The 112364-nt window shown below is 72.1% G+C and carries 103 protein-coding genes, 1 pseudogene and 1 riboswitch (1 of these 105 running past the window's edge); of the genes and pseudogenes, 53 read left to right on the top strand and 51 right to left on the bottom strand.

Annotated elements, in window-relative coordinates:
• Positions 1–1033, top strand: the 3' portion of a protein-coding gene (locus IF09_RS0108150; RefSeq protein WP_030293423.1) for a serine/threonine-protein kinase. Its footprint begins 341 nt before the window's first position; the window shows 1033 of its 1374 coding nt (coding positions 342–1374); its start codon lies off the left edge, out of view; it ends in the stop codon at positions 1031–1033.
• 82 nt (positions 1034–1115) lie between these two features.
• Positions 1116–1607: a hypothetical protein gene (locus IF09_RS0108145; RefSeq protein ID WP_030293421.1), complete on the top strand. Its 492-nt coding sequence runs from the start codon at positions 1116–1118 to the stop codon at positions 1605–1607.
• A gap of 88 nt (positions 1608–1695) precedes the next feature.
• Here IF09_RS0108145 and IF09_RS0108140 read toward each other — a convergent pair whose 3' ends face one another.
• From IF09_RS0108140 to rpmG, 4 genes are all read right to left on the bottom strand, one after another.
• Entirely contained in the window at positions 1696–2052 is a 357-nt protein-coding gene (locus tag IF09_RS0108140; protein WP_030293419.1) for a hypothetical protein, read from the bottom strand.
• 104 nt (positions 2053–2156) lie between these two features.
• Positions 2157–2765, bottom strand: a complete 609-nt coding sequence (locus IF09_RS0108135) for a GOLPH3/VPS74 family protein (RefSeq protein WP_030293417.1) — start codon at positions 2763–2765, stop codon at positions 2157–2159.
• A gap of 209 nt (positions 2766–2974) precedes the next feature.
• Positions 2975–3217: a type B 50S ribosomal protein L31 gene (locus tag IF09_RS0108130; RefSeq protein WP_030293415.1), complete on the bottom strand. Its 243-nt coding sequence runs from the start codon at positions 3215–3217 to the stop codon at positions 2975–2977.
• Positions 3218–3283: 66 nt separating this feature from the next.
• Entirely contained in the window at positions 3284–3448 is a 165-nt protein-coding gene (rpmG, locus tag IF09_RS41640; protein WP_051832208.1) for a 50S ribosomal protein L33, read from the bottom strand.
• Positions 3449–4102: 654 nt separating this feature from the next.
• On the opposite strand from rpmG, the gene IF09_RS0108120 reads away from it, so the two are divergent.
• Positions 4103–5350, top strand: a complete 1248-nt coding sequence (locus tag IF09_RS0108120) for a serine hydrolase domain-containing protein (protein ID WP_030293413.1) — start codon at positions 4103–4105, stop codon at positions 5348–5350.
• A gap of 55 nt (positions 5351–5405) precedes the next feature.
• Here IF09_RS0108120 and IF09_RS0108115 read toward each other — a convergent pair whose 3' ends face one another.
• The 5 genes from IF09_RS0108115 to IF09_RS0108095 form a co-directional block, all read right to left on the bottom strand.
• Positions 5406–5804 (bottom strand): nuclear transport factor 2 family protein, encoded by a 399-nt coding sequence (locus IF09_RS0108115; protein ID WP_030293411.1) that lies wholly within the window; start codon positions 5802–5804, stop codon positions 5406–5408.
• Positions 5805–5821: 17 nt separating this feature from the next.
• Positions 5822–7324: a SulP family inorganic anion transporter gene (locus tag IF09_RS0108110; RefSeq protein ID WP_030293409.1), complete on the bottom strand. Its 1503-nt coding sequence runs from the start codon at positions 7322–7324 to the stop codon at positions 5822–5824.
• A gap of 135 nt (positions 7325–7459) precedes the next feature.
• Positions 7460–8077, bottom strand: a complete 618-nt coding sequence (locus IF09_RS0108105) for a class I SAM-dependent methyltransferase (RefSeq protein WP_030293407.1) — start codon at positions 8075–8077, stop codon at positions 7460–7462.
• 115 nt (positions 8078–8192) lie between these two features.
• Positions 8193–9557 (bottom strand): hypothetical protein, encoded by a 1365-nt coding sequence (locus IF09_RS46255; RefSeq protein WP_030293405.1) that lies wholly within the window; start codon positions 9555–9557, stop codon positions 8193–8195.
• Between the two features lie 29 nt (positions 9558–9586).
• Positions 9587–10951: a pyridoxal phosphate-dependent decarboxylase family protein gene (locus IF09_RS0108095; RefSeq protein ID WP_030293403.1), complete on the bottom strand. Its 1365-nt coding sequence runs from the start codon at positions 10949–10951 to the stop codon at positions 9587–9589.
• 187 nt (positions 10952–11138) lie between these two features.
• Here IF09_RS0108095 and IF09_RS0108090 point away from each other — a divergent pair, with 187 nt between their 5' ends.
• Positions 11139–12743 carry a phospholipase D-like domain-containing protein gene (locus IF09_RS0108090; RefSeq protein WP_030293401.1) on the top strand — a complete coding sequence of 535 codons (1605 nt, stop codon included), beginning with the start codon at positions 11139–11141 and terminating at the stop codon, positions 12741–12743.
• Between the two features lie 25 nt (positions 12744–12768).
• On the opposite strand, the gene IF09_RS0108085 is transcribed toward IF09_RS0108090, so the two are convergent.
• The 3 genes from IF09_RS0108085 to IF09_RS0108070 form a co-directional block, all read right to left on the bottom strand.
• On the bottom strand, positions 12769–13809 hold the full coding sequence (locus IF09_RS0108085; RefSeq protein ID WP_051832207.1) for an AraC family transcriptional regulator: 1041 nt from the start codon (positions 13807–13809) through the stop codon (positions 12769–12771).
• Positions 13810–14318: 509 nt separating this feature from the next.
• Positions 14319–15215: a DUF5995 family protein gene (locus IF09_RS0108075; protein WP_030293398.1), complete on the bottom strand. Its 897-nt coding sequence runs from the start codon at positions 15213–15215 to the stop codon at positions 14319–14321.
• Entirely contained in the window at positions 15170–15745 is a 576-nt protein-coding gene (locus IF09_RS0108070) for a hypothetical protein (RefSeq protein ID WP_158709930.1), read from the bottom strand. The genes IF09_RS0108075 and IF09_RS0108070 overlap by 46 nt, the downstream gene beginning before the upstream one ends.
• 1 nt (position 15746) lies before the next feature.
• Between IF09_RS0108070 and IF09_RS45505 the strand changes: the two genes are divergently transcribed.
• Complete coding sequence (locus IF09_RS45505; protein WP_158709929.1) at positions 15747–15923, top strand: hypothetical protein; 177 nt, start codon at positions 15747–15749, stop codon at positions 15921–15923.
• A 28-nt stretch (positions 15924–15951) separates the two neighbouring features.
• Positions 15952–16518 (top strand): nitroreductase family protein, encoded by a 567-nt coding sequence (locus tag IF09_RS0108060; protein WP_030293393.1) that lies wholly within the window; start codon positions 15952–15954, stop codon positions 16516–16518.
• Here IF09_RS0108060 and IF09_RS0108055 read toward each other — a convergent pair.
• Positions 16515–17276 carry a maleylpyruvate isomerase family mycothiol-dependent enzyme gene (locus IF09_RS0108055; RefSeq protein ID WP_030293391.1) on the bottom strand — a complete coding sequence of 254 codons (762 nt, stop codon included), beginning with the start codon at positions 17274–17276 and terminating at the stop codon, positions 16515–16517. The two genes, IF09_RS0108060 and IF09_RS0108055, sit on opposite strands and share 4 nt — an antisense overlap.
• A 114-nt stretch (positions 17277–17390) precedes the next feature.
• Between IF09_RS0108055 and IF09_RS0108050 the strand changes: the two genes are divergently transcribed.
• Positions 17391–17783: a hypothetical protein gene (locus tag IF09_RS0108050; protein ID WP_030293390.1), complete on the top strand. Its 393-nt coding sequence runs from the start codon at positions 17391–17393 to the stop codon at positions 17781–17783.
• A gap of 15 nt (positions 17784–17798) precedes the next feature.
• On the opposite strand, the gene IF09_RS0108045 is transcribed toward IF09_RS0108050, so the two are convergent.
• Positions 17799–18743, bottom strand: coding sequence for a nucleoside hydrolase (locus IF09_RS0108045; RefSeq protein WP_030293388.1), 945 nt, complete (start codon positions 18741–18743; stop codon positions 17799–17801).
• A 181-nt stretch (positions 18744–18924) separates the two neighbouring features.
• Here IF09_RS0108045 and IF09_RS0108040 point away from each other — a divergent pair, with 181 nt between their 5' ends.
• From IF09_RS0108040 to IF09_RS0108030, 3 genes are all read left to right on the top strand, one after another.
• Positions 18925–19614 (top strand): ribonuclease H family protein, encoded by a 690-nt coding sequence (locus IF09_RS0108040; RefSeq protein ID WP_030293387.1) that lies wholly within the window; start codon positions 18925–18927, stop codon positions 19612–19614.
• 369 nt (positions 19615–19983) lie between these two features.
• Complete coding sequence (locus IF09_RS0108035; RefSeq protein ID WP_030293385.1) at positions 19984–21288, top strand: ferric reductase-like transmembrane domain-containing protein; 1305 nt, start codon at positions 19984–19986, stop codon at positions 21286–21288.
• Positions 21289–21357: 69 nt separating this feature from the next.
• Positions 21358–21594, top strand: coding sequence for a hypothetical protein (locus IF09_RS0108030; protein WP_030293383.1), 237 nt, complete (start codon positions 21358–21360; stop codon positions 21592–21594).
• A gap of 12 nt (positions 21595–21606) precedes the next feature.
• On the opposite strand, the gene IF09_RS0108025 is transcribed toward IF09_RS0108030, so the two are convergent.
• On the bottom strand, positions 21607–22647 hold the full coding sequence (locus tag IF09_RS0108025; protein WP_051832206.1) for a PI-PLC domain-containing protein: 1041 nt from the start codon (positions 22645–22647) through the stop codon (positions 21607–21609).
• 415 nt (positions 22648–23062) lie between these two features.
• On the opposite strand from IF09_RS0108025, the gene IF09_RS0108020 reads away from it, so the two are divergent.
• The 4 genes from IF09_RS0108020 to narI are packed head-to-tail and all read left to right on the top strand — an operon-like array spanning position 23063 to position 29620.
• On the top strand, positions 23063–26659 hold the full coding sequence (locus tag IF09_RS0108020; RefSeq protein WP_078613119.1) for a nitrate reductase subunit alpha: 3597 nt from the start codon (positions 23063–23065) through the stop codon (positions 26657–26659).
• Complete coding sequence (gene narH, locus IF09_RS0108015) at positions 26659–28278, top strand: nitrate reductase subunit beta (protein ID WP_078613118.1); 1620 nt, start codon at positions 26659–26661, stop codon at positions 28276–28278. The genes IF09_RS0108020 and narH overlap by 1 nt, the downstream gene beginning before the upstream one ends.
• On the top strand, positions 28275–28913 hold the full coding sequence (gene narJ, locus IF09_RS0108010; RefSeq protein ID WP_030293375.1) for a nitrate reductase molybdenum cofactor assembly chaperone: 639 nt from the start codon (positions 28275–28277) through the stop codon (positions 28911–28913). The genes narH and narJ overlap by 4 nt, the downstream gene beginning before the upstream one ends.
• A complete protein-coding gene (gene narI / locus IF09_RS0108005; protein ID WP_030293373.1) occupies positions 28910–29620 on the top strand; it encodes a respiratory nitrate reductase subunit gamma in 711 nt (236 codons plus the stop codon). Before narJ ends, narI begins: the two co-directional genes overlap by 4 nt.
• 91 nt (positions 29621–29711) lie before the next feature.
• Here narI and IF09_RS0108000 read toward each other — a convergent pair whose 3' ends face one another.
• Together IF09_RS0108000 and IF09_RS0107995 are read right to left on the bottom strand one after the other, a co-directional pair.
• Positions 29712–30455, bottom strand: a complete 744-nt coding sequence (locus IF09_RS0108000) for a DUF1206 domain-containing protein (protein ID WP_418953028.1) — start codon at positions 30453–30455, stop codon at positions 29712–29714.
• Between the two features lie 86 nt (positions 30456–30541).
• Positions 30542–30991: an SRPBCC family protein gene (locus IF09_RS0107995; protein WP_030293370.1), complete on the bottom strand. Its 450-nt coding sequence runs from the start codon at positions 30989–30991 to the stop codon at positions 30542–30544.
• Positions 30992–31215: 224 nt separating this feature from the next.
• Here IF09_RS0107995 and IF09_RS0107990 point away from each other — a divergent pair, with 224 nt between their 5' ends.
• Both IF09_RS0107990 and IF09_RS0107985 read left to right on the top strand, forming a co-directional pair.
• Positions 31216–31770, top strand: coding sequence for a hemerythrin domain-containing protein (locus tag IF09_RS0107990; protein WP_030293369.1), 555 nt, complete (start codon positions 31216–31218; stop codon positions 31768–31770).
• Positions 31771–32151: 381 nt separating this feature from the next.
• Entirely contained in the window at positions 32152–32499 is a 348-nt protein-coding gene (locus IF09_RS0107985) for an STAS domain-containing protein (RefSeq protein WP_030293368.1), read from the top strand.
• 52 nt (positions 32500–32551) lie between these two features.
• Here IF09_RS0107985 and IF09_RS0107980 read toward each other — a convergent pair whose 3' ends face one another.
• From IF09_RS0107980 to IF09_RS0107970, 3 genes are read right to left on the bottom strand one after another with little or no spacing between them, the layout of a single operon-like run.
• Complete coding sequence (locus IF09_RS0107980) at positions 32552–34111, bottom strand: mucoidy inhibitor MuiA family protein (RefSeq protein WP_030293367.1); 1560 nt, start codon at positions 34109–34111, stop codon at positions 32552–32554.
• A gap of 6 nt (positions 34112–34117) precedes the next feature.
• A complete protein-coding gene (locus tag IF09_RS0107975; protein ID WP_051832205.1) occupies positions 34118–36250 on the bottom strand; it encodes a DUF4139 domain-containing protein in 2133 nt (710 codons plus the stop codon).
• On the bottom strand, positions 36240–36746 hold the full coding sequence (locus IF09_RS0107970) for a hypothetical protein (RefSeq protein WP_234320914.1): 507 nt from the start codon (positions 36744–36746) through the stop codon (positions 36240–36242). The genes IF09_RS0107975 and IF09_RS0107970 overlap by 11 nt, the downstream gene beginning before the upstream one ends.
• Before the next feature lie 580 nt (positions 36747–37326).
• On the opposite strand from IF09_RS0107970, the gene IF09_RS0107965 reads away from it, so the two are divergent.
• On the top strand, positions 37327–37998 hold the full coding sequence (locus IF09_RS0107965) for a hypothetical protein (protein WP_030293363.1): 672 nt from the start codon (positions 37327–37329) through the stop codon (positions 37996–37998).
• A 148-nt stretch (positions 37999–38146) separates the two neighbouring features.
• Here the strand turns inward: IF09_RS0107965 and IF09_RS0107960 are convergent, their stop codons facing one another.
• Both IF09_RS0107960 and IF09_RS0107955 read right to left on the bottom strand, forming a co-directional pair.
• The gene (locus IF09_RS0107960) at positions 38147–38782 is read right to left on the bottom strand and encodes a DNA alkylation repair protein (protein WP_051832259.1); all 636 of its coding nucleotides are present in this window, start codon (positions 38780–38782) and stop codon (positions 38147–38149) included.
• A 62-nt stretch (positions 38783–38844) separates the two neighbouring features.
• Positions 38845–39063 (bottom strand): hypothetical protein, encoded by a 219-nt coding sequence (locus IF09_RS0107955; protein ID WP_158709928.1) that lies wholly within the window; start codon positions 39061–39063, stop codon positions 38845–38847.
• A gap of 181 nt (positions 39064–39244) precedes the next feature.
• Here IF09_RS0107955 and IF09_RS47875 point away from each other — a divergent pair, with 181 nt between their 5' ends.
• Positions 39245–39376 carry a hypothetical protein gene (locus IF09_RS47875; protein ID WP_267882138.1) on the top strand — a complete coding sequence of 44 codons (132 nt, stop codon included), beginning with the start codon at positions 39245–39247 and terminating at the stop codon, positions 39374–39376.
• 105 nt (positions 39377–39481) lie between these two features.
• Here the strand turns inward: IF09_RS47875 and IF09_RS0107945 are convergent, their stop codons facing one another.
• Positions 39482–40387, bottom strand: a complete 906-nt coding sequence (locus IF09_RS0107945) for a hypothetical protein (protein WP_234320912.1) — start codon at positions 40385–40387, stop codon at positions 39482–39484.
• A gap of 321 nt (positions 40388–40708) precedes the next feature.
• Here IF09_RS0107945 and IF09_RS0107940 point away from each other — a divergent pair, with 321 nt between their 5' ends.
• On the top strand, positions 40709–41635 hold the full coding sequence (locus IF09_RS0107940) for a hypothetical protein (protein WP_030293352.1): 927 nt from the start codon (positions 40709–40711) through the stop codon (positions 41633–41635).
• A 103-nt stretch (positions 41636–41738) separates the two neighbouring features.
• On the opposite strand, the gene IF09_RS0107935 is transcribed toward IF09_RS0107940, so the two are convergent.
• A complete protein-coding gene (locus tag IF09_RS0107935; protein ID WP_030293349.1) occupies positions 41739–43619 on the bottom strand; it encodes an ABC transporter ATP-binding protein in 1881 nt (626 codons plus the stop codon).
• A gap of 351 nt (positions 43620–43970) precedes the next feature.
• A complete protein-coding gene (locus IF09_RS0107930; protein WP_030293347.1) occupies positions 43971–44711 on the bottom strand; it encodes an SDR family oxidoreductase in 741 nt (246 codons plus the stop codon).
• 114 nt (positions 44712–44825) lie between these two features.
• Here IF09_RS0107930 and IF09_RS0107925 point away from each other — a divergent pair, with 114 nt between their 5' ends.
• The 4 genes and pseudogenes from IF09_RS0107925 to IF09_RS0107915 all read left to right on the top strand — a co-directional run bounded on the left by IF09_RS0107925 (position 44826) and on the right by IF09_RS0107915 (position 46747).
• Positions 44826–45320, top strand: coding sequence for an RrF2 family transcriptional regulator (locus IF09_RS0107925; protein WP_030293345.1), 495 nt, complete (start codon positions 44826–44828; stop codon positions 45318–45320).
• Positions 45321–45354: 34 nt separating this feature from the next.
• Positions 45355–45444: pseudogene (locus IF09_RS46805) on the top strand (transcriptional regulator); the annotation flags it as partial.
• Positions 45441–45827: a VOC family protein gene (locus IF09_RS0107920; protein WP_030293343.1), complete on the top strand. Its 387-nt coding sequence runs from the start codon at positions 45441–45443 to the stop codon at positions 45825–45827. The pseudogene IF09_RS46805 and the gene IF09_RS0107920, both read left to right, overlap by 4 nt.
• Before the next feature lie 143 nt (positions 45828–45970).
• A complete protein-coding gene (locus IF09_RS0107915) occupies positions 45971–46747 on the top strand; it encodes a polysaccharide deacetylase family protein (RefSeq protein WP_051832204.1) in 777 nt (258 codons plus the stop codon).
• Between the two features lie 49 nt (positions 46748–46796).
• Here the strand turns inward: IF09_RS0107915 and IF09_RS0107910 are convergent, their stop codons facing one another.
• Positions 46797–47426: a TetR/AcrR family transcriptional regulator gene (locus tag IF09_RS0107910; RefSeq protein WP_030293339.1), complete on the bottom strand. Its 630-nt coding sequence runs from the start codon at positions 47424–47426 to the stop codon at positions 46797–46799.
• Positions 47427–47526: 100 nt separating this feature from the next.
• Between IF09_RS0107910 and IF09_RS0107905 the strand changes: the two genes are divergently transcribed.
• Complete coding sequence (locus tag IF09_RS0107905; protein WP_030293337.1) at positions 47527–48561, top strand: aldo/keto reductase; 1035 nt, start codon at positions 47527–47529, stop codon at positions 48559–48561.
• Between the two features lie 23 nt (positions 48562–48584).
• Here IF09_RS0107905 and IF09_RS0107900 read toward each other — a convergent pair whose 3' ends face one another.
• From IF09_RS0107900 to IF09_RS0107890, 3 genes are all read right to left on the bottom strand, one after another.
• Positions 48585–49004: a hypothetical protein gene (locus tag IF09_RS0107900; protein WP_030293336.1), complete on the bottom strand. Its 420-nt coding sequence runs from the start codon at positions 49002–49004 to the stop codon at positions 48585–48587.
• Between the two features lie 246 nt (positions 49005–49250).
• Positions 49251–50867, bottom strand: a complete 1617-nt coding sequence (locus IF09_RS0107895) for an alpha/beta fold hydrolase (protein ID WP_078613117.1) — start codon at positions 50865–50867, stop codon at positions 49251–49253.
• Positions 50868–50879: 12 nt separating this feature from the next.
• Positions 50880–52427 (bottom strand): alpha/beta hydrolase, encoded by a 1548-nt coding sequence (locus IF09_RS0107890; RefSeq protein ID WP_030293333.1) that lies wholly within the window; start codon positions 52425–52427, stop codon positions 50880–50882.
• A gap of 223 nt (positions 52428–52650) precedes the next feature.
• Here IF09_RS0107890 and IF09_RS0107885 point away from each other — a divergent pair, with 223 nt between their 5' ends.
• Entirely contained in the window at positions 52651–53541 is an 891-nt protein-coding gene (locus IF09_RS0107885) for a DUF4436 family protein (RefSeq protein WP_051832203.1), read from the top strand.
• Between the two features lie 249 nt (positions 53542–53790).
• Here the strand turns inward: IF09_RS0107885 and IF09_RS0107875 are convergent, their stop codons facing one another.
• The gene (locus IF09_RS0107875) at positions 53791–55059 is read right to left on the bottom strand and encodes a DUF3533 domain-containing protein (protein WP_030293331.1); all 1269 of its coding nucleotides are present in this window, start codon (positions 55057–55059) and stop codon (positions 53791–53793) included.
• Positions 55060–55309: 250 nt separating this feature from the next.
• Here IF09_RS0107875 and IF09_RS0107870 point away from each other — a divergent pair, with 250 nt between their 5' ends.
• Together IF09_RS0107870 and IF09_RS0107865 are read left to right on the top strand one after the other, a co-directional pair.
• Positions 55310–55927 (top strand): TOPRIM nucleotidyl transferase/hydrolase domain-containing protein, encoded by a 618-nt coding sequence (locus IF09_RS0107870; RefSeq protein WP_030293330.1) that lies wholly within the window; start codon positions 55310–55312, stop codon positions 55925–55927.
• A gap of 112 nt (positions 55928–56039) precedes the next feature.
• Positions 56040–56825, top strand: coding sequence for a DUF4190 domain-containing protein (locus tag IF09_RS0107865; RefSeq protein WP_051832202.1), 786 nt, complete (start codon positions 56040–56042; stop codon positions 56823–56825).
• Between the two features lie 404 nt (positions 56826–57229).
• Here IF09_RS0107865 and IF09_RS0107860 read toward each other — a convergent pair whose 3' ends face one another.
• Complete coding sequence (locus IF09_RS0107860; RefSeq protein WP_030293326.1) at positions 57230–57802, bottom strand: TetR/AcrR family transcriptional regulator; 573 nt, start codon at positions 57800–57802, stop codon at positions 57230–57232.
• Between the two features lie 122 nt (positions 57803–57924).
• Here IF09_RS0107860 and IF09_RS0107855 point away from each other — a divergent pair, with 122 nt between their 5' ends.
• Positions 57925–58374 carry a nuclear transport factor 2 family protein gene (locus IF09_RS0107855; RefSeq protein WP_030293324.1) on the top strand — a complete coding sequence of 150 codons (450 nt, stop codon included), beginning with the start codon at positions 57925–57927 and terminating at the stop codon, positions 58372–58374.
• 181 nt (positions 58375–58555) lie between these two features.
• Entirely contained in the window at positions 58556–59392 is an 837-nt protein-coding gene (locus IF09_RS0107850) for a hypothetical protein (protein ID WP_030293322.1), read from the top strand.
• A 202-nt stretch (positions 59393–59594) separates the two neighbouring features.
• Here IF09_RS0107850 and IF09_RS0107840 read toward each other — a convergent pair whose 3' ends face one another.
• Positions 59595–61226: a carboxylesterase/lipase family protein gene (locus IF09_RS0107840; protein ID WP_051832201.1), complete on the bottom strand. Its 1632-nt coding sequence runs from the start codon at positions 61224–61226 to the stop codon at positions 59595–59597.
• A gap of 239 nt (positions 61227–61465) precedes the next feature.
• On the opposite strand from IF09_RS0107840, the gene IF09_RS0107835 reads away from it, so the two are divergent.
• The 5 genes from IF09_RS0107835 to IF09_RS42670 are packed head-to-tail and all read left to right on the top strand — an operon-like array spanning position 61466 to position 65975.
• Entirely contained in the window at positions 61466–62641 is a 1176-nt protein-coding gene (locus tag IF09_RS0107835; protein WP_051832200.1) for an ABC transporter substrate-binding protein, read from the top strand.
• A 1-nt stretch (position 62642) separates the two neighbouring features.
• On the top strand, positions 62643–63521 hold the full coding sequence (locus IF09_RS42685) for a branched-chain amino acid ABC transporter permease (protein WP_051832199.1): 879 nt from the start codon (positions 62643–62645) through the stop codon (positions 63519–63521).
• Positions 63518–64495, top strand: a complete 978-nt coding sequence (locus tag IF09_RS42680) for a branched-chain amino acid ABC transporter permease (protein ID WP_078613116.1) — start codon at positions 63518–63520, stop codon at positions 64493–64495. Before IF09_RS42685 ends, IF09_RS42680 begins: the two co-directional genes overlap by 4 nt.
• Positions 64492–65271 carry an ABC transporter ATP-binding protein gene (locus tag IF09_RS42675; RefSeq protein ID WP_030293312.1) on the top strand — a complete coding sequence of 260 codons (780 nt, stop codon included), beginning with the start codon at positions 64492–64494 and terminating at the stop codon, positions 65269–65271. Before IF09_RS42680 ends, IF09_RS42675 begins: the two co-directional genes overlap by 4 nt.
• Positions 65268–65975, top strand: coding sequence for an ABC transporter ATP-binding protein (locus tag IF09_RS42670; RefSeq protein WP_234320911.1), 708 nt, complete (start codon positions 65268–65270; stop codon positions 65973–65975). The genes IF09_RS42675 and IF09_RS42670 overlap by 4 nt, the downstream gene beginning before the upstream one ends.
• A gap of 67 nt (positions 65976–66042) precedes the next feature.
• Here the strand turns inward: IF09_RS42670 and IF09_RS0107810 are convergent, their stop codons facing one another.
• Complete coding sequence (locus IF09_RS0107810; protein ID WP_030293308.1) at positions 66043–66561, bottom strand: GNAT family N-acetyltransferase; 519 nt, start codon at positions 66559–66561, stop codon at positions 66043–66045.
• Here IF09_RS0107810 and IF09_RS0107805 point away from each other — a divergent pair.
• Complete coding sequence (locus tag IF09_RS0107805) at positions 66560–67153, top strand: helix-turn-helix domain-containing protein (protein WP_030293306.1); 594 nt, start codon at positions 66560–66562, stop codon at positions 67151–67153. The two genes, IF09_RS0107810 and IF09_RS0107805, sit on opposite strands and share 2 nt — an antisense overlap.
• 356 nt (positions 67154–67509) lie before the next feature.
• Positions 67510–68385 (top strand): helix-turn-helix transcriptional regulator, encoded by an 876-nt coding sequence (locus IF09_RS0107800; RefSeq protein ID WP_030293305.1) that lies wholly within the window; start codon positions 67510–67512, stop codon positions 68383–68385.
• A gap of 516 nt (positions 68386–68901) precedes the next feature.
• On the opposite strand, the gene IF09_RS0107795 is transcribed toward IF09_RS0107800, so the two are convergent.
• Positions 68902–69162 (bottom strand): hypothetical protein, encoded by a 261-nt coding sequence (locus tag IF09_RS0107795; protein ID WP_158709927.1) that lies wholly within the window; start codon positions 69160–69162, stop codon positions 68902–68904.
• A gap of 763 nt (positions 69163–69925) precedes the next feature.
• Here IF09_RS0107795 and IF09_RS0107785 point away from each other — a divergent pair.
• Positions 69926–71068, top strand: coding sequence for a serine hydrolase domain-containing protein (locus IF09_RS0107785; RefSeq protein WP_037634313.1), 1143 nt, complete (start codon positions 69926–69928; stop codon positions 71066–71068).
• Between the two features lie 81 nt (positions 71069–71149).
• Entirely contained in the window at positions 71150–72559 is a 1410-nt protein-coding gene (locus IF09_RS0107780; protein WP_030293297.1) for an NAD(P)/FAD-dependent oxidoreductase, read from the top strand.
• 233 nt (positions 72560–72792) lie between these two features.
• Here IF09_RS0107780 and IF09_RS0107775 read toward each other — a convergent pair whose 3' ends face one another.
• Positions 72793–73734: an SDR family NAD(P)-dependent oxidoreductase gene (locus IF09_RS0107775; RefSeq protein ID WP_030293295.1), complete on the bottom strand. Its 942-nt coding sequence runs from the start codon at positions 73732–73734 to the stop codon at positions 72793–72795.
• A 234-nt stretch (positions 73735–73968) separates the two neighbouring features.
• Positions 73969–74811: a class I SAM-dependent methyltransferase gene (locus tag IF09_RS0107770; RefSeq protein ID WP_030293294.1), complete on the bottom strand. Its 843-nt coding sequence runs from the start codon at positions 74809–74811 to the stop codon at positions 73969–73971.
• A gap of 378 nt (positions 74812–75189) precedes the next feature.
• On the opposite strand from IF09_RS0107770, the gene IF09_RS0107765 reads away from it, so the two are divergent.
• The 4 genes from IF09_RS0107765 (at position 75190) to IF09_RS0107750 (ending at position 80064) form a co-directional block, all read left to right on the top strand.
• Positions 75190–75858, top strand: a complete 669-nt coding sequence (locus tag IF09_RS0107765; protein ID WP_030293292.1) for a HEAT repeat domain-containing protein — start codon at positions 75190–75192, stop codon at positions 75856–75858.
• Positions 75859–75861: 3 nt separating this feature from the next.
• Positions 75862–76866, top strand: a complete 1005-nt coding sequence (locus tag IF09_RS0107760; RefSeq protein ID WP_030293288.1) for a HEAT repeat domain-containing protein — start codon at positions 75862–75864, stop codon at positions 76864–76866.
• Between the two features lie 334 nt (positions 76867–77200).
• Entirely contained in the window at positions 77201–77845 is a 645-nt protein-coding gene (locus tag IF09_RS0107755) for a dihydrofolate reductase family protein (protein ID WP_030293286.1), read from the top strand.
• 941 nt (positions 77846–78786) lie between these two features.
• Complete coding sequence (locus IF09_RS0107750; RefSeq protein WP_037634350.1) at positions 78787–80064, top strand: NAD(P)/FAD-dependent oxidoreductase; 1278 nt, start codon at positions 78787–78789, stop codon at positions 80062–80064.
• A gap of 11 nt (positions 80065–80075) precedes the next feature.
• Here the strand turns inward: IF09_RS0107750 and IF09_RS0107745 are convergent, their stop codons facing one another.
• From IF09_RS0107745 to IF09_RS0107720, 6 genes are all read right to left on the bottom strand, one after another.
• Positions 80076–81920 carry a thiopeptide-type bacteriocin biosynthesis protein gene (locus IF09_RS0107745; RefSeq protein WP_078613115.1) on the bottom strand — a complete coding sequence of 615 codons (1845 nt, stop codon included), beginning with the start codon at positions 81918–81920 and terminating at the stop codon, positions 80076–80078.
• A 10-nt stretch (positions 81921–81930) separates the two neighbouring features.
• Positions 81931–83886 carry a TOMM precursor leader peptide-binding protein gene (locus IF09_RS0107740; protein ID WP_234320910.1) on the bottom strand — a complete coding sequence of 652 codons (1956 nt, stop codon included), beginning with the start codon at positions 83884–83886 and terminating at the stop codon, positions 81931–81933.
• Positions 83883–85673: a hypothetical protein gene (locus IF09_RS0107735; protein ID WP_051832197.1), complete on the bottom strand. Its 1791-nt coding sequence runs from the start codon at positions 85671–85673 to the stop codon at positions 83883–83885. Before IF09_RS0107735 ends, IF09_RS0107740 begins: the two co-directional genes overlap by 4 nt.
• Positions 85670–86845 carry a lantibiotic dehydratase C-terminal domain-containing protein gene (locus IF09_RS39970; RefSeq protein WP_037634310.1) on the bottom strand — a complete coding sequence of 392 codons (1176 nt, stop codon included), beginning with the start codon at positions 86843–86845 and terminating at the stop codon, positions 85670–85672. Before IF09_RS39970 ends, IF09_RS0107735 begins: the two co-directional genes overlap by 4 nt.
• 107 nt (positions 86846–86952) lie before the next feature.
• Positions 86953–89706: a lantibiotic dehydratase gene (locus tag IF09_RS0107725; RefSeq protein ID WP_158709926.1), complete on the bottom strand. Its 2754-nt coding sequence runs from the start codon at positions 89704–89706 to the stop codon at positions 86953–86955.
• Positions 89707–89818: 112 nt separating this feature from the next.
• Positions 89819–90010 carry a thiazolylpeptide-type bacteriocin gene (locus IF09_RS0107720; protein ID WP_030293275.1) on the bottom strand — a complete coding sequence of 64 codons (192 nt, stop codon included), beginning with the start codon at positions 90008–90010 and terminating at the stop codon, positions 89819–89821.
• Positions 90011–90365: 355 nt separating this feature from the next.
• Here IF09_RS0107720 and IF09_RS0107715 point away from each other — a divergent pair, with 355 nt between their 5' ends.
• The 4 genes from IF09_RS0107715 (at position 90366) to IF09_RS46795 (ending at position 93438) form a co-directional block, all read left to right on the top strand.
• Positions 90366–90920 carry a YbaK/EbsC family protein gene (locus IF09_RS0107715; RefSeq protein WP_030293274.1) on the top strand — a complete coding sequence of 185 codons (555 nt, stop codon included), beginning with the start codon at positions 90366–90368 and terminating at the stop codon, positions 90918–90920.
• Between the two features lie 213 nt (positions 90921–91133).
• Positions 91134–92081 (top strand): ion transporter, encoded by a 948-nt coding sequence (locus tag IF09_RS0107710; RefSeq protein ID WP_030293272.1) that lies wholly within the window; start codon positions 91134–91136, stop codon positions 92079–92081.
• 175 nt (positions 92082–92256) lie between these two features.
• Entirely contained in the window at positions 92257–93063 is an 807-nt protein-coding gene (locus tag IF09_RS0107705) for an MIP/aquaporin family protein (RefSeq protein ID WP_078613114.1), read from the top strand.
• A gap of 207 nt (positions 93064–93270) precedes the next feature.
• Complete coding sequence (locus IF09_RS46795) at positions 93271–93438, top strand: hypothetical protein (protein WP_234320909.1); 168 nt, start codon at positions 93271–93273, stop codon at positions 93436–93438.
• A 55-nt stretch (positions 93439–93493) separates the two neighbouring features.
• Here IF09_RS46795 and IF09_RS0107695 read toward each other — a convergent pair whose 3' ends face one another.
• The 3 genes from IF09_RS0107695 to IF09_RS0107685 all read right to left on the bottom strand — a co-directional run bounded on the left by IF09_RS0107695 (position 93494) and on the right by IF09_RS0107685 (position 94907).
• Positions 93494–93922: a hypothetical protein gene (locus IF09_RS0107695; RefSeq protein ID WP_158709925.1), complete on the bottom strand. Its 429-nt coding sequence runs from the start codon at positions 93920–93922 to the stop codon at positions 93494–93496.
• On the bottom strand, positions 93915–94364 hold the full coding sequence (locus tag IF09_RS0107690) for an Ohr family peroxiredoxin (protein ID WP_030293267.1): 450 nt from the start codon (positions 94362–94364) through the stop codon (positions 93915–93917). Before IF09_RS0107690 ends, IF09_RS0107695 begins: the two co-directional genes overlap by 8 nt.
• 80 nt (positions 94365–94444) lie before the next feature.
• Positions 94445–94508: riboswitch (guanidine-III (ykkC-III) riboswitch) on the bottom strand.
• Positions 94509–94598: 90 nt separating this feature from the next.
• Positions 94599–94907: a putative quinol monooxygenase gene (locus IF09_RS0107685; RefSeq protein WP_030293265.1), complete on the bottom strand. Its 309-nt coding sequence runs from the start codon at positions 94905–94907 to the stop codon at positions 94599–94601.
• Positions 94908–95099: 192 nt separating this feature from the next.
• Here IF09_RS0107685 and IF09_RS0107680 point away from each other — a divergent pair, with 192 nt between their 5' ends.
• Both IF09_RS0107680 and IF09_RS0107675 read left to right on the top strand, forming a co-directional pair.
• Entirely contained in the window at positions 95100–95882 is a 783-nt protein-coding gene (locus IF09_RS0107680; RefSeq protein WP_030293263.1) for a maleate cis-trans isomerase, read from the top strand.
• 328 nt (positions 95883–96210) lie between these two features.
• Positions 96211–97314: a hypothetical protein gene (locus tag IF09_RS0107675; RefSeq protein WP_030293261.1), complete on the top strand. Its 1104-nt coding sequence runs from the start codon at positions 96211–96213 to the stop codon at positions 97312–97314.
• Between the two features lie 181 nt (positions 97315–97495).
• Here the strand turns inward: IF09_RS0107675 and IF09_RS0107670 are convergent, their stop codons facing one another.
• Positions 97496–97951, bottom strand: coding sequence for a YbhB/YbcL family Raf kinase inhibitor-like protein (locus tag IF09_RS0107670; protein WP_030293260.1), 456 nt, complete (start codon positions 97949–97951; stop codon positions 97496–97498).
• Positions 97952–98178: 227 nt separating this feature from the next.
• On the opposite strand from IF09_RS0107670, the gene IF09_RS0107665 reads away from it, so the two are divergent.
• Together IF09_RS0107665 and IF09_RS0107660 are read left to right on the top strand one after the other, a co-directional pair.
• Positions 98179–99327 carry a hypothetical protein gene (locus tag IF09_RS0107665; protein WP_030293258.1) on the top strand — a complete coding sequence of 383 codons (1149 nt, stop codon included), beginning with the start codon at positions 98179–98181 and terminating at the stop codon, positions 99325–99327.
• Positions 99328–99422: 95 nt separating this feature from the next.
• The gene (locus tag IF09_RS0107660; RefSeq protein WP_030293256.1) at positions 99423–99710 is read left to right on the top strand and encodes a hypothetical protein; all 288 of its coding nucleotides are present in this window, start codon (positions 99423–99425) and stop codon (positions 99708–99710) included.
• Between the two features lie 40 nt (positions 99711–99750).
• On the opposite strand, the gene IF09_RS0107655 is transcribed toward IF09_RS0107660, so the two are convergent.
• From IF09_RS0107655 to IF09_RS0107645, 3 genes are all read right to left on the bottom strand, one after another.
• On the bottom strand, positions 99751–101178 hold the full coding sequence (locus IF09_RS0107655) for a PHB depolymerase family esterase (protein ID WP_106975011.1): 1428 nt from the start codon (positions 101176–101178) through the stop codon (positions 99751–99753).
• Between the two features lie 715 nt (positions 101179–101893).
• The gene (locus tag IF09_RS41625; RefSeq protein WP_158709924.1) at positions 101894–104353 is read right to left on the bottom strand and encodes a CehA/McbA family metallohydrolase; all 2460 of its coding nucleotides are present in this window, start codon (positions 104351–104353) and stop codon (positions 101894–101896) included.
• Between the two features lie 159 nt (positions 104354–104512).
• Positions 104513–105304: an SDR family NAD(P)-dependent oxidoreductase gene (locus tag IF09_RS0107645; RefSeq protein ID WP_030293251.1), complete on the bottom strand. Its 792-nt coding sequence runs from the start codon at positions 105302–105304 to the stop codon at positions 104513–104515.
• A gap of 140 nt (positions 105305–105444) precedes the next feature.
• Between IF09_RS0107645 and IF09_RS0107640 the strand changes: the two genes are divergently transcribed.
• Positions 105445–106029: a TetR/AcrR family transcriptional regulator gene (locus tag IF09_RS0107640; protein WP_030293249.1), complete on the top strand. Its 585-nt coding sequence runs from the start codon at positions 105445–105447 to the stop codon at positions 106027–106029.
• Positions 106030–106098: 69 nt separating this feature from the next.
• On the opposite strand, the gene IF09_RS0107635 is transcribed toward IF09_RS0107640, so the two are convergent.
• Together IF09_RS0107635 and IF09_RS0107630 are read right to left on the bottom strand one after the other, a co-directional pair.
• Positions 106099–106764: a response regulator gene (locus tag IF09_RS0107635; protein WP_037634301.1), complete on the bottom strand. Its 666-nt coding sequence runs from the start codon at positions 106762–106764 to the stop codon at positions 106099–106101.
• Positions 106761–108011 (bottom strand): sensor histidine kinase, encoded by a 1251-nt coding sequence (locus IF09_RS0107630; RefSeq protein WP_078613112.1) that lies wholly within the window; start codon positions 108009–108011, stop codon positions 106761–106763. Before IF09_RS0107630 ends, IF09_RS0107635 begins: the two co-directional genes overlap by 4 nt.
• 266 nt (positions 108012–108277) lie before the next feature.
• On the opposite strand from IF09_RS0107630, the gene IF09_RS0107625 reads away from it, so the two are divergent.
• Positions 108278–110506, top strand: coding sequence for an MMPL family transporter (locus IF09_RS0107625; RefSeq protein ID WP_051832192.1), 2229 nt, complete (start codon positions 108278–108280; stop codon positions 110504–110506).
• 119 nt (positions 110507–110625) lie between these two features.
• A complete protein-coding gene (locus IF09_RS0107620) occupies positions 110626–111747 on the top strand; it encodes an FUSC family protein (RefSeq protein ID WP_158709923.1) in 1122 nt (373 codons plus the stop codon).
• Positions 111748–112364: the final 617 nt, after the last annotated feature.

Genomic DNA, 112364 nt, shown 5'->3' with positions numbered 1-112364 from the left:
GGAGGAGGCGGAGGGGTCCCTGGACGCCCTGCTCGCCGAAGGAGTGCCGTCCGAGGGGCCCGCCCTCCTCGCCCAGGTCTGCGAGGGGCTCGACCAACTGCACACGGCGGGCTGGGTGCACGGCGACCTCAAGCCCGCGAACGTCCTGCTGATGCCCGACGGCACGGCGCGGCTCGGCGACTTCAACACGGCGGCACAGCTGGAGGGCACCCACGCGTACGCGCCCGCGTTCGCGACGCCCGACTACACCCCGCCGGACCTGCTCTGGTCGGAGGTCGGCGAACGGGGGACGAAGATCCGCCCCACGGCCGACATCTGGGCCTTCGGCGTACTGGCCCACGTGGTCCTGACCGGCTCGCTGCCGCTGCCCGGCGGTAACTCCGCCGCCCGCCGGGACGCGGCGCTGCGCTATGCCAGGGGCGAGGAGGAACTGCGGCTGTCGCCGGAACTGCCGGAGCCCTGGCGGGACATCGTGCGCGACTGCCTGGCCCGCAGGCACGAGGACCGGGCCCGGCACACCGCGGCGTCACTGCTGAGCCGGGTGGAGGCGGCGGCCGCGGACCGGGCCGCACCGCGGCGCGTACCGGGCATCTTGCGCGCCCTGGATCCGCGAAGGCGGCGGCGCCGCGTGGTGATCACGGCCGGGACGGCGGCGCTGGCCGTCCTGGGGGTCGTATGGGGCTCGGGCCTGCTCCCGCTGGGGGGCGCGCCCGAGGCGGGGTACGAACGGTGCCGCCGCGGGGCCGTCTGTTTCTTCGCGCAGGAGGACGGCCGGGGCGAGATGTGCTCCTGGGTCGACGGGGACACCGACTGGAGCGACGGCCAGGCCCCCTGCCCGTGGGCGGCCCGGAGCGGGCCCCGCTCGGTCTACAACAACGGGTTCGACCTCGCCGAGGGGGCGACCCAGGTCGACGTCCTCTACTACGCCCAGCCCGACCGGCGGGAGCTGCTGGGCTGCGTGAAGGTGCGTACCCGGGCCGACCTCACCGGCGCGGACCGGCCGCGCTCCCACGCCTGGGTCCCGAACTGCTGACCCTCGCAGGTGCGAGGTACTGCCGCAGCGGCTCCTCCACGAGTCTCGAGGTACGTCACACCGCTCTGACAAGGAGTCCACGATGCGCCCCAAGCGTTCCGTTCTCGGCATGGTCGGCGTCACCACGATGCTGCTCACGGCGGCCTTCACCACCGCGTCGGCCGAGGCCGCCGCGCCCTCGGACCAGGGCGCGGGCGCCCGCGCCCTGGTCGCGCCGGCCGCGCCCGCAGACGCCCGGCCGGCGTCCCTCGCAGCTGCCGCGTCCCCCGGGATCTCGCCCGGCGTCCGCACCTCCCACGTGCCGCCGAGCGGCAGCTACGGCTGCGACAGCGGGAACCTCTGCACCCTCGTCTGGGATCCGACGACGTCGGACTGGAAGATCTTCTACCTCTACAACTGCAACCGGTACTCGGTGTACAACTGGGAAGGCAACGGCTGGTACTTCGACAACCAGACGGGCAACCCCACCTCGTACCTGTACTACCAGAACGGCGGAGTCGACAAGTCCTTCCAGCCCGGCGGCGGCCAGCAGGGCCAGAACTGGACGCCGATCTTCTCCGTCCGCAACTGCTGATCGACCGTCACGCCTGTCCGGCCCCGGTCGCTTCCGACCGGGGCCGGGCAGGGTGTCGGCCTGACCGTCCGATCTCGTACGGATCGCCCTACGGACTGTCCTCGGTGAGGGGCCCGTAGTGGTACGTGAGCTCCTGCCACGTCAGCGCGCCGCCGGGCTGTTCCTCCAGTTCCGGGCGGTTGAACCGGGCCATCCGCCACGCGCCGCGGTTCGGGCCGTCGCCGAGGCGCGTCCACGCGTCGAGGTCGGCGTCGAGAACACGCGTGGGTCCGTCGTCCCCGGGATCGGCGTTGTCCACGGGGGACCAGTGGCGCAGGTCGGGGTGCTGTGCCACCCGTTCCTCGTAGGCGGCGGCCCGGGCCATGAAGTCGCGTCCGCCGGCCGGGGCACGCTTGACGCGCTCCAGTTCGTAGGCACTGGCGAGGCTGGTGAGCGTGTGGCGCATGTGACCAGCCTAGAAGCTCTCGCCCCGGTCCGGGAGCCGGTTCGGCGACCTGTTGCATTTCGGCTGTCGTGGACCGGTCGAGCGGAGGCCACATCAGGTCCCGGTCACGGTCCGCGCCAGACGTTGGCGAACGCCGCCTTCTCGATGGACCGCCTCTGGCGTACGGCTTCCAGTTCCATGACCGCGTCGTTGACGACGGCCAGCACGGTCGTCACCGCTTCGTTCCCGTCGAGGTTCGGCTCCTCCTCGGGCGCCCCGCCCTGGATCCCCACGACCGCACCGAGGGCGGCCAGGACGGGCTCTTCCGCCTCCCAGCGGCTCAGAGCCTGGCGGCGAGCGGGGGAATCGACCACTTCCAGGCGTTCCGCCCCGAAGAGCGACCGGCCGCTTCGCCCCCGGGCCAGTTGACCGTCCGCCTCGAGGGCGGCCTGGTACGCCGCGGCGAGATCGCGTCCCCTGCGCCACAGCCAGTCCTCGACCTGCTCGTACGGGGCCTGCCGCGCCAGCACCGCCGCTGCCTCGTCCAGCAGGGGGTCATCCAGCGCCCACTGCTGACCAGGCACGATGCTGTCACCGTCCAAGGCGACGGCCTGCGCATCGATGAGATCGATCAGCTCGGCTCCCGCGAGTGCGAGCGACAGGTCACCCTGCCCCACCGAACGGTCCGGCTGCGGGTCCATGGCGATGATGAACAGGTCCTTCGCCGTGGTCATGAACGGCTCCCCTCGTAGTCATCGGCATTGTTGCGGCATCGGCACCGCTGCGTCCCCACCCGGCCGGCCGAGCCGGCCTTCGTACGTGGATCTTCAGTATCGCCCCCCCACTTCACGAACACGCGGTGTCACGGCGGGAAGCCCACGCCCGAACCGGCCCGGTCCCGCAAGCCGCGGGGCCGGGACAAGCGGTCGGCCCTGGTCCGCGCTCAGCGGCCGTAGCGGCGGTTGAAGCGCTCCACGCGGCCCTCGGAGCCCACGATCGGTGAGGTCCTCGTGTACAGCGGGTGGCTCGCCGACGAGATCTCGACGTCGACCAGCGGGTAGGTCTTGCCGTCCTGCCACTCGATCGTCCCCGTCGCGTGCGCGGTCGACCGGGTCAGGAACGCGACGTCGGCTGCGCGGTCGCGGAAGACGACGGAGCGGGATTCGGGGTGGATACGGGGCTTCATGCGGTTTCCTTCCTCATGCGCGGGTGCCGGGTGCGTGCCTGCGTGCCGGGCGGCGTCCGGTGGGGCTCAGCGTTCCTCTCGGAAGGCGACGTGCCGGCCGGCCAGCGGGTCGTACTTCCGCAGGACGAGCCGGTCCGGACTGTTCCGGGTGCTCTTCCGCGTCGTATAGGTGGTACCGGTCCCGGCCGTCGACTTCAGTCGGACGACGGGGCGCGTGACGGTGCGTGCCACGTGGTGCTCCTCTCAGCGACACTGGCCGCGATATTTGACTCGCGCATGCCAGCTGCCTGCTGTAACAGAAGCCTCGTCCGGCGCATTCCCGCCCCGCCCCGCCCCGCAGCCGACGAAGCCCACCCGACCGCGCGGGTCGCGGCCGATGGTGGTACGGGTACCGGTGGAGCCGGGGGAAGCCGCAGCGGAAGCCGATGCGGTCGACGCCGTGTCGCGTGCGGGCGATGTGCTCGTGCGGGCCCGCTGTTCCGGGTGGCGGCGCAGGGCGCCGGGACGGATCGCGGTCGCGTGTGGTGATCGCGGTGACGGCCGGCCGCCCCGCAGCAGACCGCGATCAGCCGGACCCCGCTCAGCGGCCCGCACGCGAGCGCGCACGATGCCCGCAAGTCGTCGGACTCCGCCCTGACCTGGATGTGGCCGCGCATGCACGGCCACATCCCCGAAGATGCCGACCTCGGCGCCCGCACCGGGACCGCCGACGGCGCATCGGCTGCGCCGGAAGTGGCCGTATGCGCCACCGCAGCCGACACACTCCGGGCCGGGCGGCCGCATCCTTCCCGGAGACTGAGCCGGGACGGCTCACCGCGCGACCGGCGTGGCGCAGACCTACGCTTGCATTGTTGCCCGGGTCCTCGGACGGCAGGAGACCATGCCGTGAAGCCAACCCACCTCCGGCTTCGCCGGGCCTGCGCTGCTGCCGCTGCGGGCGTGCTCATCGCCCCGGTGTTCGCGGCCTCCGCCTCCGCGGCGACCGCTCCGGCGCCGTCCACCCCCGTGCCGTCGACCCCCCTCTCCGCCGCCCCCTCCCCGGACCCCGACACGCCCTTCCCGCAGCTCACGCCGGCCGTTGCAGCGCAGCTGGACGCGGCCATCCGGCAGGTCATGCGCCAGACGAAGGTGCCGGGCGTGACCGTGGGCCTGTGGGCCCCCGGCAAGGGGAGCTACGTGAAGACCTTCGGGGTCGCGGACAAGGCGACCGGCGCGCCCATGACCACCGGGCTCCACGTACGCATCGGCAGTGAGACCAAGACGTTCACGGTCACCGCCCTCCTCCAACTGGTCGACCAGCGCAAGGCCGGACTGGACGACCCCATCGGCAAGTACGTCAAGGGCGTTCCGAACGGCGACCGCATCACCCTGCGCGAACTGGCAGGCATGCGCAGCGGGCTCTTCAACTACAGCTTGGACGAGAACTTCATCAAGAAGCTCCAGGCCGATCCCGAACAGTCCTTCACACCCCAGCAGTTGCTCGACTCCGCCTTCAAACACCCCGCGCAGTTCGCGCCGGGCGCGGAGTTCGACTACTCCAACACCAACCTGATCCTGCTCGGGCTGGTGGTGGAGAAGATCACCGGCCGGCCGCTCCACGAGGTCATCGCCGAGGACGTCCTGGCACCGGCCGGGCTCCGCCGTACGGTCTTCCCCACGAGTGCGGCCCTACCGGATCCGTACGCGCACGGCTACACCAACCAGACGGCCTCGGGCAAGATCGAGGACGCGACCCGCTGGAACCCCTCCTGGGCTTGGGCCGCCGGTGAGATGATCTCCGACCTGGAGGACCTGCGCAGCTGGGCCCGCACCCTCGCCACCGGCAGGCTGCTCACGCCCGCGACCCAGGCCGAACGTCTCAAGACCACCCCGATGAACATCCAGGGCGACGGCTACGGGCTGGGCATCTTCAACGTACAGGGCTGGATCGGTCACAACGGCTCGATCCCCGGGTACGAAGTCCTGCCCGTCTACCTGCCGCAGGCCGAGGCGACCATGGTGATCCTCCTCAACACCGATGCAAGCTACAAGGGCCAAGAGCCCAGCACGCTCTTCGGTGAGGCGGTCACCGGCATCGTGACCCCCGATCACGTGTATCCCGGCCACCAGCCGTACGTGCCCGGAAAGGGTTGACGGCCGCCGGGCAGGCGCGGAGGGCGTCATCCGGTCAGTCCATCACGCGCGGGCTTCACTCGGGCAGGGTGTCGGCATGGCGATGGACCACCCTCCACTCGCCGTCCTCATGCCGGTACACCTGGGTGGCCCGCAGTGTGTAGGTCCGAGGCCGTCCGTCGACGGAGACGGAGGTGTGTTCGAGGCCGGCCGTGTACGCCATGTCGCCCACGACGTCGTACGCCTGCAGTTCGAACACGTACGACGTGCAGTCGGAGAAGCTCTCCGCGAGGGCGCGGAAGAGCGTGTCGAGTTCCTGCCGGCCGTTGGCGTTGCGCCATGCACCCAGGACGCTCACGGGCTCGTTGCGTGACCAGAGTGCCCGGCGGGGGGCCGGGTCGCCGTTGTGCAGCGCACGCTCCGCCTCGTACAGGGCGGTCCTGACCCACATGAGGAAATCGGCACGGTCGCCCATGCCTTCATCATCCTCGATCAGCCGGCGGCTGCGAGTTCGCCACTCAGGGTCTCGTGCAGCCGGGCGCTGGGCTCGTTCAGTCCCGTGATCTCGACGCTCTTGCCGCGCTGCGCGTACCGGTGCTCGATCGCGTCCAGTGCGGCAACCGACGAGGCGTCCCAGATGTGCGCGGCGGACAGGTCGATGACGACCTTGTCGGGATCGCCGGCGTAGTCGAAGCGGCCCACGAGCTCGTTGGAGGAAGCGAAGAACAGCTCACCGGTGACGGCGTACACGACCTGCCGGCCGTCGGGGTCGGTGACCGCCGTGACGTCGGCGAGCCGGGCGACACGCTTGGCGAAGATGACCATGGCGGTGACGGATCCCGTGACGACGCCGACGGCGAGGTTGTGGGTGGCGACGACGCAGGCCACGGTGACGGCCATGACGGTGATCTCGCCCGCCGGCATCCGCTTGAGCGTCTTCGGGGCGATCGAGTGCCAGTCGAAGGTCGCGAAGCACACCATGATCATGACGGCCACCAGTGCGGCCATCGGGATGTCGGACACGACCGGCCCGAAGACGATGCACAGCACCATCAGGAAGACGCCCGCGAGGAAGGTGGAGAGCCGGGTCCGCGCGCCGGAGACCTTCACGTTGATCATGGTCTGGCCGATCATCGCGCAACCGCCCATGCCGCCGAGGAAGCCGGTGACGATGTTCGCGATGCCCTGCCCGACGGATTCCCGGGTCTTCGACGAGGGGGTGTCGGTGATCTCGTCGACCAGCTTCGCCGTCATCAGGGACTCCATCAGCCCGACGAGGGCCATGGCGAAGGCGTACGGGGCGATGGTGGTCAGCGTGTCGAGGGTGAACGGTACGTCGGGCAGCCCGGGCACCGGCAGCGAGGACGGCAGCGCACCCTTGTCGCCGACGGTCGGTACGGCGATGCCCGCGGCCACGGTGATCACCGTCAGGATGACGATCGAGACCAGCGGGGCCGGGACCGCGGTGGTGATCCTGGGAAACAGCACCATGAGCGCCAGACCGGCCGCGAGCAGGGGGTACACGGCCCACGGCACGTCCCGCAGCTCCTTCACCTGGGCCATGAAGACCAGGATGGCGAGGGAGTTGACGAAGCCGACCATCACCGAGCGCGGGATGAACCGCAGCAGCTTCCCCACCCCCAGCGCACCGAGGACGATCTGGAACGCCCCGGCCAGGATGACCGCGGCCACCAGGTAGCCGAAGCCGTGCTCGCGGTTCAGCGGTGCGATGACCAGGGCCACGGCCCCGGTGGCGGCGGAGATCATCGCGGGCCGGCCACCGACGACGGCGATGGTCACGGCCATGGTGAAGGAGGCGAACAGGCCGATCGCCGGATCCACCCCGGCGATGATCGAGAACGAGATCGCCTCCGGGATCAGCGCCAGCGCGACCACCAGCCCGGCCAGTACCTCGGTGCGCAGCAGCTTCGGCGAGAGCCAGGACGGCCGGATGTCACGCAGCCGCGCGGATATGGAGACAGCGGAGTGAGGCAAGGGGAGCAGACCTGTCAGGCGGGCACACCGCCAACCGGCAGGCGGACGTACGGAGGGACGGAACGACCCTCCAGGGTACCGTTCCCGTCCCCAGGCACAGGACCGGGAGTCCGGCGACACCTGCGCCGTGGGCCGTCAACGGGACACTGCGACGCCGAGGGAGTCGGCAGCCAGGGCCTTCGGGGCGCCCTTCTCGTAGAAGACGTCGAGCTCGGTGATGGTGAAGCCGGCCGTGATGAGCAGATCGGCGATGGGCCGGGTGAGGTGGCATCCGTCGAGGAGGCGCTGCTCCAGCGGGTCGAGACGGCGCTGCCAGCGGCGTACCCGCTCGTCAGGGGCCAGTCCGTGCTCGATGAAGTGCAGGGTCCCGCCCGGCTTGAGCACGCGTCGCACCTCCTGGAGGGCGGCAGCGGCGTCCGGGATGGTGCAGAGCGTCCAGGTGGACAGAGCGGTGTCGAAGCGCGCGTCCGCGAAGGGCAGCGACTGGCCGTCGAGGCCCGAGCGCTCGACCGGGATGGTGGTCGCTGCGAGCCGCTTGGCGGCCAGCTTCCAGCCCACGTCCGAGGGGTCGACGGCGGCCACCTGCGTGACGGCCGGCGGGTAGAAGGGGACGTTGTGCCCGGAGCCGAACCCGATCTCCAGCACTTCGCCTTCCAGGCCCTGGCAGACCCGGCGCCGAAGGGCTTCGGCCTCGCCCATGCCGCATGCGAGGTCGAGGATCCGCGGAACGATGTGCTCGGCGTAGAAACCCATGACCGCCTCCGGGGCTCACGAAAAGTCTGGCACCGTGGCCGGGGTGGTGCGAGCGGCGGGCCGATGCGGGGGTATCGCGTTCAGGCCGGCCTGGGGGCCGGCCCAGCCGGAGCGGTCACACCAGCACCCCGGCGAAGAACATCGACCCCAGAAGGGCGTACTGGATCGAGCAGACTGCCAACAGTGGTACTTGAATCCATCGGGACATGTACTTGACCAGTACGAGCCCGACAAACATTTGCGCATGATTGCGATACCACGACATTTCCGCACCGGCGAAGAACGGCAGCAAGAAGATGGCCACCGTCAGGATCAAGGCGGCCCACTCCTCGGCGCCGAGCCGGCGGTTCCGCACGAGCCGAACCGTGGCCGTCGCCACTACGAGCAGGAGAAAGGCCGCATTCAGCCACAGCTGAGTCCTGTGCGCGGTGAGGCTGTGATCCACCAGCCACGGCAGGTGTCCCTCGGGCCGGTACCAGTCGCTGAACGGGAAACCGTAGGACTTCCTCATCTCGTCGAAGGGCTGGCGCAGGCCGCCTTGCCGGTAACTGGACTTCTGGATGGTCTCGTACGCGTCCCAGCGGCCCGTCGCCTGCCACATCAGCCATTTGGCCCAGAGCAGGCCGCACCCGGCGATGGCTGCTGATGCCCCGGCCTTCGCGCAACGTACGGGCCATGTGTCGCGGTGCCATGCGAAGCATGCGCTCAACAGCAGCATGCCGACGGCGACCGCGCCGACCAGATGGCAGGAGGCCGCCACGAAACCGCCGGCAGCGGCAATGCCCCAGGAAGCGCGCTTCACTCCGGCGATACAGACGAGCAACGCCAGCGTCCCGGTGGCGATCGGGAACATCGCATGGAAATAGATGCCGCCCGGGAAAACCACACCGATGGCGAGGGTGAGGCCGGTGGCCCACGTGAGCCGGGCGCCGAGCAGCCACCACAACACTGCGAACATGCCCAACAAGGACGCTTCGGTGACGGCGACGGCGGATACCTCGTAGGAAAGCCCGGTGGCAGAAACCGCCCGGACCGACATCGGGTAACCAGGAAACCAGGCGACATTTCCGCACAAGACATCGGGAAAATCCGCGTACCGATCCCGGCACCGAAACATCTCGTAGCCGGTCTCGGCGATGGACAGATAGTGTTCGGAATCCCAGCGGCGGCGACCGCCCGTGGACCAATACGCCACCTGGGATCCGTCGCCGGTGACGGAAGCTTTCGCGATCGGCCACGTGATGAGGTTGGTCAGCAGCCATGCGATGACCGGAGGCAGCAGACCGTGCAGCCGACCGCGGCGCGGTGGCCGGATCCGCGGGGACAGGGGCAAACGGGTCGTCCACGGCCCCGCACCGGAGCCCGGCATCCGCTCGGTCGCGGCGTTGCCGTGGGCCATGAGCCGGCCGCCGAGACGGCCCAGCAGCCCGCTGGGCCGGCCGAACCCCTGGGGCGGGAGGCGCTCAGTGATCCTCTCCACGCGGTCATGGAACCACGGGCGGAGGCCGCTCACCTGCCGGCTGCCCGCCGGATCGCGTCGAGCGTGCGCGTCACGTCGTCGTCGGTCGTCGACCAGTTGCTCACCGAGATCCGCATCACGCGACGGCCGTGCCAGCTGGAGCCGCTGATCCACGCAGTGCCGTCGTCGAGCAGCCGGGTGAGCACGCGCTCCGTGCGTTCTTCGTCGCCGAACTCTGCGCAGACCTGAGTGAACACCACGTCGTTGAGGACGGTCGCGCCGTCGATCCCGGCGATGCCGGCGGCAAAGGCGGAGGCGTTTCGGCACAGCCGCTCGACGAGGTCGGCCACACCTGACCGGCCGAGGGACCTGAGTGCGGCCCACACGGTGAAGGCTCTGCCACGCCGGGAGAGCTCGGGCACCTTGTCGATGGGGTCGCCGTGTTCGTCCTGGATGAGGTAGTCGCCGTGCAGGCCCATGGCTGCCCGGAGCGCGGACGGGTCGCGCACGATGGCGAGCCCGCAGTCGTAGGGGACGTTCAGGGTCTTGTGGGCGTCCGTTGCCCAGGAGTCGGCGTACGTGCAGCCCGCGGTCAGGTGGGCGTACGTCGGAGAAGCGGCTGCCCACAGTCCGAAGGCGCCGTCGACGTGCACCCATGCGTCCGCTTCACGCGCGGCACGGATCGTCTCGGCGAAGGGGTCGAAGGCGCCGGAGTGGATGTCACCGGCCTGGAGGATCACGATCGTCGGGTCCTGCCCGCCGCCCGCCAGGGTGCGCCGCAGGGCCTCGGGGTCGATGCGTCCCTGACCGTCCGCCTCGACCAGTTCCGGCCCGCCGAGTCCGAGATAGCGCAGCGCCAGGTCGATGGCCATGTGGCGGTCCTCGCCGGCGACGACGCGTACGGGCGGCCCACCTGCGAGGCCGTCGCGGGCGACGTTCCAGCCGGTGCGGCGCAGCACCGCGTCGCGCCCCGCGGCGAGGCAGGTGAAGTTCGCCGTCGTGGCACCCGTGGTGAAGCCGACGGCGCTGGCGCTGGGCAGCCCGAGAAGGTCGAGCAACCACATGCCGGCAACGTCCTCCACCGCCGCGTACGCGGGCGAGGCGGCGCGCATCACGCAGTTCTGGTCCCAGGCGCTGACCAGCCAGTCTGCGGCCAGCGCGGCCGGTTCCGTGCCACCGACCACGAACCCGTAGAAGCGACCACCGGGGAAGGCGGTGAGCCCCGGCTCACAGGCCGTGGCCAGGAGGTCGACGACGTCGGCCGGCGCGCTCGGCCCGTCGGGCAGCTCGGCACCGAGCGCCCGCACGATCTCGTCGACCGAAGCACGGGCGGGGACCCGGCGGTCGGACAGGCTCGCCAGCCAGCGGGCGGCATGGCCGTACGCCCGTTGGAGCGCCCTCTCGCGCGCGTCCATACCTCGGACTATGGGACCGCCGCCGCTGCCCCGCAAGCCGCCCCGCAAGCCGCGGCCCCCGCAAACCGCCCCGCCCGGCCGGTGCACCTGCACCCCCGACCGGTGGCGCCCCGGTGCCGGGGAGCGCCACCGGGCGGCGCGGGTGGACGGGCCGGCAGTGGGTAGGCGGGTGCGTGGAGGTCGTGCCGTGTCCCACTCGGACTGGCTGCTGGAACCCGGAGAACGCGGGAACGCCGCCACCCGGCTGGAGGAGCGCCGGGCGGACGGAGCCGCGTGCTCCGAGGGCAACGACGCCCGGCCGCTGGTCCACGGAGCGGCGTACTTCGCCGAGCTCCTCGAGCGGATCCGGGGGATGCACGCGGGCGATCTGATCCTGTTCACCGACTGGCGCGGTGATCCCGACGAGCGGCTGGCCGGAGCCGGTACGGAGATCGCGGCCGTGCTCAGCGGGGCCGCGGAGCGCGGTGTCATCGTCAAGGGACTGCTGTGGCGCTCCCACCTCGACGGCTTCCGGTTCAGCGAGGAGGAGAACCTCTCCCTCGGCGAAGACATCGAGGCGGCGGGCGGCGAATGCCTGCTCGACCTGCGCGTGCGGCCCGGCGGCTCGCACCACCAGAAGATGGTGGTGCTGCGCCACCCCGGCCGCCCGGAGCGCGACGTCGCGTACGTCGGCGGGATCGACCTGTGCCACAACCGCAACGACGACGCCGGCCACCCGGGCGACCGCCAGTCCCTCCCCATGGCAGCGGCTTACGGTCCGCACCCCCCGTGGCACGACGTCCAGCTCGCGGTCAGCGGGCCGGCCGTCGGCGACGTCGAAGCCGTTTTCCGCGAACGCTGGGAGGACCCGGCGCCGCTCAGCCGCAGCCCCCTGATCCGCCTGCGCGAGCTGTGGGACCGGGAGGACACCAGCGCCGGTGAGCTGCCGCCGCAGGGCGCCGATCCTCCTGCCTGCGGTACGCACGCCGTCCAGGTGCTGCGCACCTACCCGAACCGGTTGCTGAGCGGGTATCCCTTCGCCCCCGACGGCGAGCGCAGCATCGCCCGCGGCTATCTGAAGGCGCTGCGGCGGGCCCGGACGCTGATCTACGTGGAGGACCAGTACCTGTGGTCCCCGCGCGTGGTGGACTGCTTCGCCCGGGCGTTGCGCGCGCACCCGCGACTGCGGTTGATCGCCGTCATCCCTTCCGTTCCCGAACAGGACGGCCGGCTCAGCCGGCCCGTGAACCTGATCGGACGGATCACCGCCCTGGAGGAGCTGCGCCGTGCGGGCGGGGACCGGGTCACGGTCTACGGCCTGGAGAACCGCGCCGGAACCCCGGTATACGTACATGCCAAGGTGTGCGTGATCGACGACGTATGGGCTGCGGTCGGGTCCGACAACGTCAACCTGCGTTCGTGGACCCACGACTCCGAACTGAGCTGCGCCGTCCTCGACCGGAGCCGTGATCCGCGGCCGCCGCACGATCCGGGCGGACTGGGTGACGGCGCCCGGCGCTTCGCCCGGGAGCTGCGTCTGGAGCTCATGCGCGAACACCTGGACGCGCAGGCCGGGGCGGAGCCGGGGCTGTGCGATCCGGAGGCCGCATTCGACGCGTTCAAGGAGACCGCCGCGGCACTGGACGCCTGGCACGCGGGCGGCCGGCCCGGACCGCGCCCTGCGGGCAGACTCCGCCGCTATTTCCCGCCGGACCTGCCGACCGTCCAACGCCTCCTAGCGGCCCCGCTGCACCGCGCCCTGATCGACCCGGACGGACGCCCCCTCAGGTTGCGCTTCGGCAAAAGCTTCTGACGGGGGAGCGGTGGCGGGGCGGGGTTCAGGCCGAACGCCCGTCGCGGCGCAGCCTGGCGGGCGTGGTGCCGTACCAGCGCTGGACCGCCCGCCGCAGCGCGCGGGCGTCGGCGTAGCCGCTCCGAGCGGCTATCGCGTCGATGCCCAGGTCGGTGTCGTGGAGCAGCCGCGTGATGTGGGCCCGCCGCACCGCCTCGACCTCGTTGCTCCAAGTGGTGCCGTGTTCGTCGAGGCGGCGCTGGAGGGTTCTCGTACTGACGGCCAAGCGGCGCGCCACCGCGGGCAGCGCCGGAGTGGTGGTCTCGTCGTGGACGGAGGCCAGGGCGGAGCGGAAGAGGCCCAGCCAGTCGTGCAGCGGGATCGCGCCGGCAAGGGTCTGCTCGGCGTGTCTTCGCAACACGGTCGACAGACCCGGCTGGGCGTGTGGTGTCGGCGCACTCAAGTCGCGGGCGCGGAAGGTGATCGAGCTGACCGGCGCCTCGAACTCGATGGCGCGGGTGCCGTACAGCCCGGTCAGCGCCTCGTGCCGACGGGGTGCTTCGGCGGCCAGGGTGACGCGGAGGGGAACGAGACGGCGCTGTGCGGCTTCGCTCAGCCGCCGTCGGTACAGGCCGAGCGCGTACGCGCGGATGGCGCAGGCCGCCTCGTACGTCAGGTCGGCCTCGTTGACGTGGCTGATGGTGATCTGCTCACCGTCCTCGACGATCCGCAGGTTGTCCGTGCCGGTGTCGGCGACGGCGGCGAAGTACACCGAGGCGTCCCGGATCCCCTCGAGCGGAGTGGGCGCGGAGGTGATCAGGTAGTCCCAGACTCCGAGGGCGCCGATGCCCGACTGATCTGCCAGCACCAGGGTCAGCTCGGCCCAGGAAGCGTGGACGGTCGTCAGTTCCGCGATGCGGATGCCCGTGGCCGAGGGGGTTCGGCACAGGTCGTCGTTGAGGTGCTCGGGCGCCATGCCCAGCAGGTGCGCGTACCCGTCCGCGGGTATGCCGAGCCGACGAGCGGCGCTGACGCTCAGACGGGTGAGGGCCGAGGAGGTCGTCCCCTGGTGCGCAGGCAAGATCACAGCGGACGAGCATAGACCAGCCTGAATGACCAGGTCATCGTCATGGCCCGGCGCCTGATGTCCCCATCACGGCGTGGAGGGTCCCCCATTGGCGCGCACGGTCCCCTGGCTGGCGTGTGGTGCCCTGTGCCGAGCCGTGTGGGCGGCCATAGCGTGGTGATCGTTCTCAGAGGAATCCGTTCGGCGTGACGCTGGGACGGCCCCTCTCGGCGCACTGCCCCGTACGGGGGTCGGGTCAGTGCGCCATGCCGTCGATCGCGTCGCGGCGGACGGACGCCACAGGGGTGCGCGGTGGGGCGGGTGATCGGCCGTCGTCGACGCCCAGGGCGGCGCGCATCACGGCTCCGCCCGTGCATGGGCCGTCAGACGCCGGGACAGGACGCGGGCGCGAGGAGCGTGCCGACCACACCCGACGGTCGCGGCTGCCAGCGCGACCAGAGCTGTGCCCACCGTGCCTCCACCTGAGCCGGGACGCTTCCCCACGACCCTGACGGCCCGTGGACCGGAACTCAGACGGACCGCGGGGCCCCTTCCACCGGGGTGCCCGGTGGCGGCCACTGCCGCCGGGAGGGGACCACGGCCCGCAGGACTCGGAAGGCGAGGCGGCGCCTCCAGTCGTCCGGCGAGCGGAACTCGGCGATGAACGCGGCGGTCGACCTGCTGATGGAGCCCATCGCCCCGGCGGTGGCCTGCGGATCCCTCAGCCTGTCGCAGTTGAACCAGGCCATGCCCCGTGCGACCCGGATCCCGTAGCTGGTGAACAGCTCGTCGTCGCCGGTGAACAACCGGTCCAGGGACTGCAGCCGACGGCAGTACCGGGCGGAGATCTCGTCCTGGACCGTGTCGATGGAGGAGGCGAGGAGGTCGTTCATCCGGTGGAAGTCGGCGATGTGGTCGCGGAGTTCCCCACGGCCCGTCCGGGCCAGGGCCTGGAGTGCCAGCGGCAGGTCGTACGACATGTGGGCCATCATCGAGAACAGCACCTCCTCCAGGACGTAGGAATGCCGTACGGTCGAGGCCGCGTACACGTCCCGCCAGGGTTTCGGGATGCTCTCCGGCATGTCGGCGGAGCGGACTTCCCCGCGGGGACGGGGGCCGGCTCCCAGCCAGGTGTCGATGGCCTCCATCGCGGTGAAGTAGGCCCCGGCGAGGGAGACGGAGAGGTCGGCGACCCACTCCGGCGTCCTGAACGCCAGCGTGTCGGTCCGCAGGCTCGCAGCGAGGTCCGAGGTCAGCCGGAAGTAGGTGTACGCGAACACGGCGCGGGGATCCTGCGCGGCGTCGTACTGCATGACGCGGGCGGTCAGTTCTCCCACGACCCCGAGGACCTTGTCGGCGGCAACAGCCGTGGCGTCCTCCGTCATGAGGTCCGGCGGGCGCTCTCCGTCGCCTTCGCCCAGTCGCACACGAGTTCTCCCGCGAGGCTCTGCCGGTCGGCTCCCACCTCGTACGTCGCGGTCCAGGGGCTCCCCAGCAGCGGCATGTGGTAGGTGGAGCCCAGGCCCGAGGGCTGGATCTCCGCAGGGTAGGTGAACGTGCGCGTCAGGAGGGCCGGGACCGGACTGAACTGCTCGTGCGCCTCGACGGTGACCCCCCTGCCGTCAGGGGCGAGAACGTAACGCTCCTTCAACAGGTACAGCGTCACCCCGAACTTGGAGACCCTGACCACGTTGTCGGCGACGCCGAAGGCGCCCTCGGACGGGCTCGCCACGATGGTGGAATCCAGCCGGGACGGCCCGGTCAGCCGCTGCGTGAGGTCCATGGCCACGACGAGCACCCGGTTCAGCAGCCCGAGGCCGCGGGTCTCCCGGAGGCGTCTCCAGGACGTGACCCGGAAGGTGAACAGCCCCTGCCAGTCGCCGGCCCCCACGTCGAAGTAGTAGACGTGACTGGGGGCGTCTGAGCGGGACGGTGAACCGTCCACATGGTTCGTCACGTTGTGTAGCGTAACGGCCGCTGCGCACACGGAGTGTGAGCGGAGCGCGTGTCCTTCCCGGCTCGGCGACTGCCTCGCCGAGTTCAGCCGCGGTCTCGTCGACCGGGACGGTCACCCGACCGTGCAGGCCCGCGACGAGATCATCGCCTTCCTGGCCGAGCGGCTCGAACGGAAATGAATCGCCCGGGAAGCCTGTTGTCCGGGACGTGCCTCATGATCTCGAGCGGTCCGACCGGATCCACCCCCTGCTGGCCAACCGGTTCAGCCCCTACAAGTTCGACCCGTCGGGCCTCGTCGACGACCACGCCCTCGAGCTGCTCCTGGAAGCCGCGAGGTGGTCGCCCTCCGCCGGGAACTCCCAACCGTGGGGGTTCTTTCCCGTCAGGCCGGGCGAGCCGGACCACGAGCGGGTGCTGCGCCATCTCGCGCCCAGCTCTGCACGGTGGGCGGGCGACGCCGGTCTGCTCGTGGTGGCGCTCACGCGCCGCCATGTCGACGACTTCCGGACCGTCTACTCCGAGTTCGCCGACTACGACCTCGGACAGGCCGTCGCCCACCTGAGCATCCAGGCCCAGGCCATCGGGCTGGCATGCCACCAGTTCCGGGCCTTCGACCTCGAAGCCCTCACCGGGGAGCTCCGGCCGAACCCCGGCTGGTCGATCGTTTCCATGATCGCGGTCGGCCGGGCGGCCGACGAACCCCCGGTGGTGCGGGAGAGGCGCAGCACCGCCGACCTCCGCGCCGCGCCCTGGCGGCCCGTAGGCGACGGCTAGAACGCCGAGTGGGCGAACCAGTGGGCGATCAGGTCCGGGTCGCCGAGCAGGCGGAAGGCGTCGCTCCGGCGGTCCAGGCGGCCGTAGAGGAGCAGGAGCAGGTCCGCAGCCGAACCCTGCACCGTGGCGTCCGCCGTACGGGGCCCGGCACCGTCGGCCAGCAGCGCGAAGCCGTCGCGGCGCAGGCCGACCGCCCAGTCGCCGGCGCCGTCCTTGCAGCTGAAGCGGATGGTCAGGTCAGGGGCGCGCAGTTGGCCGGTCAGCGGCGCGAAGGAGGATGCGAACGGCAGGTTGGTGAGGAACTCGTCGATGCCGTCGACCGCCAGTACGCGGTCGATGTGCGGATCGATCCCGAGTGCGAGCTCCGCGTCGGCCCGGTGGACGAGGGTCTCGAAGAGCATGCGCCGGACCCAGAAGCGGGCGTGCTGGTCGACTCCCCAGGCCCACATCGGCGCGTCCAGGTCGGTGGCGGCGAACACCTCGGCGGCCTCCGCAGCGCTCTCGGCCAGCCAGTCCGGCAGACCCTCCCGGTGCTCCGGCAGGCGCAGGTCCACGTCACGGCTCGTCGGCGGCTGCTGGATGCGCCGGCGAAGCAGCTGGGTGAACCAGCGGTGCACGCTGCCGACGTGCTGCGTGAGGTCGGCGAGAGTCCAGCCGGGGCAGGTCGGCACCGGGGTGGCGAGGTCGGCCCCCTTGACCGTGGCGACGAATCGGGCGGTCTCGGCTGCGACGGCCGTTCCGTGCTGGGCGGGGTTCATGTCTGTGCCTCTCCTCTGATGCTGCTTCCCCGGGTGGCGAGGATGCTTAAGGTTATCGATGATTCATGACCTTAAGTGCAGACGGTCTGCACCGACCGGAGGGACGAGGATTCGATGACGCTGAAAGAAGGCCAGCGGGTGAAGCTGGCCGCGGACACCAGACTGACCGATTGGGTTGCGATGACGGGGGAGCCCGTGACCTCGCCGGGGGCCGTCGCCGGGTCCGTGTATCTGGCGGCAGGTACCGAGGGCACCGTCGAGCGCGTGGTCGAACACGAGCATCAGAGCCACGAGGCCCGCGAGTACGAGCGGCTCAAGTCGCTTCTCGACACTTTCGGCCACGAGATGCCCACGGGGAGCAGGAGGCAGCTCGAAGAGCAGGTCGGCTCCCTGGAACCGGCGTGGATCGCGTACGAGGAGCAGATGCACCGCGTGACCGTCCGGGTCCGCCTCGACCTCGGGTTCATCCTCGACGACACCCGCGAGGACGTCTTCACGCCCGCCTGACCGCCTGCGGGCCGGTCAGGCCATGCGGTCGCCGAGAGCCGTCACGGCGGCGACCATCCGGTCCCAGAACAGGCCGGCGTCCAGGGTGAGCGCCACTTGCGCGTTCACCGGCCGGTCCGTGTACCGGTGCAGATCCACGACGGTGGCACCCCGGGTGTACCGGCCCTGCAGCTCGACGACCACGTTCGCATCCACGCAGTGCACGATGCCCGGTTCGATCACCCGGGCGACCGCGACCGGATCGTGCAGCGGCGGGTCCTGGAACCCCCACAGCCTGCGGTAGGTGGACGCGAAGAAGGTCAGCAGCTCGGCGCAGACGTGCCCCAGTTCGGTGCCCAGGCGCTCGAAGCGGGCGACGATCTCGGGCGTGGCGAGCGCTTGGTGCGTGACGTTCAGGCCGCACATGGTGAGCGGAACACCGCTGCGGAAGACGATGTCCGCGGCTTCCGGGTCGGCTTGGACGTTGAACTCGGCGGCCGGGGTCCGGTTGCCCCGCTCCGTCGATCCGCCCATGAGGACGATCTCCCGGATGCGGGAGGCGGCATCGGGGTACCGGGTCAGCAGCAGGGCGATGTTGGTCAACGGCGCCGTCGGTACGAGGGTGACCGGCTCCGCGTGCCGGGTCAGGATCCGGTGCATGAGCTCCACCGCGTGTTCGGCGACCACGTTGACGGTGGGTTCGGGGAATCGTGGCCCGTCGAGGCCGGACACGCCGTGCACGTCGTCCGCCACGTTCAGCGCCTGGACCAGCGGCCGGGCGCAGCCTGCGGCGATGGGCACGTCCGTGATGCCCGCGACGGTGCAGACCCGGCGCGCGTTCAGCGTGGTTTTCGCGAGCGTCTGATTGCCCGCGACGGTGGTGATGGCCAGGAGGTCGACCGCGGGGTCACCCGCCGCGAGCATGATCGCGAGGGCGTCGTCGTGCCCGGGGTCGCAGTCGATGATGATCGGTACGGGCACACGCTCTCCTGCCGGGCGGCGCTGACCCGGCCCATTGTGCCGTTCCGGCACCCCCGTGGCGAGGAGGCTTTCGGACCGGCTGCGGGGAACTCCCGGCCGGTGCATCCGGTTGGCCCGCTCCCCGTGCCGTCTCCTCACGAGCCGAATTCGCCGCCGGGCGGCGGTGGTGCATGATCGGGGGATGTCTGATCGCATCATTGCCGCCTGCGACGGCGCGGCCAAGGGGAACCCCGGACCGGCCGGCTGGGCGTGGGTCGTCGCCGACACACAGGGCCGGCCGGAGCGCTGGGAGGCCGGGCCCCTGGGCCGGTCCACCAACAACGTGGGTGAGCTCACCGCCCTCCAGCGGCTGCTGGAGTCCCTGGCCCCCGGGACCGCCGTCGAGGTCCGTATGGACTCCCAGTACGCCATGAAGGCGGTGACCCAGTGGCTCCCGGCCTGGAAGCGCAACGGGTGGAAGACCGCGGCGGGCAAACCCGTGGCCAACCGGGAGCTCGTCGAGCAGATCGACGCTCTGCTGACCGAGCGGGACGTGGAATTCCGCTACGTGCCGGCCCACCGCGAGGACGGCGACCACTTGAATGCGATCGCCGACCAGGCCGCCAGTGACGCCGCGGTCACCCAGCAGGCGGCCGGCACGGCACTCGGCAGTGCGTCGATTCCCGTACCGGCTCCCGCCCGCACGTCTGCTTCGCGATCGAAGCCCGGAGCCGGAGCCGGAGCGAAGAAGTCCACCCGTAGCCGGGGCGCCATCAAGGCGAAGTTCCCCGGCAGCTGCCCCTGCGGATCGTCGTACGCGGTCGGTGACATGATCACCAAGCTCGGCAGCCGCTGGGGCCACCAGGGGTGCGCCGGCGCCGAAGAAGCGTAAAAAGTTACCCAAAGCGCGCGCCCGCGTGTGCTAGGCGGGCAGTCGCGGCGCGTCTGTACTGCAGGAATGCAAAGCCGGAACGGGGAGTACGCCTGGCCGTCGGCGAGTCGATATGGAGCGCCCATATCTCTCAGACATGGACATAGTGCTCAGATCGCCGTCCGTGACGGATGTCATCGCCATTGCTTGACGCGAGCGAGTTTGCACATAGTTGCCGACGCTACGTCCCTGTCGGTCGTCTCCGGAGCTGCTCCGGTACGGCAGGCAGGGAGATGCGTCGATCAACGAGTGAAACGGACTTGGCATGGCTCTCCCGCGCGCCCTTCCCGGCCCCTCGACCGCCAGCGGCGCCCGGGCGGGGCGGCACAGATGAGGACCGCCCCCGAGCGGCTGCGCGCCGGTCTGGCCGGCGGGGCGGCCGCCGTCACCCTGCTGTGGGCCGTGCAGGTGCAACCGTCCGCCCGCCCCGACGAGCTCATCGGGGCGGCCGCACACCTCACCGGGCTCCTCGCGGGCTACGGGATCCTCGCCATGCTCTTCCTGATGGCACGCGTACCGGCGGTCGAGCACGGGGTGGGTGCCGACCGCCTCGCCCGCTGGCACGCCTTCGGCGGCCGCTGGGTTCTGGTCCTGTGCGGCGCCCACGGCCTGTTCGCCCTCGTCGTGTACGCCCTGCGCACCGGAACCGACCTGCTGACCGCGACCGTGGCGCTGTTCCGGTACCCGGCCGTCACCGCCGCGTTCGCGGGAGCCGCGCTGCTGGCAGGTGCCGGCCTGTGCTCTGCCCGGGCCGTGCGCCGCCGGGTCTCGCACGAGGCATGGCGCGGCATCCACCTCCTCACCTACCTCGCCGCCGCGCTCGGCTTCGTCCACCAGCTCGCCGGCCCCGACGTCGCCGTCACCGCCCTCACCACCTGGTTCTGGGCCCTGCTCCACACCGTCGTCGGCGTACTGCTCGCCTGGTACCGCGGGATCGTCCCGGTCTGTCAGGCCCTGCGGCACGGGCTGCGCGTGGCCGCCGTCGACCGGGAGGGCCCCGGCATCGTCTCCGTCACCATCGAAGGAGGCCGGCTCGGCGAACTCCGGGCCGAGCCGGGTCAGTTCTTCCGCTGGCGCTTCCTGACCGGTGGCCTGTGGCACACCGCCCTGCCGTTCTCGCTCTCCGCGCCCGCCCGCGACGACCGCCTGCGCATCACCGTGAAGGCGCTCGGCGGGCACTCGCGGCGCGTCCGCGGGCTCCGGCCGGGCACCAGGGTCCTTGCGACCGGTCCGTTCGGCGCCCTCACCGAGCGGCGGCGCACCCGCTCCAAGGTGTTGCTGATCGCCGGCGGCATCGGGATCACTCCCATGCGCGCCCTCTTCGAGTCCCTGCCGGCAGGCCCGGGTGATCTGACCCTGCTCTACCGGGCGGGCGACGCAGACCAGCTGGTCCTGCGCGATGAGCTGGAGGCCATCGCCGCCGACCGTCAGGCAGCCCTGCACTACCTGGTCGGACGCTCCGACGCCGCGTACGACCCCCTCGCGCCCCAGGCCTTGCGTGCGCTCGTCCCCGACCTGTCCGACCGCGACGTCTACCTCTGCGGACCGCCCGGGATGGCCGATGCGACCACTGCGGCGCTGATCAGGGCAGGCGTCCCCGCGGCGCGCATCCACACGGAGTGCTTCACCTACTGAGCCCGCCGAGCCCGCCGAGCCCGCTGAATCCACTGGAACCACCGGCACGACCGAGGACCCCGATCTGCGATGAACCCGTACCCCGCACCCCAGGAGCCGCGTCGGCCACGCGACACCGCGCCGCAGCCGCGCGCCCGCCGCGCGAGCGCCCGGCACCGGAAGCGCTCGCGCCCCGGGCGGCTCGTCGCCGGGCTCACCCTGGCCAGCGTACTGACCGCAACGGTCATCACGGCGACCGTCGACCCGGCCGCACCGGCCCCGGCCCCGCTGCCGGACGGAAAGCCGGGCCTGCAGTCCGAGCGCTGACCGATTGCCCGGTCACCGGCGCTCAGGGCCCCCGTCGAGCTCCGCCACGATCGAGGCGGGTGTGTGTCCGCTGCCGTCCGACAGCCGGTGGAAGTCGACGGAGACGTAGTTCGGGTTGCGGCCCCCGGCCGCGGGCCGGCACTGCTCGGCGATGCGATTGCGCAGCTTGGCGCCATTGTCCAGAGCCGCCGTCAGGACGGTGGGCACGTTGCGGTGGTGGCTCATCGTGAACAGCCGCCGGAAGCCGGGCTCCTGGCGGTCCAGGGGCACATCGGGCCAGCGGGTGACGCAGGCAAGGTCGTTGCCCAGGTCCCCGAGGCTCCAGTAGTTGCTCACCGTCCAGGACTTGTCGTACATGACGCCCAGGTGCTCACGGTCGGACCGGTCGGAGAAGATGAGCAGGCGCTTCCCGGCGGTGACGAGGTCGGCCACCTTCGGCCATCCGTGCTGCCGTACGCCCCAGTCGTCGGGCCGGAACAGCAGTTCCTGCAGACCCCTGACCCGGCCGAGGGACTGACCCAGCTGGTCGGCGCCCACGTAGTCCTCGAGGAAGACGGTCACGACCTCCTGCGGATGGGAGGCGAGGAAGTCCACCACGGTCTGCATCGTGCCCTGGAACGACTGCCGCGGCAGGGCGTACGTGGCTCCGGCGAAGGTCTTGCAGTCGCCGTGGCACAGGTAGACGTCGCTGGGGTAGCAGTCGCTGCCGAAGCTGATGACGCACAGCCAGGTGCTGCGCTCGTACCAGTGCGTGTCCAGACTCAGGCCGCGCACGCCGTTGTCGAGCTGGGCCCGCACCGACTCGGCCTGGTTCACCGAACTCCAGCGGGAGTCGTCGTAGTTGGTGAAGGCGTTGTGGGTGGTCAGGAAGGCGGCCTCGTCGAGGCGGCGGTCGCCCCAGCGGGCGGCCGCAGCTTCCGCCGCGCCCGTACCGGAGGAGACCGAGACGGCGGCGGATGTCCCGGCCGGAGCCGAGGCGGACGCTGCCGTCGCCGTGCCCAGGAGGGCCAGCAGGAGGAGGCAGACGAAGGTGCGCCGGCCGGTCCTTCCCATGAGCCGGGAGGGGGCGGTCCACGGGCCGGGCGCCGGTGCGCTGCGAAGGCGCCCACGGGACCCATTTCGAGGCGTGTCCATGTCAACCATGCGCAGGAGGGTAGCGCGCGGGCCGTCGATCCGCTGCCCCGCGGACGGCCGCGGCTCCACCGGGCTGGCCGGCGCACGGGGCCGGTCCACCCCAAGAGCTCACCAAGATACGTTCTCGATACATTCAACCTGCGGTGGGCGATCCGCCTCGCAGACGTTCACGGGTGCAATCTGTGCACGACCCACACACGGTCGGCCGGCTCCCGCAGAGGGCCGGCCGCGCCTGCCTCCCGGAAGGGGCCACCACGTGAAACGCGGCAGGGCCAGGGCTACGACAGAACGCGCGGCGGACGCCGTCTCCGACCGGTTGCTGCAGGCGGGGCGGATGCTCAGCCGAGCGTCCGGGACGCCGGACGGCCGGGCGGTGTTCCGGGCCGACCAGGCGGTCAACGACACGCCGTACCGCGAGCGCTGGGCGCACGACAAGGTGGTGCGCTCCACGCACGGCGTGAACTGCACCGGCTCCTGCTCGTGGCAGGTGTACGTCAAGGACGGCCTGATCACCTGGGAGACGCAGGCGACCGACTACCCGTCGACGGGCCCCGACCGGCCGGAGTACGAACCGCGCGGCTGCCCCCGCGGCGCCTCGTTCTCCTGGTACACGTACTCGCCCACCCGCGTGCGCTACCCGCACGCCCGGGGCGTACTGGTCGAGATGTTCCGCGAGGCCAGAGCGCGCCTCGGCGGAGACCCGGTCGCGGCCTGGGCGGAGATCACCTCGGACCCCGACAAGCGGCGGCGCTACCAGGCGGCCCGCGGCAAGGGCGGCCTCGTCCGCATCGGCTGGCAGGAAGCCCTGGAGATCGCCGCCGCTGCGCACGTGCACACACTGGCCGCGCACGGCCCCGACCGGATCGCCGGGTTCTCACCGATCCCGGCGATGTCGATGGCCTCGCAAGCGGTCGGGGCCCGCTTCCACGCGCTGATCGGCGCTCCGATGCTGTCGTTCTACGACTGGTACGCCGATCTGCCGATCGCATCGCCGCAGGTCTTCGGCGACCAGACCGACGTACCGGAATCCGGGGACTGGTGGGACGCCGCCTACCTGATGCTGTGGGGTTCCAACGTTCCCGTCACCCGGACCCCCGATGCCCACTGGATGGCCGAGGCCCGCTACCGCGGACAGAAGGTCGTGGTCGTCTCGCCCGACTACGCGGACGCCACCAAGTTCGCCGACGAGTGGCTCCACCCGCATCCGGGCACCGACGGCGCGATGGCCATGGCCATGGGGCACGTCATCCTCAAGGAGTGCTTCGTCGAGAGACAGGTGCCCTACTTCACCGACTACGTGAAGCGGTTCACGGACCTGCCGTTCCTGGTGGAGCTGGAGGAACGCGAGCCGGGGCGGTACGTACCGGGCCACTTCGTGACGGCCGCGGACCTGCGCCATGCCCGGGACGCGCCCGATGAGGCGACGCGCCGGTGGATGCCCGTCCTGCTGGACGCCGTCACCGGTTCACCGGTGGTGCCGAACGGGACGATGGGGGACCGCTGGTCGAAGTTCAGCGAGGGCCGCTGGAACCTGGACCTGGGGGACGTCGAGCCGCTCCTCACCCTGTACGACGGCGAGGACGGGCCCAGCGCGAGGGTCGTCCTGCCCCGCTTCGAGGAGGCGGGGGCGACCGTCGAGCGCAGCGTTCCCGTGCAGCGCCTCGGCGACCGTGTCGTGACGACCGTGTTCGACCTGATGCTCGCCCAGTACGGGGTGGGCCGCAGCGGGCTCGACGGACCGTGGCCGGCCACGTACGAGGACGCCTCCACCCCGTGCACCCCCGCCTGGCAGGAGGCGATCACCTCCGTTTCCGCGGGTGCGGTGGTGCGTGCGGCACGGGAGTTCGCGCGGACGGCCGAGCAGACCCGGGGCCGCTGCATGATCGTGATGGGTGCGGGCACGAACCACTGGTTCCATTCGGACACGATCTACCGCTCCTTCCTGGCCCTGCTGCTGCTCACGGGCTGTCAGGGGGTGAACGGCGGCGGCTGGGCCCACTACGTGGGCCAGGAGAAGGTGCGGCCGTTCGCCGGCTGGCAGCAGCTGGCCACCGCCTCCGACTGGGTGCGGCCCTCCCGCCAGATGGCCGGCACACCGTACTGGTACCTGCACACCGACCAGTGGCGCTACGAGGGATTCGCCGCCGAGGCACTCACCGCGCCGACGGCCCGCGGCACCTTCGCCGGCGCGCACACGGCGGACCTGGTGGCGCGGTCGGTTCGGCAGGGCTGGATGCCGTCCTACCCCACGTTCTCGGCCAACCCCCTCGAGCTCGGCCGCCGAGTGCACGAGTCCGGAGCGGAGCCGGCGCAGTGGGTGGACCAGCAGCGTGACGCGGGCCGGCTCGGGTTCTCCTGTGAGGACCCCGACGATCCCGTGAACTGGCCGCGCGTGCTGACGGTGTGGCGGGCCAACCTCATCGGCTCCTCGGCCAAGGGCAACGAGTACTTCCTGCGGCATCTGCTCGGCGCCGACGACAACGCCTCGGCCGCGCAGGCGCCGCAGGAACACCGGCCGCGGGAAGTGGCCTGGCGCCAGGAGGCACCGCGGGGGAAGCTGGACCTGCTGCTCGCGCTCGACTTCCGCATGACCTCCACCACCCTGTTCGCCGACCTCGTCCTGCCGGCGGCGACCTGGTACGAGAAGCACGACCTGTCCAGCACGGACATGCACCCCTTCGTGCACGCCTTCTCGCCGGCGATCGACCCGCCGTGGCAGGCCCGCACCGACTTCGAGATCTTCCACGGCATCGCCGCAAAGGTCGCCGAACTCGCACAGGGCCGCCTGGAGGACTCCTGGGACCTGGTCGCCACGGCCCTGGAGCACGACACCCCCGGCGAGGCCCCGCCCGAGGGTCCCACCCAACCCCGGTACACGCTCGTCAAACGGAACTACACCGCCCTCGCCGACCAGCTGGCGGCCTTCGGCCCGCTGCCCGACGAACACGGCCTGCAGGTACGCGGCATCACCGTGCACACCACCCCGGAGTCCCACTGGCTCGCCGAACGCTGCGGCACGGCCCGGGAGGGAACGGCCCGCGGCCGCCCGCTGCTGGACACGGACGTCAAGCTGTGCGAGGCCATCCTGGCCCTGTCGGGCACGACGAACGGCCGCGTCGCCGCCGAAGGATTCCGGCAGCTGGGCGTGCGCTGCGGACCGGGGAGCGGCCTGGAGGAGCTGGCCGCCTCGCTGGCCGAGCGGCGCATCGTGTTCTCCGACACCCAGGCCCGCCCGGTGCAGGTCGGCGCCAGCTTCGAGTGGTCCGGCAAGGAGGGGCCGGACCGCCGCTACGCGCCCTTCACCATCAACACCGAGCACCGCAAGCCGTGGCACACGCTGACCGGCCGCCAGCACTTCTACCTCGATCACGAGTGGATCGCCGAGTACGGCGAGCAACTGCCCGTCTACCGGCCTCCCCTGGACCTAGCGGCCCTGGGCGACCGGCTCCGGCACGAATCGGGGGACGGGGGGAGGTCGGTGACGGTGCGGTACCTGACCCCGCACTCGAAGTGGTCCATCCACTCCGAGTACCAGGAGAACCTCCTCATGCAGACCCTGGCCCGGGGCGGCCCCGTCATCTGGCTCAGCGTCGAGGACGCCGCGGCCGTCGGCGCCGCGGACAACGACTGGATCGAGGCCGTCAACGCCAACGGCGTGGTCGTCGCCCGCGCCGTCGTCTCCCACCGCATGCCGCCCGGGACGGTGTTCATGTACCACGTACAGGAACGCATGGTGAACGTGCCCACCTCCGAGACCACGGGGCGGCGCGGCGGCGTCCACAACGCCCTGACCCGCCTGCTGATCAAGCCCACCCATCTGATCGGCGGACACGCCCAGCTCTGCTTCGCCCCCAACTACTACGGCCCCACCGGAAACCAGCGCGACGCCGTCACCGTCATCCGCCGCCGCTCCCAGGAGGTCACGTACTGATGCCCCGGAGCGAAGCGCCCATCGGACGCGTGATGGCACAGGTCGCGATGGTCATGAACCTCGACAAGTGCATCGGCTGCCACACCTGCTCGGTCACCTGCAAGCAGACCTGGACCAACCGGTCGGGCAGCGAGTACGCCTGGTTCAACAACGTCGAGACCCGCCCCGGACAGGGCTACCCGCGCTCCTACGAGGACCAGGAGAAGTGGCAGGGCGGCTGGCAGCTCAAGCGGGGCCGCCTGGTGCCGCGCAGCGGCGGCCGGGCCCGCCGCCTCGCCACCCTCTTCGCCAACCCCCGCCTCCCCTCCCTGGCCGACTACTACGAGCCGTGGACGTACGACTACGAGAACCTGATCAACGCACCGCTCGGCGACGACGTCCCCACCGCCGCCCCCCGCTCCCTGATCGACGGCCGCCCCACCGCGGTGACTTGGGGACCCAACTGGGACGACGATCTGGGCGGCGGCCCGGAACACCTGGCGGGCGACCCCGTGCTCAAGAAGATGAACGAGCGGGTCCGCCTGGAGTACGAGCAGGCGTTCATGTTCTACCTGCCACGCATCTGCGAGCACTGCCTGAACCCGTCGTGCGTGGCCGTGTGCCCGTCGGGGGCGCTGTACAAGCGGATCGAGGACGGCATCGTCCTCGTCGACCAGGACCGCTGCCGGGGCTGGCGCATGTGCGTGACCGGATGCCCGTACAAGAAGATCTACTTCAACCACCGCACCGGCAAGGCCGAGAAGTGCACCCTGTGCTACCCGCGCATCGAGGCCGGGCAGCCCACCGTGTGCTCCGAGACCTGCGTCGGCCGCCTGCGCTATCTCGGAGTCATCCTCTACGACGCCGACAAGGTCGGCGCTGCCGCCGCCACGCCGGACGAGAAGGACCTGTACGAGGCCCAGCTCGACTGCTTCCTCGACCCCGACGACCCGGACGTCCGGCACGCCGCGGAAGAAGCGGGGATTCCGCACGACTGGATCACCGCCGCCCGGCGCTCCCCTGTACGCGCCCTGATCAGCGAGTACAGGGTGGCGCTGCCGCTGCACCCGGAATACCGCACCATGCCGATGGTCTGGTACGTGCCGCCGCTGTCGCCCATCGTCGAGTCCCTGACGGCCACCGGACACGACGGCGAGGACCCGGCAAAGCTGTTCGCCGCGATCGACTCGATGCGGATCCCCGTCGGGTACCTGGCGGAGCTGTTCACAGCGGGCGACCCGGCCCCGGTGGAGGCGGCGCTGTGCCGCCTGGCCGCCATGCGGGCCCACATGCGCCGGATCAACCTCGGCGAGGAACAGGACCCCGCCATCGCCGGCTCGGTCGGCATGGACGCCGACGCCATCGAGGCCATGTACCGGCTGCTGGCCGTGGCCAAGTACGAGGACCGCTACGTCATCCCCACCGGGTACACGGCCCGGCACTCCGAACACGCCGACCCCGGGACCGGATGCAGCCTCGACGGCGAGGGCGGCCCCGGGATGTACACGGCCGACGCCTTCCACGCTCCGCTCGCCGGCCCCGATCCCGAGCCCGGACCTCTGAGCGGCCGCGTGAACCTCCTCAACTGGAACGGCCAAGGCACCCCGGCCGGACTCTTCCCCCGCCGGGGGCGGGCATGACCCACACCGCCGCCCTCCACCAGGCCGCCTCACTGCTGCTGTCGCATCCCGACGAGGACTGGTCGCAGCGCCTCTGCCTCGTCCGCAGTTGCCTCGGCGACCTCGGCGACCGCGGCGGTGAGGAGGCCGCGCTGCTGCTGCGCTTTTGCACCGCGGTCGCCGACGCACCGCAACTGGAGCTGTCCGCCCGCTACGTGGCCACCTTCGACCGCAGCCGCCGCCGTACCCTGCACCTCACGTACTACACGGACGGCGACACCCGCCGCCGCGGCCAGGCCCTGTTGCGCTGGAAGCAGTTGTACCGCGATCACGGCTGGCAGCCACCTGCGGACGAACTGCCCGACTTCCTTCCGCTGGCCCTGGAGTTCGCCGCCCGCTGCCCCCACGCCGGGCGTCCGGCGTTGCAGGAACACCGCGCCGCCCTCGAACTGCTCCGCATGGCCCTGGCCGACCACAAATCTCCCTACGCCGACGTCCTGACGGCCGTCTGCCTCACCTTGCCGGGCCCCTCGCCGGCCGACCGCGCAGCCGCCCTGCGGCTGGCACGCAGCGGCCCGCCCACCGAAACCGTGGGCCTGCTGCCCTTTCCCACGCTGCGCCCGCAGGCAGCCCCAGCCGAGGAGACCCGACGATGAACCACCTGCACATCGCGCTGTGGGGCGTGCTGCCCTACCTCGTCGCCGTCGTGCTCGTCGCCGGAACCGCCTGGCGCTACCACTACGACCGCTTCGGCTTCACCACCCGCTCCAGTCAGCTGCACGAGCACCGGCTGCTGAGCATCGGTGCCCCGCTCTTCCACTACGGACTGCTCTTCGTGATCGGCGGACACGTCGTGGGACTGCTCGTCCCCGAATCGCTCACCGAACGCCTGCACATCCGTGAAGCGGTCTACCACGCCAACGCCGTGTTCGTCGGGGGAGCCGCCGGCCTGGCCACCCTCACCGGCCTGGCGATCCTGGTGTACCGGCGCCTCAAGGTGCCCGCGGTACGCATCGCCACGAGCACCAGCGACCGCGCCGTCTACCCGGTCCTGGCCGCCGTCCTGCTGGCCGGCCTCGCGGCCACCGCCACCACGCTCGTCCCCCATCCCTACGACTACCGCCTGGGCGTGTCCGTCTGGTTCCGCTCCCTCCTCGTCCTCGACCCCGACGTACCCGCGATGGCCCGGGCCCCCCTGCCGTACCAGCTCCACGCGTTGCTCGCCATGACCCTGTTCGCGCTGTGGCCGTTCAGCCGCCTCGTCCACGCCTTCACCGCACCCCTCGGTCATCTGACCCGCCCGTACATCGTCTACCGCTCCCGCGGCACGACCCGGCCGCCCAGCCCGCAAGGAGGGCAGTAGCCCCTGGTGACGGCGCCGGGCCGTGCCGGAACCGGCCCGTGCCCGCGTCGTTCGCGCCGATGGGGCAGGTGCGTGAGCCGCCTGTCCGGGATCAGACCTTGCACCACCGGGCCATCGCCCAGGAGAACAACCCGAAGAGCACCAGGCCGACGGCGACCACGACCAGCAGCCCCGGCCCCGCCGCCGTCCGGGTGAACGATCTCAACGTGTCGTCGATGCCCTTCGCCTGCGCCGGGTCGTAGCGCACCGCGGCGTACAGGACGAAGCCGCCGGCCGCCGCGAACACGACGCCCCGGGCCAGGCCTCCGGCCACCCCCAGGAAATCGACGGCCTTGCGCCACCCCTCCGAGGCCCCGCTCATGGCGAGGTCCTCGCGGAAGCTGCACCGCGCCGCCTGGACCGCGATGACCACGCCCGCGACGGCGATCCCCAGCCCGGCCGCACCCACCAGCCACTGGCCGGCGGGCACGTCCAGCGCCTTGGCCGTCACGTCGCGTGACTGCTCGTCTCCGGAGCGTCCGCCGCCGCCCATCGCGAAGGACAGCACGGAGAAGGCGACCGCAGCGTAGAAGACGGTCCGGCACGCCGAGGCCAGCCTCTTCATCGGCTCGCCGCCGTCCGGGCCGGCCGCGCCGAACACCGCCTCCGACAGGCGCCACAGCGTCATGCACACGAACCCGATCCCCACGGCCCAGATGAGGAGGCTGCCGAGGGAGGTTTCCGCGAGCTCCTGGAGGGCGCCCTGGCGGTCGGCCTCCTGGGCTCCGGAGTCGCCGAAGGCCACCCGCAGGGCCAGCATCCCGACCATGACGTACAGCACCCCGCGCGCGAGCAGCCCGCAGCGCGCCGTGACCTCCCGGACCCCGCCGCCCCGGGGTGCAGCCCGGGCGCCCCCGTTCGCGTCGCCGGTTCTCATCGGGGTCAGACCTCGCCCCGCCAGCCGCCCGTCTCGACGCCGCGCGACTCGATGAACAGCTTGAACCTCTTCAGATCGCCGGCGACCTGGCGCCGGACGAAGCCGAGCTTGTCGGCGGCCGTCTCGGCCAGGCCGTCGGGCACCCAGTTCATGTGCAGCACGACCTTGGTCGTGCTCGCGTCGATCGGTTGGAACGTGACCAGCCCGGCCTGACGGGCCTCCCCGTCCACCGTCATCCATGCGACCCGCCGGTCGGGGAGCTGCTCGGTGATCTGCGCGTCGAACTCGCGCTGTACACCGTTCACGTTCGTCACCCAGTGGGTGAGCGTGTCCGTGCGCTGGTCGATGCGTTCGACGCCTTCCATGAAGGCGGGGAACTCCTCGAACTGCGTCCACTGGTTGTAGGCCGTGCGTAGGGGGACGTTGACCTCGACGTACTCCTCGACGTGCGACATGCGCACCCCTTCCGTGTCGTCGGCGGCCCGCACTCGCGGTGCCGGCCGTGAGGACCCTTCACAGCCCGGCTACCCCGCCCCCGAGGCGGCATGCACCGGCCGGCGCGGGCCTCCGGCTTCCCGGGCGCCGCCCGGCCGGCTCGTTAGCGCTGTGTCTTCCCGGGTACACGCGCAGCGACCGGCGCGCACCGCCCGGTCCCGGACGATCGGGAAGGAACAACGGCATGGGACACGCAGGGGACATCATCGCCGAACTGACCGTCGACCACCGTGAGGTGGACGGGCTGTTCGTCAGGATCGAGCACACGACCCCGGCGGGCGAGCGGCAGAAGGCGGCCGAACACCTGACCATCGAACTGATCCGGCACGCCGTCGCGGAGGAGGAGCATCTCTACCCGGCGATCCGGGAGCATTTCCCGGACGGCGACCTCATCGCGGACAAGGAACTGGCCGACCACGCCCGCGTCGAGAAGCTGCTGAAGGACCTCGAGGGACTCGACGCGGCCGGTCCGGAGTTCGACCAGCTCCTCGCCGTACTCAAGGCGGAGGTCACCGCGCACGTGCACGACGAGGAGGACAACCTGTTCCCCCGCCTCCGCCAGGCATGCCCGCCGGAAGCCCTCGACAAGCTGGGCGACAAGGTGCGGCGGGCCAAGAGGTTCGCGCCGACCCGGCCCCACCCCGGCGCCCTCGCCTCGCGGCCCCACAACCGGCTGCTGTCCGCCGGTACCGGACTGGTCGACCGGGCCCGGGACCTCGCCACCGGGCGCGGCGAGTAGGCACGCCGTCACTCCGCCGACACCGACCGCTGCCGCCGGCCGCGCCCCGTCTGCCCGGGACACGGCCGGCGGCACGCTCATGTCCTGCCGGTGCAGGGCCAGGGTGTGGACGGGGGCCAGGGGGGCGAAGGCGATGACGATCAGGTCACCGGCCGTGGGCCTGTCCGAGGTCGGCCGCGACGCCTCGATCTAGGCCCGGACGGCCTTGCCGTTCCGATGGACGCGGGTGGCCCTCGGAATGCCTTCGGATCCGGCCCCCGCCGGGGAGGCGGTGTCAGCCACAGGGGTGCACGTGCCGCGGCCTCGGCGTCATCGTTCTGCGGTACGGGCAGGCATACTCCCTTGTGGACGCTGTACAGGTGACGATCCGGGGAGGCGGACATGACCGGAGCAGGGGACACGCACCACGAAGGCGTGGTCGGAGCCGGCTACCCGGCCGGGGCCGGGTGGGTGGTGGCGGCGCACGGGGAGCTCGACCAGGACACGCTGGCGCCTCTCGAGGAGGCGCTCCGCTCGGCCGCGGACGAGCACCGGGTGGTGGTGCTGGACGCCGGCTCCGTCACCTTCGGCGACTCGTCGTTCCTGAACCTGCTGCTGACCCTGAACCAGCTCACCACCTTTCGCATCGCCGCCCCCGGGGAGCAGCTCCGCCGGCTCTTCGCCCTGACGGGCACCGATACCGTCCTGTCCCTGTACCCGAGCGTCGAGGAAGCCGTCGTCGGGTCATGAAGGCGCGCCGAGCCACCCCGGCCGGCCGGTGTTCCGGCGCCCGGGACAGGCCTCAGATCCCGGCGACCTTGGCGCTCGCCGACAGCTCGTAAACCAGGGTGACCGTACGGCGGCCGCCGGGTGGGAGCGCGACGTCCCAGCGGACGATGCCCTCGGCGTCGACCCCGTCGGGCGCCGGCGAACAGGCCTCCCTGCGCAGACGTACCTCCACGGCCGAGACCTCGGACACCGGGATCCGCTCCCGCAGGGCGACCACCCGATCACCCTGCTCCCCGGGGGCGGAGAAGCGGGACAGGTGCAGCTGAACCGTCCGCGTGACCACGGTCCGCTGCGTGATCCCCGCGGTGGTGCGGGACTCCTCGGCCTGCCGGACCACCGTGTGGTCGTCGCAGCTGCCGAAGGCGAGCTCGACCGGGGCACCCGGAGCGGTGAAGTCCACCGTGCCGCGGCCGCTGAACCCGCTGCTGCGGACCAGGTCCACGGGACCGGCGAGCAGCGCATGCCCGGACACGTTGGCGAACCGCGCCACCTGGGTGATCAGCGGAGACAACTCCGGTGAGCAGGCGTACTCGCTGCTCGCGGCCGTGGTGAAGGCAGACACCGGCACCCGGTGCGCGCGGCCGTCCCCGGGCACGGAGACCGCTGCGGGAACGCTCAGCACCCGCGCCTCGCCGCCGTCGTCCACCCCCGGCAGGCCGAGCACCGGCGCCGGACCGAGGTCCCCGATCTCCTCCTCGCGCAGTTCGACGTCGACCGTGCGGCGCTCCGCGGCGGAGCGCTCCTTGAGCGTCAGCCGGTCCTCGCCCAGTCGCGGCGGCTCGGTGGCCGACGCGGACCGGGCCGTCGACAACGTCAGCCGTACGTCCGACCAGTCCTCGCCGGTGCGCTGCCAGACCATCGCGGCGGTCTCCAGCGTGAGGGAGTCCCCTTCGAGCACGGCCCGGTAGGCGGGCCGCCACAGCGCACACGGGGTGAGGTGGCTCAGGCGCAGCCCGACCGGCCCGGCCGCTGCGGCCTCCACGGTCAGCTCGACATGGCCGACCAGCTCGGCGGGCTCCTCCTCGGAGCGGGCCATGGCCCGCTGGACCGCCACGAGTTCGGCATCGAGGTTCGCCAGCCGTGCCTCCGTGGCGCGGAGTTGCTCACCGTGCGCGTCGCGCTCGGCGTCCACGCGGTCCAGTTCGCCGGCCCAGCGGGGCCCTTCGGTCTCCCCGTAGCCGGCGCCTTCGCCCATCTCCCGCAGGAGATCGGCGGCGAGACGGCCGAGCATGTCGAGGCGGGAACGCAGCCGGTCGCGGCGCTGCTCCAGGACGAGCCGCTCCTCCTCGAGGGTGTGCACGCGCCGGCTCAGGGCGGAGTCGTCGGCGGACGGCAGCGGCCCGCGCGGTGTCCAGGTGCGGACGATCCGTACGTCGAGCACGGTCGCGGGGTGATCGGCGGTCAGCTCGGCGTGGAGGGTACGGTCCACCGCCAGCGCAGTGACCGGCCCGAGACGCAGCCGCTGGACTCCGGCGTCGAGGTCGAGCACGACGGCGCGCTCGACGTGGGCGCGGTCCTCCAGGCACGTGACGGCGGTGACGGGAAGGGCGATCGGCTTCGGGGCCGTGGACATGGTGGGTCAGCTCCTGCGGTTGCCGTCGACCAGGGCCTTGCCGGCCGGGATGCGGATCTCGTAGCCGCCGTCGAGGGCGGCGGTGGCGCCGGCCGGCAGGTCGACCCGCCAGATGCGGGTGCCCGGGACGTGGTGCTCGGGCCCCGTACCGGCCTCGGGGGTCGCCCAGTCGGCCCGTTCCTCGATCCGGACGTCCTGTTCGGTGGTGACGGGCACCCGTTCGCGGACCTCGACGGTGACGGGCCGCGCGAGCCGGTTGGCCAGCTCCACGTGGATGCGGTGGTCGAGCACGGTGGTGTTGTTGCGCAGGCCCGAGGTCGACTCGTGCAGGTTCGTACGGCGGATGACCCGGATGCCCTCGGCCGGTCCGAGGCCCACCCGGCGGACACCGCCGGGGGCGAGCGTGGGCAGTGCGGCGGTCAGCAGGAAGTCGCCGTCGACGGTGACCTCCACCGGGCCGGCCAGCAGGGCCTGGTCGGTGGCGTTGGACAGCAGCAGCGTCGCGTACACGGTCGGCTCGACGGACGGTACGCAGACGTACTCGGTGCGCAGACCGACCGGGATCTCGCCGACGGTGACGGTGTGCCAGGTCCCGTCCGAGGGGATGTCGGCGCGGGCGGCGGCATCGTAGCGGTGGTCGAAGGAACCCGCCGATTCGCGGGGACGCACGGCGTGCCCGGGCAGCGGCAGCGTGGCCACCGCTTCGGCGCGGCGGCGGCACGCGGCCGCCTCCGGGTCGAGCGGAGAGCCGGGGAATAGCCTGCCTCGGCGGCCGCCGTGCTCGTCGGGGCCGCACAGGACGAGGGCGGCGTAGTCGAGTTCGGCACCGCTCGGCTGCGGCGGACCGGCCGGAGGCGGCGGAGGCTGCGGTGGCGGGGGCCCTCCGGGAGCCGCGGGAGCCGGCGGAGCCATGGCGGCGGGGGCCGCGCCGAAGCCGCCGCCACCCGGCCTGCCGGCCGCCCGGGACCGGGCGGCCGGCGCGGGGGCGGGCATGGCGGCGGGCACGGCGGCGCCGAAAACTGCCGAGGCGGCGGCGTCCACACCGCCGGGGACCCCGAACGCGCCGGTCGGCGCACCGTAACCCTGCGGTGCCGGCGGCATCGGCACCGACGGCGGTGGGGGCGGCGGTGGTACGGGACCGGATGCGGATCCGGCCCGGGCGGCCGCAGTTGCCGGGCGCAGGGCCGGCGGGACCGGCCGGGGGCCGGCCGCCTCGTACCCGGCGAACAGGTCGGCGAGCCCCGCCGGGGGCTCGCGCCAGCCGGAGGGCGCCGTGGCGGGCTGACGGCGTCCGATCCGCATCGAGCGAAGCCTCGGCAGGTCGGTGCGGCGCCGCAGGTCGGCGGTGGCCAGGGCGATGCGCACGCCGGTCCAGTCCTCGCCGGTGCGCTGGGCGACCGAGGCGCGCAGTACCAGCCGGCCGGTGCCGTCGCCCTGACGGTGGGTGAGCCGGTAGGCGGGCACCCAGACGGCGCCGGGCACGGCGTATTCCAGCTCCAGCTCCAGCTCCGTCTCTGCCTCCGCGTCACGCGTGGCGTCGAGGGTCAGGGCCGCGGAGACCGTGGTCTTCACGTGCGCCGGCGGTGCGTCCGTGGAGGCGCGGGCGAGCCTGTCCGCGGCGACGGCGAGCTCGTGCTCGGCGCGGCGCAGCGTCTCCTCCAGCTCGACGAGGCGGGCGTGCAGTCGTGTCAGCCGCTCCTCGACGAAGTCGGCGAGCCCCAGCCACGCGTCGACCGGGGTGCGGCGGTGCGGGTCGTCGCGCTTGCGGGGCGGCGGTACCGGGTGCAGACCCCTGACCTCCTCGATCAAGGCCAGTTGCCGGTCCCGGCGCCCTGCCGCGGCAGCGTGCTCCTCGCGCAGCCGCTCGACCTCGCGCCGCAAGGTTTCGGGTGCGCCGGTACCGAGGGGCTCGGCCCCGACCTCCACCCGGGCCTCGGTGACGCACACTGCGGGGGTGGTGGTGCCCAGGACACGGACCCGCAGTGAACCCGGGTCCAGTGAGCGGGGCAGTCCCGTCACCCGCAGCCGGCCGTTCGCAGGCACGCTGCCCCGGGCCAGTCGGCGGCAGACCGCGCCCTGCGCGTACACCACGACCGAATCGAGGGTCGACCTCCACGTGTGTGGTGTCTCAGCCGTCATCTACTCCGCCCCCTTGCTGCGCCCGTGCTGAGCGAAGCCTATGCCCGAACCGCCCCTCCCCGAACCGGACGGTCTCCACGGCCTCGTGGTTCCCAACCGCGATGGCCGTCTCCACCGTTGACCATGCCGGGGTGGCGGCCGGCCGGGCTGCACGGAACCCTTGACGGCCGTCCGAGGCCCTCACATACCGGCGGCCAAATCGATTTGGCCACCTCGCTTTGGCTCTCCGTGTCCCGACGATCGGTGCCCAGACATACTGCGCCGCGATGCACGCGTACGCTTCGCGCAAGTCGACGGAGGAGTGCCGTTCGCCGGAGCCGATGATCAGTGCGGGCTGCGTGGCGCCCTGCGCGTGCAGATGGGTGAGCAGCATCTCGGCGACGAGCCCGCCGCGCAGGTCCACGTACGGGGTGTCCTCGTCCGGCGAGACGGGCCTGCCGAGCGCCACGCACGGCAGCCCGCGCTCCCGCAGCAGGGCAGCCGCCGGGTCGTTCACGTCCGGCTCGACGACGATGGCCCCGCGTGGGAGACCGTCGTACGCGACACCCCCGCGACGCGCGCGACATCGGCGATCGTCGGTGGCTTGGGGCCCAGACCCGGCGGGGGCATCTGCGCTGAGGCTCCTCATGTGTTGAGGCCGGGTGACCCCGTCATCCTCGCCGACCTACGTGGCGGCCGCGCTCGCGGATGGCAGATGGCACCGTCGACGAGATCCGGGGCCGATTCCGGGTACGGGCTGCGGCCGGGCGGGCAGCGCGCTCGTCGATCGCGCCGCGGGCAGGATGCGGCCGACCTTGGCGTGGGTGTTGTTGTGTCTCCGCTTCGATCGCTCGGGCCGTCGGCCTCGGAACCGACCGCACACAGGCCACGTTCCCCACACGAGGGACCACCCGAACTGACCTGCGGGTACTGGGCGCTCGTCAAGTACGCAGGGGGACGGGCAACTGGCCACCCACACGCCCTGCTCTACCGTGCCTCGTCCCCAACAGGCGAGTATCCGGTATCGCTCAAACCCACACACCTCACAGGTGAGCTGGGTAGAGTCCGCAGGCAACACCACCTATCGAGGAGCCCCCATGACCGCACAAGAGCAAACCCTCAAGTCCCAGTACGCCGAAAAGGTCACCGCCGACCTCGAGCTGAACACCGCCGAGCAGGAGCGGATCCGCAAGGAGATCGCGTCCCTGCAGGAGCACCTGGCCGCTCTGGAGCAGGACCAGCAACTCCTCACCGGGATGCGGGCGGCCATCGGCGACACCAAGGTTGCGGTGCCCGCACCGCGCCCCGGCAAGAAGACCCCGACGAAGGCCGCGGCGACGAAGACGGCAACCACCGCCACCGCGAAGAAGGCCACCGCGAAGAAGGCCCCCGCGAAGCGGGCCACCGTCAAGAAGGCGACTGCCGTGAAGGCTGCGGCGAAGAAGCCCGTGGCGGAGAAGGCCCCCGCGTCCAAGGAGAAGCCGGTCCCGCTCACGGAGCTCATCCACCAGCACCTGAGCGGCCAGACGGAGCCGAAGACGGCCCGCGAGATCGCCCAGGCCCTCACCACCGCGCACCCGGACCGCAACCTCAGCGACAACCTCGTGCGCACGACCACCGAGCGTCTGGTGGCCCGCAGCCTTGCGGAGCGCGCCAAGCAGGGCTCCACCGTCTACTACACGGCGATCCAGCCCAACAACACGCCCGCCGAAGCCCCGGCCGCGGTACCGGCCCAGACCGAGAACGAGCCGGTGACGACCACCGCCTGACCACCGCGTACGTGGCCCGCCCTCCACACCGCGACGACCAGGGCGACGAGCATGCGTCAGTGTGGCGTCTCGCCGTCGATGTCCACCCCGCATGCCATGACGCCGGCCGCCACCGTGAGGTGACGGCCGGCGCGGGGTCTCCCGCTCGTCACCGACGGCGCACCATCTCGGTGATCCAGATGGGGGCGTACGGAGAGGTGCAGCCCGGAGCGGTCGGGTAGTCCTTGAGCACTTCCAGGCGCTCACCGATGCCGAGGGCACGGGCGCGGTACTCGGCGTGGTCGATGCCGATCTGGGCCAGGCAGTGGTTCATCGCCCACTGAAGCCGGTCCGGGGCGTCCTTCATCTCCGCTTCGATGACGTCGAGCAGTCCCGCGAGGTCGAGGCCCTCGGGCTTCTTCGTCACGCGCTCGGTGGTCAGCGCCCAGCCGGCACTGGCGACCACGGGATCCGGATCTGCCGACCAGGCGACGCGCAGCTCTTCGGAGTGCGGGTTCTTCTTCACCACGTAGTTCACGAGCCAGTCGTGCACCTTGGGTGTGCGCGCCCCGCGCAACATCACGTCCAACTCGTGACGCTCGAACGCCTTCGGGCGGCTGATGAGGATCGCGAGCAGTTTCGCCGCGGTGTCGTCCGTCTCCCAGAGCCGACGCGCAAGTTCCTGCTGTGTCTTCAGGCGCTTCGCTAGCGCGCGCAGCTTGCCGAGGTTCACTCCGTGATCGTCACCGTGCTTCTCGTTCACCGCGCGCGCCTTCGGGTCCTCGAGCTCGGCCAGCTCGGCCATCACCTCGGCCACCGTCGTCCCGGCCACCCCGGCCTCCTGTCCCTCACGTGCGAGTTTTCAGCCTACGGCGGGAGCAGGCCTCCCGTGGTGGTTCCTCGTGCAGACGGTCCGTGGGTGTCGTCGCCGGCGAAGGTGGCGGTGTAGCACGCTTCGTCGTCATACCTGCGCGGTACCTTGCAGAAGGCGTGGCCCCTGCTGTCGGTCGTGTAGGTGCACAGCGAGGCGGAGTCGGTGGTGAACTCGATCGGCTTGCCCTCCACGGGCTCGCCTCCGGTGGTCAACCTGGCCTTCAGGGCGAGGCCGCCGCCGACCGTGACCCCCAGCCTGGCCTGGCCTTTCTCCTCCCCCTCCTTCTCCGCCTGCAGTCAGTGTGGTCGCAATCCGCGGCTGCTCCAGCACGGGGATGGTCCCGATCGCCACGGCAGCGGGGCCGTCGCCGGCGGACACCGAAGTTGCGTTTCCGTGGCGACGAGCGATGCCCCGCGAGGCATGGCCGGGTCCGCCGTGGCGCTGATGACCGCCGCAGCCGACGCCAACGTCGTCATCCGCCCGTGCCTGCTCACCAACACCCATGAAGGCGGGCTGTACGGATGAGTGGGTCCTCCCTACGGCCGGCCTACGTGGGCCTCCACCGTGGATGAGGTCACCGGCGTTATCGGCGTCCGGCCACCGGCCGGGCGCCGATAACGCTGCCGCGGGTCAGGCCCCGCAGAGGGGCGTGCTGCGGAGGTATCCGCCGACGTTCTCGTCGTCGGTGCCGAGGACCGCGTCGGTGGATCCCGGCAGGCACTCCACCCCCTCGATCTTGTACTGCGGGAAGACGCCGAGCACGGTCGGGGACGCCGCGAGCGTGACCCGTACCCGGCCGGAAGCCGATACGGTCACCCGGCCCGCCTCGCTCACCGCCGAGTCGAACGGGCCGTCGTTGCCGGCGTCCGCCGCCGAACTCACGATGATCCGGCCGGAGTCGGTCACCGAGATGTCGGAGATGTGCCGCGTCTCGTCGGCGGCCGGGTACATCGCCCGGTAGGCGCGGCGGGTCACGCTGCCGAACTCCGGCTGCCCCCACGAGGCGAACGTGAGGGGCGCCGCGTACAGCGTTGCGGGACGCGCCGCACCTGCTCCGCGGTCGGCCCACAGGGCGGCGAGCTTCCCGTTCTGGGCCACGAGGGCGAAGCTCTCGAAGTCGTCGCCCTCCCCCATCGCCGGCAGCGGCGCGTAGTCGACGACCGTCGCCGTACTGCCGACGATCTTCAGGCGGTAGACGATGCCGCGACTGGCGAGCGCCAGGTACTCCTCGGGCATCTGGGGGATGGCTTCGATGGCTTCCAGGTCGACGGGCTCGGCCCCGTTCCAGGTGATCGGGGCGATGCCGTCCGATCCCTCCCGGTGGATGATCCGGGACAGGCGCTTCTGCCCCGTCGCCTTGTTGTCGTGCACGACCAGTACCTGTACGCCGGCTCCGTCCTCGGTGCGGCCTTCGAACGCGATGCCGCTGACACCGCTACGGGCGTCGCCGCCCACTTGCTGCCATGGGCCGTCCGCACCGGCGGGGGTGGTGCCGAGCAGTGTCAGCAGCGCGGTCGCCGCGGTGAGCCGGGCCATGCGCTGCAACATCGGGAGTTTCACTGGGGGTCGCTCGCCTTCCCTCCGACAGACGCGAGATCACGCGCCGGTCGGCAGCGTATTGATCATGGTCGGTGCAGCTCAACGACGCTTACGCCAAGTGGGGGAGCGCGCAGGAGCGAGGTTTCACCGGCACGAGACGCCGTCGCTGTGCACCGCCGTCATTGCGGCCAACGTCTGTGTCGAATACGTCAGTTCCAGCGCCGGTGTCGTAGATCGAACCCGTAGCGTGCGTGGCTGAGACCGCCCGGGCCCCGAGGGTGCAGCCCTGTCCGGGGGCCATTCCACGACAGGAGACCCATGCGTAGCGCACTGCTCAAGCACGGGGTGCGAGCGACGGCCGCGGCCGCGCTCGTCCTCGCCACCTCCCTCGGCGGTCCGGCCGTCGCGGACACTGCAGACGACGGCGCCCCCCAGGGCCAGGCCGGCCTCGGCCTGCGTGCGCCGAGGCCGGTCGACGTGCGGATCACGGCGTCGGGGATCGAGGCGCCGGAGTCCGCGCAGGCGGGCATGGTGTCCTTCCGGGTCAGGACGGACGACCCGAACGGGCACTTCCTGCAGGCCTTCCGGCCGCACCCCGGCGTGACGGTGGACCAGGTGCTGGCTGACCTCGCCAAGGCCGTCAGCCGCCAGCCCGTTCCCACCGCGGAGGGCATATCCGCGGTGCGCGACGAGGCGGAGCTGTTCGGCGGGGCACAGGTCACCCCGTCGGTCCCGGCGACGTTCACCGCTCCGATCACCGCGGGCGAGCTCGTCCTGCTGGACTTCGGGGCCTTCCTCGAGGACCCGGCCCACCCGGTCACGCGCACGCTTCGGCTCCAAGGCCACACGAGGTCCGGGAGCCCGACGGACTTCGCCGACGGCCTGGTGATCGAACGCGACACCGCGGACGGCCCCCGCTTCGACGTCCACGGCCTGGACCGGCCCTCGGACCGCATCCTCGTGCACAACTCCTCCGGCGAGCTGCACGAGATGGCGGTGCAGCCCGTCGCGCCCGGCACCACGGACGCCCAGATCCAAGCCGTCTTCGACCGCACCGCGCCGGGTCCGCTGCCCTACACCGGTCGGCCCGTCGGCCTCGGCATGCTCTCGCCCGGCCGTTCCGCGCTGCTGGAGAGCCGGAACCTGCCCCCGGGCACGTACGTACTCCTGTGCTTCGTCCCGGACGCAAAGACCGGCCTCCCGCATGCGGTCAAGGGCATGCACAAGGTAGTCGTCCTGACCTGACGCCTGACGCCCGACCTGACGCCTGGGACCCCGGGGCCCGCGCGACCGCAGGGGACGCGGCGCAGCACGGTGCACCACGCCCACGCCCCTGCGAGAGCCCGGCCTACCGGTCCCGGGAGAGCCGCACGAGCTCGGCGAAGGAGCCCTCCAGCCGCACCAGTTCCTCGTACGTGCCCTGCTCCGTGATCCTCCCGGCGTCGAGAACGATGATCCGGTCGGCGAGACGGCAGTTTTCCATGCGGTGCGTGACGATCACCGTGATCCGGTCGTCCTTCATGTCCCGGAGCCCGGAGAACACCATGTGCTCCCCGCGCGGGTCCATCGCCGACGTCGGCTCGTCCATGACGAGGAGCGCCGGCCGCCGGTGGAAGGCCCTGCCGCACGCCAGGCGCTGCCACTGGCCGCCCGAGGGCTCGTGGCCACCCCACAGGGACCGCGCCAGCAGCGTGTCCAGGCCATGGGGGAATTCCTGTACGGCCTCCTTCATCCCGACGGCGGCCAGGGCCTCCCAGACGGCCTCTTCACCGCGGGCGTCGGGCCGGCCGAGGGTGATGTTCTCGCGGGTCGAGAAGGGCCAGTACCCGTACGACTGGGTGACGAGCCCGACGTGGTTCCACGCCGAACGCTGGTCGGCGTCCGACGTCGGCACGCCGTCCCAGGAGACGCTGCCCGCCGTCGGGGTCGTCAGAGCCGTCAGGAGCCGGATGAACGTGGACTTGCCGGCGCCGTTCTCCCCGACGAGGGCGACCACTTCCCCGCGTTTCAGGGTGAGGTCGACCGGTCCGAGCGCCGGGGTGTCCTTGCCCGGATACGTGTACGAGGCCCCCTCCATCCGAATCTTCTGCGGGGCGTCCGGCACCTGCGCCCCGCGCGGTACGGACTGCTCGGCCGACTGCGCGATGAAGGCGGCGTAGTCGCCGAGGTAGAGGGCGTGCTGGAACATCGCCGCTCCGTACACGACGAGCTGCGACAGGGCCGCGGTGGACGTCCGCATGGCGACGATGGCGGTGCCGGCCGCGCCCACGGCCATGTAGCCGCCGATCACGAGGGCGCCGAGGGAGACCCAGGTCAGGAGGATGAACAGACCGGACACGGCGGCCGCGGTCAGGTACACGGTCAGGTAGCGCGGGGCGGAGCTGACCATCTTGGAGTCGATCCGCTCGCAGACGGCCGCGTACCAGTGGTGCGCGTACGTCCGCATGCTGTTGCCGCGGAGCTCGTCGGCCAGCTTGGGGGTCGTGAGATGCCAGCGCATCATGTGGCGGATGTTGCGGGAGGCGACCGTCTCGTTGTGGAGGCGGTAGTCGAGGCGTGCGGCGAAGACCGAGCCGAGGCCCCGGGGGATCACCGACAGCAGCAGGAGCGGCAGGAGCAGCGGGTGTACGACGGACAGCACCGACGCCACGGCGAGCATGTCGATCAGCCCGCCGGTGAAGCCGAGCGCGTCCTGCAGCAGCATGGACGAGCGGGCCGATCCCGTTTCCGCCGCCTCGGAGCGCTCGCTGAAGTCGGGGGCGTCGTAGGCGGCCAGCTCGACGTCCATGTGGGCGTCGACCATGGCCAGGTCGGCGACCGTGGACATGCCGGGGTTCAGACGCCGGGCGGCGCTGCCCGAGGCGATGGAAGCCAGCGCCCCCACGGCGGTCATGGCCGCTGTGGCGACCAGGGGCCACGTGGCGGCAGCGATGCGCTGCTCGGCGGTACCGCCGGCGAGCAGAGGTCCCATGGCCCTCGAGACCGCGGCGAGGGAGGCGGCCGTACACACACCGCCGAGCAGCTGGGCGCACACGAGCCAGGTGAATGCCGTGCGGTTCACCGCCCAGGCCAGCTTCGCGGTCTGTGCGAGGGCGGCGGGTACGCGGCGGGCCATCTGGGCGAGCGACAGCCGTTCCATCGTCTCGTTGTGCCGGCCCCAGGTGAACTTGAACTCCGGTGGCGCGGGCAGCGCGGTGTCCTTCGGCTTCCCGGCCTTCTGCTGCGTCATTCTGCGGCTCCTCCAACTCGGCTGTGAGGGAACCCGGTTCACTGGCGCAGGGCATGGCGGCGCGGCCCGCCGGCCGAGGCCGGGGGAGGCGCCGCTGCGCTGTCCGGGGAACTGGAGGGAGTGAGTACACAGCAGCGTGAGGGCCGGAGCAGCCGGATCTGGCCGACCTGCTCACGCGGTCGGCTCCGCCCTGTCGGCTGATCGTTCCGGGCACTGGCCGGGTTGCGGGGGTCCCTGGAGGGGAGGTTTGGCTGGAACCGGTGGGTGGGAGCAGGGGGCAGGAGAAATCGCTTGCCTGCCTCCCGATGCTGTGACCGGCAACGTTCGCCGGGCCGTTGTGCCCCTCGGACCCTAGCGGCGGCTGTCGAGCCAGTCCTCGTAGTGGGTGGGGGCCAGGCGTGCGTCCGGGCCTGAGACGAGGACGTCGCCGGAGACGGCCGCGAACATGCCCGCCTGAGCGTCGGTGACAACGGTGCGCTGATCCTGCCGGGCGGAGAGGGTGAGGCGGCCGAGCTCGTCCAGCGTGAAGACGTCGGGGCCCGCGACGTCGAGTGTGCCGTCCAGCGGCTTGGCGGTGGCGACGTCGGCCAGCGCCTCGACCACGTCGGCCGTCGCGACCGGCTGGACGGGTGTGGCGGGCAGCCGGACGGTGTGGTCGTCGGCGGTCCAGGACATGACCGCGTCCATGAACTCGAAGAACTGGGTGGCGCGCACGATCGAGTACGGGGTGGGGCCGGTGCGCAGCAGGTCCTCCTGCAGCGTCTTCGCGCGGTAGTAGTCCAGCTGCGGCACCTGGTCGACTCCGACGATGGAGAGGATGACCTGATGGCCGACGCCCGCGCGCTCGCCCGCCGCCAGCAGGTTGCCCATGGTGGTACGGAAGAAGTCCGGGGAGGCTTCGTCGAACGTGGGGGAGTTCGTCACGTTGACGACCGTGTCCGCGCCTTCGAGCGCCTGGTCGAGCCCCGAGCCGGTGAGCAGGTCGACCCCGCTCGAGAGGGATGCGACGACCACCTCGTGTCCGGCCTCGCGGAGCCTGGAGACGAGCTGGGAACCGATCAGTCCGGTGCCGCCGATGACTGTGATCTTCATGTCCGTGCCCCTTCCGTGAGCCGAGTGCCGCGAGCGGTCGCTCGCACAAACTCGGATAAGTCTTGTCCGAGACGATACTCGGATATTCTGGGTCCGAGTCAAACGGGAGGGTGCATGAAGCTGTCCGGTGGCGTGGAGTGGGCGCTGCACTGCTGTGTGGTGCTGACCGCGGCGACCGAGCCGGTGCCGGCGGCCCGGCTCGCGCGGCTGCACGACGTCTCGCCCAGCTACCTCGCCAAGCAGATGCAGGCCCTGTCCCGGGCGGGCCTCGTGACGTCCGTCCAGGGCAAGACGGGCGGGTACGCCCTGACCCGGGCCGCCTCCGAGATCACGGTGCTGGACGTGGTGCAGGCCGTCGACGGGGCCGGCCCGGCCTTCGTGTGCACCGAGATCCGCCAGCGGGGCCCGCTCGGGACCCCGCCCCAGGACTGCACGAAGCCGTGCGCCGTCGCCCGCGTGATGACCGCTGCCGACGCCGCCTGGCGGGCGTCGCTGCAGGGTGTCTCCATCGCCGATCTCGTGGGCTCGGTGGAGCGGGACAGCGGGCCCGAAGCGCTGCCGAGCATCGGGGCCTGGCTGAACCCGTCGAACGCTTCCGACGGCACCTGACACGCCGGCGGGACTTGATGGGCAAGCGGTCTGCCGCTACAAGTTCCACGATCTGAAGACCGAACCCCTTGAGCGCATCGCGATCCGGTGGCTCAGGCCCGAGACCCCGGAGAGCACCCCATGAAGATCCACCGGACCAGTGTCTTCGTCGACGACCAGGAGAAGGCCCTGCGCTTCTACACCGAGGTGCTCGGCTTCGTGAAGAAGCACGACGTCCCGCTGGGCGAGGACCGCTGGCTGACCGTGGTCTCGCCGGAGGCTCCCGACGGGACCGAGCTGCTGCTGGAGCCCGCCGGGCATCCTGTGGTGAAGGCGTACCGGGACGGGCTGGCCAAGGACGGCATCCCGCTCGCAGCCTTCGCCGTGGACGACGTGCCCGCGGAGTTCGACCGGCTCCGTGAGCTCGGCGTGCAGTTCACCCAGGAGCCGCTCGAGAGGGGCGCGGTCACCACTGCGGTTCTGGACGACACCTGCGGCAACCTGATCCAGATCCTGCACAGCAAGTAGGGCGCCCGGCACGACCTGCTGCCGGTGTGTCGCAAGTCCTGCGCCGAATCGGCCGTTCGGGGGACAAAGCCCCCGAACGCGTGACCTACCCTGGACCGGCAACGTGAGATCCGGGGGCCGAGCGCAAAAGGAAGAGCGCGTCCATGGGCATCATCATCAGTTCCGTACGTCGTCGGCGGGCGGGATTCGCCGTGACGGGGGCCGTCCTCGGCCTTCTGGCAGCAGCCGGCACACCGGCGCTCGCCGCTACGGACGGCTCGGCGGGCCGGTCGCCGGCCGACTCCGGGTCCGCCCGGGACGCCACCCCGATCCCGCTGGGGATCTCCCGGCTGGCCCAGGGTCCGGGCCACAACGTCGCCATCACCATCGACGACGGTCCGGACCCCCGCTGGACCCCGCAGGTCCTCAAGGTGCTGAAGCAGAACCACGTCAAGGCCACGTTCTGCATGGTCGGGACCCGAGCGCAGAAGTACCCCGCTCTGGTGCGCGCGGTCGCTGCCGACGGTCACCAGTTGTGCGACCACTCCGTCGACCACGACGTGACGATGGACCACAAGCCCGTCGCCTACCAGCGGCAGCAGATCCTGGACGGCAAGGCCATGATCGAGAAGGCCGTGCCGGGTGTAGCCGTGAACTACTACCGTGCGCCGGGCGGCGCCTTCACCCCCGACAGCCGTGCGATAGCCACCGCGAGCGGGATGCGTCCCCTGGGCTGGAGCGTGGACCCCAAGGACTGGAGCCGGCCGGGCCTGCCCGCGATCGTCGCCGCGCTGGAGGGCAAGCTGCCCCAGCAGCCGACCGTCCTGTTCCACGACGGCGGCGGCGACCGCAGCCAGACGGTCGCGGCGCTCAAGGAGTACCTGCCCTGGCTCGCCGCACAGGGCTACACCTTCACCTTCCCGGCCCGCACCACCCCGTAAGGGCTCCTCCGGGGCTCGGCCCGGGGACCCGTCCACCGCAGCCGGACCGCTACGCCTCGCGTACGTACGCCCCCGCACGCGCGGCCACCGCCGCGGCCGTCGCGCAGCGGTCGGCCGCGGCCTCGTCGAGCGGGAGGGCGGTGGTCAGGAGGCGGTAGTACAGCGGGGCGGACGCCGCGCGGATCACCTCGTGCGGGTCGGTGCCCTCCGGCACCTCGCCGCGCGCGGCAGCCTGTTCGACACACGGCGCCCATTCCTCGACCCGGGCCGTGTAGAAGCCGTACAGCGCCTCCGCAGCCTTCGGGTCGCAGGTGCCGGCCGCGATCACCGCCTTGAACAGGGCACCCTGCCGGGGATCGGCCAGCGTCCGCTGCACCAGACGGGCGTTGGCCCGCAGATCCCCGAGCAGCGAGCCCGTCTCCGCACGCGGCACGGACTGCTGCGCCATGTCCAGCAGCAGATCGGTCACGAGACCCGAGACCGTGCCCCAGCGGCGGTAGACCGTCGTCTTCCCGACGTCCGCGCGGCGCGCGATGTCGGTCAGGTCCAGATGGGCGAAGCCCCGCTCGGCCAGGACGTCTTCGGCGGCGCGCAGCACTGCCGCGCGCACCCGCGCCGTACGCCCTCCGGGCCGGGTGGTCCCCGGGTCGGCCTCGGGCGCGGCGTCCGTGAACTCCATAACGGGACTCCTGTTCCATTAAGCGTTGAGCCTTGTTACGCTGAGGCCACATTAACGGAACCGTAGCCCCATTAGTTGGGCTGGGCGAGAGGGATTCGTCATGGAGTACAGGCGACTGGGTACGTCCGGGCTCCAGGTGTCCGCGCTCAGCTTCGGCGCCGGAACCTTCGGGGGACGGGGACCGCTCTTCGGTGCCTGGGGGCAGACGGGTGTGGAAGAGGCGCGCCGCCTCGTGGACATCTGCATCGACGCGGGAATCACCATGTTCGACACCGCCGACGTCTATTCCGACGGCGCGTCGGAGGAGGTGCTGGGGGCCGCCCTCAAGGGGCGCCGCGACCAGGTGCTGATCTCCACCAAGGCCGGCCTGCCCACGGGCGACGGCCCCGGCGACGCCGGCACCTCGCGGTCCCGCCTGATCACATCCGTCGACCGCGCCCTGCGCCGCCTCGACACCGACCACATCGACCTCTTCCAGCTGCACGCCTACGACGTCGGCACCCCCGTGGAGGAGGTGCTGTCCACCCTGGACGACCTGGTCCGGGCCGGCAAGATCCGTCATCTCGGCGTCTCCAATTTCTCCGGCTGGCAGGCGATGAAATCCCTCGCCACCGCCGACCGCCGCGGCCGGGAGCGCTACGTCGCCCACCAGGTCTACTACTCCCTCATAGGCCGCGACTACGAATGGGAGCTGATGCCGCTCGGCCTCGACCAGGGGCTGGGTGCGATCGTCTGGAGCCCCCTCGGCTGGGGCCGGCTCACCGGCAAGATCCGCCGGGGCCGGCCGCTGCCCTCCGGGAGCAGGCTGCACGACACCGCCGCTTACGGTCCGCCGGTGGAGGACGAGCACCTCTACCGGGTGGTCGACGCCCTGGACGAGATCGCGGAGGAAACCGGGAAGGCGATCCCGCAGGTCGCCCTCCGGTGGCTGCTGCAGCGGCCGACCGTCTCCTCCGTCATCGTCGGCGCCCGCAACGAGGAACAGCTGCGCCAGAACCTCGGAGCCGTGGGCTGGACGCTCACCCCCGGGCAGATGGCCAGGCTCGACGCGGCGAGCAGCCGGACGGCCCCCTACCCGTACTTCCCGTACCACCGGCAGGAGGGCTTCGCGCGACTCAACCCGCCGGTGGTCTAGGCCACAGTCCCGGCTCGTGCGATTCAGTTGACGATGGGGCCGGAGGGGGGATCGACGCCGACCCAGATCCCGTAGTCGAAGTCATCGGGGATGCCGCTGGAGCTGCCGGTGTCTCCGCCCGCGGCCGCTCCGGTGCCGTCGCCCTTGGGGGGGTCGGTGTCTCCGCCTGCCGCTCCGGTGCCGCCACCCTTCGGGGGCTCGATGTCGCCACCGGTCGCGGCGCCGGCAGGCACCTTCGTCAGGAGGGCGCCATTGGAGATCTTCGCGAGCTTGGAGTACTTGAGGAGCTTCACCGGGCCGGGGTCGTCGGCGTCGGTGGTGACGTTGGCGGGTGCGGCGCTGGGGGCGGCGAAGGCGGTGCTGCTCAGCGAGACGCCGCCGGTGGCGAGAGCGGTGGCGACCATGAGGGCGGGGACGATGCGTCGGGTCCTGGTGACGGCCATGGGAGAGGGTCCTTACGGGGTCGAGGGGGCTGGGCTCCGGACGGGGCGGGGGTGCTGTCCGCACCTCCGTGCCGTCGTCCGTGGTTCCATTGCGCCCCGGCCGGGCGCCCCGGTCACGCCCCGGAAAGTCGGGGCTTGACAATCCGGCCCCAGGACGGCTCGCCCGCCGTGGCCGGTGGCCCCCTCGGCAGCCCGACCGACGCCGCCCCCGCCGGCGGTCGGCGCTGTACGCGCGTGCATGTGAGGTCAGGTCTTCGGGCCGATCTCGAACTCGGGCGGTTCGAGGCTGTTCAGGCATCCGGTGTTCGGTGCGGACGGGTTGTCGAAGAACGAGGCGGTGATCTCCTGGGCGCACTTCGAGGTGGCGAACACCACGTGCGGCTCGTAGGGGACGGTGACGACCTTGGCCTTGCTCAGCGTACGGGCGACGTACGGCCCGTTGTCCGCGCCGGTCTGGGAGTCGAAGCTGCCCGAGAGGGCGAGGGTGGGAATGTCACCGCGTGTGGCGTCCCGGATCGAGGGCGCCGCCGCGGGGACGTTCCAGACGTCGCAGTCCGGACGGAGGGACGTGAGCTGCGGAGCCTGGGCCTGCACCGAGCGGGGGAACGACGGGAATGCATCCCGTCCGCCTCGGAGCGCCTGTTCCTGGCTCTCGTACGGCGTCCACTCGCTGCAGAACACGCCGTAGACGAGACCGTGCGCAACCCTGCCCATGGCCTGGGGGCTGAGCTTGCCGCCGGCGTACTGCTTGGCGATCCGCTGGGGCTTGCCGTGCGCCAGCTCGTCGAGCGCGATGGGCACTTGGGGCGCCACGTGGGTGGCGGAGGTCATCCAGTTCACCAGCGCCCCGCCGTCCAGCACGACTTTCACCGGCTTGTCGCTCCCGGGGAGCGTGACGGTGGTCGTCACCGGCTTCGCTTCGAGGTCGCGTACGAGCTTGTCGAAGGTGGCCGACAGGTTCGGGTAGCGCTTGTTGCACGCGGGCTGGTCCGCGCAGGCCTTGAACAGGCCGTCGATGCCCTGCCGGGCGCTGCTCCAGGTCATGGCCGAGCCGCCCTTGGACGGCGGCAGTATGCCGTCGAGGGCCACCGAGCGGAGCCCGTCGGGGTGCAGACGCATGTAGACGAGTGCCAGGTGGGTGCCGTAGGAGATGGCGTAAACGTTCCATTGCTTGATGCCGAGCGCGGTGCGCAGGTCGTCGTAGTCGGCGGCGCTCTCGGTGTCGTTGTAGGCGCCGAGGTCGATCCCGCGGGCCGCCAACTGGTCGCGGCAGGCCTTCGTGGCCGCGACGTGCAGGCGTTCGGTGGACGGAGCGTCGTAGACGAGGCTGACCGCTTGCGCGTTGAACTTGTCGATGTTGGGGCAGAGGACGTTCGGCTCGGCCGAGTACGTACCGCGCTGGGACATGAGGATCAGGTCGCGGTCGCGGTTCAGGCCGCCGTCGACCGCCATCTTCGCCTCCCCGACCGCGTCGTCCCCGGGTCCGCCCGCGAGCCACACGATGGGGTCGGATTTCGGTGTGGCGGACCGGGCGGGCACGATCGCGACACCGAGTTCGATCGTCTTACCGGTCGGTTTGGCGCGGTTCTCGGGCACGGTGAGGGTTCCGCAACGGGCCCCCTTGAGCGCCTCGATCGGTTCCGGCGTCTTGGGGCAGGGGCCCGGTTCGTAGCTGGCGTCGCCCACCGTGCGGGCGGCCGTGCCGATCGGCACTTCCGGGCTGGGGCTGACCTCGGTGCGGGACTGCGCCTGAGCGGGCGCTGCGAGCAGGCCCGTGACGAGGAGACCGGTCGCTATTCCGGCCGACGTGGCCTGCAGTCGTCGCACGGTGCGCCGACCACGGGGCGCGTGCTGGAGAGTCATCTGCCCTCCCGGTCATTTCGGGATGATGGTGAACGGTGCGGGTTCGAGACCGTTCACGCACGAGGTGTCAGGAGCGGTCGGGCGAGCGAAGAACGACGCCAGTACGCGCTGCGCGCACTGCGACTGCGGGACCACCCAGTGGCCGATTCCGGGAACCAGTACGGAGGTTGAATTGGACAGGTTGTCGGCCACGCCCTTCGCCCAACTCGCCCCGGTCTTCACGTCGAACGTGCCGGAGACGACGAGCGCCGGCACCGCACTGACCGTGGGCACCCGCTGGATCTTCGCACGGTCCGGAACGTTCCAGACCCCGCACACCGGGTACTGGAAGGGCAGTTGCGGCGCCTGGGCCAGGACCGTGTCCGGCCACCCGGGGTAGGCCTTCTGCCCCGCCTTCAGCACATCGGCTTCCGAGTAGCCCGGAGCCCACTCGCTGCACGCGATCGAGTTCGTCAGGCCGTGCGCGAATTCGCCGGTCTTCTGGGCCGAGCCGGCCGCCCGGGCCTGCGCGAAGCGCTGCGGGTTGCCGCGGCTGAGCTCGTCGAGCGCCGCCGGAATGTCCTTGGGCCGGGGGGTGAAGGCGACGATCAGGTTCAGCAGTGCACCCCCGTCGAGGACGGTCTTGACCGGCTTGCCTCCGCCCTGCGGCGCGACGTTCAGCGTCAGGGGGTTGGCCTCCAGCTTGCGCACCTGCTCCGTCAGCAGGCCGGGGAGGTCCGGGTACCGGTCCTTGCAGGCGGGCTGCGCCGCGCACGCCTGGAAGATGTTGTGGATTCCCTCGGCGGTGCTGCCCCATGTCCACGGCAGGGTCACGAACTGGGAAGGTGCGATCGAGTCGATCGCCACCGAGCGGATTCCCTCGGGGTGCAGGCGCAGGTACGTGAGGGCCAGGTTGCTGCCGTAGGAGTACCCGTAGACGTTCCACCGGGGGATGCCCAGCGCCTTGCGCAGGTCGGCGAAGTCCGCGGCGTTCTCCGTGGTGTTGTAGGCGCTCAGGTCGACGCCGTCGGCCGTCAGGCGCGACCGGCAGTCCTTCACCGCCTTCAGCATGATGTCTTCTGCCTGCTGCGCGTCATATCCCAGGCCCACCGCCTGCGCGTTGAACCGGTCGACCTCCGGGCAGGCGAGGTTCGGCCGGTCGTAGAGGTTGCCGCGCTGGGCCATGATGATCAGCTCGCGGTCCTTGTTCAGACCGGAGTCGATGAGGAAGGGAATGTCGTCGAACGTGTCTGCACCGGGACCGCCGGCCATGAACACCACCGGCTCCGCGGCGGGCTTCTGCGCAGCGGCCGGAATTCTCGCCACGGCCAGCTTGATGGTCCGGCTACCGGGGCGGGAGCGGTTCTCGGGGACCTCCAGGAAACCGCACCGTGCCTTGTTCAGCGCCTCGATGGGCTCGGGCGGCTTCGGACAGGTGCCGGGCACGAACCGGGGGGCTGCCGGGCTGGGCCCCGCGCCCTGGGCAGCTGATGAAGTGGCGCTGCCCGGCGTGGGGCCGAGTGCCGCCAGGCAGGCCAGAGCGGCCGCGGCAGTCACCGCGTGGATGCTGTGCTTCGGCATGTGTTCTCGTTCCCCTGCCGACGTCGGCGGCAGTAGCCACTGGAGGGAGACCAGGCCGCAACGGTTTGGGCGGAACAGACCTTTTTGACGCTACCGGGTAGCGCGTTCGGGTGCACGCGGAGCGGTCACACCCCGTAACCCCCGGCCCGTCCGACACGATGGGACGCGCGCCGCATCACGGGCCGGCCGAGTCCGTTCCGCTTCCCACCCCGCCGGAGTCACCATGGCCGCACCGTCGGACCCGCCTCGCCCCCGCCGCTCCGGGGGGTCGATCCTGCCGGTCCTGCTGCCCATCGCGGTCCTGATCGTGGTGGCGGTGGGGGTGGGCTCGTGGCTGCAGTTCACCGAGCGCCAGGCGGGCGACACCGTCCACACCGTCGGATCGTCGGCCGCCGACCGGGTGGACGTGGAGGCCGCCGTCCAACACGTCGACGCCACGGCCAGAGAGCTGGTACTGCGCGTCTGGGTCACCCCGCGGGGGACCCTCGGCGAGGCGGAGGGGGCCGCCCCGGTGGCCGATCTCAGTCTGCAGACCTCCGGGGCCACCCTCGGTGACCTGGAGTTCCCGGCGCACGAGCGGCTCGCGACCAGGGACGTGCAGGTCGCGCTCGCGGGTGGGTCGATCAGCGACTACCCGTTCGACACCTACGAGACCGACATCGGGTTCCGGGCGCAGCTGGGCGGCAAGCAGGTGCCGGTGCGCTTGCTGTTCTCCAACCACGACACGCTCTTCTCGATCTCCGCGGAACCCGAGCCCTCCCGGCAGGAGGCCGTCGTGGCGCTGAGGCTGTCCCGATCGGGCAGCCTGCTCGTCTTCGCGGTCTTCATGATGGTCGTGATGTGGGCGCTGGCGGCGTCCGTGCTGCTGGGTACGTGGTACCTGACGACCCGCACCGAGGGCCTGGTCTGGCCCGCCCTGGCGTGGATGGCCGCCACCCTGTTCGCCCTCTCGGCGTTCCGCAACACAGCCCCCGGCACACCCCCGATCGGCTGTGTGCTGGACTGGTTCGCCTTCCTGTGGGCAGAGACCATCATCGCCCTCTGCCTGATCACCGTCGTCGTCTCCGGCGTCCGCACCGCCCTCCACCCGGACGACACCCAGCCCACACCGTAAGGCGCACGTGCGCGGGTGCGCCCGGTGCAACGGGTCCATCATGGAAGACGCGGGCCGGAGCGCTGTGCGGCCGTTCCGCGTGCGTGCGACGCGCGCGTCAGCCGGGAGGTGATCCCATGGACGTGAACACGGATGAATCGCGCAGGGCCTGGGCGATGATCATCGGAATCCTCGTCGTCATCCTCGCCGACCTCGCGGCGATCGTCCTCATGAACACCGTGGGAAAGTGACCGGCCGGCTTTCACGGGGTCAGGCGGGCTGCGGGGTGAAGCGCTTGTGCCCCTTGCGGTCGTAGTACGTGGTCATGGCGAAGCCGAAGAGCAGGGCGAGGACGACACCGATCGCGATCATGATCCAGGAACGGGTGAGCCCCGCATCGCCGCGGGCGTCGAAGTAGAGGATCGCGCGCACGCCGTCGCTGAGCTGCCGCATGGGCTCGAAGTGGGACAGGAACCGGTAGAAGTCGGGGACGGCCTGGAGCGGCACGGTGGCGCCCGACGAAGGCAGGCCCAGGACGATGAACAGGAACATCGACACCAGTTGGCCGATCCCGCCGAACGCGGCATTGATGGCCTGCACGCCCAGGCCGACGGCGAGGGCCGCACAGTACGAGTAGATCCACAGCAGGGGCAGTCGCGACGCGTCCATGCCGAGGATGCCGACGCAGGCGACGAGGACCAGCGAGGCACTGACGAGCGTGATGCCCGCGGTCATCACCATCTTCAGCAGCAGCGTCTGGGTGCGGCTGATCGGCACGGTGGGGCGGCGGGTGTGCCACGGGCCGATCTCGTTGTCCGCGTAGCCGAGGGCGGTGTCGACGCCGTTGCTGATCACGTTGCCGCCCATGAACCCGGCCAGCACGAGCAACAGGGTGTAGTAGAAGGCGGTCAGACCGAGGCCGCTGTGAATGCCGATCGGGTGCCCGACCTGGGTGACGACGTTCACCGGGTCGGCGAGCAGCAGCTTCCCGGTGGGGCTCGCCTGGGCGCCGGCCGCTGCCGCGAGCTGCCTGCCGATGGTCTGGGACGCCTGGTGCGCGGCCCTGGTCGTGATCTGACTGGCGAGGGAGGAGCCGAGGCTGCCCTTGCCGGGATTGGTGAGCACGGTGATCGTCGGCGCTCGGGTCGCCCCGGGCGTGGCGAGGGCGGTGACGTCGTCCGTGAAGCCGGCCGGGACGATCAGGGCGCCGTAGACCTTGCCGGAGTCGAGCTGATCCTGGGCCTGGACACGGGTCAGTGTGCGCCACTCGGCCTTGCCGCCGCCGGTGTCGGCTGCGATGGCGGCCGTGACCTGGGTGCCCAGGTTCTCCTGCTGCCCGGGCGGCGGCTTGCCGATGTCGTCGTTGACGAGGGCGATGGGCAGGTCGCGGAGGTCCCGGTTGGGATCGACGATTCCGCCCATGTAAAGGAGGGACAGCAGCAGGGCGAGCAGCCCGGTGAGGACCGTGGGTACCAGCCACAACTGCGGACGGCGCAGCAGCGCCGCGGCAGTGGCCTGAGGGGCTGCGGGCTCGGCCATGCTTCTCCGGGGGTTCGGGCGGTACGAAGGCCGCACAGCAGGTGGGGACCGGGCCGAACGGGCGATGCCCGTGGCGACCGTACGAGAGGCCAGCATGCGGCCCGTACCCACGCGGGCCGTCGCACGCCTCGCGTTCCTCCCTCCGTTGCAGTACGGGTACGCCCGCGGGTATCGCGCAATCCCCGCGGTCCTGGACGGCACCGGGCAAAATTCCGTGCCCTACCGGTCGGTGGCCGTGCAGACTTGCTCCATGGCGGACATCGGGGCGTTCCGGGACGCGGTCGGCCGCTGGGCGGCCGGCGGTCCCGGCGGACCGGCGAGCGATCTGGCTGGGCAACTGGGGCTGCGGACGGCGGTTCTGCTGGAAGGGCTGAGTGACCTCGCGGCCGTCGAGGCGCTGGCCGCCCGGCGTGGCCGGGACCTCGCGGCCGAAGGGGTGGGCGTCGTGCCGATGGGCGGTGCGATGAGCGTGGGGCGCTACGCCGGCCTGCTCGGGCCGCCCGGGCTCGGCCTGCGTCTGACGGGGCTCTGCGACGAGCGCGAGCAGCGCTACTACGGCCGTGCCCTGCATCAGTCCCAGGCGCCGGGCCCGAGTTTCTTCGTGTGCGCGGCGGACCTGGAGGACGAGTTCATCCGCGCGCTGGGACCGGCGAGGGTCGAGAAGATCATCCTGGCCGAGGGCGACCTGCGTGCCTGGCAGACGTTCCTGCGCCAGCCCTCCCACCACGCCCGGCCCCGGCAACAGCAGTTGCGGCGCTTCCTCGGCACGAAGAAGGGCCGCAAGATCCGCTACGGCCGTCTCCTGGTGGAGGCCCTCGACCCCGGACAGGTCCCGGCCCCGCTCGACGACCTCTTCACGAGCCTTTGACCGTCCTGTCCCCACCGGTCCGAGCGCCGCGCGCATCGGACCCCCGACCCGGCATTGTCATGCCCTGGCTGTAGGTTTCTTCTCACCCTCTGTGCAAGGAGCACCCACCCGCATGTCCATACCGCCGCAGCCACCTTCGTCCCCCGAGCCGTACCCGCAGCAGGGACCGTACGGACAGCCGGGACAGCCCGGGCCGTACGGCGGCCAGCAAGGCTGGTACGCGCCGCCCCCGATGTCGCAGAAGACCAACACGCTGGCCATCGTGGCCTTCGTCATGTCGGTCGTCTGCGGGATCCCGCTGGTTCCGCTGATCCTCGGCATCATCGCCCTCTCACAGATCCGCGACCGCGGCGAGAAGGGCAAGGGCTTCGCCATCGCGGCCATCGTCATCCACAGCCTGGCCATCACGTTCTACGCGATCGTGCTGGTCCTCGGACTCTCCGGAGGGCTCGGCGACGACGCCCCGCCGAAGCGCGACACCAGCGGCCAGGCCACCACCCCGGGCTCCGTCCGCGTGGAGGACATCCGCAAGGGCGACTGCTTCAACACGGGCGGCAAACTGGCGGAGTACGACGACGAGGAGGGCGGTGACGCCGGCTTCAGGGTGAAGATCGTGCCGTGCGGCGAAGCTCACGAGGGGGAGGCCTACAGCGTCTTCAACCTGGACGGCGGGGCGTACCCGGGCAAGGACAAGGTCATCTCGATCGCCGAGGAGAAGTGCGGCGGCTCGGCGCTCACCGGCTACGTCGGCGCGGACGCGAAGCTCTCGGAGACGCTCGAGGTGTACTACTACTACCCGCAGCCCACCACTTGGATCCGCGGCGACCGAGAGATCACCTGCTTCATCGGCGACACCAGCGGTTCCAGCACCGGCTCGCTCCGCGCCGCCGGTTCCTGAGCCGCAGTCGCCGGCCGGGCGGCACCTCCCGGCGGTAGCGGGGGGAGGGACTTTGACGACACCCCTCAGTCCGTGGTGGGTGCAGGACTCGATCCGGCAGCCCGTTTCCGCAGCAGGCGCTTGTCCGGCTTGCCCCGGTCGGTGAGGGGAAACCGACTCCCAGAAGACGGCGGTCGGCCGGTTGGGCCGGTGACAGCGCATCGGCCAGGGGTGGCGGGGCCGACGATCACCTGTTCAACCGCGCGCCCAGTACGTGCGCGGCCAACCGGACCAGCAGCACCTCGGGCCGGTTGCCGCTCACGCAGGCCAGTCCCGCGCCGCGCCGCACCCCGAGCTCGGCCCGGGCGGCGCTCCAACTGGGGCCGGACCGGATCCCGTTCCCCGCAGCCCGGTGACGTGGCCGGTCAGTGTGGCCGGAGCCCGTCGAAGACCACCTCGAAGATCCGCTCCCGGGCCGCCGCGTCCGCGCCGAGCTGCTCCAGCATGGCGCCGGTACCGACCAGCAGGGCAAGCAGCTCCGGCAGGCGCAACTCCGGGCGGACGACCCCGGCCTGCTGGGCCTCGGACAGCAGGCCGGCCAGCCGGGTCCGGATCTCCTTGGTCGGTTCGTACAGCGATGCGTGCACGTCCACCCCGGCCGCGGCGAGCGCCTGGGCGAACTCGTTCTTGCCCGCCGACTGTTCCACCACCAGGCGGAAGCAGGCGAAGAAGGCCTCGGCCGGATCGGCCTGGGCCGCCAGCTCGTCGGTCATGGCCGCGATCGCCTCCAGCCTGCGCACCATCACCGCCTCCAGCAGCGCCTCCTTGGTGGGGAAGTGCCGGAAGAGCGTGCCGACCCCGACTCCGGCGGCCCGGGCGATCTCCTCGGTCGGCACGCCGACGCCGCGGGTGGTGAACACCTCCGTGGCGGCATCGAGCACCCTGGCCCGGTTGCGGGCGGCGTCCGCCCGCAGCGGGCGCTCCTGAGCGCCGGTCATCCCTTTCCGCCTTCCTCTGCATGCGGCGAAAGAAGCCCTGGACAACCGGAGTCGCCAGTCCGTATCGTTGAAAACGGAGCCGCTGGTCCGATTCTAGTGGCTGATCCCGCCGGAGGTTGATCATGCCCAAAACGCTGTCACCACGAGAGGTCTTCCCCAAGCTGCTGGAGCGCATCAGCGGGGGGCGGTTCTCGGAGCTGGCCGAACTCTACGCAGAGGACGCCGTTGTGGAGACCGTCTTCGAGCCGGTCGGGCCGCGCCGTTTCGAGGGCCGGGCCGTGCTCGAAGCGCGGTTCGCGCAACTCTCCGCGGGCACGCCCGTGGAGCTGACCCCGGTGAACGTGGTCATCCGGGAGACCGATGACCCGGAGGTGGTCGTTGCGGAGTGGGACTACCGGGTTCACCACCGGGTGACCGGACGGACCTTCGAAAGCGCCAACATCCAGGTAGTGCGGGTCCGTGACGGCCTGATCGTCGGCAGCCGGGACTTCCACGACCACCTCGCCCTCGCCGTGGCGGGCGGCCACCTGCCGGAGCTGGTGAAGGCCTTGGAAGGCGAGCAGCACGAGTAGGACAGCCGAGCAACGGTGTGGGCTCCTGCGCGCCCCCGAATTCGCTGCGCGCCCCTCGCCGCCGAGTCGACGGCAGCGTGATCGCAGAGGACGGCCATGAACAGTGACGTTCGTTCGACCAGCGCAGTGAGAGGGCAGGTCATGCCGCAGGCCGGGGGACGCCGGAGGCTATGGTCGGCGGGTGAGCCACACCGAAGGGCGCTCCGGGGGAGCGGGACCATTCACGACCCGGCTGACCTGGCGCCCCGTCGAGGGGGGCACGGCGGTCTGGGAGTCCCGCGTGGCACGCAAGCGCGGACTGCTCCTCGTGAGCGCCGCGGGCGAGCACCAGTCGAGTCCCCGAATCGCTGACGGAGTGTCGGTCAGCCGGCTGCGCAGGCTGAACACCGTCGCCGCGCTTGCGTTCACCCTCGGCGGGGCCCTCTTCGCCCTCGGGGCCTGGGTCGCCCAGTTCGGCTCGAGCAATGCAACGGGCGCCTGGATCTACTTCGCCGGTGGCCTGTTCTTCAACACCGGCGGCTACGCCTCACTGCTCCAGGCGATCAACGCTCCCCGCCCGGAGGCGGGAGCGGGCTCGCTGGTCACGCGAGCCTGGGCCTGGTGGAGGTACGAGCCCTACCGGATCGACTGGCTGAGCACCTTCGTGCTGTTCATCGGCACCCTTGTGTTCGGCATCAACCTGCTGAGCTCCCTGTTGCAGGGGCTCTCGCTCCAGCAGGTGAACAGGCTGATCTGGGCCCCCGACATGGTCGGGTGCATCCTGTTCCTGGTCTCGGGGCACCTCGCTCTGCTCGAGGTCTGCCATGGCCGGCCGGGCGTGCGCACCCGCGACCTCGCCTGGTGGATCGTCGCGATCAATCAGCTCGGATCCGTCCTCTTCCTCATCTCGGCTCTGGCGGCCTTCACCCGTCCCGCGACCGGAAGCCTGGTGAACGAGGCCATCGCCAACTGGGGCACGCTGACGGGGGCGCTCTGCTTCTCGGCCGGAGGAGTCCTCCAGCTCCTCGAGCGCCCCTGAAGACCGACAGCCCGTTGCCGGCGGAGCGCGGGAGGAGCGGCGGTTTCCCCTCCCGCCCGGGGCAGCCGGGCGACGCGGTTGGCCCCTCAGGGTTCGGACTCCAGGACGGAGCGCGGGATGCCGGAGCGGGACAGCTCGCGGGAGAGGTGGCGGGCGACGGCGATCTGGTCGGCCCGGTCCCTGGCAGGGCCGGGCCGCGCGGTCATGAGGCCGTCGGCCGGCGGAGGCGCCGCCAGTATCCGGCGAGGTCGTTCGTGGCGGCGGTGACCGTGTCCAGGCTCATCGTGGTGCGGGAGTCCCGTTCGTAGCGCTGCCAGTTCGGCATGGCCTGGTGGTTGGGATCGCCGGTGCGGATGAAGGAGATCCACGCCGCGTGCATGGTCGAGGCCAGCCCCTCACAGATCCGCGGGTCGAGCCCCGTCAAGAAGGGAGCTTGCGACCACTTGTCGAAGTTGTCGAACACGAACGGCAGTTCCAGGCAGTGCGCCGCCGCGAGCCGGCCGCCGTGCGCCGGGGTCGGGAGGTCGAACTGGTACGCCCACACCGGACGCTTGCGCGCCGCCGCCCGCCGTTCGGCGAGTGCCAGGCAGGGCATGCGGAACAGGTCGTCGCTGATCAGGTCCATGAGCACGTCCACCGGCCGGGCGCCCGGCCGGGCTTCCTCGTACGCGCCGTATGCCTCGGAAGCCCGGTTCCCGAAGGTGTCCCGCAGCCGGGCCAGCACCTGGTCCTTGGTGGCGGCGGCGTACGTCGGGTCGAGCCCGAAGGCGAAGTTGGCCTCCTCCCTGGTGCAGCCGATCAGGATGTCGATGTCCGCCCCGGGGCCGCTGAGCAGCAGGTCGGCGGGGTGGCGGTCCAGCGTCACCTCGTCGAGCACGGGCAGGAACGGCGTCGACCAGTACCCCCACCGACCGGTGCGCTTGAACATCTCGACGGTGGCGCCCATCAGCTGCTGCCAGGGCAGGGTCCGCAGCTGCGCCACGTCCTTGGCCCCGAGGATGTCGAGGAAGGTGGCGCTGCGCTGCAACGACTCCGTGCGCGTGGGGATCTGCAGCCCGAGCGGGGGGCTCTGGAGGATGGCGCGTCGGAAGAGCGGACGGCCCTGGGGCCGGGCGCCGCCCAGCGCCGCGACCGAGAACGCGCCACCGGACTGGCCGGCGAGCGTGATGTCGTCCGGGTCCCCGCCGAACGCGGCGATGTTGTCCCGTACCCAGCGCAGCGCGGCGAGCTGGTCGGTGAGCCAGAAGTTCCCCCCGGTGCCGGCCTCGTCGAAGTAGAGGTATCCGAGCGGTCCGAGCCGGTAGTTGATGGTCACCACGACGAGGTCGCCGTCGCGGGCGAAGGTCTCACCGGAGTAGATGGGCAGTGAGCCGGATCCGGAGACGAAGCCGCCGCCGTGGATCCAGACCATCACCGGCCGCTTGGCGTTGTCGGCCCGGGGGGTCCAGACGTTGAGCGTGAGGCAGTCCTCGTCGAAGGGGGGCGAGCCGTGCGTTCCGAGTACCTGGTCGCCCCCTTCCCGGTAGGGCTGCGGCGCACTGGGTCCGAACGCGGTCGCGTCGCGCGTTCCCGGCCAGCCGGGATGGGGCTGGGCCGGGCGCCAGCGCAGGGCGCCGACCGGGGGCGCCGCGTAGGGCACGCCCTTGAAGACGGTGAGACCTCCCTCGACGACGCCGCGCAACCGGCCCGCGGGCGCGTCCACGACGGGCGAGGGTTCGTCCGCCCGAGGGGCGGCCTGCGCCGCGTGCCCGGCCGGAATCCCGGAGAGCAGCGCGGCACCGGCCAACACCGTGCTCTTCTTGAGGACTTTGCGTCGTGATGGATCGTCGGTCATGGTGCTTCACTCCCTGACTGATCACGGGCCCGCCGCCGCAGTGATATGGCGGATATTTGACGACCGCAAGTGTTACGGCATGTTTGCGATCGGGGTCAAGGGGTGGGGCTTCTTGCCGCTCGATATCTCGCGAACTATTGACGGCCGTCTCAAGGGCGCGATAGACACGTGTCACCCTCCACGTACACCCCCTCGCCAACACCCGGTCCACAGGACCGGCACGAACGTACGGAGTCTCCATGGCAGGTCGGTTCAGACCCGTTGCTCTGATCGCCGTCACGACGGGCCTCTTGCTGACCACCGCATGCGGTGGCGCCAGCCTCGGGACCGGCGACGGCGACAAGCAGGGCGGGCCCGTGAAGATCGGGCTCCTGGTCCCGCGGTCCGGCACGTACAAGGCGCTCGGCGACGACATGAAGCAGGGCTTCGAGCTGTACGTCAAGCAGCACGGCGGCGAACTCGGCGGCCGAGAGGTGCAGATCGTGATCGCCGACGAGGGGGAGACGGCCGACTCCGGCAAGGCGGCGGCTGAGAAGCTCGTCAAGCAGGACCGGGTGCTGGCGGTGAGCGGCGTGGTCAGCTCGGCCACCATCAACGGGGTCAAGGACCTCTTCGAGAACAGCAAGATCCCGCTCGTCGGCTCGAACGCCTCGCCGACGACGCTGACCGGGACCGAGTACATCTGGCGCACGTCGTACGTCAACGACGAACCGGGCAAGGCGCTGGGCAAGTACGTCGCAGAGAAGGCCGGCGGTCCTGTCTTCCTGATCGCCGCGGGCTACCAGGCGGGGAAGGACGAGGTGGAGGGATTCAAGTCCACCTTCCTCCCCGCCGGGGGCAAGCTCGCGGGCGAGGAGGTCTACACCCCGTTCCCGGGGACGAAGAACTTCCAGCCGTACCTGGCACAGATCGAGAACTCCGGCGCGAAGGCGGTCTTCTGCTTCTATGCGGGCGGCGCGGCCGTCGACTTCGTCAAGCAGTACCGGGACTTCGGGCTGGCCGGCAAGATCCCGCTCTACGCGCCCGGCTTCCTCACCGAGGGCGGCGTGCTGAAGGGACAGGGCGAGGCGGCCGACGGCATCCTCACCGCGCTGAACTACAGCGCGGACCTGGACAACGCGGCCAACAAGCAGTTCGCGCCCGCGTACCAGTCCGCCTACGGCGTGCCTGCCACCACCTACGCGATGGCGTCATGGGACGCGGCGCAGGTGCTCGACAAAGCGATCAAGGCGGCCGGGGGCACCGTGACCCCGGAATCGGTCAACGCCGCAATCGCCAAGGTGGGGGACATCGACAGCCCGCGCGGCAGCTGGCAGTTCAACAGCGGTGGTACACCCGTCCAGCCCTGGTACCTGCGCGAGGTCAAGCAGGGGGCCAACACCGCCACGTCCGAGCTCGGCCGGCTGGGCGGCTGAGATGACCGGATGGTGGGACGGCAACCTCGTCAGCGTCGTCGACGGGGTTGCCTTCGGTCTGCTGCTGTTCACGATCGCGGTTGGACTCTCCCTGGTCTTCGGCATGATGGACGTGCTGAACCTGGCCCACGGCACGCTCTATCTCGCCGGGGCGTACGTCGCCTACGCGCTGTCCGACGGGAGCGTGTGGGGTCTGGTCCTCGCGCTGGCGGCCGGAGCCCTGCTGGGCGGCATGGGCGGGGCCGCGCTGACGTTCCTCACCCGGCCGCTGGCCCGGCGCGGGCACCTGGACCAGGCCGTGCTGACGCTCGGCATCACCTTCATCGTCGCGGACCTGCTCGCCGCGGCCTTCGGCGGCGAGGTGCTGCCCACGGACCCGCCGACGGCCCTGCGCGGCACGGTGGACCTCGTCGGCCACGCGTATCCGGTCTACCGGCTGGTGTTCATCGGCGTCGCGGCCGCCCTCGCGCTGCTCGTCCACCTCGTCTTCGAACGCAGCTCGCTCGGGGCACTCGTGCGAGCCGCCGTCGCGGACCGGGACATGGTGCGCGCGCTCGGGGTCGACGTCCGCAAGGTGCTGTACGGGGTCTTCGCCTCCGGCGCGGCCCTGGCGGTGGTCGGCGGTGTCCTCGGGGCACCGATTCTGGGCCCCGGTCCGGGCGTCGACGAGAGCGTGCTCGTCCTCTCGCTCGTCGTCGTGGTCGTGGGCGGCCTCGGATCCGTGCGCGGCGCGCTCGCCGGAGCGCTCCTCATCGGCCAGGTGCAGTCCCTCGGGGTGGCGCTGCTCCCCGAGTACGCTCCCTTCCTCCTCTTCGGCACGATGCTGCTCGTGCTCGTTGTCCGCCCGAACGGCCTGGTCCCCTCGGCGGTGCGCACATGAGCCCGCACAGAGCTGCCTGGCGGGGCGCGCGGCCGCTGTCCGTGACCGCCGTTGTCGTCGCACTCGCCCTGGCCCCCTTCGTCGTCGGCCCGTACGCCGTCGGCACCCTGTCGCGGATCCTGGTGTTCGGGCTCCTCGTCATCAGCGTGAACCTGCTCACCGGCCTGACCGGACTGCCGACCCTCGGTCAGTCGGCGTACTTCGGCGTCGGTGCCTACACGGCCGCGATCGTGGCGACGCGACTCACCGACATCGGAGTCCTGCAACTCCTCATCGCCGCCGGCGTCTCCGCCCTGGTGGCGGTGCCGACCGGGTGGCTGGCGGTGAGGGTTCGGGGCGTGGTCTTCCTGATGCTGACACTGGCCATCGGCGAGATCGCGTACAGCGCCGCCGTCAACTGGAAGTCGCTGACGAACGGCACCGACGGCGTATCGGGCATCCCGGCCGTCGTACCGCTGCCCGGCATGCCCGCGCTGGCGCTGGACGGCCTCGTCTACTTCTACGTACTGGCGGTGTTCCTGCTGCTCTTCGCGGCCGTCTCCCGCCTGGGATCGACCCCGTTCGCCCTCGCCCTGCGCGGCATCCGCGACAACGAGCCACGGATGAGGGCGATCGGCTATCCGACGCAGCGCTACGCCCTGGCCGTCTACTGCGGCGCCGGGGCGCTGGCCGGCGCCGCCGGAGCCCTGTGGGTCTCGGTACAGCGGTTCGTCTCGCCCGGCGACGCCGGATTCGAGATCGCCGCCCTGGCGCTGCTGGCCGTCGTCATCGGCGGCTCCGGTTCGATGGGGGGAGCCTGCGCCGGCGCCGCACTCGTCTGGCTCACCCGGGACTACCTCGGAAACCTCGAAGCCCTCGCCGGGCGTGGCCCGTTGCTGCTCGGGGTGCTCTTCGTCGTCGCCGTCTACGCGCTGCCCCGCGGGCTGGCCGGCGTACGGCTGCCGCTCACGCCGACCCGGAAGAGAACGACGTGACAGACCACGACCACGACCACAGCCACTCCCTCCTCGAACTACGGCAGGTGTCCCGGCACTTCGGGTCCTTCCGGGCCCTGGACGAGGTCTCCCTCACCGTGAGGGCAGGGGCCCGGCACGCGATCATCGGCCCGAACGGCGCGGGCAAGTCGACGTTGTTCGGCCTGATCTCCGGAACGCTGCCGGTCACCGCCGGATCCGTCCTCGTCGACGGGAAGGACGTGACCCGGCTGCCCGTGCACCGCCGGGTCGGGCTCGGCGTCGCAGCGACGTTCCAGCACTCCAGTCTCTTCATGCGGGAGTCCGTACTGGAGAACGTCCTGCTCGCCGTGTTGCGCCGGGCCGGGAAAGGCCTCGGGGGATGGCGGAAGGCGGACGCCCGCCCGAAGGAGCTCGCACGGGCGCACGCGCTGCTCGAACGGGTGGGCCTGCCCGCCCGGCACGAGGTCGCGGCGGCCGCGCTCTCGCACGGCGAGCGGCGGCAGCTGGAGGTCGCCGTCGCACTGGCCACCGACCCCCGGCTGCTGCTCCTGGACGAGCCGGCCGCTGGCATGTCTCCCGCGGAGACCGCACGGCTCACCGAACTGATCGCCGCCCTGCCCGGCGAGGTGACCGTACTGCTCATCGAACACGACCTCGACATGGTCTTCGAGCTCGCCGACACGGTCACCGTCATGCACCTCGGCAGACACCTGGTGACCGGCTCCCCGGACGAGGTACGGGCCTCCGCCGAAGTCCAGACCGCCTACCTCGGCAGCGTGGAGGTCTCCTCGTGAAATCGTTCTTCAGCGTGCGTGAACTGCGCTCCGGTTACGCCGGAGGCGTCGTCCTCGGCGGTGTCGACCTCGATCTCGACGCGGGCGGGATCGTCGCCGTCCTCGGGCGCAACGGGGTCGGGAAGACCACCCTCATCTCGACCGTCATGGGGCTCCTCCGGCCGTACGCAGGCAGCGTCACGCTCGACGGACGGGAGATCGCCGGATCCCGCGTCGACGTGATCGCCCGAGCCGGGGTCGGCGTCGTCCCGCAGGGGCGCCGGGTGTTCGCCCCGCTGACCGTGGCCGAGCACCTGACGATCGCCTCGCGGCGCCCGGCGACGGGCCCGTGGACGAGGGCCCGCGTCCTCGGCCTGCTGCCGCGGCTGGGGGAGCGGCTCGGGCACCGCGGCGGCGAGCTCTCCGGCGGGGAACAGCAGATGCTCGCGATCGCCAGGGCGCTGCTGGGCAATCCGCGTCTGCTGCTTCTCGACGAGCCGTCCGACGGCCTCGCTCCCGCGATCGTCGCCCAGGTGGGGAAGGTGATCCGCGAGGTGGGCGCGCAGGGCATGTCGGTCGTGCTCGTCGAGCAGAACCTGGGGCTCGCCTTCTCCGTGGCGCAGGACGTCGCGGTCATGCAGAAGGGGCGCATCGTCCACCGGGCGTCCTGTGCGGAGTTCGCATCCCGTCCCGAGGACCGGCGGCGCCTGCTCGGCGTCGACTGAGCGGGACCGTCCTGGGCGCGCACGGAGTGCGGACGGCGTACGGTCACCATCGAGGCGCACCTGCCCGTCAGGTCAGGGGCAGGTGCATGAGGGTCAGGTCGAGCCATCGGCCGAACTTGGTGCCGACCTCCGGCACCGTGCCGGCGTGACGGAACCCGAACCGTTCGTGCAGCCGGACGGATGCGGTGTTCTCGGCCTCGATACCGGCGACCACGACGTGATGGCCGGCCCCGCGCGCCGAGGCGATGAGTTCGGCCAGCAGCGCGGAGCCGATACCGAGCCCGTGCATGCCTTCGCGCACGTAGACCGAGTCCTCCACGGTGTGGCGGTACCCGTCCTTCTCCCGCCACGGACCGTAGACCGCGAACCCGGCCGTCTCGCCCTCCACCTCGGCCACGAACGCCGAGCCGCGCGCCAGGTGGGCGGCGAGCCAGCCCGCCCCCTCGGCCGGGGACTGCAGGACGTCCGTCCACAGGGCCGTCGAATGCTCGATCGCATGGTTGCGGATCGCGCGCACGGCCTCCGCGTCGACGGGGAGCGCCCGGCGTACCGTCACAGCGCGACGTCTCTCGTATATTGGATCCATGTCCAACATAGTAGATCCCCTGGTGGCCCGGATCGCAGCCCGCGTCCGGACCGAACGGGAACGCCGCCGGTGGACCCTGGCCCAGCTCGCGGACGCCTCCGGCGTGTCCCAGGCCATGATCAGCCGGATCGAGCGCGGCGAGAGCAGCCCCACCGCCGTGGTCCTGGGCAAGCTGTCCGCCGCCTTCCGGCTCAGCATCGCCTCCCTGCTCGCCCTCGCCGAAGGAACGCAGGACGAGGACACGGCAGGAACCGCAGGAGTACACCGCCAGGCCGACGCGGCCGAGTGGCGCGACCCGGCCACCGGCTACCGGCGCCGCCAGATCACCGGCCCGGAGTTCCCCGCGGAGATCGCCGAGGTTCGCCTGCCCCCTGGCGCCCGCGTGCCCTATCCGGCCGCGGCCTTCGCCTTCGTACGGCAGGTCGTCTGGGTCCTCGACGGCCACCTGACCTTCCACGACGGGGACGCGGTCCACGAACTCGACGGCGGCGACACCATCGAGCTCGGCGAGCCCACCCCGCGCGTCTTCGCCAACACCACCGCCACCGAATGCCACTACGCCGTCGTCCTCGCCCGCGGCACACGGCCGTGACCCGGCCCCTTCCCCGTGGCGCCACGTTCCTGCTCGCCGCCATAGCGTCGCCAAGGTGCCCAGCTGGTGACGGACTCGACGGGTCCGTCCGTCCCGAAGGGCCGGGGCCGCGTTGCGTGGCCCATCGACTCGGCGCCGCGCACCTGGGTACGCGTACCCAGAGCGCGCGTTCCCGGACCCGGGCATCGGCCACTGCAGGTCCTGCCGGAAGCGTCACCCCGAACAACGGACGTCCGCGCGCTGATCGACGGCGGCGCGATCTGATCGGTCCGGCGTCGCCGCAACGCTCTCGCAGCCCGTACCGCTCATGGTCTCTGGGATGCTGTGCCTGATCAGGGAGCGGTAGGGGGAGGGGCATGCAGGTCACCGGAAGCGCGGGCACGGCCGGTCGGGGTGTCGAGATGACCCGGTTGGGTGGCCGCTGGCGGGTCACCCGCCCATGGCCTGTCCGGTTACGCCCGTTTGTGCACAGCTATGCCGGCTACTGGGAGGCGGCGGGCGCCGTGCCCTACCGGGTGCGATTGGTTCCCACGGGTCGGGCGGTCGTGGTGATCAGCCTGGGGGAGCCGTTCGCCCAGGTCCGCCGGCTGGGGGAGCCGGGTCCGGAGAGCCAGGTGACCGGCTCGCTGGTCGCGGGTCTGGAGGACGGGCCCCGGATGTGTGACCACCCTGGTGGCCAGGAGGCGATCCGGCTCGAGTTGACCCCACTGGGCGCCTACCGGCTCTTCGCCGTGCCGATGCGCGAGTTGACCAACAGGGTGGTCGGGCTCTGCGACGTCTTTGGTGCCCAGGGCGGAATACTGGCGGAGCAACTGGCCGCCACGAGCAACTGGGGGGCCCGGTTCGACCTGCTGGACATCGCGTTGGCGGACCGGATCGAGCGGGGCCCGCAGCCCGCGCCCGAGGTGTGCCACGCCTGGCGACTGCTTTCCCGCGCCGGCGGAGTGATCCCGGTCGGCAGCATTGCGGCCGAAGTGGGCTGGAGTCAGGGCTACTTGGTTCGCAGGTTCACCGAACAGGTAGGCCTGACGCCCAAGACGTCCGCCCGCGTGCTGCGCTTCCACCGTGCCGTGCGGCTGCTCTCCCGCGAGGGAGCGAATCTCACCGAAGTGACCGCTGCCTGTGGCTTCTACGACCAGGCCCACCTCAACCGCGAGTTCCGCGCCCTGGCCGAGACCACTCCCGGCCAGGTGGCTGCCGCCCGTGTGGCAGAGGGCGCCCTGGCCCTGTGAGGGGCGAGGTCAAATTTGTCCAAGCCAGGTGCTCTGCACGTCGATAGTGTCCCGTTCGTAGTGGATCAGACACCCGAGCACCTGGCGGCCCAGGGCCGACCGGGCAACGGTGAACCTGGCTCAGAAGGGGGAGCGGACCATGGAAGACCTGCTGCGCATCCTCGTGTCCGGCGCGCTCACAGGTGGCTTGATCGGTTTGGCGGGAGCCCTCGGCCGACGCCGCCGCAGGCGTCGGGAGGGCGGTGGCGGGGACGGCCGCTGACGTCGGGTGGTGGGCGTCAGACGTGTGCACGGCCGGGACGCCGTGCGTGCCGGAGAAGGGACACCGGCGCCGGTGTACGGGGGTCACCGGCGCTGAAGCCCACCGCGGCGGGCCACCTGCCAGAGCCAGCCGGGCGGGCCGGCATGGCCCGTCAGCCGAGCTCACCCGTGGCCTCCAAGTGCTGCCAGAAGTCCCGGATCATCCGCTCGTCGACTCGGGCACGGCCACGACCAGGCGCTCGAGGGCCCGCAGGGTCAGATCGTTGCGGGGTAGGTGTCGGACGGGAGATCGGCGGCGTCCACCGCGCCCGCGGCGTTCTCCCACTGCTCGACGTGCTGCTGGAACACGTCGAGGTACGGCAGGAACGGCTGGTCGCGCCCGGCCTCGCTCGCCTGCCTGAGGCGGCGCGGCCACGTGCCGAGCCGCACCGGCTCCGACTGCGTCCCGAGCCCCTCGTCGAAGACGCGCAGGAAGGCGTCCACGCCGGTCTTCCCGGGGTGATGCAGATGGTGCACGGCGGCGGAGTCCGGGCCTTGGCCGGCCAGGGCGAGGGCCACAAGGGCGCGGACGCACCGGGGGTGACGGCCTCCTCCTCCGCCCGCGACACGACGACTCCAGGACTTCGTCCGGTCGGCCGGGGAACCCGTTGCCCGCCGTCGCCCCGTGCACTATTCCTGGTCGGATGGATGAGATCGAGTTACAGCCTGCCGGTATACGCAGCGTCGACGAGTTCATGGCGGCGTTGCGCGGGCTCAAGGCCCGGTCCGGCCTCACCCTGCGGCAGCAGCCGCCCCGTCCTACTCTTCCGGCTCCCAGGCGCGGAGCAGGTCGAAGAGGCCACCGTCTCCGTCGATCTGCAAGGACCCCGCCGGGATCCGGTCGTACAGGAAGAAGACCAGCTCACAGCGGCTGCGGGGCGCCCACGGTGACCTGGGCGTCGTACGTGTGCACCGCGATCCTGGGGCCGGTGCCGGGCGATGGCACCGCAGGTCCGCGGCGACTGCGACGCGCCCCACCACGTCCAGCAACCGCGATCGTGTCCACCCGGGGCAGGTCGGCACCTGAACGTTGAGGGTGGGAGCGGCGACGACCGCGGCCCGGAAGGCGGTCGACCGTTCGTCGATCAGCTGCACCAGATCGGGCCAGGGTTGACCTTGACCTTGGGGCAGGGTGCACGCTCGCCACATGGCTGCGCGACGGCGCAACGGCAGCTCCCCGGACCGCCGTTGCGCTCTCGAGCCGTGCCGAACACCTCCCATCGTGAGACGAGGAATGACCATGGGCGAGTCCCTCCACACCGCCGAGAACACCGCTGCCGGACCGAATCGCCCGGAGCTGCAGAAGGCCATCCAGGAGATCGTCGATTCCGGTTTCGCCGGAGTGCAGCTGCGTGTGCACGACGAGCAGGGCCAGTGGGCCGGCAACGCAGGGGTGCGCAAGCTGGGCGAGACCGCCAAGCCGCCGACCAACGGGCACTTCCGGGTCGGCAGCATCACCAAGACCTTCACTGCGACCCTGGTGCTGCAACTGGTGGCCGAGGGGAGGATCGGGCTGGACACCCCGGCGGACGACCACCTGCCCGAGTTCGGCCTTGACCGGCGGATCACGGTCCGGATGCTGCTCCAGCACACCAGCGGGCTGTTCAGCTTCACCGGCGAGGTCTACGACGACGGGACGATCGTGCCCGGTGGAGTTCCCGGGATGGGCAAGGAGTGGATGGACAACCAGTTCCGCACCTACCAGCCCGAGGAGCTGGTACGGATGGCGCTGTCCAAGCCTGCGCGGTTCGAGCCGGGGACCGACTGGAGCTACTCCAACACCAACTACGTGGTGGCCAGGCTGCTGATCGAAAGCGTCACCGGCCGCTCCTACGCCGAGGAGATGCAGCGGCTCGTCCTGGGCCCGCTCGGGCTGACCGGCACCGTGGTGCCGGACGCATCGCCGGAGATCCCCGAGCCGCACGCCCACGGCTACTACGGGTACGAGGACGCCGGCCAGTGGAAGGTGGCCGACACCACCCGGTTCAACCCCTCCTGGATCTCCGCCGCCGGTGACATGATCTCGACCAGCCAGGACCTCCACACGTTCTTCTCCGCGCTGATGAGCGGCAGGCTCCTGCCGGCCCCGCTGCTCGCCGAGATGCGCACGCCGCACCCCAAGATGGGCTACGGCCTGGGGGTGTTCGTGGAGGAGACGGATGACGGGGGCACCATCCTCCAGCACAACGGCGGCTTCTGGGGCTGGGCGGCGCTGATGTACAGCACCCCCGACGGCAGCAAGACGCTGACCGGCTCGCTGACCATGGGGGACGCCGAGCTCGACTTGGCCGCCATGGCCGAGGCGTTCGAGAACGTGAAGCAGAAGCTCGTCAAGGAGGTGTTCGGAGGCGGGCAGGGCGAGCCGGCCCAGCCGACGGACTGAGCAGCCGGCCCGTACCCGGCTCACGCCCATAGATCGCCGAGCAGTAGGCTCGTGCCGCAACACGACGCGAAGGGGAGTCAAGTGGCGCGGGTTGCGGTGATCGGTGGGGGTATCAGCGGGCTGGGGACGGCGCTCATGCTGGGGCGGCGGGGCCACACGGTCACATTGTTCGAGCAGGACGCGCGACAGGCCGGCGAGGACCTGGACCGGGACTTCTTCCGCTGGGACAGGCCCCGAATACCGCAGGCCGTCCAACCCCACTCGCTCCTCGCGCCCGTGCGCACCGTATTGAAGACCGAATCCCCTGATGTCTACGCGGACCTGCTGGCACGTGGAGCGCGGGAGTACCACGAGTTCGACTGGTTCGGTGAGCACCCCCCGTATCGGGCCGGTGACGAGGACTTGGTGACCCTGCGGACCCGCCGCATCGTGCTCGAGGCCGCCTTGACCGCGGCCGTGCGGCGGGAACGCACCGTTGAAGTGCGGTCAGGCTGCCGCGTGCGCGCCCTCGTCTTCGAGGAGGGCCGCCCTGCCCGGGTCACCGGCGTGCAGGTGGGCACGGAAACGTACCGGGCGGACCTCGTCGTCGACGCGGCCGGCCGTCGCTCGCTGGTCCCCGCCTGGCTGATCGCGGCCGACTGCCGCGCGCCCGTGGTCGACAGCCACCGCGCCGGGATCGCCTATCTGTGCCGCTGGTACCGCCTGCGTGCCGACGGCCCGCGTGACCCCGGGCGGGTGAAGACGGGCTCGGCCGCGCCGTTCGCGATCGCCGGCGTCTTTCCGTCCGACAACGACACCTTCGCGGTGAACCTGGTGCTCTCCACGGGTGATCCGACCCGCGGCGCGCTCACCGAGCCGGCCGTGTTCGAGGCCGCCGCCCGCCGCTTCCCCGCCACCGCCGCCTGGCTCGACCTGGATCCCGAACCGCAGTCGGACGTCTTGCCGATGGCCGGCCTGGACAACCGCTGGATCGCCCTCGCCGACGACGACGGGCCTGTCGTCACCGGCCTGGTCAACGCCGGGGACAGCCTCGTCCACACCAACCCCACCTCGGGCCATGGAGTGTCCCTCGCCCTTCGCACCGCCCAGCACATCGCCACACATGTCGACCAGATCGCCGAGGACCCCATGGGCTACCACACCTGGACGGCACAGGCCCTCCGCCCGTGGTTCGACGCGCAGGTGACGGCCGACCGCGCCACCGAACAACGCCTCGCCGAGAGCTCACCAGCCTCGGACCGGCGGGCCGCTGCCCTGGGCGCCTGCGCCTTTGACGATCCCGTCGTCATGAGGGCCCGGGCCCAGGTACGCCATCTCGTGCGACCGGCCGACGAGGCCTACGGCACCGACGAAGTGGACCGACACGTCACCGCCTGGCTGGCCGCCCACCCGGACTTCTCACCGCAGCACGACGGCCCGACACGGGAGCAGTGGGAGGCACTCGTCACCGGTCGATCGCCTGCCCGGCGCTTGACCGCTGCGAAGGCCTGAAGGCAACGGGCGGGTTATCCGTTCCTGGTGCCCGGGCCTGGACCACGGGGCCGTGGCCGCTCTGGCCCTGATCGTGGCCGCGGCCGAGGCCAGGCGGAGCGAGCACACCGTGCCCGCCCCACCCCCACGGAGGAGGGCGATACGGACCGTACGGGCGAGCCGAACGCCCCGAACAGTGCCCCTCCGCCGGTGCGGGGATCGCTACTGGCTGTCGGCCGGCGCACGCGCCTGAGCTACCCGGAGATGGTGCCGAGGTCGGCGCCGGTCAGATCACGGCTTGCGTCCCACAGCCGTGCCGCGACGGACGGGTCGGCCAGGTGGTTCCACAACGGTTCACGTCGGGGTTCGCCGCGCAGGCCGAAGACGCGTGGTCCCCACAGCTGCCCTCCACGCACGGCCGGGTCGAGCGCCGCCCGGACCGCGGGCCATGCGCCGGCGTGCTTGCCCTGGACGAGGAGGGCCGCAGGTGCCGCGCTCAGCCGTGTGCCGGTGGTTCGCACATGGACCGGGGGACGCGACGGGGTGAGGGAGTCCAGCGCGCCGCCGGGATGGACCACCACGCTCGTCACCGTGCTGCGGGCAGCCCGTAGGCGGCGGTCGAGTTCGACGCCGAAGTACATCTGCGCCAACTTGGAGCGCCCGTAGGTGCGCTTGGGCTGGTAGTCCTTCCGGGACTGCAGGTCGTCGAGGTCGAGCCGCTCGGACTTCGCCGCGAAGCTGCCCATGGTCACGACGCGGGCCGCCGGCGCAGCCGACAGCAGTGGCATCAGCCACTGGGTCAAGGCGAAGTGTCCGAGGTGGTTCGTGCCGAACATGAGCTCGTGACCGTCCCCGGTCTCCCTGCGCGGCGGGTCGTCGAGCGCGACGCCGGCGTTGTGGACCACCGCGTCAAGGCGTTCCGCCTCCAGTGACTCCACCGCTGTCCCGAGCGACGAGAGGTCGGCGAGGTCCAGCCGTACCGCCCGCACCCGTGCGCCGGGGACACGCGCACGGATCGAGGCCATGGCGACCTCGGCCCTGGCGGGATCCCGGCTGCCGAGTACGAGGGTGGCTCCGGTCGCCGACAACTGCTCCGCGACGAAGTACCCGATGCCGGCGTTGCCGCCGGTGACCAGGAAGACGCGGCCATCGGCACCCGGCAGTCGTCGGACGTTCCAGCGCGGTGTGGACGACATGGCGAGGGGCTCCTTGCTGTCGAGGGCGGTTGCAGCTGCCCCCTTGGGCAACTCGACACCCACGCTTCCAGCGGCCGCCGACACATCGCCCATGGATCACCGACAGTCCCGCCGGACGACCGACATCCTGCCGACGCGGTGCCGGCCCGTCGCCGCACCGCGCCGCTGAGCGATGGACTCGGGAGCCTGATCCAGGTTGCCCATGCACTGCCCGGCGGCCCCGGCGAGGCCTTCTCAGGCGGGTGCAGCACCGCCTCGGCGCGCGGTGACCAGGAGGTACTCCCACTCCATCGCCCCGTCCCGGAGCGCGCCGTCCGCCAGTTCGTCGAGGGCCCGGTCCAGAGCAGCCGTCTTCTCCGGGTCGTCGGCGATGTTCCGGTAGACCGCGATCGTCGGTCCGTAGGTGGCCTTGAAGAACTCGCGGAAGTCCTCGGGCCTCTCGAAGAGTTCCACGCGGATGGCCTGCCGACGTGCCTCGACCCCGGTGACACGGTCGCCGAGGAGCGCACGGACGTGATCCTCCCGCCCCCACAGCGGTGGCGGCTGCGCCCCCGGCGGCGGAGGCGGCGCGTAGCCCTTCATGGCGGCGAACATCTGCCCGATGAAGCCTTCCGGGGTCCAGTTGACCAGCCCGATCGTGCCGCCCGGCCGGCAGACTCGGACGAGTTCGTCGGCGCTCTCCTGGTGGTGCGGGGCGAACATGACCCCGACGCAGGACATGACCGTGTCGAACGCGCCGTCGGCGAAGGGCAGTGCCTCGGCGTCGGCCTCCTGCCAGCGCAGCTCGACTCCGCGCGCCGCGGCTTCCCGCCGCCCCACGTCCAGCAGCTCGGGCGTCAGGTCGGACGCGACCACGTCGCCGCCGGCCAATGCGGCCGGAATGGCGGCGTTCCCCGATCCGGCGGCGATGTCCAGCACCCGGTCGCCCCGTTTCACCCCGCAGGCCTCCACCAGTACGGGCCCGAGCGCCGAGACGACCCGTGTGGCGACGGCCGGGTAGTCGCCGAGCGCCCACATCGTCCGGTGCTTCGCCTTGAGCGCACGGTCGGCCTCGCGCGCGTCCGCCGAATCGGTCATACCGTCCGCCTCCATCGCCTGACGCTGTGTCACCGCCTTTCTAGCAGAGGAATCAGGCAGGACCCGGCTGAGCGGTGCCGGACGGGTGAGAAGCACCCAGGAGGTGGTACGGACCCCGGCCCCGAGCGTCCTGCCGAGTCCGCCGGCGGCCCCGAACACGTGGCGGCGCCGCGGCCGAAGCCTGCACCTGGTCGGCGCCGGCTTCCTCGCCGGGTGCGAACAGCCAGGCCGGCGGCGGCCGGGGTGAAGCGAATGCGTTTCGATCTCCGTGCCCAGGGGGCTGCGCCTTTGGCCGGCGTTGGTCGGCGGCCGGCCCGATCCCCGCCTTGACCTTGACATGATGTCAAGGTCTTCACTGCCGTCCAGGAGGTGGTTCCGATGACCACGGCAGAACAGGACACTCGTACCGCGAGGGCCCTCCAGGGGCTGGAGGACAGCCGCTCGTCAGTGCGGCTGCGCGCGGCGCTGGCGGTCGGCTCGATCCCGGACGCGCGGTCCGTCGAGAAGCTCGTCGAGCGGTGTGCGATCGAGCCGGAGTTCTCCGTGCGCGAGATGCTCACGTGGGCGCTCACCCGTCACCCGGCCTCCCTGACGGTCCCACGGCTCGTCGCAGAGCTCCGTTCCGAGCGGGCGCAGGCACGAAGCCAGGCCTTGCACACGTTGTCCAAGATCGGGGAACGGCAGGCGTGGCCGGCGATCACCCGGGCGCTCCTGTCCGACGGCGACGACGAGGTGGCGCGGAGCGCCTGGCGGGCAGCGGCCGTGCTCGTGCCCGAAGGCGAGGAGGCTGAGCTGGCCGGAGCGCTGGCGACGCAGTTGGGGCGAGGCGGCCGTGAGATGCAGTTGAGCCTCAGCCGGGCGCTGATCTCTCTCGGTGAGGCCGTCCTGCCGACCCTGCATGCTGCGATGACGGATCTCGACCCTCGCGTGCGTCACCATGCGGTGGCCACGGAACGGCTGCTGCGCGACCCGGATGCCGGATTCGAGTCGGCGATCGAGGAGGCGAAGCGCGTGGCGGCCCTGCAGGACCAGCCCGGAGGAGCGTAGGCAGTGTTGATCGGTGATGTGGCCAGGCGGTCCGGGGTCAGCGCCCGCATGCTCAGACACTACGACTCGCTCGGCCTGGTGCGGCCGACGGGACGTACCGTCTCCGGGTACCGGGAGTACTCCGGCGAGGACATCCGGCGGATCTTCCACGTCGAGAGCCTGAGGTCATTGGGATTGTCGCTGCGTGACGTCGCGCGCGCCCTGGACGACCCCGGCTTCACGCCCTCGGAACTCGTCGACGACCTCATGCGCCAGACGCAGGAGCGCATCGCCGTCGAGACGGCACTGCTCACGCGACTGCGCCGGATCGGAGCCGCGGAGCCCGCAGACTGGGAGGACGTTCTCCAGACCGTTGCGCTCCTGCATGCGCTGGGTTCGGAGAGCGCCACGAGACGCCAGCGCGCCGCCTTGTCCTCGGCCGAACAGGTGCCGGTGCCCGTGGAAGCTCTTGTCGAGGCAGCGCTGAGCGAGACGGATCCCCACGTTGCCGGAGCCCTTCGGTGGGCGGTGGCGCAATCAGGCGAGGGCGCGTTGGAACTGTTGGCGCAGGGCCTGACCTCACCGGCAGCCGAGGTACGGGAGCGGGCCGTCCGGTCCATCGCCGAGATTCCGGACGCGTCGGCGGTGGCCCTGCTGGAGGGCGCTCTCACGAGCTCGGACACCGCGGTCCGCAGGCATGCAGCGCTGGCCCTCGGAGCACGTGGAGGGGCCGATGCGGTCCCGACGCTCATCGACATGATCGTCGAGGGGACGAACGACGTCGACGCGGCCGATGCACTGAGCGCGTTGGCGAGCAGTCCCGAGTCGGCCGACCGGATCGCCACCCTGCTCGTTGAGCGCCTCCCGCACGGCCCCGTCGAATCGGCCACCCGTCGACGACTGGCGCAGGCCTTCGCGGACATCCCGGGAACCACGGCCTCGCGCGCCCTGACGGATCTGTCACATGACGAAGATCCTGCCGTTGCGCTCACCGCGGCGTACATCCTCACGCTGCGCAACGGACAGTGACCTGACCGATCTTCCAGTCGGTGGCAGGCGACTGTCAGCGCAGCACGACGCTGCGCGGCAGGCGCGCGTGTACGTCGGGAACAGATCGGGAGTTGCTTGAGGCGGCTGCGCGTCGGCGTTTCGGCCGGATGCCGACCGGAGCCGGGGGAGGCACCATGGTCGGTACGGGAGGGCGCATGTCCCTTCGATCGAATTCGGGCCCCGTGCTGGTCGGACGCCGTGCCCGCGCCGTCCTCGGGGCGGCGGACCGGCCGGATCGGACGGATGCCCCGGCGCCGTCGCCGATCCCGCCGGTGATGACCAGCAGCGCTGAGGTTTCCCGGAGGAGGAACACGTGGCTCAGCTACTGAGAGTCCAGAACTTCTGCGTCTCAAGTGACGGCATCGGTGCCGGTGAGGACCAGACCCTCGAGCGTCCCTTCGGTCATGTCGATCCGGAGAGTCTGTTCGCCTGGGCCGGTGCCACGGCGAGCTGGCCCAGGCGCACGGATCCCGGAGGGAGCCGGGGCCTCGACGATTACTTCACGCGGGACTACGCACGCAACATCGGTGCCGAGATCATGGGCCGCAACAAGTTCGGACCCCAGCGCGGGCCCTGGCACGACTATGAGTGGCGCGGCTGGTGGGGCGATGATCCCCCGTTCCACACCCCGGTGTTCGTCCTGACCCACCACGAGCGTCCTTCGTTCACGCTTTCCGACACCACGTTCCATTTCGTCGACGACGACCCGGCCACCCTCCTCGCACGGGCACGTGAGGCCGCGCAGGGCAAGGACGTCCGGCTCGGCGGCGGGGTCACCACCATCCGGGAGTTCCTTGACGCCGACCTCGTCGACACCATGCACGTGGCGGTCTCGTCCTTGAAGCTCGGGTCCGGGGTACGACTCTGGGAGTCCCCCGATGAGCTGCTCGACCGGTTCCACCTGGAGGTCGTGCCCAGTCCGAGCGGTGTGACGCACCACCTGTTCTGGCACAGGTGACCGCTCCTCAGGGTTACACCAACAGCCCTCCCGGTGGACCGGACCTGCCCTGGGGGGCGTTGCCTTGGCTTGGTTAAGGGCGATTCAACTGAACCTTAAGGGTGCCTGTGGCCGTCTCGCCCCCACCGGATCCAGCCGGTCGGGGTGAATGCGGCACACACGTCGACTGCATCGCCATGAGGGTGTTGACCTGCTTCTTCGAACACAGACCCGGTTCCCCGAGCCCGGTGCCATGCCCTCCTGCAACGCTCCAAACCTCCTCAGGGGCTGTTTTGTGAGGAGGCGACAAGACTGAACTGGTCCGTGACGTCGACCCGTATGCAGGACGTGGGGTGGGACAGCGTCCATCGGATCGAGGAGTGCCAATGTCCAGGAAACGGACTATGAGTCTCAAGAAGAAGCTCGTGCTCTCTGTCGTCGCGGGAACCCTTGCGACCGGAGGGGTCGTCGCCACGATGGCGACCGGCAATGCGAACGGGCCGTCGGGCAGTTGTGTCCTGCTGAACAATGCGGCCTTCGACAAGGTCCGGGAGCCGGGCAAGAACCTGATCCGCCGCGCACGCATCGAACGGGTGGCTGGTGGCGCCGGCGCACCGGCCCCTGCGACGGGTGCGTCCGGTGCGGCGGGTGAACGGGCCGTCGGGCAGTTGTGTCCTGCTGAACAATGCGGCCTTCGACAAGGTCCGGGAGCCGGGCAAGAACCTGATCCGCCGCGCACGCATCGAACGCGTGAGCTGAGCGGCCGGAGCCGATTCGGGGGCCACCGAAGCCATGGCGGGGCACGGGAGTGCGAGTGTGCCGCCCCGCCGTGGCATCGGTCTCCAAGGTTCCCAACCTGGCTCGCCCCAAGGACTCTTGACAAGCAGTCATGCGCGCGACTGCAGTGGCACAGCACCATTGCCACGAACGGCATCACACCCCGAAGGGGGGGCGATCAGCGCATGACCAAGCCTGAGAGCGCGGGGTACGACTACGACGTCGTCATCAGCGGAGCCAGCCTCGCCGGAAGCGCCGCGGCGATCCTGCTGGCTCGACGTGGTGTCCGCGTCGCACTGCTGGAACGCCGCTCGGATCCTGAGGCGTACAAAGTGTTGTGCACCCACTCCATCACGGCCAACGCCTACCCGGTACTCGACGAACTCGGCCTCGTCCCCGATCTGGAGAAGGCGGGAGCCGTCCGCAACGAGGCCCGCTGGTACACCCGCTGGGGATGGATCGAGCCGAGGGCCGCACCGGCGGGCCCCGAGCTGCCCTACGCGTACAACATCCGCCGCAGCACCCTCGACCCGTTGATCAGGTCCCGAGCGGCACGGACCCCCGGCGTCGACCTGCTCCTCGGCCACCAGGTGACCGGGCTGGTCGGGGAAGCCGGGCGAACCGTCGGGGTGCGCGTCTCGACACCGCAGGGCGAGCGCGAGATCCGCGCCCGCCTCGTGGTCGGCGCCGACGGCAAGGACTCGGCCGTGGCGAAGTTCGCCGGGGTGCCTGCCCGGCAGTACAAGAACACGCGGTTCGGCTATCTCGCACACTTCCGCAACCTTCCGCTGCACGGCGGGATCGGTCAGACCTGGTTCCTCGAGCCCGACATGGCGTACGCGTTTCCCAACGACGACGGGGTGACGGTCCTCGCGGTACTCCCGGACAAGAAGCGGCTGCCCGCCTTCCGTGAAGACCTGGAGGGCAGCTTCCTCGAGTTCGTACGCGCCCTCCCCGAGGCACCGCCCATCGACTCCGCGGAGCGCGCCTCGAAGATCATCGGCACGGTCGACTACCCGCTCCACAGCCGCAAGCCGACCGCACCGGGCGTCGCGCTCATCGGCGACGCCGCCCTGACCGGCGATCCCCTGTGGGGAGTGGGCTGCGGGTGGGCGCTGGAGTCCGCGCGCTGGCTGGCAGAGGCGGTCGCCCCGGCCGCAACCGGTCGGGGTGACCTGGACCGGTCACTCGTGGTGTACGCACGCAGACACCAGCGCCGGCTGCGCGGTCAGCAGTCCCTGGCCGCCGACTTCGCCAAGTCCCGCCCGTTCAATCCCGTGGAGCGGCTGGTGTTCTCGGCGGCAGCACGCGATGAAGCGCTGGCGCGGCACATGCATCTGTTCGCGCAACGCCTGATCGGTCCGCTGCGTTTCCTGAACCCGTTGACGCTGGCCAGGGCTTCGGCCGTCAACATCAAGCACCGCCGGACGGCCGTGCCACGGTCGCCCGGGCCGGGGAGGTGAAGGTGCCCCGCCTACGCCCGCCGACCGGCGTCGGAAGCGTCGGCCGGCGGGTCCAGCCGCCCGAGCGGCAGTAGGTACTGGATCGGCTCGTCGAGATCGTCCAGGCCCAGCAGCTCATGCGCCAGGTCGTCGTGCAGGCCACCGAGCGGAATCGTGGCCAGCCCGAACGTCCCGGCCGTGAGCTGCAGGGTCTGGGCCAGGTGTCCGGCCTCCAGCAGGCCCAGCCGCAGCGCCCGCAGCCCGTAGCGGCGGCGGAGCAGCCCGAGGTCCAGGTGGACCGCCAGCACGGCCGGTGCCTCGTCGATCCCGACGGAGTCCGGGTCGTCGGCCGGGCGCGAGAGGTACGAGGACAACGCCTTGAGGTCGTCAAGGTCCGGCGCGGGTCCGAGGGCGACCAGCGACCGCCGCTCCGGCAAGCAGTGGTAGGTGCCGGGGGCAAGCCCCGCCACGGCGAGCGCCAGGAGCCGTACCCGGACGCTGTACAGGGCGCCTGCGCTCGGGTAAGGGCGGTGGTGCACGGTGCGCTCGGTGCCGTCGGCCAGGGGCTGCCGGGACACATGGCTCGGCGCGTGGGCGTGCCACAGCACCCCGCCCAGCTCCTCCGCGGTGAGCGGCCCCCGCAGCGCCCCGCGCGCCGAGCTGCGGCGGCGCAGCGCCTCGGAGAGGGACAGCTCCGGCAACGAGGCCGCGGGGAGTACGCGTACGGCCTCTGGCCGGTACTCGGACGGAAGTCCGGGCCGCGCGATGCTCCGTACCGCGGTGTCCTGTGCACGACCGATCTGGAACTTGCTCTGCTCCAGGTACCGGTAGTCGGCCGCGCGCGGGCCGGCGCCGAAGAAGCCGTCCTCGTCCCCCGTCTCCAGCAGGGCGCGGCCCGCGAGCCGGCAGACGGCACGTTCCTCGTCAGGGGTGACCCCCAACCGGTTGAACAGCATGTGGAGTTGTGAGGCCCACACCCACAGCCGGCGGTGCGTCCGCACCGGCGCGTCCGGCCCGTCCGCGGGGAGTACGGCGGTACGCAACCGGGCGTCGGCCGCTCGTACTTGCCGGGTCCACTCCGCGAGCCAGGGCGCGGCGGAGCCGTCGTCCAGCCCGGCGCGGACCGCCCGGGCGCGCAGCCCCAGGTTCGTACGCTGGGCAGCGAACACCGTGTTGACGCGGGTGTGGACAGCGGCGCCGGGCAGCGGCCGCACCTCGGCGGCCCAGCGCCAGGAGGCGGCGTGCCGGCGCAGCCAGCCCGCCGAGGCCAGTTCGTCCAGGCCCAGGGCGTACGCCGTGCCGTGGGCGAGGTCCAGGGCGAGCCGCAGCCGGTCGGCCCGTCCGGGCACGGCGCGCAGGGCGGCGACCGCCGCGCGCGTCGAGTGCACGAACACTTCCTCTGTCACCGGGAGCGCGGCGGGCCCGCCGTAGCGCTCGGTCTCCGGCTCGTACGGCACCGCGCGCACCTCCCCGTGCCGGCCGGCCCAGGAGCCGGTCACGGGGGTGGTCCCGGCCACCAAGCGGGCGAGTTCCGAGGCGAGTTCGGCCGCGTCCTCGGCTGCCTCCTCGGCCGCGTCCTCAGTCCCGTCTTCACTCCCGTCCCCGGTGGATCCTGCCCCGCGGAACCTGATCCGCAGGTGGGGTCCGCCCTCGTGGTAGCGGATGAAGAACCAGGCCCCGCCGTTCGGCCCGTACAGGCCGTCCATCAGCGGGGCGAGCGCCCCCGTGACGAAGGCATCGGTGTCCGCGCCGTCGGTGTGCAGGGTCAGGTGCAGGCTCTGCCAGCCTCCCGCGGGAGCCGGTGCGAGGGCTGCGCTCGCAGCGGCGGGCGCTCCCGCCCTCACGGGGGACGCGGACGCGTACGGGTCTTCGGTCATCGGATCGTCCTCACGGGAACGGGTGCGGGTACAGGGGGAGTTCGTCGTGGCGCAGTGGACGGGCGGTGCGCCCCAGCCGGTGTGGCACCTCCAGCAGCCGGGGCAGCCCGAGCGTGCGGCGGTTGACATGGCCGAACGTCATCGGGAGGGTGCCGGGCACGATCACCTTGGCGCAGTGCAGCCCGAGCCGGTCCCGGATCCCCGGCTCGTCCTGCGTCACGACGACCACTTCCAGCCCCTCGGAGGCCAGCCGCGCGACCGTCTGCGTCAGCAGCCGGGTGAGGTCGGCCACCGGCGTGGGAGCGCCCGGCCACCGTTCCTGCCAGGGAACCTCCCGGACGCCGGTGAACAGGAACTCCAGCCGGGGCTGCGCCTCCGGCAGCGTGTTCAGGCCCACGTGGTCGTCGAGGTCGACCACCAGCTCGGGGCGCCGGAGCATGGGGCGAAGCCGCTCCGGATCGCGCGGCCCGCCCGGCCCGGCCGGCCGGTGCACGGCGTCCTGGACGTTCGTGACGACCTCCGCCACCGCCGAGCGGATCGCGGCGCGCGGATCGTGGTGGGCTCCGGCGGCCAGGAACGCGCGGGGAGCGTCGGGGTGGCTCCCTTCGTAGCGGCAGAGCGCGACCACCGCCGGGATGCCGAGGTCGTTGGTGGCGTCCAGGAGGCTCAACCGGTATCCCATCAGCGCGGCGCGCGAGGCCAGGGCGGTCACCAGCCGGTCGTCGGCGGGCAGCGCAATGCCAGCCAGCGGCGTGCGCGCGTACCACGCCATCAGGAAGGCGTCCCGCTCCGCCACCTCGAACAGCCCGTAGAGCGCAGCCTCCTGGGGACTGTTTCCGAGCCCGCAGCCGTTCGAGGACTCGTAGACCACCCGTGCCCGGCCGGGGCCCTGCGGAAGGTCCCAGTACGCCACGTGCTCGGGCACCGCCCGTGCCCGGCCTTCGGTGAGCGACCAGCCGTACACCCAGTCCAGCTCCAGCTCCGCGTGGAACGGGACGGTCCGGGCGGCCGGGTGCCCCCGGTGGGCCGGGTCGGGCAGGCCGAGCCGGGCGGGGTCCACGGCAGCCTCCGGGCCCAGCTCGGCGAAGGAGGCACGCAGGACGGTACGGCGGCCCAGCGGGCGCATGCCGGCCAGTCGCTCCACGCCCTCGAACAGTGCCACCCGCTCGCTGGTGCGGAAATCGGCGGAGCGCCCGTACCCTCCGTCGTCGAGCAGGCGGCCGTCCGTCACCCAGGCCGTGGTGAGGGCGAAGGCGGAGTCCTCGGTGCGGAACAGGCGGCGCACCGGGCCGAACCGCTCGTCGTGCAGCTCGGCCCGCAACCGGTCCGCTTCCGTACGCTCGTTGGAGCCGCGCAGCACTGCCGGGTCGGGCAGCGGCTGTGGCGCGTCCGGAAATCCGGCCGCTGTGGGGGAGTCGGCCGGCAGCGGGTGGCATACCGGGCAGCCGCCGACCGGGCGGACGCGATGGGTGGACCACGTGGCCCGGTCGCCTTGGACGATGTGGACGGTGGCCGGCTGCGTTCCCGCCTCCGCTCCCCCGTCCGTGGCGGGCCCGGGCTCCAGAAGGGTGGCGGCGAGCAGCAGGGCTGCCTCCGCCAGGGCCGGGGTGCCGGTGCCGCCGAGCGCCAGCCGGGGGCTCTGCCAGGGCACCCGGCCGCCTGCGGTGGCCAGTCGCTGGTACTCGGTGCACGACAGGCACGCCCGCGCCGCGGGCTCCAGCACGGGGCCGATCACGGTCAGCGCACCGTCCTCGCGTACCGGCACCAGGCGTACGGGATGGGCCATCGCGTGGCGGCTGAGCCGCTCCGCCAACTCCAGCGTCCAGGAGGTGAGGTGGACGATCGCGGCGCCGCCGGTGGTCTTCAGTGCCGCAGCCGGATCCAGTACGGGCACGGAGCCGACGACGGTGGCCAGCACCGTCGCGCCAACAGCCGTCCCGTGCCCCTTCATCGTGATCCCGCTCATCGCGCTCCTCCCCTCTCGGCCAGAACGGTGAATCCGCACGCGTACAGGGCAGCCAGGACCGGCCCGGCCGATCCGGCCGCTCCGCTGGCGGCGAGGTCCGCGAGGTCCGCCCCAGCCGGCTGCCAGGGCTCGGGGCGCAGCCCGGTCAGCCGGGCCAGCGCCGTGCACAGCTCCGGCTCCCGACGTGCGATCCCGGCCAGCCAGCGGTCGGTCCATCCGTCGTCCGTCCAGACCGCCGGCTCGACTCCCGCGACGGCGAGCGGTGCCTCGGCGCCGGTGAACGCGGTGTGCACGGCCCCGGCCGGACCGTGCTCGGCGGCCACGGCCCGGGTCACCGCGCCGAGCGCGGCCAGGGCCGCCGCGTCGGCGGGCGTTGCCTCCACCGCACGGGCGGCCACTCCCGCGGTCCCGCCCCGGCCGGCGGAGTTCCGTACGACCGCCAAGTAGACTCGGTCCTCCGAGAACTGGTGGACCGTCATTTCCATCGGAAGCCCCAGATGCCGGGTCAGCACGGTCCACCAGTGGCGGGCCTGCGGCTGCTCGCGCCATTCCTCCTCGCGCAGGGCGAGGGCGGGGGGACCCGCGGCGGCGAGGGCGGCCCGGCGCAGGGCGCGTCCCAGGGCGTGCCCGGGGCCCGCGCCGACCGTCACCGCGCCCGGCATCACTTCCTCCAGGTGCAGCTCTGCCGCACGGCACGCCGCGGAGAGCCGGGCCAGGTCCGTCCGGGGAGCCCCGGCCACCAGCGGCCCGGCCACGGAGGCGCAGGCCGCGAGCGCGGCGGGCAACTGGGGCAGATCCCCCGGCCGCGGTGCGTCGAGCACCCCCAGGTACGGATCGCCCAGTGCCCCGACACGACGTAGCGCATCGGGCAGGCTACCGACGGGGGCGGGGGAGAGGAACGCGGGCTCGGCCGGCCCGGTGACCCAGGGACGGTAGGACGCGTGCGGCGGCCGGGCCACGGCGACCAGTACGGCGGGCCGGTCCGGGAGCAGCTGCAGGTCCTTCTCCCGTCCGGCCGGATCGGGCAGCTCGGCGGCGGCGCACAGCAGCCGCTGCGCCGCGGCACCGGCGAGCAGGGCCGTCAGGGCCGTCAGCGCCGCCGGTGTCCCGGCCGCCGCATCCGCACGCGCCGGGCCGGTGCCGGCGCCCAGGCGTACCGCGATCGCCTCGGCGTCCGTACGCGCCCGTTCCGGCTCGGCCGGGGCTGTGACGAAGCCGCCGTCGGCGGTACGGGCCACCGCCACGGCCACCGCCGGAGTGCCCGCGACCGCCACCACGCGATCGGCCGGCAGGCCGGTGTCGCGGTACACCTGCGGCGGACTCCCCGCGCGGTGGAGGGCGCTGATCAGCGCGGTGGCGAGCGGCCCGTCGGGATCGGCTGCCGCGACCACTGGCCGTGCGACGGCCAGGGCCGCGGCCGCGCGCGCGGGCCGGTGCGCGCAGGCTCCGAGCCATGCGGCCGGTTCGGCCGCTCCCGCCGGGTACTCGGCGAGCAGATCGTGCGCCTGCAGCTGCGCGGTCAGCGCGGCCAGCGCGGTCACGACCCGGGGATCGGCCGGATCGAGTCGGAGCCCGCCGCTCCCCGGGTCGACGGACTCCTCCTCACCCAGGAGGTCCTCGGGCCCCTGGCCGAACTGTTCGGACAGCAGCTTCCACAGGGCCGGCAGTGCCCTGCTCCCTTCGAGCGTCACGCTCCCGTCCCGCCCGCGCAGGTGCAGGCCGTTGCGCAACGGGGTGACCGCCACCCCGGGCCGGAGCCGCAAGCGCGGCGGTTCGGCGGCGGTCACGGCGTCGCCTCCACGGCGGCGATGACCTCGTCGATGCGCTCCTGCCACCGGTGCCCGGTGAGTTCCGGCACGCTGCGTACGACGAGGTGCGCGGCGAGGTAGCGCTCCACGGGCCGGACGTCGCATACGGTGAGGAGCCGGTACAGCCCGTTCGTACAGGCCCGGTAGACGAGGTAGTCGGGGCGGGACCACATCGTGCCCTGGGGGTCCGAGCGGTGCAGCCGCCGGTGGAAGTCGCTGTACCGGGTCCGTTCCCCCCGGCCCCAGCGCTCGGCGGTGGCCCGGTCGCCCAGCGCCGCGGCCCGGTCCAGGTACTCGGCCTGCACCCCCGTGAAGTCCGCGCCCGCCCTGAACCGTTCCTCGGCGATCCGCCAGGCCCGGGCGGACCAGTCGGCCCAGGGCCGCTCCCAGCCGGCCGCACCGCCGCCCGCGATCCGGCCCACCAGTGCGGTGATCCGCTCGCCCGCGGCGTCCCAGCGACGGTCGAAGGCCGCCCGCAGCCGTCCGTCGGGGTCCTCCTGGACGAGGAAGTCCTCCAGGTGGGAGACGTACGAGTAGTGCCCGCCGACCAGTCCTTCGGGGTGCGCGGCCGCATGGGCCGCGAGAGCCGCCGTCACGAGTTCGACCCGGGCGGCGGACGTGTTCGCCCGCTCGCCGAGGAACGCGGTGCCCGCCGCGAGGGCGGGCAGGCCCAGGGCCAGCAGGTCCTCACGCAGCCGCACCCCGTCCGGGCCGATCAACGCCGTCAGGGAGGACTGGTCCACCCGCTCCACCCGCACGGTGTTGTCGGGTACGAGCGGACCGTACGGGGGCGGGATCAGCTCCGCCCGCCCTGCCGCCACGGCCTGCGCCAGCCAGTGCTGAGCGTCGGCGGCGGCCCGGGACGGGTGCGAGGCCGCGCGGGCGCGCAGTTCGGCGGCGGTGCGCTCGGCCGTGGCGGCCACCGCCCCGGGGAGGCCGCGCAGTCGCAGCCGCAGGTGCGGTCCGTGCAGCCAGTGGCGTTCGACGTGGGCGGTCAGCCCGTCCGCGGCGGCCCGTCGGGCGAGGGGCAGCACGGCTTCGTCCAAGAGGGGCGCCTTGACCGGCTCGTAGTGGTAGGCGACCACGTCGAGGGCCGTGGCGGCGCTCGAGACGGGCCGGGTGGCGTCCGGGCCGGTGGCCGGGGCGTTCATGGGGTGCCTCCTCGGCGGATGACGGGCGGGGTGGCGACGGGGTCCGCCGGGACGGGCGGCCGGAACGGCGCGGGGGGTACGAGTGGTTCGGGCGGCACGGGGTGCGCTCAGCCCGACCGGGCCGTGCGGGCAGGCCGGTAGGTCTCGGCGATGAGCTCCACGGCATGCGCGGGGCGGCTCCGGCCGCCGAAGACGGGCAGCGCCTCCTCCAGCACCACGCCGCGCGGATGGCGGGCCAGCCAGGCCGAGAGGCAGCGCAGGTGCAGGGCGCTGCCCAGGTCGACGGCCTGCGGCTTCGGCGCGCGCAGACTCCGTACGAAGTCCTCGGCGGGCCGCCCGGCAGGAGGCTCCGGTACCGGGTGCAGGAACAATTGCCCGGGCAGCCCCAGCAGGGCCCGCCAACGGGCCGCCGCGGCGGCCGGGACCGCGCCGGGGTCGGCCGCGAGGTCGGCGCGGAGTGCGGCCAGTACCCCTTCGGGCAGGTGCCAGCGCTGCCGGGCGAGCACCGCGTGGGCGTGGCGCAGCCGGGGTGTCCGCCGTACCTCGCCGCCGGGAGCGGTCAGGGTGCGGCGGGGGAGGAGCCGCCGGAAGTCCACGACGCCGGCCGGATGGTCGCAGAGGAACGGCGCGAGGCGCTGCGGCAGCATGACCGGGGCGAGGAAGCCGAGGTAGAGGACGTCGAGGGGCTCGCCGGTGGCCCGCAGCCGAAGCCGGAGCTGGTCGGACACCGGGTCGTGGACCAACTCCACATCCCCCTCGGCGAGCGCGCTCCGGTACCGGTCGGGGCCGATCTCCTCGCCGGCCAGCAGCGGATGGAGATTGGCGTTGAAGCCGCCCACCGGGCGGATCTGGGCGGCCCGGGCGCCGTCGCCGAGGCCGCGGCGGATCGCGCGGGCCACCTGCGCGGCGGCGCCGCGGGGCAGGTGGTCCAGGAAGCGGCTGGTGAAACGGCCCCAGCCGCCGTAGACGTGGTTGACGCAGAGCAGGCCGCCGGGGGCGGCGCCGTCCGGGCCGAACGCGGCCGGGGCCGCGCGTTGCACGAACCATGCGTAACTCAGCGGGCGGGCGGCGGTCCAGCCCGGCAGCCGGGCGGCGAGTCCGCGGACCTCCTCGGCGGGCAGGACGACCTCCTCGGCCCAGCCGCCGGGTGCGGCCGCCGAGGCGGTCCGTACGTGCTGGACGAACTCCTCTCGCAGCCCGCCCAGTTCGGTCAGCTCACGGGAGAGCCCCGGGTCGCCGGACGGCCGTACGGCGAGGCGCGCGGCCTCCTCCCAGGCGGCGGCGGTGTCGGCGCCGAACTCCCATGGGGTCGGGCAGGTCCCGCCGCGCCCATAGCGGGACACGAAGCGCTCCAGTGCGGCCCGCCGCATCAGGTGCCCGAGGTCGAACAGCTCGGCGAGGGCGTTGAGTTCACCGAGCACGGCCCGGTCCGCGCCGGTCAGCCGGCCCGTGGGGACCGGTTCGCCGGTCCCCACGGCGGCGGTGGTCGCGTGTGCGGAGGCGAGCACGTGGTCGGCGAGCACGTCCTCGGAGAGCACGCTCAGCGGAGCGGCATCGGCCGGCACGGGCCGGCCGGCGTCGGCCAGCAGGCGGCGCCAGCGGTCCGCCAGGCCGGCGAGCAGGGCGGGCCGCTCCTCGGCCCGGGCGTTCGCGAATCCGGCGGTGTCGGCAGCCATCCGGTCGATCCGATCGCTCAGCGCCGCGTCCTCGGGCCATTGGCTCAACCAGAGGGCCAGCGCACGCAACGGGTGCGGGTCCTGGGGGTCGACGGGCTCCACGGGCACCAGCAGGCCACCGTCGGTCAGTTGACCGAGGAAGCGGCCGACGGCGGGGTCCGTGCGGGGGCGGCCGAGGGCCGCGCCGAGCCGGACCGCCAGCTCGTCGAGGGTTGCGGGCGCGGCTGCGAGCGCGTCGAGCGCGGTCAGGGCGGGGCGGGCGGCGAGCTCGATCGTCTCCTCGCGGGTGACGAGGTACCGGCCGCCCGCGAAGACCGTGCGGTCCCGCACGTACAGGGCCCGCCCGTCCGCGGTGTGCCGCGCCCCGCTGGTCATGCGGTGGGCGAGCGTGCGCCGGCGGCGCGGTTCGTCCAGCAGCGCGGCGACGAGCGCCTCGACGAGCGTCCGGTGCTCCCGCACCACGGACCGCAGCGGCGGCAGCGCCCGTACCGGCTCGGCCGACGGATCCGGACCGCCGGACCACCCCACAGCGGTGAACCACGACAGCGGACTGGTCTTCGTACTGGCACGCAGGGCATGCCGCAGCACCGAGGGCTCCTCCTTGCGGGCCCTGCGCCCGCCTTCGTCCCGGGCGGCCCGGGACACTGCGCGCAGCAGGTCGCCACTGGTGAGTGCGACGGCCCGGGTGAAGCCGGGGGAGCGGCACACTTCCGCGAGGGCGGATCGCTCGGCGGTCAGGGCATCGGGGACGGCTGCGGCCAGATCTGCGAGGAGTGCGTCGCGGAGCTCGCGCAGGTTCAGCCAGGTACCGAGCCGGGGCACTCGTGTCGGCAGGTCGTCGAGGCGGGCCAGCAGGGCGGGGCGGGGGGTGCGGCCGTTGTGCAGCGCACGGCGCAGCGGGAGCACCACGTGGCGGTGGAACTCCTCGGTGTGTCCTGGCCGGGAGGCGAAGAGGTCGTCGCACAGCGCCGGACGCAGTGTGTCCTCCTGTGCCGCGAGGGCGGTGAGCCGGTCGAGCAGGATCCGTACCCGCGCGGCCTTCTCCGGCTGTGCAGGGTGCGCCGTCACCGTGGTGCGGACCAGCGCGTACGGGGCGGTCCCGGCGGGCGGCCGCGCCGGAGGGCGAGCGGTCCCCGACGCGGGCGCGACGTGTTGCGGTGCGGCTGGCTGGGCGGGGTGCGGCAAGGCGGGCTCCCGTGGTGCGGTGTGGGCCTGTGAGCTGTCCTCCGGCTCGGGCCGCAGCCCGTGCGGCCGGCCCGGGTGGGCCGGCCGCACGGGAGCGGCCACTTCACAGCTGTCAGACGACGGGCGTCTCCACCTGCGGCTGGGCGCAGGAGGACGAGCCCTGGCAGGAGCAGGAGCCCCATGAGGCGCCGTTCTCGGGCAGTGCGGCGGTGTCGCTCAGCGCGGTGACGGTCAGCTCGCTGAGGTCCAGGTCCAGGTCCAGATCGAGGTGGTTGTACCCGGTGGTGGCAGAGGCTCCGGACATGCGGATTTCCTCTCGTTCATGAGGGGTTGCGGAACCGCGAAGACGGCGTCGGCTGGCCGGCGCCCGCGGCCGACGGGCGGAGTGCCCCCGGGGAACAGACGGTTCGTGGTCGGGAGCTTCCGAATGAGCGTCGTGGTGCAGCACGAGTGTCTGCGCCGTCACGGACCGTCGGCAACTGCACGTGTCATGTCGGCCTGTTGTCCCGGCCTAGTACGTCACGTCACGGCAGGCCGCCGGCTTCCTGCCGGTGGCCGGGCGGACGGTGCCCGCCCCCGTGCCGCACGGCGACCGGGTGATCCCTCCACGGGCATGCTGTACCGGTCCGTCCGACGGGCGGCCGTGCACAATGGCAGGCATGCGCGCACCCATCGGTTCCTTCGACAACGCCCGCCCGGCGCCGGACTGCCTCGCCGAACTCACCGGGCCGGTGGCCGAGGCGGTCCGCACCTGGCACGGCACTGTCCCGGCCGAGGACATCGTGTACGTCGACACCGACCCGGCCATCGCGGACACCGCCGCCTTCGTCGAGCACTACGGGCAAGAGCTCCTCGCGCAGTCGGCGAACTGCGTGATCGTCTCCGCCAAGCGCGGTGGCGAGTCCACGCTGGCCGCGTGCCTGGTCCCCTCTGGAGCCCGCGCCGACGTCAACGGCGTGGTGCGCCGTCGCCTCGCCGCCCGCAAAGTGTCCTTCGCGCCGATGGACACCGCGGTGCAGCTCAGTGGCATGGAGTACGGCGGCATCACCCCCATCGGCCTGCCGTCGGACTGGCCGTTGCTGGTGGACGCCGTCGTGGCCGGGCTGCCGTACGTGCTGGTCGGCAGCGGCCGCCGCCGCGGCAAGCTCATCGTTCCCGGGAAGCTGTTCACGCAGCTCCCGGGCGCTGAAGTGATCGAAGCCCTCGCCGCCTGACCCCTGCCCGCCCGCCCGGCGCGCTCGGCACGCGACGGGCCGCCGGGCCCTCGGCTCCTCCTACGGCTCCCCGATCGGGGGATGTGTCGGGCCGGGGCGTCTCGAATCCGGCCGTACGGCGTTACACGACGCGGAGCTTGATCAAAGCCTCGGCGTCCACCGGGGCGCGATACGACGTGCGACCGGGGCGCCGGTGGCCGGGCAGGGAGCATGATGCCAGACCTCATCGAGGCGTACAGCGGCCGCCGAAGGCTTGCCGCGCGCTGCCGTCACGTATGCGAGAAGCCGGCGTTCTCGCTCGGCGTCATCTCGGTGATCCTGTTGAACGCCGTACTGCTGGGCGTCGAGACCTACAGCGGATTGTCGGTGGAGTACGGCGGCCTTCTCGATTCGGCCGAACAGTTCTGCATCGCCGCGTTCAGCCTCGAGATCCTGATCCGTCTGGGCGCGCACATCGACCGGCCGAAAGCTTTCTTCCGAGACCCGTGGAACGTGTTCGACCTGCTGGTGGTCTCTTCGGCCTTCGTTCCCTTCCTGCGGGAAAACACCACCCTGTTGCGCCTCTTGCGTCTGGCGCGGGTACTGCGTACCGCGCAGTTCATGCCACAGCTACGGGTCCTGCTCGTCGCCGTCGGCCGCAGTCTGCCGGGAACGGTCAGCTTCCTGTTCGTCGGCGCCCTGATCCTGTACGTCTACGCCATGATCGGCTGGATCTGCTTCGCCGGGCACGACCCGGAGCACTACGGTTCCCTCGGCCGGGCCGGACTGACGCTGTTCCTGCTGATGACGCTGGAGGGCCTGGGCGATGCCGTCCACGCCGGACTGGCGGTCTCTCCGTTCAGCATCCTCTACTACGCCTCGTACGTGCTCCTTGCCTCGTTCGTCCTGGTCAACGTGCTGATCGGGGTCGTACTCAACGCCCTGGAGGAGGCGCGCGAGATGGAAGCGGCGGCGAACCGGACTGCACAGGACACCGCCTGGCAGCCCGCGGGGAGCGCAGGGCAGCCGCTCCCGGAGGCCGCCGACGAACTCCGCCTGCGGATTGCAGCGGTCCGCAGCGCCCTCGACGACATGGAGGCCCAGCTCGACCCCTCGGGCGGAGCAGCACCCGTCATGACCGCCTCCCCCTCCCCGGCCCGGGCATCGGTCGGCGCCCGGTAGGGCGAACGCCGGAATGCGGAGCACCACCGGCCAACGCGGGCATCCCGCCCCGCCCGTCGGCGTGTACGCGCACCTTGCAGCCGTGGAGTGCCGCACGCTTCCTGGAGGCGCTCACGGGCGCGCACCCGAGCGCGGAGAGCGCCCGATCGACGGGAGAACCATGAGCGGAGGCGAGATGTCTGGTTCCGGTTCCCCGGCCGCTCCACCCGGAACACAGACGGGTTCCGGCCCGGCGCCCGGGCGAACCGAGCCCGAGCGCCGCGGTTACCCCCTGTACGAGTTCGCCCTGACCGCGGTGCTGATGTTCGCCGTGGTCACGGTCATCCGCTGGGTGCTCGATCCGGCTTCCCCCCTCGCCCTTGCGCACGTCCGGTCGGCCCTCCTCGTGGTGGGTGCGCTGGCCGGGGCGGTCGTCTTCGGGCTGATCCGCTCCCCGTGGGGGCGGCGTTCGGGCGGGCACATGAATCCCGCGATCACGCTCGCGCTGTGGCTGTTGAGGGCCTTCCCCGGCCGGGGCGTGGCGGTGTACGTCGTCGCGCAGCTGGGCGGGGCGGTTGCCGGGACGGCTCTGGCCCGCCTGGCCTGGGGGCCGGCGGTCGCGCGGGTCGGCTACGGCGCGGCGGCTGCGGCGCCGTCGTGGAACGGCTGGGCCGTCTTCGCGGCCGAGGGCGGCTGCCTGGTCGCGATCACCCTGATGATCGGCTTTTTCCTCGCCCACCCGGCCCACGAGCGATGGTTCCCCTGGGCCCTGGCGGTTCTCATCTGGGCGATCGTGGCCGTCCTGGGCCCCCTCAGCGGCGGCGCCGCCAATCCCGCCCGCCAGTTCGGGCCCGCGCTGATGTCGGGAAGCACCGCAGGCTTGTGGATCTACCTCGTGGCACCCGCCCTCGGCGCCGCCCTGGGCGCTGCCGCCCACCATCTGTTCGGGCGGGGCTCCACCCACCGCCCCCGTCGCGGCCCCACCGCCCCGCACCCGACCTGAGCCGGGACCGGCCTACCGCCCCTGCGGGGGCCCCTTCCGGCATACGGAGACGGCCAACCGGAGGGGCGCGCGCCGGGCGCGGGGGAGCGGCCCCTTCGGTCTGACGACCTCCGTCGAGCGCCCGGCGAAGGCCGCAGCCGCTCCACCCGTATCGACGCCGAGTTCACCTTCCGCTCCCGGCAGGTCGCGGCCACCACGGCGCTGCCGGTGTCCACGGTCCGCTTCGCGGCCCCCGTCGACCTCGCCTCGCGCGCCCCGGCGGGCAAGTCGGTCCAGTTCCCGGGGGCCGTGCAGGGCTCGGCGGCCGGGAAGAACTTCAAGCCGCGGGGCAACAAGTCGACACTGACGATCCACACCGCGTACTACGGCAAGTGAGGGCGTGACGGCAGCGTGCCGGAAAGCGTTCAAGGACGCTTGCCGGCACGCCCGTTCATGTCCGCCAGTACGTGCCCGCACGGGAATCAACGTGTACGAGGTGCCGGCCGACGCGCACCACGTGGTAGCCGGTACCGGCCCAGGAGCCGGTGTCGCCGCCGGCGGCGGCCAGTGGGGTCCAGACCTCCAGGAAGGTACTGCCGTCCGTGTTGGTGCCCCGCTCGATGAGGTTCGCCCCCTCCCGCCGGAAGGTGCCCGTGTCCTCGCCGGGCTCGCCCTGCAGGTGGTGGAAGTGCACGCGGGAACCGTCGAAGGACGTGACTCCGGCGAAGCCCCGGCTGTCGGCGAAGTACGGACCGGCCTGCAGCCAGACCACCTCGCGGTCTTCCACCAGGGGCCCGCCGTTGCGGCTGATGCCGCGCCGCAGCCACGCACCCCGCTCGGGCACCGGTATGCCCGGCCCGCCCGCCGCGGGCTCAGGCATCGACGGCGGCGGTGCCGTCCACGGCCAGCAGCGAGAGCTCGATGTTCCCGCGGACCGCCTGGGAGTAGGGACAGACCGCGTCCGCCCGGTGGAGCAGGGGAAGCAGATCGGCCGCCTTCCACCCCGGCAGGGAGACAGTGAGGCCGACCGCGAGACCGTAGCCCGCGGGCGTGTCGGTGGTACCGAGCCGTACCTCGCACGCGACGCGCGCGGCCGAGGCATCCGCCCCGAACTCGGCGGCGACCTCGGCCAGCGCAGAGGTGAAACAGGCGGCGAACCCGGCCGCGAACAACTGCTCGGGGTTGGTCGTACCGGGCACCTTCTTGCGCGGCGGGGCCAGACGGACGTCGAGGCGCCCGTCGTCGGCGACCACCGATCCGGTACGTCCCCCGCTGGCGTGTGCGGTCGTCCGGTAGAGGGTGCGGGTCAGCGGCACGGTCATGTGGTCAGCCCATCTGTGCGACGAGGGAACGCCGCCCGGGGCCGGACAGCGCGTCGGCGCCTGCCGGTGGGACGGCGCCTGGCGCGTCGTCGTGCATGACCGGGTACGGCGCATCTCGTCCGGGGCCTCGGAGACCGGGCCGCCGAACAATCTAGCAACGGGAGCGGGCCCGCCGGGACCGCCACCTGTGGTGACCCTCCTCACCCGCCCCCACCCCCGGCTGACGCAGCCGGGTCAGCCCATGTTCTGGTGGTCCGCGATGTCGCAGTCGGTGTAGACCGGCGGCCTGGTCATCAAGGCCGAGAGCTGCTGGGCCAGCTCGTTCGTCTCCGGCGCGTTGCTGTTGGCCATCGCGGCCTCGTGGGACTCGAACTGGACGACCGCGAGGTAGCGGTTGGGATTGGCCCGGTCCTTGAGCAGGGTGCGGGACACCGGGGTGCCGGTCCGGCCCGCCGATCGGGCCCGTTCCTCGTAGGCGCGCAGGAGGTCTCGCACCTCGTCGATGCGCTCGGTCTCGAAGTCGATGATCTGTGCGAACTTCATGCTTCCGGTTCCTCCTGGCGGATCGCGGCCCCGCGGATGGGGTCCTTCCTGCCGCCAGCAAACACCGCCGCGCATGGCACCCCCGGCTGATACGTCCGTCGGCGCGGCGATTCCACGAGGTTGGCGGGTGACGCGGACATAATGGGGCCCGAGGAGCCGTGCTGCCCCGGATGCGGACGGAGGGCGAACAGGGTGTACCGACCTGACGGCTGGGACACACGGGTGCGCATCGGCGTGCTCACCCCGCACGCCGATGTGGGGCCGGAGTCCGAGTTGCGGGCCATGGCACCCGGCGACGTCGGTGTCCACGCGGCCAGGGTTCCCTTCGGCGCGATGCGGTCGGGCGGTGCCATGGGCCCCACCATCCCGCTCGCCCCCGTACGGGCCTTCGCCGAACCTCCGCAGGTCGACGACGCGGCGGAGCTGCTGGCCGCAGCACCCGTCGACGTGCTCGCGTTCGCGTTCACCAGCTCGGCGTACGTGATCGGGGCCGAGGCCGAAGCGGGGATGCTCGAGCGGCTGTCGGCGCGGGCGCACGGCCTGCCGGTCGTCGCCACCTGCTCCGCGACGACGCAGGCGCTGCGGGCCCTGGGGGCGGGCCGTATCGCCCTGGTCGACCCACCGTGGTTCAGCGCGGAACTGAACCACCTCGGCCGGGCCTACTACGAAGCCGCGGGCTTCGGCGTCGTGTACGCCGCTCCCTGCTCGCTCCCCAGCGGGCAGCAGCTGATCCGGCCCGCCGAACTGCACGACTGGGTCGTCGGCAACGTGCCGGACGATGCCGATGCCGTGGTCGTCGGCGGCAACGGATTCCGCGCCGTCGGAGCAGTGGAGAACATGGAGCGGACGCTCCGACGACCCGTGCTGACGGCCAACCAGGTACTGCTGTGGGCCGCTCTCGGCGCCGCCGGAAGCTCGGCCGCCGGCATCGAGGGGTACGGGCAGCTGTTCTCGCACACCACCGTTTCGCCTTGACGGAGCCAGGGTCGCGGCGGGCCTGCGCGGAAAGTGGTCCGCCGGCTCCTCGCCCAGCAGGGGCCGCCCATCGGGCGGTGGGTGCTCGGCGCCGCCGCCGAGCACCACCCCGCCCTTCCGGACCGGCCTCGGCCTGGCGGGGGCGCGGCCGCCCGCGGTGATCCACCCTCGAGCCGTACGAGGCCCACGCAGGCCGTTTCTCGCCCGCCAGGGCCTCCTCCTCGTGGGTGGCGGCCCTGAGCCCGGTCCGGCTTGCCTTCCGCGCCTCCGGTGCGCGCATCATCGGAAGGGGGGACACCTGGGAGCCGCCTGGGGATGGTGATGAGGAATGAGGCTGTCGTTCCTGGAACCCCTGTACACGGCGTCCGGCCCGTTCGCCTCGGTGTACCTGGACACCTCGCGGGACATCGCGCAGCCCGACCGGTCCGTCGCCCTGCGCTGGGGCCGGCTCCGCGCAGACCTGACCCGGCAGGGTGCGGACCGGGCGCTGCTCGGCGCACTGGAGGAGGCGGTCGGCGCGGACGCGGAGCTGCCCGGAACGCACGGGCAGGCGATCTTCGCGGCCAACGGCTCGCTCGTCATGGACGGGGAACTGCCCAGGCCGCCCGCCCGCGACTCGGCCCGCTACAGCACCCTGCCGGACGCGATGCCGCTGGTCACCCAGCATCTGCCGGAGATCCCCTACCTGGCGGTGGTCGTGCACTACGGCGGGCTGCCGACGGCCGAGACGCACGGCTGGGTGAAAGTGGAGGCGGAGTCGGGCACCTGGCCCGCTTCCACGGTGGCCCCGGGTGAGCGGCTGCACCACGAGGTGGCGGTGGCCACCTGGCACCACAGCGCCGTCCGGCTGGGCCACCGGCTGGACGCCTGGGCGCGGCGCACCCACGCCGACGCCGTCGTCGTCGGCGGGGACGCGTGGGCGGGCAACGTCCTGGTCCGCCGGCTGCCGCACGCCTTGAGCGGCAAGGTCGTACGGGTCGGGGGCCCCACCCCGACGGACACCGGCCGGGCCCTGCTGGAGCCACAGCTCGAGAGTGTCTTCCGCGGCCGGATGGCCGCGCACGACCGGGACCTGGTGAACGTCTTCATCGGCCGCCGGGCCCTGGGCGGGCCCGCGACGGAAGGGATGGGGGCCACGCTGGCCGCCCTCCAGCGCGGCCAGGTCGCGGCGCTGCTGCTGAACCGCCTGCCCCCCGCGTCACTGCGGCTGTGGACCGGTCCGCAGCCCGGCCAGCTCGCCTTGACGGAGGAGGAGCTGATCACCTTCGGAGTACGGGCGCCCCACGAGGAACCCGCCGCCGAAGCCCTGGTGCGGGCCCTCGTCGGCACCGCCGCGGAACTGGTCGTCGTACCGGCGGACGACCTGGATCTGGACGGGGGAGTCGGGGCGCTGCTGCGGTACGCCGACGCCGACGCCGAGAGCCCGGCCTGACGGTGCACCCGGACGGTCCGCGCGGCCTCTCCCGAGAACCTGGTCCTCGCGGCCAGGACCGCGGGGGTGAGCGACGTAACGGCTGCCGGAGGCCGTACGGAGCCGGTCGCGGACGCCCGGTGGTGGCCGGCCGCGCAGCTGCGCGGCGGTACGGTGCTCACGGCTGTGCCGAGGGGAGCCCCTAGCGCCGCTGGTACGTGCCCACCAGGGTGCCGCTCGCGAGGTCCTTGCCGTGCACGGCGCTGTGCACGGCGTCCGCGCTGGGCCGGTCGTGCAGGCTGACCGGCTGCGACAGCGCGTACAGGCGGAAGAAGTAGCGGTGCGGCCCGTGCCCGGGCGGCGGCATCGGTCCGCCCCAGCCCGGCCGTCCGAATCCGTTGGGCCAGGACGTCCCGCCGTGCGGCTGCTGCCCCTCCTCCACCCCGCCGGTCCACGGATCGATGCCCGTCACCAGCCAGTGCAGGAAACTGGGCCCCGGCGCGTCCGGGTCCTCGCACAGCAGGAGCAGCTCCGCCGTGCCATCGGGGGCGGCCGTCCAGGTCAGGGGTGGCGAGACGTCTTCCCCCTCGCCGCTGTAGCGGCGGGGGATCTCGGCGTGGTCTGCGAAAACGGAGCTGGTCAGCTGAATTCCGGTCACGGCCGCCGTCTTCCCCGCCCGCGGCCCTCCCCGTACCGCTCCCGGCCCGGATTCCAGCCGACCGGCCCCAAGGTCCGGTCCCGTACGGGCGAGGGTGCTGCTGCGGCTGACCGGCCGGTCGGCGGGCACGCGACGGGTGGGCAGGGCATCCTGGAAGTGGTGTGCCGTTCTGCGCCACCATCGTCACGCCGTCCCGAAAAGCCTTCCTGAACCCCCTGGGGGACATCATGGAACTCGGCTTTCTCAAACCTCTCTTCGCCCGCCAAGGGCCCTGGGCCTCGGTATACATCGAGACCACCCGTGCGACCGAGGACGCGCAGCGGATACAGAAGCTCCGTGAGCGCGAGGTCGCGTCCCAGTTGATCGACGCGGGCGCCGACGCGTACACCGTCCGGGCCGTGGTGAACCGGCTCGCCGGGGAACCCGTCAGCGGGGCACCGCCCGGCCGCGCGCTGTTCGCCGCGGGCGCCGAGGTCGTACTCGACATCCCGCTCGGTGCGTCCCCGGCCGCCACCGAGGCGACCTGGTCGTTCCTGCCGCACGTCGCCCCGCTGGCCGGCCTGCGGGGCGACGAGCCGCGCTGCCTGGTGGCGTACATCGACCGCACGGGCGCCGATCTGGAGCTGCGCGACGCCCATCACCGGGAGGCCGTGGGCCAGGCCCAGGGCCGGGAGTGGCAGGGCCGCGGGCACCGCAGCATCCCGGCGGACCGGTACGAGTGGCACTACCGGAACAAGGTCGAGAACACCTGGAACGAGACGGCAGGCATCATCGCGGCGGAACTCGCCCGGCAGGGGCCGGAGAGCGGTGCCGATCTGGTGGTGCTGACCGGCGACCCCCGCGAGCGCCGGGCCGTCCGCAACCAGCTGCCCGAGCACATGCGGGCGATGACCGTCGAAGTCGACAGCGGCGGCAGGTCGCCCGGCGCCTCGAAGGCCGCCCTCGACCGCGAGATCGCGCAGGTGCGCGAAAAGTTCGCCCGCGAGCGGCTCGAGAGCGCCCTGGAGCGCTTCCGCATGGGCAGGGGCCGGCCCGGCGAGCACCGCGAGTCCACGGTGGACACCGGTCCGGGTGAGGCGGCCGAGGGCATGCCGGCCGTCGTGGACGCCGTACGCACCCACCAGGTGGCCACGCTGCTGCTCAGCCCCGACGGCTCCGACGCGGGGCGCGAGGTGTGGATCGGTCCCGGTGTGGACGAGGTCGCGGTGCAGCGCGGCCAGGCGGAGGCGATGGGCGTGCACAAGCCCGTACGGGCCCGGGCGGACGACGCGCTCCTGCGGTCCGCGGCAGCGGCCGGCAGCGAGGTGCTCCTCGTACCGGCGGGTGTGCCCGGGCCGTCGGGGGGCCTGGGGGCGGTGCTGCGCTGGACCATGTGACGGCGGACTTCGCGTTCCTCACCCCGGTCCGCGGCCGAGCCCCGGCGGGCCGGGCGGGGCGGCTGTTGTCAGTGGCGGCTCGTACGGTGCGGTCCATGAGTATGGTGACGTTCACCGATGAGACCACTGCCGCGAGCGGCGGCCGCGGCCGGGGTGTGGAGATCGCCGAGGACCGGCTCGCACTGCGTGAGCTGATCCGGCTGCGGGTCTCCAGGGACGCCGTCGATCCGAAGGCGTGCACGGCCCTGGCGCTCACCGCGTTCCGGCGCAGCGGTTTCCTCGTCATAGTCGACAACCGCCGGGTGCGGGACTTGGACGAGGAGATCGACCTCGGACCGGGCACCGAGGTCACCTTCCTGAAACTGGCGCTGGCGGGCGGCTGACGAACGCCGTCGGCCGGCCACGGCGGGCCGGGGCGGACGGCTACCGGTATTCGACGGTCAGCGTTGCCCGCGTATTCCTGTTCACGAACAGATGGGCGGAGGCGGTCTGGTCCCGCTCGAACCGCAGCCGGATCTGGGTCCGGCCGGACCGGTTGACCGCGCCGAGCCCTGCCGGGCTCAGGTCCGTCGACGCCTTGCTGCCCGTGGTGAACGGGGCGACCTCGGCCGCCCCTTGGGCCGTCGCCGGGGCCGCCCAGTCCGAGGGGTCGACGGAGCAGCCGCCCAGGCAGCCGTTCTGGACGTCCACGAGGAGGCGGTTGCCGGCCGGGCTCGCCCAGGGGTCGCCCGAGCCGCTGCTCCTGGTCAGCGTCACATAGGCCCGGGTGATGGTCCTGTCCGCCGGGATGGCAGAGGTGTCGAAGGACAGCACCGTCCGGTTGAACCTGCCGTCGGTCCCACGCCCGAGGGCCAGGCCGTACGCACCCTCCAGGGTGCCGACGGCCGCGCCGGAGCCGTCGGCCGCCGCCTTGGTGTAGCCGTCCTCCGCGTCGACGCTGGACAGCGTCACGCTGCCGCCCCCGGGCGGTGTCCCTCCGCCCCCGCCGCCGAGCGCGCGGACCATGGACATGATCGCCTCGATCTGCTTGCCGCCGTGCCGGGAGTAGGCGGAATCGCCGAGGTAGCCCCACCAGTTCCAGCAGCCATTGGGGTTGTCCGGCGTCGTCGTCGTGGGGATGGCCTGCGGGTAGAGCACGATGAGGTCGTTCGTGTCGGCGTGCTCGTTCAGGTGGGCCTTGTCGAGGAAGGTGGTGCCGAAGCCCTGGTACGAATACCCCTGCTTGCAGCCGTGCAGGGCGACGACCACCTTGCAGGTGGCGTTGTTCGCACAACTCTGCGGCACGTAGACGAAGCCCGTATCGTCCATGGAGACCGCCTTGGCCAGCCCGCCGGGCACGTACCGGTTCTGGTCGAACCGGATGAGCGAGCCGCCCGGTGCGGCCGCGGGCGCCTTGACGGAGCCGAGCAGATGGCCCAGGAAGGTCCGCTCGGCGTCGATCCCGCAGTTGTTGATGAACGGAGTGGCTGTGGCCGTGCACGCATTCGGCCCCAGCGGGCTGATCCAGGCGTGGCCGGCGGCGGTGCTCCTGTCGTAGAGGACGTTCGCTCCGAAGTGGGCGTAGTAGTCGGCCAGCGCGCTGACGACCGGCTGCTTGACCGTCGCGTCGCCCGTTCCGCTGAACAGGTAGACCGGATCACCGGACAGCCCCGCGACGTCGTCGATCGCGCCCTGTGCCGCCCGGTCGCTCGTGGTCTGCTCGAGCTGGGCGAGCTGGAGGTCCTGGGTGGTGTTCATACAGGCGTTCAATGCGGTGTCGAGGTTGTTGCGCGCACAGTGGTACGGGCCGGACGCGAAGACGGCCGAGCCGTCGAACGTGCCGGAATAGGCCACGTGCAACTGGGTCGCCATATAACCTCCGGACGAGATGCCGGCGCTGTACACCCCGTCGACGGCATAGGACTTCAGCTGGCCCGGCACGGGCGGCACCGCGGTCGCCCGCGGTGCCGGTGCAGCGACGAGAGTCCCCAAGAGGGCCGCAGCAAGGACGGCAACGGCCCTGCCGCGCACGCCCGGCCTGCCAAGGAACGAGTTCACGGACACCTCCGGGAAGCGAGCGGGTCACCCGACCCTGACGGCCGGAAGGTGACCGTACGCCCGGCCGGCTCCGCGTACCCATGGCAAGGAGCACCACAATCAGCCGCGGTGTGATGGTGCCTGTGCGCCAGCCGAGCAGGACCATCGCGCCCGCGAGCCGGTCCCGGTCCCCCCCGGGCAAAAGGCAGCTGCGGGGCGATCGGCAGTGGTCGCGCGGGATCGCCCCGGCCACGGCCGGACTCGGAGAATTCCGCTTTCCCGGGGAGAGGGGCAACTGCCGCGGCCGCCGTGACCACCGCTGACCGCGCCCACGTAGAACGCGGCCGAGACGGCGGTGGTGACCGCCGCCTTGAGAGCCGGGACCAAGTCGGCGGGGATACCGGCCGGCAAGGGCGACCCCTGCTGTGTCGCCGCGACATTCCGAGCGACGGAGACCAGAGCCTGACGGGAGTTCGGCCTGCTTCGAGAAGGGCACAACCGTAACAAGATGAGCTGACTCGGTTCGTGCGGACACTCTGACGAACGGGTTTCAGCCTGCGCTGACGGCCGTCACGTGTGTCGTGCCGTCCCGCAGGGCGGTGATGCGCACCTGCCCGGCGGGGAAGGGATCCCTCCCGTTCGGACCGGGTACCCGCGCGAACGGCGTCCAGGAGCCGTCCGGCCGCCTCGCGTTGTGCCAGACCAGGCCATCGAGCCCGACCGCCACGACGTGGGCGGAGCCGTCCGGAGCTCCGGCGATTCCGATCGCGCTGGCGCCCATGGTGGGGGTGGTGACGCCCCGCGGGGGCCGGAATCCGGTCCAGGAGCCGTCGGGCCGCCGCTGCTGGTGGTACACCATCCCGTCGAGCCCGATCGCGAGGACCTGGGAGGAACCGTCGGGCATGCCGGTGATCGCCAGGGCGGGACCCGAGAACGTCGCGGCCCCGTTGTACCCGGCCAGGCGGCCCCAGGCCGTCCACGTACCGTCCCGCCCGCGAACGCAGTGGTACATGGCGCCGTCGGGGCCGTAACTGAGCAGCTGGGCGGACCCGTCGGGCATGGCGGTGATCGACACCTTCGTCGCACCCCAGCGGCTCTTCGCGCTGAACCCGGACACGGCCCGGAAGCCGGGCAGGGTGCCGTCGGCGCGCCTCTGCTGGTGGTACGTGGTCCCGTCCAAGGCCGTCACCACGAGCTGGCAGGTCCCGTCGGGGAACGCGGCGATGTCCGCCTCCCGGACGGTGAACCCCGCTGCGCCGTCCGGTCCCGCGACGCGCTGCCAGGGCTGGAGCGTGGCCGAACCCCGTACGGCCGTCAGCCACAGGCTGTTGTCCGGCGCGATGCCGAGCACCACGACCGAGCCGTCGGCCATGCCGGCCGCCGCGCTCTGCACCCCCGCGAAGGACGCGGCACCGGCTCCAGCCCCCGGCAGCGGACGCATGCTGCTCCACGATCCGTCGGGGCGGCGCTCGGTGTGGAAGAGCGCGCGCCGCTCGACGTCGTACGGAGGCAGTTGCGCGGAGTAGAACCACACCGGGTTGGTGATGGCCACCAGTTGGTCCAGCGTGGTGGAGGCGGGCTTGGGCCGGCGCACCTCGGCGCGGGCGAACAGGGAGGCCCTGCCCCAGCCGCGCCAGCGCAACTGTCCCCTCCCGCTGCCGTCGATGCAGGTGGCGGCCATGATGCCCCACTCGGTGTACAGCGTGGCGATGCTGTCCGGGGCGCCCGTCACGTCCAGGGTCACGTCGACGGCGTCGAAGAGCGACAGGGGCAGTTCCTCGCCGGGTCCGGCGACCGCCCCGCCGGTACGGGCGGTGAAGTCCACGGTCACGGCCGCGGATTCGACGGCGTACGACCGGCCCAGGCGCAGTGCGTCCAGCACGGCCGTCGTGGACAGGCTGGTCGCGTGCACCACGTTGTGCGGCCGGCCGACGGCGTCCGCGGGGCTGTGGGCGTCGCTGTTGCCCACGGCGGCGACACGCTTGCCGAGGCACAGCATGACGTGCCAGGCGGCGATGTTGGCCGCGTCGTCCAGCGTCCACGGCCCGTTCCACACCTCCAGTGCGTCCACGCGGTCGAGCCCGAACTCCCAGAAGGAGCCCGCTGCCGGAGTGAGCGGATGGGCGGCGATCGTGAGGCCGCCCAGGCTGTGCACGCGCCGGGCGTGGCTCTCGAACGCCCCCTGGTCCGCAGGGCCGTAGCGCCAGTCCACCCATTCGCCCTGGGGCAGGCCGACGGCCAGCCAGTGACCGTGGCGGGTCGTGACCTCCTCGGCGTTGATGACCAGCAGGTCGGTCGGGACGTTGCCGCGCCATGTCAGGCCGGTGGAGCTGGTGTTGTGGTCGGACGTGGCGATGAAGTGCAGCCCCTCCCGGCGGGCGGCGACGACGATCTCGTCCACCGTGCGCTTCCCGTCGGAGTGCACGCTGTGCAGGTGCAGGTCGCCCCGGTACCAGCCGGGCCCGCGGCCAGCCAGCGAGCTGGGCAGGAGGTCGTACGGGGCCCGGGGCAGCGGGTCTCCGAAGTGCAGGGTGACGTTGACCTGCCAGGCCATGCCGCCGTCGGCGCCGACCATCGGCCCCAGGATGACGGACCAGCTCCCGGGCTCGACCGGCGCGGCTATGTAGCCGGGGGTGGCGTCCGCGGCGGAGAGGGTGAAGCCGGCCCGCTCGCCGCCCGACCAGCCGCGGAAGCCGGACGGGCCGAAGATGCCGAGGTCCAGGATGCCGGCGGCGGCGTCGTGGGAGGTCTCGACGGAGATCCGCTGCACCCCCGCGGGGACGTCGAAGGCGACGTACGCCCACTGGTCGTTGCCCTTCGGGGCGCGGCCCTGGTAGGTGGTGGTCACGGTGTCGGTTCCCTGACCCCGCGTCGCGGCGTGCGCGATCGGTGCGGGAACCAGCGCGGAGGCCCCGCCTGCGGCCAGCAGGGCGCCCAATCGGAGCAGGGACCTGCGTTCGACACCCGGGCGGGGATCGGCCACGGCATTCGGGAGGTGTTCACTCGACACGGCGGTGCTCTCCGTTCACGTGAGGTGGCAGGGAAGGCGTGCGGGTGCGAGGGCGCGGGGGTGCGGGGGCGTGCGGGTGCGGGCTCCGACGGAGCCGTGCAAGGGTGGGGGAGGAGGGGGAGCCGGTGGTCCCGCCGGGCGGAGCGGGACCGACGGCGTCTAGCGGTGCGAGCGCTGGGCCTCGACGATCTGTCGCACGGAGCCGTCGAGGCCCGCGCGGGCCTGGACCCGCTCGGCGAAGCCGGGGAACTGCCCGGCGATGGCGCTCAGCAGCCGCAGCTCGAGCGGTGCCACGTTCACCTCGCACCGGTCGCGGTGGACGGCCCGTACGACGCCGTCGGCGACCTGGCCGGGCGTCACGGTCCTGACGCCCTTGGGCGGGGTGGCGCCGGTGGCCGCGAACATCCCGGCGTCGCGGACGAACCCGGGCTGCACCAGGGACACGCCCACGCCCGTGCCCCTGAGTTCCTGGCGCAGGGCGAGCGCGAATCCGCGCAGCCCGAATTTCGTCGCGTTGTAAAGGGACGTCGACTTGGTCGCCGCCTTGCCCGAGAGGGAACCGACCAGCACGATGTGGCCGCGCCCGCGAGCCGCCATCTGCTCCGAGAGCAGCCGGGACAGCAGGACGGGCGCGCGCAGGTTGACGTCGAGTGCGCGGTCGAGCTGCTCCTCGGTGTAGTCCCTGAGGTCGCCGCTGGCGGGCAGGGCGGCGTTCGCGACGAGGACGTCCGCCTCGGCGCAGGTCTCGGCGAGACGGACGATGTCGGACCGGACGGCCAGATCGGCGACCGCGGTGCGGGCGCCCCAGGCATCTGCGACGGCCTCGAGGGCTTCCTTCCTGCGCCCGCTGACCGTGAGTCGGGCCCCTTGCGTCGTCAGGCGCGCGGCCAGTGCGGAGCCGATGCCTCCGGTGGCCCCGGTGAGCAGAACGTTCGATCCGGATATGTCCACGATCACTCCCGTGCGGCGGCCCTCTGTTGTTCGTTCGAACGAACAGTAGGGACTGTCTCGTCGGCTGTCCACACCCCGGACGCCCCAATTCCCCAACCCTGCCCGGGTACTGGCTTCGGCCGATGGGGCAGAATGCAGACATGCCCCATGCTTCCGAAACCCGCCAGAGCATCATCGACGCCGTACTGCGGATCATCGGGCAGGACGGCATCGCCGCCGTCACCAACCGGCGGATCGCGAAGGAGGCGGAGGTCTCGCTCGGCTCGATCACCTACCACTTCGCCACTCAGCACGAACTTCTGCGCGAGAGCCTGCTGCACTTCGTGGCCGAGGAGACCCGGCACTTCACGACACTCGCCGACGAGTGCACCGACGAGTGCTTCGACATCGGGCAGGCGGCCGAGGTGGTGGCCCGGGTCGCGGGCGGCAACGCCTTCGACAGCCGTCACATCGCGCCCTTCGAGCTGTACGTCCAGGCCGGCCGCGACGAACGGCTGCGCGCCGCGGCGGCCGAGTGCTTCGCCGCCTATGACCTGCTGGCCACCCGGATCCTGACCCAGCTCGGCGTGCCGGACCCCGAGCGCCTGGCCGGTGTGGCCGTCGCCCTGGTCTTCGGGCAGCAGCTGCGCCGCCTGGCCACCGGCGCCCCCGCCGAAGACCTCGTCGACACCCTGCTGATCCTCACGAAGTTCACCCCGACGCAGGCCCCTTCTGTGCCCTGCTGAGCGGGTGCCCTTGGCGTCCTCGGTTTGAACTGCTGAGCCCGGCGCCGTCCTCTGCGGGGACTTGGCCGGTCAGCCGCTCGCGTGACCCGCGGCCACCAGGCCCGATTCGTACGCCGCGATGACTGCCTGGGCACGGTCGCGGACGCCCAGTTTGGTGAAGATGCCGGTGATGTGGTTCTTGACCGTGGAGACGCTGATCTCCAGGTCCCCGGCGATCTCCGCGTTGTCGAACCCGGTCGCCAGCAGCTGCCAGATCTCCAGCTCGCGCGGTGTGAGGCCGGCCGGGGCCGTCGCCGGAGGGCGCGGCCGGGCGGAGACCCGTACGTACGTGGAGATCAGCTGGGTGAGCAGCCGGGGCGCGACGGCGGCTTCGCCGGTGTGGACCGTGTGGACCGCGGCGATGAGCTCCTCAGGAGAGATGTCCTTGGGGAGGAAACCGTACGCGCCGGCGCGCAGGGCGGCGACCACGTACTCGTCCATGTCGAAGGTGCTCAGGGCCAGAACGCGGGATTCCGGCAGTGTGCGCGCCAGCTCCTCGGTGGCCTGGACTCCGTCGAGTACCGGCATCCGGATGTCCATGACGACCACGTCGGGCCGCAGCTCGTGGGCCAGGGCGACGGCCCGGGCGCCGTCCTCGGCCTCGCCCACCACCTCGAACGCCGGGTCGGGCGCCAGGATCAGGGCCAGGCCCCGCCGTACCAGCGGCTGGTCGTCGGCTATGAGCACACGGATCATCCGCGTCGGTCCTCTCGCTGTCCCCCCGGGTCGCCCGCCGGGAGCCTGGCCGCCACCCTGAATCCGCCGCCGTCGCACGAGCCGGTCTCCAGGGTGCCGCCTTGCAGCGCGACGCGTTCCCGCATTCCGATCAGACCGTACCCGTTGCCGGCGCCCGGCCGTGAAGCCCCCGGCCGGGTGCTGCGTGCACCGTCGTCCCGTACCTCCACGTCGACTCCGTCCGGCCCGTAGGTCAGCCGTACGTGGGCCCGCGCGCCGACGGCATGCTTACGGGCGTTGGTCAGGGCCTCCTGGACGATCCGGAACACCGTCAGGCCGACGGTCGGCGGCAGCGGGCGGGCCGTCCCCTGCACGGTGAACTCGGTGGGCGTGCCGGCCAGCCGGGACTCGGAGATGATCCGGCCGAGGTCCCCGGTCCCGGGCTGTGGCGCCGGCGGGACCTGCTCCGGTTCCTCCCCGGCCCGCAGGACATCGAGGAGTTGCCGCATCTCCCGCAGCGCCATCCGCCCGGAGCCCTCCAGGGTGACCAGAGCCTCGTGGGCCGCACCCGGGTCGTGCGCCAGGTTGGCCCGCGCGCCGCCGGCCATCAGCTGCATGGTGGTGATGTGGTGCGCGACGATGTCGTGCAACTCGCGTGCGATCCGCCGGCGTTCCTCGGCCACCGCCCGGTCGGCCAGCAGGGTGCGCTTGGCGTCGGCTTCCTCCTGCCAGCGCCGCACCACCAGTCCGGTGCCGACGACGAGCACCACCGCGACCGTGTTGCCGAGCAGGCCCGTCAGGACGGACGAGTCGCCGTAACCCCCGCTGATCATGGTGACCGGCACGGTCGCGACGGCGGCCGCCGCCGTGACCGCCGGGCTGCGCAAGCGGGTGACGGTGTACAGCGCGACCATGTAGGCGGCGGAGAAGTGCGGGCCCTGCGGCGTGGTCAGGTTCAGCGCCGCGCCGAGGGCGAGAACGGCGCAGAGCACGGTCACCGGCCTGGCCCGGCGGGCCAGCAGACAGGGCGCGGCCAGGACCACGAGGACGAGTGCCGGCACGGTGACGGGCCGGCCGTCGTCAGCGGCGCCGAGCGAATAGCCGATCAGGTCGTTCACGGCGGCCCCGATGGCCACGAGCGCGTCGTTGCGGGTCCAGTCGAAGACCGGCCGGGTCGCCTTGCCCCGGCCGGTCCCGCCGAAGTCGCCCGCGGTCCCCGCCGCGCCCTCGTCTGCTTCCCCGGCCCGGCCCTCACTGCGTATCGGCATGTCCGCCGGTCCCCCCTGTCGCCGGCCCGCCGGATCGGACCGGAGCGCCGCGGTTCGCGTACGGGATCCATTCTCGCAGCGGAGAAGGAGGCGGCCCTGGCCCCGCAGGGGGAGGCCGGACCAGGACTCCGGTCCTGGTCCGGGGGGTGTGCCGGACCCCGGTCCCGGGCGCGGGTTCCTCCCGGGCAACGACGTTTCGCGGCGCGGCCGCTGATGAGCTGGACGACGTCCGGGAACCCCCGGTCGATCGAGTTACGGAGGACCCTGTGATCCGCGCCCTGACCGGCTTCGCCACCCGAAGTCCCTGGAAGGTCATCGCCCTCTGGGCGGTGCTGGGCATCGCCGCCACCCTCCTCGGCCAGGCGTTCCTCTTCCGCGCCACACAGCCCAGTACGGGCGAGTTCCTGCCCGCCACCTACGATTCGGCGGCCGCTCTGAAGGTCGCCGAAGAGCACTTCGGGGTCAGGCCCGACGCCAACCCGCTCACCATGCTGGTGGCACGGGCGGACGGCGCGAAGCTGTCCGAATCCGACGAACGGCGGATCGACGGCGAGGCCGCGAAACTCGCCCGGCGCGAGGTGACGATGCCGAAGACGGAGGAGACGCCGCCCTTCGCGCAGGACCACTCGCAGGTTCCCCGGGTCAGCCCGGCGATGACGGCGCCCGACCGGACCTTCCGGCTGCTGTCGGTCGAACTGACCGGCAACCCCATGGATCCCGGGATGCAGGACCTGTACCGGGCCTTCCGCGACCACGCCCGGGCCGAGTTCGCCGAGGCCGGGCTGCGGACCGGGTTCACGGCAGGGCTCGCGGACAGCGTGGACACCGCCGATGCCGAGAAGACCCGCTCGACGGTCGTCGGCATCGCCATGCTCGCGGTGATCGTGCTGCTGCACGTCCTGGTCTTCCGCAGCGTTCTCGCGGCGCTGCTGCCGCTGCTCGTCGTGTCGGTGGTCGGCGGTGCGGCTGCCGGAGTGGTGGTCGGCGCCTCGCTGCTCACCGGCGTCCAACTCGACGCCTCCACCCCCCAGTTGATCAATGTGGTGCTGATCGGGATCGGCATCGACTACTTCCTCTTCCTGCTGTTCCGCTTCCGTGAGCAGCTGCGCAGCCGGCCCGAGCAGACCGGGCGGGCCGCGGCGGCCGAGGTCGCCGGCCGGGTGGGTACGGCGGTCACCTCCGCGGCACTGACGATCGTCGCCGCGTTCTCCACCCTCGGGGTCGCGTCCTTCGGCCAGTTCCGGGTACTCGGCCCGGCGATCGCCGTGTCCGTCCTGGTGATGCTGCTGGGCAGTCTTACCCTGATGCCGGCGCTGCTGGCCGTCACCGGGCGGAAGATGTTCTGGCCCTCGCGCCGCCTGCGCCGCGAACCCCCGGAGGGGCCGGCCGGGCGGATGGGCCGCCGGGTGGCGACGCGTCCGGTGACCATGGTGCTCGCCTCGCTGGCACTGCTCGGCGCGCTGGCGGCGGGCCTGGCCGGGATGCGTACGGACTACGGACCGGGCGGGTCGGCCGACAAGGGCACGGCGGCGGCGCAGACGGCGGCCGAGATCTCGCGCGCCCTGCCGGCCGGGGTGTCGGACCCCACCACCGTCTTCGTCACCGCTTCCGACGGCGGCAGGCTCGACCCCCGCGCGCTGGGCGGACTGTCCAAGGCGCTCGCGGCGGTCGATGGCGTCGGCCAAGTCGCGCCTGCCGTACCCAGCGAGGACGGCACGGCGGCGCGCATCGATCTGTTCCTGACCGCCGATCCGCAGGGGCAGCAGGCCCGCGACCTGGTGTCCGGACCCGTCCGTGACACGGTGGCCGCGCACCGGCCCGACGGAACCGAGGCGCACGTAGGCGGCACGGCCGCGCTCTTCGCCGACATCTCGTCCGCCGTCTCGGGCGACCTGCAGGTGGTCTTCCCGGTAGCCGCGGGCCTGATCGCGCTGATCCTCATCCTGCTCCTGCGCAGCCTGCTCGCGCCGCTGGTGCTGATGATCTCCGTCGGCCTGGGCTTCGCGGCGACCCTCGGTGCCTCGGCGCTGGTCTCCCAGCACCTCCTGGACCGGCCGGGGGTGAACTTCATGCTGCCGCTGGTGCTGTTCCTGTTCGTGGTCGCGCTGGGCACCGACTACAACATCCTGATCAGTGACCGGATTCGGGAGGAGATGGAGAAGCCCGGCCCGGCCCGGGCGGCCGTGGCCCGGGCGGTACGGCACACCGCTCCGGCCATCGCAACGGCGGGCCTGGTCCTGGCGGCCTCCTTCGGGAGCCTGGCCGTCAACCCGAATCCGGGCACCCAGGAGATCGGCTTCGCGACGGCGCTCGGGATCATGCTGTCGGCGTTCGTCCTGTCGGTCGTGCTGGTTCCGGCGCTGGCCGCGCTGCTGGGCCGGTCGATCTGGTGGCCGGTACGGCGGCGGCACAGCAGCCACACCGCCCGGCACACCGGCGAACACGCGCAGACGGGGCATGCCGACGACACGGAGCGGCCCGTGACGGTGGGCTGACCGGTCGCCGGATGCGCGAAGGCGCCGGCGCGCGGAGGACCGTACGGGTCCTCGCGTGCGCCGGCGCTCGGGCGGGTCTGCCGCCGGCGGCGGCTTCGCGGGGACCTACGATGTCCGCCATGTCCGGACTGGTTGCCGCTTCGTACGTGTCCTCCTCCGGTAGGCGGCTACGGCCCGCCGCACGGCTGGTCCTCTGCGCGGCCGTGTCCTGGTACCTCTGCCTGTGGTGGCGCACGAGCACGGCGCCGGTACCCGCCGCCCTCCCGGCGGTGCTGATCCTGCGCGAGGACGTGTACGCCTGGCCGCGGCTGGGGTGGCAGCGTCTCGCCGGGGTGGTCGTGGGGGTGGCGCTGAGTACGGTGGTGCTGCACTGGGTGCCGGACCCGTCGTGGTCCTTCCCGCTCGTCCTCGTCTCAGGCTGCGCCGGAATGTACCTTCTGGGGCGGCCGGGTTCCCCCAACCAGCAAGTGCTGATCACGGCGCTCATGGTCTACGCAACGGCTGTTCCCGGATATCCGCTGGTGCGGCTGGAGGAGACCCTCCTCGGCGTCGCCGTGGTCGTCCTGCTCGCGCCGCTGCTCTGGCCCCCCGACCCCTACCGGTCGGCCGCTGCGGGGCTCGACGGCTACCGGACCGGGGTGGGGGAGCTGCTGAGCGGGATCACCGGCGGGCTGGAGCGGGGTGTGGCGGCCGTGGGGCCGGCTGCGCTGCCGGAACGGGCACGGCTGTGGCTCGGCCCGCAGGCCTGCCGGGACGCGTTCGCCCGGGCGGCGGCCGGACGCCCCCTGTGGCGCCGCCGTGCCGGCCTGCCGCCCGAAGGTCTCGACGGACGCGTGGTGCTCGCTGCGCGGACCGCGCTGACGCTCCAGTACTTCACCCAGGAGCTGTACGAACGGGCGCGCGGCGGCAGCCCTGGCAGGCTCGAGGAACCCGGTGAGGACGGTACGTCCGACCCCGCCCTGCGCGCCCTCGCACCCCTGGTCCGGGTCACCGCCGGCGCCCTGGACGCCGCGCTGCTCGGCGAGGAATTCGCCGAGCCCCTCGACCGGGCCCACGCACTCGACCTCGCCCACCGCACGGCCCACCCCAGTCGGCACGACGCAGTGCTGCGGGCCGGGCTCCACCTGACCCACGAGGCCCTCGCCGACCACCTCCGGGGCCGGGGAGCCCGGGGCGGTGGCCGCCGGGAGCCGGGCGGCGGCACCGCCCGGTCCGACCGGCCGCCGCCGACACCGGGGTAAGCCGAAGCGCCTCGGGTGCCCGGACGCCGGCCGGGCACCCGGGTCTCAGTCGCCGTCAGGCCGCGTCACCTCCTGCTCGAGGCGGCGCCGGCCCGCGGACGGTCCCGCCGATGACACCCGGCTTGCGGCTCTCTAAGAACGGCGGCCGGCGGGTCGGCCCCGCCATGGGGCCGGTCCGGCCGAGTGGGGGGATCCCGGTGCTCGTGCGGTGGTCCATCGGGTTGCCGCCCCCTTCGGGCCGCCACGCTCCTGAAGGTGTTGCGGCGGGCACGGAAGACAGCCCTGGGCCCGGCCATCTCCTTCGATCCCGAGGCGGTTCCGGCGTCCGGCCGCTCCTCTCAAAGGGGTATGAAGGGTTACATTCAGTGAGATTCAGGTGCTCTGGGGGTGAGCCGCCCCATAGGGCCCACGTCACATACGACCCGGGGCAGTAGCTCCCGGAAGGCCGGTGTCTCGTCCCCGTACACCCCCCCACCTGCTCGGATCTCTCCCGGGCCGCTGGCGGTCCCGGGGCGCCGGCTGCGAGGGCCGCTAGTAGGAGGGGTCGTTGCCAGGGGGTCGGGACGTGCGTAGAACTGGAGGTGTCGCCGGGCGGCACGGGTGCTTCACCCGCTGCC

It is taken from the genome of Streptomyces katrae (assembly GCF_000717655.1).
Taxonomy (GTDB): domain Bacteria; phylum Actinomycetota; class Actinomycetes; order Streptomycetales; family Streptomycetaceae; genus Streptomyces; species Streptomyces katrae_B.
The sequence above is the reverse complement of the archived record's forward strand: the minus strand, read 5'-3'. Positions and strand labels throughout refer to the sequence as shown.

Coding starts and splice junctions, on each gene's coding strand:
- IF09_RS0107965 (WP_030293363.1), top strand. CDS start 37,327: ATGACCGCACAAGAGCAAACCCTCAAGTCCCAGTACGCCGAAAAGGTC.
- IF09_RS0107920 (WP_030293343.1), top strand. CDS start 45,441: ATGAAGATCCACCGGACCAGTGTCTTCGTCGACGACCAGGAGAAGGCC.
- IF09_RS0108040 (WP_030293387.1), top strand. CDS start 18,925: ATGTCTGATCGCATCATTGCCGCCTGCGACGGCGCGGCCAAGGGGAAC.
- IF09_RS0107675 (WP_030293261.1), top strand. CDS start 96,211: ATGAGGCTGTCGTTCCTGGAACCCCTGTACACGGCGTCCGGCCCGTTC.
- IF09_RS0107860 (WP_030293326.1), bottom strand. CDS start 57,802: ATGACCGGCGCTCAGGAGCGCCCGCTGCGGGCGGACGCCGCCCGCAAC.
- IF09_RS0107985 (WP_030293368.1), top strand. CDS start 32,152: ATGACCGGAGCAGGGGACACGCACCACGAAGGCGTGGTCGGAGCCGGC.
- IF09_RS39970 (WP_037634310.1), bottom strand. CDS start 86,845: ATGAACGCCCCGGCCACCGGCCCGGACGCCACCCGGCCCGTCTCGAGC.
- IF09_RS0107890 (WP_030293333.1), bottom strand. CDS start 52,427: ATGCCGAAGCACAGCATCCACGCGGTGACTGCCGCGGCCGCTCTGGCC.
- IF09_RS0107785 (WP_037634313.1), top strand. CDS start 69,926: ATGGGCGAGTCCCTCCACACCGCCGAGAACACCGCTGCCGGACCGAAT.
- narI (WP_030293373.1), top strand. CDS start 28,910: ATGAACCACCTGCACATCGCGCTGTGGGGCGTGCTGCCCTACCTCGTC.
- IF09_RS0107705 (WP_078613114.1), top strand. CDS start 92,257: ATGTCTGGTTCCGGTTCCCCGGCCGCTCCACCCGGAACACAGACGGGT.
- IF09_RS0107685 (WP_030293265.1), bottom strand. CDS start 94,907: ATGAAGTTCGCACAGATCATCGACTTCGAGACCGAGCGCATCGACGAG.
- IF09_RS0107905 (WP_030293337.1), top strand. CDS start 47,527: ATGGAGTACAGGCGACTGGGTACGTCCGGGCTCCAGGTGTCCGCGCTC.
- IF09_RS0107810 (WP_030293308.1), bottom strand. CDS start 66,561: ATGGATCCAATATACGAGAGACGTCGCGCTGTGACGGTACGCCGGGCG.
- IF09_RS42680 (WP_078613116.1), top strand. CDS start 63,518: ATGAGCCCGCACAGAGCTGCCTGGCGGGGCGCGCGGCCGCTGTCCGTG.
- IF09_RS0108095 (WP_030293403.1), bottom strand. CDS start 10,951: ATGGACGCGCGCGAGAGGGCGCTCCAACGGGCGTACGGCCATGCCGCC.
- IF09_RS0107925 (WP_030293345.1), top strand. CDS start 44,826: ATGAAGCTGTCCGGTGGCGTGGAGTGGGCGCTGCACTGCTGTGTGGTG.
- narH (WP_078613118.1), top strand. CDS start 26,659: ATGCCCCGGAGCGAAGCGCCCATCGGACGCGTGATGGCACAGGTCGCG.
- IF09_RS0107840 (WP_051832201.1), bottom strand. CDS start 61,226: ATGACCGACGATCCATCACGACGCAAAGTCCTCAAGAAGAGCACGGTG.
- IF09_RS0107660 (WP_030293256.1), top strand. CDS start 99,423: ATGAGTATGGTGACGTTCACCGATGAGACCACTGCCGCGAGCGGCGGC.
- IF09_RS0107865 (WP_051832202.1), top strand. CDS start 56,040: ATGTCCATACCGCCGCAGCCACCTTCGTCCCCCGAGCCGTACCCGCAG.
- IF09_RS0107640 (WP_030293249.1), top strand. CDS start 105,445: ATGCCCCATGCTTCCGAAACCCGCCAGAGCATCATCGACGCCGTACTG.
- IF09_RS0107885 (WP_051832203.1), top strand. CDS start 52,651: ATGGCCGCACCGTCGGACCCGCCTCGCCCCCGCCGCTCCGGGGGGTCG.
- IF09_RS0107995 (WP_030293370.1), bottom strand. CDS start 30,991: ATGTCGCACGTCGAGGAGTACGTCGAGGTCAACGTCCCCCTACGCACG.
- IF09_RS0107835 (WP_051832200.1), top strand. CDS start 61,466: ATGGCAGGTCGGTTCAGACCCGTTGCTCTGATCGCCGTCACGACGGGC.
- IF09_RS0107940 (WP_030293352.1), top strand. CDS start 40,709: ATGCGTAGCGCACTGCTCAAGCACGGGGTGCGAGCGACGGCCGCGGCC.
- IF09_RS0107750 (WP_037634350.1), top strand. CDS start 78,787: ATGACCAAGCCTGAGAGCGCGGGGTACGACTACGACGTCGTCATCAGC.
- IF09_RS0107875 (WP_030293331.1), bottom strand. CDS start 55,059: ATGGCCGAGCCCGCAGCCCCTCAGGCCACTGCCGCGGCGCTGCTGCGC.
- IF09_RS0108140 (WP_030293419.1), bottom strand. CDS start 2,052: ATGCGCCACACGCTCACCAGCCTCGCCAGTGCCTACGAACTGGAGCGC.
- IF09_RS0107990 (WP_030293369.1), top strand. CDS start 31,216: ATGGGACACGCAGGGGACATCATCGCCGAACTGACCGTCGACCACCGT.
- IF09_RS0108115 (WP_030293411.1), bottom strand. CDS start 5,804: ATGGGCGACCGTGCCGATTTCCTCATGTGGGTCAGGACCGCCCTGTAC.
- IF09_RS0108135 (WP_030293417.1), bottom strand. CDS start 2,765: ATGACCACGGCGAAGGACCTGTTCATCATCGCCATGGACCCGCAGCCG.
- narJ (WP_030293375.1), top strand. CDS start 28,275: ATGACCCACACCGCCGCCCTCCACCAGGCCGCCTCACTGCTGCTGTCG.
- IF09_RS0107935 (WP_030293349.1), bottom strand. CDS start 43,619: ATGACGCAGCAGAAGGCCGGGAAGCCGAAGGACACCGCGCTGCCCGCG.
- IF09_RS0108130 (WP_030293415.1), bottom strand. CDS start 3,217: ATGAAGCCCCGTATCCACCCCGAATCCCGCTCCGTCGTCTTCCGCGAC.
- IF09_RS0107960 (WP_051832259.1), bottom strand. CDS start 38,782: ATGGCCGAGCTGGCCGAGCTCGAGGACCCGAAGGCGCGCGCGGTGAAC.
- IF09_RS0108030 (WP_030293383.1), top strand. CDS start 21,358: ATGAACCCGTACCCCGCACCCCAGGAGCCGCGTCGGCCACGCGACACC.
- IF09_RS0108020 (WP_078613119.1), top strand. CDS start 23,063: ATGCTCAGCCGAGCGTCCGGGACGCCGGACGGCCGGGCGGTGTTCCGG.
- IF09_RS0107910 (WP_030293339.1), bottom strand. CDS start 47,426: ATGGAGTTCACGGACGCCGCGCCCGAGGCCGACCCGGGGACCACCCGG.
- IF09_RS0107855 (WP_030293324.1), top strand. CDS start 57,925: ATGCCCAAAACGCTGTCACCACGAGAGGTCTTCCCCAAGCTGCTGGAG.
- IF09_RS0107900 (WP_030293336.1), bottom strand. CDS start 49,004: ATGGCCGTCACCAGGACCCGACGCATCGTCCCCGCCCTCATGGTCGCC.
- IF09_RS0107975 (WP_051832205.1), bottom strand. CDS start 36,250: ATGACGGCTGAGACACCACACACGTGGAGGTCGACCCTCGATTCGGTC.
- IF09_RS0108145 (WP_030293421.1), top strand. CDS start 1,116: ATGCGCCCCAAGCGTTCCGTTCTCGGCATGGTCGGCGTCACCACGATG.
- IF09_RS0107630 (WP_078613112.1), bottom strand. CDS start 108,011: ATGCCGATACGCAGTGAGGGCCGGGCCGGGGAAGCAGACGAGGGCGCG.
- IF09_RS0107665 (WP_030293258.1), top strand. CDS start 98,179: ATGGAACTCGGCTTTCTCAAACCTCTCTTCGCCCGCCAAGGGCCCTGG.
- IF09_RS0107695 (WP_158709925.1), bottom strand. CDS start 93,922: ATGCCTGAGCCCGCGGCGGGCGGGCCGGGCATACCGGTGCCCGAGCGG.
- IF09_RS42685 (WP_051832199.1), top strand. CDS start 62,643: ATGACCGGATGGTGGGACGGCAACCTCGTCAGCGTCGTCGACGGGGTT.
- IF09_RS0107715 (WP_030293274.1), top strand. CDS start 90,366: ATGCGCGCACCCATCGGTTCCTTCGACAACGCCCGCCCGGCGCCGGAC.
- IF09_RS0107710 (WP_030293272.1), top strand. CDS start 91,134: ATGCCAGACCTCATCGAGGCGTACAGCGGCCGCCGAAGGCTTGCCGCG.
- IF09_RS0107745 (WP_078613115.1), bottom strand. CDS start 81,920: ATGACCGAAGACCCGTACGCGTCCGCGTCCCCCGTGAGGGCGGGAGCG.
- IF09_RS0107765 (WP_030293292.1), top strand. CDS start 75,190: ATGACCACGGCAGAACAGGACACTCGTACCGCGAGGGCCCTCCAGGGG.
- IF09_RS0107945 (WP_234320912.1), bottom strand. CDS start 40,387: ATGGCCCGGCTCACCGCGGCGACCGCGCTGCTGACACTGCTCGGCACC.
- IF09_RS0107895 (WP_078613117.1), bottom strand. CDS start 50,867: ATGACTCTCCAGCACGCGCCCCGTGGTCGGCGCACCGTGCGACGACTG.
- IF09_RS0107775 (WP_030293295.1), bottom strand. CDS start 73,734: ATGTCGTCCACACCGCGCTGGAACGTCCGACGACTGCCGGGTGCCGAT.
- IF09_RS0107620 (WP_158709923.1), top strand. CDS start 110,626: ATGTCCGGACTGGTTGCCGCTTCGTACGTGTCCTCCTCCGGTAGGCGG.
- IF09_RS0108105 (WP_030293407.1), bottom strand. CDS start 8,077: ATGGGTTTCTACGCCGAGCACATCGTTCCGCGGATCCTCGACCTCGCA.
- IF09_RS0107690 (WP_030293267.1), bottom strand. CDS start 94,364: ATGACCGTGCCGCTGACCCGCACCCTCTACCGGACGACCGCACACGCC.
- IF09_RS0107805 (WP_030293306.1), top strand. CDS start 66,560: ATGTCCAACATAGTAGATCCCCTGGTGGCCCGGATCGCAGCCCGCGTC.
- IF09_RS0107980 (WP_030293367.1), bottom strand. CDS start 34,111: ATGTCCACGGCCCCGAAGCCGATCGCCCTTCCCGTCACCGCCGTCACG.
- IF09_RS0107655 (WP_106975011.1), bottom strand. CDS start 101,178: ATGGCGACCCAGTTGCACGTGGCCTATTCCGGCACGTTCGACGGCTCG.
- IF09_RS0107740 (WP_234320910.1), bottom strand. CDS start 83,886: ATGAGCGGGATCACGATGAAGGGGCACGGGACGGCTGTTGGCGCGACG.
- IF09_RS0108035 (WP_030293385.1), top strand. CDS start 19,984: ATGAGGACCGCCCCCGAGCGGCTGCGCGCCGGTCTGGCCGGCGGGGCG.
- IF09_RS0107770 (WP_030293294.1), bottom strand. CDS start 74,811: ATGACCGATTCGGCGGACGCGCGCGAGGCCGACCGTGCGCTCAAGGCG.
- IF09_RS0107720 (WP_030293275.1), bottom strand. CDS start 90,010: ATGTCCGGAGCCTCTGCCACCACCGGGTACAACCACCTCGATCTGGAC.
- IF09_RS0107635 (WP_037634301.1), bottom strand. CDS start 106,764: ATGATCCGTGTGCTCATAGCCGACGACCAGCCGCTGGTACGGCGGGGC.
- IF09_RS0108025 (WP_051832206.1), bottom strand. CDS start 22,647: ATGGGAAGGACCGGCCGGCGCACCTTCGTCTGCCTCCTCCTGCTGGCC.
- IF09_RS0107870 (WP_030293330.1), top strand. CDS start 55,310: ATGGCGGACATCGGGGCGTTCCGGGACGCGGTCGGCCGCTGGGCGGCC.
- IF09_RS0107800 (WP_030293305.1), top strand. CDS start 67,510: ATGCAGGTCACCGGAAGCGCGGGCACGGCCGGTCGGGGTGTCGAGATG.
- IF09_RS0107915 (WP_051832204.1), top strand. CDS start 45,971: ATGGGCATCATCATCAGTTCCGTACGTCGTCGGCGGGCGGGATTCGCC.
- IF09_RS0107930 (WP_030293347.1), bottom strand. CDS start 44,711: ATGAAGATCACAGTCATCGGCGGCACCGGACTGATCGGTTCCCAGCTC.
- IF09_RS0108050 (WP_030293390.1), top strand. CDS start 17,391: ATGACGCTGAAAGAAGGCCAGCGGGTGAAGCTGGCCGCGGACACCAGA.
- IF09_RS0108055 (WP_030293391.1), bottom strand. CDS start 17,276: ATGAACCCCGCCCAGCACGGAACGGCCGTCGCAGCCGAGACCGCCCGA.